The 113,478-nt window shown below is 63.6% G+C and carries 105 protein-coding genes and 2 pseudogenes (1 of these 107 running past the window's edge); 42 read left to right on the plus strand and 65 right to left on the minus strand.

The genetic code is table 11. The annotated features are described in order from the left end of the window. From A3AU_RS0133775 to A3AU_RS0133795, 5 genes are all read right to left on the minus strand, one after another. Positions 1-124, minus strand: the beginning of a protein-coding gene (locus A3AU_RS0133775) for a hypothetical protein (protein WP_027056791.1). Its footprint begins 413 nt before the window's first position; 124 of the gene's 537 nt are visible here — the first part of the coding sequence; it begins with the start codon at positions 122-124; its stop codon lies off the left edge, out of view. A gap of 29 nt (positions 125-153) precedes the next feature. Next, positions 154-579, minus strand: a complete 426-nt coding sequence (locus A3AU_RS0133780) for a hypothetical protein (protein WP_027056792.1) — start codon at positions 577-579, stop codon at positions 154-156. Positions 580-593: 14 nt separating this feature from the next. After that, on the minus strand, positions 594-1,154 hold the full coding sequence (locus A3AU_RS0133785) for a rod-binding protein (protein ID WP_081709772.1): 561 nt from the start codon (positions 1,152-1,154) through the stop codon (positions 594-596). A 122-nt stretch (positions 1,155-1,276) separates the two neighbouring features. Further along, positions 1,277-2,677, minus strand: coding sequence for a sensor histidine kinase (locus tag A3AU_RS0133790; protein WP_051355544.1), 1,401 nt, complete (start codon positions 2,675-2,677; stop codon positions 1,277-1,279). Then, positions 2,674-3,336 (minus strand): response regulator, encoded by a 663-nt coding sequence (locus A3AU_RS0133795; RefSeq protein WP_027056795.1) that lies wholly within the window; start codon positions 3,334-3,336, stop codon positions 2,674-2,676. The genes A3AU_RS0133790 and A3AU_RS0133795 overlap by 4 nt, the downstream gene beginning before the upstream one ends. A gap of 254 nt (positions 3,337-3,590) precedes the next feature. Here A3AU_RS0133795 and A3AU_RS01000000136720 point away from each other — a divergent pair, with 254 nt between their 5' ends. The 4 genes from A3AU_RS01000000136720 (at position 3,591) to A3AU_RS0133815 (ending at position 6,769) form a co-directional block, all read left to right on the plus strand. Next, a complete protein-coding gene (locus tag A3AU_RS01000000136720; RefSeq protein WP_154674721.1) occupies positions 3,591-4,019 on the plus strand; it encodes a single stranded DNA-binding domain-containing protein in 429 nt (142 codons plus the stop codon). 302 nt (positions 4,020-4,321) lie between these two features. After that, on the plus strand, positions 4,322-5,158 hold the full coding sequence (locus A3AU_RS0133805) for a DUF1295 domain-containing protein (RefSeq protein ID WP_027056796.1): 837 nt from the start codon (positions 4,322-4,324) through the stop codon (positions 5,156-5,158). After that, complete coding sequence (locus A3AU_RS0133810; protein ID WP_027056797.1) at positions 5,155-6,183, plus strand: SAM-dependent methyltransferase; 1,029 nt, start codon at positions 5,155-5,157, stop codon at positions 6,181-6,183. Before A3AU_RS0133805 ends, A3AU_RS0133810 begins: the two co-directional genes overlap by 4 nt. 25 nt (positions 6,184-6,208) lie before the next feature. Then, on the plus strand, positions 6,209-6,769 hold the full coding sequence (locus tag A3AU_RS0133815) for a hypothetical protein (RefSeq protein ID WP_027056798.1): 561 nt from the start codon (positions 6,209-6,211) through the stop codon (positions 6,767-6,769). A 6-nt stretch (positions 6,770-6,775) separates the two neighbouring features. On the opposite strand, the gene A3AU_RS0133820 is transcribed toward A3AU_RS0133815, so the two are convergent. Beyond that, positions 6,776-7,186: a DUF2177 family protein gene (locus A3AU_RS0133820; RefSeq protein ID WP_027056799.1), complete on the minus strand. Its 411-nt coding sequence runs from the start codon at positions 7,184-7,186 to the stop codon at positions 6,776-6,778. A gap of 123 nt (positions 7,187-7,309) precedes the next feature. Here A3AU_RS0133820 and A3AU_RS0133825 point away from each other — a divergent pair, with 123 nt between their 5' ends. From A3AU_RS0133825 to A3AU_RS0133835, 3 genes are all read left to right on the plus strand, one after another. Next, entirely contained in the window at positions 7,310-7,696 is a 387-nt protein-coding gene (locus A3AU_RS0133825) for a DUF2147 domain-containing protein (RefSeq protein WP_027056800.1), read from the plus strand. A 153-nt stretch (positions 7,697-7,849) separates the two neighbouring features. Beyond that, on the plus strand, positions 7,850-9,190 hold the full coding sequence (locus A3AU_RS0133830) for an NAD(P)/FAD-dependent oxidoreductase (RefSeq protein ID WP_027056801.1): 1,341 nt from the start codon (positions 7,850-7,852) through the stop codon (positions 9,188-9,190). 13 nt (positions 9,191-9,203) lie between these two features. Continuing rightward, positions 9,204-10,049 carry a DUF1365 domain-containing protein gene (locus A3AU_RS0133835; protein WP_027056802.1) on the plus strand — a complete coding sequence of 282 codons (846 nt, stop codon included), beginning with the start codon at positions 9,204-9,206 and terminating at the stop codon, positions 10,047-10,049. Between the two features lie 12 nt (positions 10,050-10,061). On the opposite strand, the gene A3AU_RS0133840 is transcribed toward A3AU_RS0133835, so the two are convergent. The 3 genes from A3AU_RS0133840 to flhA are packed head-to-tail and all read right to left on the minus strand — an operon-like array spanning position 10,062 to position 13,284. After that, positions 10,062-10,445, minus strand: coding sequence for a hypothetical protein (locus A3AU_RS0133840; RefSeq protein ID WP_027056803.1), 384 nt, complete (start codon positions 10,443-10,445; stop codon positions 10,062-10,064). 2 nt (positions 10,446-10,447) lie between these two features. Beyond that, on the minus strand, positions 10,448-11,200 hold the full coding sequence (gene fliR, locus A3AU_RS0133845; protein ID WP_027056804.1) for a flagellar biosynthetic protein FliR: 753 nt from the start codon (positions 11,198-11,200) through the stop codon (positions 10,448-10,450). Further along, entirely contained in the window at positions 11,197-13,284 is a 2,088-nt protein-coding gene (gene flhA / locus A3AU_RS0133850) for a flagellar biosynthesis protein FlhA (protein WP_027056805.1), read from the minus strand. Before flhA ends, fliR begins: the two co-directional genes overlap by 4 nt. A gap of 115 nt (positions 13,285-13,399) precedes the next feature. On the opposite strand from flhA, the gene A3AU_RS0133855 reads away from it, so the two are divergent. Next, positions 13,400-13,699 carry a putative quinol monooxygenase gene (locus tag A3AU_RS0133855; protein WP_027056806.1) on the plus strand — a complete coding sequence of 100 codons (300 nt, stop codon included), beginning with the start codon at positions 13,400-13,402 and terminating at the stop codon, positions 13,697-13,699. 35 nt (positions 13,700-13,734) lie between these two features. Here A3AU_RS0133855 and A3AU_RS0133860 read toward each other — a convergent pair whose 3' ends face one another. Further along, complete coding sequence (locus tag A3AU_RS0133860; protein WP_027056807.1) at positions 13,735-14,205, minus strand: MarR family winged helix-turn-helix transcriptional regulator; 471 nt, start codon at positions 14,203-14,205, stop codon at positions 13,735-13,737. Positions 14,206-14,267: 62 nt separating this feature from the next. On the opposite strand from A3AU_RS0133860, the gene A3AU_RS0133865 reads away from it, so the two are divergent. From A3AU_RS0133865 to A3AU_RS0133885, 5 genes are all read left to right on the plus strand, one after another. Next, a complete protein-coding gene (locus tag A3AU_RS0133865; RefSeq protein ID WP_027056808.1) occupies positions 14,268-14,996 on the plus strand; it encodes an NAD-dependent epimerase/dehydratase family protein in 729 nt (242 codons plus the stop codon). Positions 14,997-15,012: 16 nt separating this feature from the next. Further along, positions 15,013-15,525, plus strand: coding sequence for a cupin domain-containing protein (locus A3AU_RS0133870; RefSeq protein ID WP_027056809.1), 513 nt, complete (start codon positions 15,013-15,015; stop codon positions 15,523-15,525). 163 nt (positions 15,526-15,688) lie between these two features. Continuing rightward, positions 15,689-17,470, plus strand: coding sequence for a chloride channel protein (locus A3AU_RS0133875; protein WP_027056810.1), 1,782 nt, complete (start codon positions 15,689-15,691; stop codon positions 17,468-17,470). Positions 17,471-17,673: 203 nt separating this feature from the next. Continuing rightward, entirely contained in the window at positions 17,674-19,059 is a 1,386-nt protein-coding gene (locus A3AU_RS0133880) for an NAD(P)/FAD-dependent oxidoreductase (protein ID WP_027056811.1), read from the plus strand. A 3-nt stretch (positions 19,060-19,062) separates the two neighbouring features. Further along, the gene (locus A3AU_RS0133885) at positions 19,063-19,431 is read left to right on the plus strand and encodes a cupin domain-containing protein (protein WP_081709773.1); all 369 of its coding nucleotides are present in this window, start codon (positions 19,063-19,065) and stop codon (positions 19,429-19,431) included. Positions 19,432-19,455: 24 nt separating this feature from the next. Here A3AU_RS0133885 and A3AU_RS0133890 read toward each other — a convergent pair whose 3' ends face one another. From A3AU_RS0133890 to A3AU_RS0134045, 32 genes are all read right to left on the minus strand, one after another. After that, positions 19,456-21,099 carry an MFS transporter gene (locus A3AU_RS0133890; protein WP_027056813.1) on the minus strand — a complete coding sequence of 548 codons (1,644 nt, stop codon included), beginning with the start codon at positions 21,097-21,099 and terminating at the stop codon, positions 19,456-19,458. A 163-nt stretch (positions 21,100-21,262) separates the two neighbouring features. After that, entirely contained in the window at positions 21,263-23,131 is a 1,869-nt protein-coding gene (gene asnB / locus A3AU_RS0133895) for an asparagine synthase (glutamine-hydrolyzing) (protein ID WP_027056814.1), read from the minus strand. Positions 23,132-23,318: 187 nt separating this feature from the next. After that, a complete protein-coding gene (gene fliQ, locus A3AU_RS0133900) occupies positions 23,319-23,585 on the minus strand; it encodes a flagellar biosynthesis protein FliQ (RefSeq protein WP_013893193.1) in 267 nt (88 codons plus the stop codon). A gap of 13 nt (positions 23,586-23,598) precedes the next feature. Beyond that, positions 23,599-24,006, minus strand: a complete 408-nt coding sequence (gene flgD, locus A3AU_RS0133905) for a flagellar hook assembly protein FlgD (protein ID WP_027030837.1) — start codon at positions 24,004-24,006, stop codon at positions 23,599-23,601. After that, a complete protein-coding gene (flbT, locus tag A3AU_RS0133910) occupies positions 24,006-24,449 on the minus strand; it encodes a flagellar biosynthesis repressor FlbT (RefSeq protein ID WP_027056815.1) in 444 nt (147 codons plus the stop codon). The genes flgD and flbT overlap by 1 nt, the downstream gene beginning before the upstream one ends. Continuing rightward, positions 24,446-24,793 carry a flagellar biosynthesis regulator FlaF gene (gene flaF, locus A3AU_RS0133915; RefSeq protein ID WP_027056816.1) on the minus strand — a complete coding sequence of 116 codons (348 nt, stop codon included), beginning with the start codon at positions 24,791-24,793 and terminating at the stop codon, positions 24,446-24,448. Before flaF ends, flbT begins: the two co-directional genes overlap by 4 nt. Positions 24,794-24,821: 28 nt before the next feature. After that, a complete protein-coding gene (locus A3AU_RS0133920; RefSeq protein ID WP_027056817.1) occupies positions 24,822-25,865 on the minus strand; it encodes a flagellar hook-associated family protein in 1,044 nt (347 codons plus the stop codon). A gap of 3 nt (positions 25,866-25,868) precedes the next feature. Continuing rightward, positions 25,869-27,323 (minus strand): flagellar hook-associated protein FlgK, encoded by a 1,455-nt coding sequence (gene flgK, locus A3AU_RS0133925; RefSeq protein WP_027056818.1) that lies wholly within the window; start codon positions 27,321-27,323, stop codon positions 25,869-25,871. A 27-nt stretch (positions 27,324-27,350) separates the two neighbouring features. After that, positions 27,351-28,607, minus strand: coding sequence for a flagellar hook protein FlgE (locus A3AU_RS0133930; RefSeq protein ID WP_027056819.1), 1,257 nt, complete (start codon positions 28,605-28,607; stop codon positions 27,351-27,353). Positions 28,608-28,686: 79 nt separating this feature from the next. After that, the gene (locus A3AU_RS0133935) at positions 28,687-29,355 is read right to left on the minus strand and encodes a response regulator transcription factor (RefSeq protein WP_010911291.1); all 669 of its coding nucleotides are present in this window, start codon (positions 29,353-29,355) and stop codon (positions 28,687-28,689) included. A gap of 223 nt (positions 29,356-29,578) precedes the next feature. Continuing rightward, positions 29,579-30,166: a transglycosylase SLT domain-containing protein gene (locus tag A3AU_RS0133940; protein WP_051355546.1), complete on the minus strand. Its 588-nt coding sequence runs from the start codon at positions 30,164-30,166 to the stop codon at positions 29,579-29,581. After that, the gene (fliK, locus tag A3AU_RS0133945) at positions 30,096-31,469 is read right to left on the minus strand and encodes a flagellar hook-length control protein FliK (RefSeq protein WP_027056821.1); all 1,374 of its coding nucleotides are present in this window, start codon (positions 31,467-31,469) and stop codon (positions 30,096-30,098) included. The genes A3AU_RS0133940 and fliK overlap by 71 nt, the downstream gene beginning before the upstream one ends. Then, positions 31,466-32,833, minus strand: coding sequence for a chemotaxis protein MotC (locus A3AU_RS0133950; RefSeq protein ID WP_027056822.1), 1,368 nt, complete (start codon positions 32,831-32,833; stop codon positions 31,466-31,468). Before A3AU_RS0133950 ends, fliK begins: the two co-directional genes overlap by 4 nt. Beyond that, positions 32,830-34,200: a MotB family protein gene (locus A3AU_RS0133955; protein WP_027056823.1), complete on the minus strand. Its 1,371-nt coding sequence runs from the start codon at positions 34,198-34,200 to the stop codon at positions 32,830-32,832. The genes A3AU_RS0133950 and A3AU_RS0133955 overlap by 4 nt, the downstream gene beginning before the upstream one ends. Next, positions 34,197-34,817, minus strand: a complete 621-nt coding sequence (locus A3AU_RS0133960; protein WP_027056824.1) for a hypothetical protein — start codon at positions 34,815-34,817, stop codon at positions 34,197-34,199. Before A3AU_RS0133960 ends, A3AU_RS0133955 begins: the two co-directional genes overlap by 4 nt. Before the next feature lie 3 nt (positions 34,818-34,820). Then, the gene (gene fliF, locus A3AU_RS0133965) at positions 34,821-36,470 is read right to left on the minus strand and encodes a flagellar basal-body MS-ring/collar protein FliF (RefSeq protein ID WP_027056825.1); all 1,650 of its coding nucleotides are present in this window, start codon (positions 36,468-36,470) and stop codon (positions 34,821-34,823) included. A 131-nt stretch (positions 36,471-36,601) separates the two neighbouring features. Further along, positions 36,602-37,669, minus strand: a complete 1,068-nt coding sequence (locus A3AU_RS0133970) for a flagellin N-terminal helical domain-containing protein (protein WP_027056826.1) — start codon at positions 37,667-37,669, stop codon at positions 36,602-36,604. A gap of 275 nt (positions 37,670-37,944) precedes the next feature. Beyond that, complete coding sequence (locus tag A3AU_RS0133975; RefSeq protein WP_027056827.1) at positions 37,945-38,931, minus strand: flagellin N-terminal helical domain-containing protein; 987 nt, start codon at positions 38,929-38,931, stop codon at positions 37,945-37,947. A 248-nt stretch (positions 38,932-39,179) separates the two neighbouring features. Then, entirely contained in the window at positions 39,180-39,911 is a 732-nt protein-coding gene (gene fliP, locus A3AU_RS0133980; protein WP_027056828.1) for a flagellar type III secretion system pore protein FliP, read from the minus strand. Continuing rightward, complete coding sequence (locus A3AU_RS0133985; RefSeq protein WP_027056829.1) at positions 39,908-40,402, minus strand: flagellar basal body-associated FliL family protein; 495 nt, start codon at positions 40,400-40,402, stop codon at positions 39,908-39,910. The genes fliP and A3AU_RS0133985 overlap by 4 nt, the downstream gene beginning before the upstream one ends. A gap of 21 nt (positions 40,403-40,423) precedes the next feature. After that, positions 40,424-41,131 carry a flagellar basal body L-ring protein FlgH gene (gene flgH, locus A3AU_RS0133990; protein ID WP_027056830.1) on the minus strand — a complete coding sequence of 236 codons (708 nt, stop codon included), beginning with the start codon at positions 41,129-41,131 and terminating at the stop codon, positions 40,424-40,426. Then, positions 41,128-41,715, minus strand: coding sequence for a MotE family protein (locus A3AU_RS0133995; RefSeq protein WP_032918633.1), 588 nt, complete (start codon positions 41,713-41,715; stop codon positions 41,128-41,130). The genes flgH and A3AU_RS0133995 overlap by 4 nt, the downstream gene beginning before the upstream one ends. 3 nt (positions 41,716-41,718) lie before the next feature. Further along, entirely contained in the window at positions 41,719-42,960 is a 1,242-nt protein-coding gene (locus tag A3AU_RS0134000) for a flagellar basal body P-ring protein FlgI (protein WP_027056832.1), read from the minus strand. After that, a complete protein-coding gene (flgA, locus tag A3AU_RS0134005; RefSeq protein WP_161633564.1) occupies positions 42,957-43,493 on the minus strand; it encodes a flagellar basal body P-ring formation chaperone FlgA in 537 nt (178 codons plus the stop codon). The genes A3AU_RS0134000 and flgA overlap by 4 nt, the downstream gene beginning before the upstream one ends. 6 nt (positions 43,494-43,499) lie before the next feature. Next, the gene (flgG, locus tag A3AU_RS0134010) at positions 43,500-44,288 is read right to left on the minus strand and encodes a flagellar basal-body rod protein FlgG (protein WP_027056834.1); all 789 of its coding nucleotides are present in this window, start codon (positions 44,286-44,288) and stop codon (positions 43,500-43,502) included. Between the two features lie 10 nt (positions 44,289-44,298). Continuing rightward, positions 44,299-44,622 (minus strand): flagellar hook-basal body complex protein FliE, encoded by a 324-nt coding sequence (gene fliE / locus A3AU_RS0134015; protein ID WP_027056835.1) that lies wholly within the window; start codon positions 44,620-44,622, stop codon positions 44,299-44,301. Continuing rightward, a complete protein-coding gene (gene flgC, locus A3AU_RS0134020; RefSeq protein ID WP_027056836.1) occupies positions 44,619-45,035 on the minus strand; it encodes a flagellar basal body rod protein FlgC in 417 nt (138 codons plus the stop codon). Before flgC ends, fliE begins: the two co-directional genes overlap by 4 nt. A 2-nt stretch (positions 45,036-45,037) precedes the next feature. Further along, the gene (gene flgB / locus A3AU_RS0134025) at positions 45,038-45,418 is read right to left on the minus strand and encodes a flagellar basal body rod protein FlgB (RefSeq protein WP_027056837.1); all 381 of its coding nucleotides are present in this window, start codon (positions 45,416-45,418) and stop codon (positions 45,038-45,040) included. A gap of 86 nt (positions 45,419-45,504) precedes the next feature. After that, positions 45,505-46,341: a hypothetical protein gene (locus A3AU_RS0134030; RefSeq protein ID WP_027056838.1), complete on the minus strand. Its 837-nt coding sequence runs from the start codon at positions 46,339-46,341 to the stop codon at positions 45,505-45,507. Further along, a complete protein-coding gene (gene fliI / locus A3AU_RS0134035; protein ID WP_027056839.1) occupies positions 46,322-47,722 on the minus strand; it encodes a flagellar protein export ATPase FliI in 1,401 nt (466 codons plus the stop codon). The genes A3AU_RS0134030 and fliI overlap by 20 nt, the downstream gene beginning before the upstream one ends. 1 nt (position 47,723) lies before the next feature. Next, a complete protein-coding gene (gene flgF, locus A3AU_RS0134040) occupies positions 47,724-48,449 on the minus strand; it encodes a flagellar basal-body rod protein FlgF (protein WP_027056840.1) in 726 nt (241 codons plus the stop codon). Positions 48,450-48,451: 2 nt separating this feature from the next. Beyond that, a complete protein-coding gene (locus A3AU_RS0134045; RefSeq protein WP_425487728.1) occupies positions 48,452-49,579 on the minus strand; it encodes a DUF1217 domain-containing protein in 1,128 nt (375 codons plus the stop codon). Positions 49,580-49,734: 155 nt separating this feature from the next. Between A3AU_RS0134045 and motA the strand changes: the two genes are divergently transcribed. Genes motA through A3AU_RS0134075 form a run of 6 tightly spaced genes read left to right on the plus strand, consistent with a single transcriptional unit; the run spans position 49,735 to position 54,568 of the window. Further along, the gene (gene motA, locus A3AU_RS0134050; protein WP_027056842.1) at positions 49,735-50,610 is read left to right on the plus strand and encodes a flagellar motor stator protein MotA; all 876 of its coding nucleotides are present in this window, start codon (positions 49,735-49,737) and stop codon (positions 50,608-50,610) included. A gap of 32 nt (positions 50,611-50,642) precedes the next feature. Next, entirely contained in the window at positions 50,643-51,590 is a 948-nt protein-coding gene (locus A3AU_RS0134055) for a FliM/FliN family flagellar motor switch protein (RefSeq protein WP_027056843.1), read from the plus strand. Between the two features lie 17 nt (positions 51,591-51,607). Beyond that, positions 51,608-51,994 (plus strand): flagellar motor switch protein FliN, encoded by a 387-nt coding sequence (gene fliN / locus A3AU_RS0134060; RefSeq protein ID WP_027056844.1) that lies wholly within the window; start codon positions 51,608-51,610, stop codon positions 51,992-51,994. Positions 51,995-52,040: 46 nt separating this feature from the next. Further along, positions 52,041-53,051, plus strand: coding sequence for a flagellar motor switch protein FliG (locus tag A3AU_RS0134065; protein WP_027056845.1), 1,011 nt, complete (start codon positions 52,041-52,043; stop codon positions 53,049-53,051). Positions 53,052-53,054: 3 nt separating this feature from the next. Further along, positions 53,055-54,137, plus strand: coding sequence for a flagellar biosynthesis protein FlhB (gene flhB, locus A3AU_RS0134070; RefSeq protein ID WP_027056846.1), 1,083 nt, complete (start codon positions 53,055-53,057; stop codon positions 54,135-54,137). After that, positions 54,134-54,568, plus strand: coding sequence for a hypothetical protein (locus A3AU_RS0134075; RefSeq protein ID WP_027056847.1), 435 nt, complete (start codon positions 54,134-54,136; stop codon positions 54,566-54,568). Before flhB ends, A3AU_RS0134075 begins: the two co-directional genes overlap by 4 nt. Positions 54,569-54,666: 98 nt before the next feature. On the opposite strand, the gene A3AU_RS1000000139435 is transcribed toward A3AU_RS0134075, so the two are convergent. From A3AU_RS1000000139435 to A3AU_RS0134095, 6 genes and pseudogenes are all read right to left on the minus strand, one after another. Further along, positions 54,667-54,984: a hypothetical protein gene (locus tag A3AU_RS1000000139435; RefSeq protein WP_154674724.1), complete on the minus strand. Its 318-nt coding sequence runs from the start codon at positions 54,982-54,984 to the stop codon at positions 54,667-54,669. After that, positions 54,981-55,229: pseudogene (locus tag A3AU_RS1000000138715) on the minus strand (IS1 family transposase); the annotation flags it as partial. The pseudogene A3AU_RS1000000138715 and the gene A3AU_RS1000000139435, both read right to left, overlap by 4 nt. Positions 55,230-55,270: 41 nt before the next feature. Continuing rightward, positions 55,271-56,041, minus strand: a complete 771-nt coding sequence (locus A3AU_RS0134080; RefSeq protein ID WP_027056848.1) for a helix-turn-helix transcriptional regulator — start codon at positions 56,039-56,041, stop codon at positions 55,271-55,273. Then, a complete protein-coding gene (locus A3AU_RS0134085; protein WP_027056849.1) occupies positions 56,038-56,748 on the minus strand; it encodes a helix-turn-helix transcriptional regulator in 711 nt (236 codons plus the stop codon). The genes A3AU_RS0134080 and A3AU_RS0134085 overlap by 4 nt, the downstream gene beginning before the upstream one ends. A 597-nt stretch (positions 56,749-57,345) precedes the next feature. Continuing rightward, on the minus strand, positions 57,346-58,377 hold the full coding sequence (locus A3AU_RS0134090; protein WP_027056850.1) for a histone deacetylase family protein: 1,032 nt from the start codon (positions 58,375-58,377) through the stop codon (positions 57,346-57,348). Between the two features lie 23 nt (positions 58,378-58,400). Next, positions 58,401-59,054, minus strand: a complete 654-nt coding sequence (locus A3AU_RS0134095; protein ID WP_027056851.1) for a TetR/AcrR family transcriptional regulator — start codon at positions 59,052-59,054, stop codon at positions 58,401-58,403. A gap of 260 nt (positions 59,055-59,314) precedes the next feature. On the opposite strand from A3AU_RS0134095, the gene A3AU_RS0134100 reads away from it, so the two are divergent. The 8 genes from A3AU_RS0134100 to A3AU_RS0134135 all read left to right on the plus strand — a co-directional run bounded on the left by A3AU_RS0134100 (position 59,315) and on the right by A3AU_RS0134135 (position 69,953). Next, the gene (locus tag A3AU_RS0134100; RefSeq protein ID WP_027056852.1) at positions 59,315-60,988 is read left to right on the plus strand and encodes an amidohydrolase; all 1,674 of its coding nucleotides are present in this window, start codon (positions 59,315-59,317) and stop codon (positions 60,986-60,988) included. 142 nt (positions 60,989-61,130) lie between these two features. Further along, positions 61,131-62,231 carry an ABC transporter ATP-binding protein gene (locus tag A3AU_RS0134105; protein ID WP_027056853.1) on the plus strand — a complete coding sequence of 367 codons (1,101 nt, stop codon included), beginning with the start codon at positions 61,131-61,133 and terminating at the stop codon, positions 62,229-62,231. After that, complete coding sequence (locus A3AU_RS0134110) at positions 62,231-63,160, plus strand: ABC transporter permease (protein ID WP_081709774.1); 930 nt, start codon at positions 62,231-62,233, stop codon at positions 63,158-63,160. The genes A3AU_RS0134105 and A3AU_RS0134110 overlap by 1 nt, the downstream gene beginning before the upstream one ends. Then, positions 63,153-63,965 carry an ABC transporter permease gene (locus tag A3AU_RS0134115; protein WP_027056855.1) on the plus strand — a complete coding sequence of 271 codons (813 nt, stop codon included), beginning with the start codon at positions 63,153-63,155 and terminating at the stop codon, positions 63,963-63,965. Before A3AU_RS0134110 ends, A3AU_RS0134115 begins: the two co-directional genes overlap by 8 nt. 26 nt (positions 63,966-63,991) lie before the next feature. Next, positions 63,992-65,020: an extracellular solute-binding protein gene (locus tag A3AU_RS0134120; RefSeq protein ID WP_027056856.1), complete on the plus strand. Its 1,029-nt coding sequence runs from the start codon at positions 63,992-63,994 to the stop codon at positions 65,018-65,020. Positions 65,021-65,086: 66 nt separating this feature from the next. Further along, a complete protein-coding gene (locus A3AU_RS0134125; protein WP_027056857.1) occupies positions 65,087-66,283 on the plus strand; it encodes a serine hydrolase domain-containing protein in 1,197 nt (398 codons plus the stop codon). A 32-nt stretch (positions 66,284-66,315) separates the two neighbouring features. Next, a complete protein-coding gene (locus tag A3AU_RS0134130) occupies positions 66,316-67,497 on the plus strand; it encodes a serine hydrolase domain-containing protein (RefSeq protein ID WP_027056858.1) in 1,182 nt (393 codons plus the stop codon). 128 nt (positions 67,498-67,625) lie between these two features. Further along, on the plus strand, positions 67,626-69,953 hold the full coding sequence (locus A3AU_RS0134135) for a Tex family protein (RefSeq protein WP_027056859.1): 2,328 nt from the start codon (positions 67,626-67,628) through the stop codon (positions 69,951-69,953). On the opposite strand, the gene A3AU_RS0134140 is transcribed toward A3AU_RS0134135, so the two are convergent. Continuing rightward, a complete protein-coding gene (locus tag A3AU_RS0134140; RefSeq protein WP_027056860.1) occupies positions 69,954-70,865 on the minus strand; it encodes a LysR family transcriptional regulator in 912 nt (303 codons plus the stop codon). A gap of 103 nt (positions 70,866-70,968) precedes the next feature. Here A3AU_RS0134140 and A3AU_RS0134145 point away from each other — a divergent pair, with 103 nt between their 5' ends. The 11 genes and pseudogenes from A3AU_RS0134145 to amaB all read left to right on the plus strand — a co-directional run bounded on the left by A3AU_RS0134145 (position 70,969) and on the right by amaB (position 86,479). Beyond that, entirely contained in the window at positions 70,969-72,165 is a 1,197-nt protein-coding gene (locus A3AU_RS0134145) for an acyl-CoA dehydrogenase (RefSeq protein WP_027056861.1), read from the plus strand. Between the two features lie 275 nt (positions 72,166-72,440). Beyond that, entirely contained in the window at positions 72,441-75,800 is a 3,360-nt protein-coding gene (locus A3AU_RS0134150) for a transglutaminase family protein (RefSeq protein WP_027056862.1), read from the plus strand. A 6-nt stretch (positions 75,801-75,806) separates the two neighbouring features. Continuing rightward, entirely contained in the window at positions 75,807-78,218 is a 2,412-nt protein-coding gene (locus tag A3AU_RS0134155; protein ID WP_027056863.1) for a circularly permuted type 2 ATP-grasp protein, read from the plus strand. A 66-nt stretch (positions 78,219-78,284) separates the two neighbouring features. Then, positions 78,285-79,169 carry a transglutaminase family protein gene (locus A3AU_RS0134160; RefSeq protein WP_027056864.1) on the plus strand — a complete coding sequence of 295 codons (885 nt, stop codon included), beginning with the start codon at positions 78,285-78,287 and terminating at the stop codon, positions 79,167-79,169. A 147-nt stretch (positions 79,170-79,316) separates the two neighbouring features. After that, the gene (locus A3AU_RS0134165; RefSeq protein WP_027056865.1) at positions 79,317-80,255 is read left to right on the plus strand and encodes a glycosyltransferase family 2 protein; all 939 of its coding nucleotides are present in this window, start codon (positions 79,317-79,319) and stop codon (positions 80,253-80,255) included. Next, positions 80,252-81,136, plus strand: coding sequence for a glycosyltransferase family 2 protein (locus tag A3AU_RS0134170; RefSeq protein ID WP_027056866.1), 885 nt, complete (start codon positions 80,252-80,254; stop codon positions 81,134-81,136). The genes A3AU_RS0134165 and A3AU_RS0134170 overlap by 4 nt, the downstream gene beginning before the upstream one ends. Further along, positions 81,126-81,869 carry a glycosyltransferase family protein gene (locus A3AU_RS1000000139440; protein ID WP_154674726.1) on the plus strand — a complete coding sequence of 248 codons (744 nt, stop codon included), beginning with the start codon at positions 81,126-81,128 and terminating at the stop codon, positions 81,867-81,869. The genes A3AU_RS0134170 and A3AU_RS1000000139440 overlap by 11 nt, the downstream gene beginning before the upstream one ends. A 75-nt stretch (positions 81,870-81,944) precedes the next feature. Next, positions 81,945-83,022: pseudogene (locus tag A3AU_RS1000000137175) on the plus strand (DNA topoisomerase IB). 98 nt (positions 83,023-83,120) lie between these two features. Further along, positions 83,121-83,495: a YciI family protein gene (locus tag A3AU_RS0134195; protein WP_027056869.1), complete on the plus strand. Its 375-nt coding sequence runs from the start codon at positions 83,121-83,123 to the stop codon at positions 83,493-83,495. Beyond that, a complete protein-coding gene (locus A3AU_RS0134200) occupies positions 83,492-84,766 on the plus strand; it encodes an RNA polymerase sigma factor (protein ID WP_027056870.1) in 1,275 nt (424 codons plus the stop codon). Before A3AU_RS0134195 ends, A3AU_RS0134200 begins: the two co-directional genes overlap by 4 nt. A 198-nt stretch (positions 84,767-84,964) precedes the next feature. Then, positions 84,965-86,479, plus strand: coding sequence for an L-piperidine-6-carboxylate dehydrogenase (gene amaB / locus A3AU_RS0134205; protein ID WP_027056871.1), 1,515 nt, complete (start codon positions 84,965-84,967; stop codon positions 86,477-86,479). A gap of 240 nt (positions 86,480-86,719) precedes the next feature. Here the strand turns inward: amaB and A3AU_RS0134215 are convergent, their stop codons facing one another. The 16 genes from A3AU_RS0134215 to A3AU_RS0134290 all read right to left on the minus strand — a co-directional run bounded on the left by A3AU_RS0134215 (position 86,720) and on the right by A3AU_RS0134290 (position 110,914). Continuing rightward, positions 86,720-87,586, minus strand: coding sequence for a hypothetical protein (locus tag A3AU_RS0134215; protein ID WP_027056872.1), 867 nt, complete (start codon positions 87,584-87,586; stop codon positions 86,720-86,722). 128 nt (positions 87,587-87,714) lie between these two features. Beyond that, positions 87,715-88,629 (minus strand): hypothetical protein, encoded by a 915-nt coding sequence (locus A3AU_RS0134220; RefSeq protein ID WP_027056873.1) that lies wholly within the window; start codon positions 88,627-88,629, stop codon positions 87,715-87,717. Positions 88,630-89,102: 473 nt separating this feature from the next. Then, entirely contained in the window at positions 89,103-92,387 is a 3,285-nt protein-coding gene (locus A3AU_RS0134225; RefSeq protein WP_027056874.1) for an efflux RND transporter permease subunit, read from the minus strand. Continuing rightward, positions 92,384-95,518 (minus strand): MdtB/MuxB family multidrug efflux RND transporter permease subunit, encoded by a 3,135-nt coding sequence (locus A3AU_RS0134230; protein WP_027056875.1) that lies wholly within the window; start codon positions 95,516-95,518, stop codon positions 92,384-92,386. Before A3AU_RS0134230 ends, A3AU_RS0134225 begins: the two co-directional genes overlap by 4 nt. Next, positions 95,515-96,933, minus strand: a complete 1,419-nt coding sequence (locus A3AU_RS0134235) for an MdtA/MuxA family multidrug efflux RND transporter periplasmic adaptor subunit (RefSeq protein WP_027056876.1) — start codon at positions 96,931-96,933, stop codon at positions 95,515-95,517. The genes A3AU_RS0134230 and A3AU_RS0134235 overlap by 4 nt, the downstream gene beginning before the upstream one ends. A gap of 114 nt (positions 96,934-97,047) precedes the next feature. Next, the gene (locus tag A3AU_RS0134240; protein WP_027056877.1) at positions 97,048-99,759 is read right to left on the minus strand and encodes a nitrate reductase; all 2,712 of its coding nucleotides are present in this window, start codon (positions 99,757-99,759) and stop codon (positions 97,048-97,050) included. Between the two features lie 2 nt (positions 99,760-99,761). Then, a complete protein-coding gene (nirD, locus tag A3AU_RS0134245; protein WP_027056878.1) occupies positions 99,762-100,091 on the minus strand; it encodes a nitrite reductase small subunit NirD in 330 nt (109 codons plus the stop codon). A gap of 62 nt (positions 100,092-100,153) precedes the next feature. Continuing rightward, positions 100,154-102,604 carry a nitrite reductase large subunit NirB gene (gene nirB / locus A3AU_RS0134250; protein WP_027056879.1) on the minus strand — a complete coding sequence of 817 codons (2,451 nt, stop codon included), beginning with the start codon at positions 102,602-102,604 and terminating at the stop codon, positions 100,154-100,156. A gap of 4 nt (positions 102,605-102,608) precedes the next feature. Then, entirely contained in the window at positions 102,609-103,406 is a 798-nt protein-coding gene (locus A3AU_RS0134255) for an ABC transporter ATP-binding protein (RefSeq protein ID WP_027056880.1), read from the minus strand. A 10-nt stretch (positions 103,407-103,416) separates the two neighbouring features. After that, the gene (ntrB, locus tag A3AU_RS0134260; RefSeq protein WP_027056881.1) at positions 103,417-104,307 is read right to left on the minus strand and encodes a nitrate ABC transporter permease; all 891 of its coding nucleotides are present in this window, start codon (positions 104,305-104,307) and stop codon (positions 103,417-103,419) included. A gap of 63 nt (positions 104,308-104,370) precedes the next feature. Then, positions 104,371-105,687, minus strand: coding sequence for a CmpA/NrtA family ABC transporter substrate-binding protein (locus tag A3AU_RS0134265; protein WP_027056882.1), 1,317 nt, complete (start codon positions 105,685-105,687; stop codon positions 104,371-104,373). Between the two features lie 362 nt (positions 105,688-106,049). Next, the gene (locus A3AU_RS0134270; protein WP_027056883.1) at positions 106,050-107,288 is read right to left on the minus strand and encodes a CmpA/NrtA family ABC transporter substrate-binding protein; all 1,239 of its coding nucleotides are present in this window, start codon (positions 107,286-107,288) and stop codon (positions 106,050-106,052) included. Next, complete coding sequence (locus A3AU_RS0134275; protein WP_027056884.1) at positions 107,285-107,887, minus strand: ANTAR domain-containing response regulator; 603 nt, start codon at positions 107,885-107,887, stop codon at positions 107,285-107,287. Before A3AU_RS0134275 ends, A3AU_RS0134270 begins: the two co-directional genes overlap by 4 nt. 120 nt (positions 107,888-108,007) lie before the next feature. Beyond that, positions 108,008-108,328: a hypothetical protein gene (locus A3AU_RS0134280; protein WP_027056885.1), complete on the minus strand. Its 321-nt coding sequence runs from the start codon at positions 108,326-108,328 to the stop codon at positions 108,008-108,010. A 75-nt stretch (positions 108,329-108,403) separates the two neighbouring features. After that, on the minus strand, positions 108,404-109,252 hold the full coding sequence (locus A3AU_RS0134285) for an endonuclease/exonuclease/phosphatase family protein (RefSeq protein ID WP_027056886.1): 849 nt from the start codon (positions 109,250-109,252) through the stop codon (positions 108,404-108,406). Positions 109,253-109,450: 198 nt separating this feature from the next. Then, positions 109,451-110,914 carry a phospholipase D-like domain-containing protein gene (locus A3AU_RS0134290; RefSeq protein ID WP_027056887.1) on the minus strand — a complete coding sequence of 488 codons (1,464 nt, stop codon included), beginning with the start codon at positions 110,912-110,914 and terminating at the stop codon, positions 109,451-109,453. Between A3AU_RS0134290 and A3AU_RS1000000139445 the strand changes: the two genes are divergently transcribed. From A3AU_RS1000000139445 to A3AU_RS0134305, 4 genes are all read left to right on the plus strand, one after another. Then, positions 110,901-111,185: a hypothetical protein gene (locus A3AU_RS1000000139445; RefSeq protein ID WP_154674727.1), complete on the plus strand. Its 285-nt coding sequence runs from the start codon at positions 110,901-110,903 to the stop codon at positions 111,183-111,185. The genes A3AU_RS0134290 and A3AU_RS1000000139445 overlap by 14 nt on opposite strands. A 26-nt stretch (positions 111,186-111,211) precedes the next feature. Continuing rightward, positions 111,212-111,403: a hypothetical protein gene (locus tag A3AU_RS0134295; RefSeq protein ID WP_027056888.1), complete on the plus strand. Its 192-nt coding sequence runs from the start codon at positions 111,212-111,214 to the stop codon at positions 111,401-111,403. 365 nt (positions 111,404-111,768) lie between these two features. Beyond that, positions 111,769-112,683, plus strand: coding sequence for a helix-turn-helix domain-containing protein (locus A3AU_RS0134300; RefSeq protein WP_027056889.1), 915 nt, complete (start codon positions 111,769-111,771; stop codon positions 112,681-112,683). Positions 112,684-113,038: 355 nt separating this feature from the next. After that, the gene (locus tag A3AU_RS0134305; protein ID WP_245235639.1) at positions 113,039-113,389 is read left to right on the plus strand and encodes a helix-turn-helix transcriptional regulator; all 351 of its coding nucleotides are present in this window, start codon (positions 113,039-113,041) and stop codon (positions 113,387-113,389) included. Positions 113,390-113,478 lie beyond the last annotated feature (89 nt).

Below are 113,478 nucleotides of genomic sequence, written 5' to 3' on the forward strand. Positions count from 1 at the left end.
GCCCGCCCAGCATCGGCTTGGGCTTCTCGCCGACGCCTTTTTCGCCGGCGGCCTGGAACGAATAGAACACCGCGCCGAGCGTGGCGGCGCAGATCCAGACAGCGATGGCGATGACCTTGATCATTCAGAGCCCGAGCCCGACATCGTCGCGCTCTAACCTTTCAGCCGGCCGAATTCGCCGGCGGAGTAGGTGCCGTCGGTTTCGGCGCGCTGGATGGCGCTGCGCAGCAGGCTGGCGACCTCGTTGACGGCGCTCAGATGCGCCAGGATCGCGGCTTCGTTCTTCGCCAGTTTCTGGCGCAGCCGGATCAGACCCTCGCGGTGCTGTTCGAGGAATTCGGCTTCGCTGCCGCCCTTCATGGCGCGCGTCAGTTCGTAGAGGTAACGGCTCTTGCGGGCATTCGACGCCTTGAGGTCGTAGCCGGTATCGGTGCGGATGCCGGCCGTCTCTTCCTCGACCACCTCCTCGATGCGCCCAATGATGGCGGCAAGATTTCCGGGCCGCGCGAACGGGATCGGCGATTCCGACGCTGTCGCGCGCGCCGGCAGGTTGGCGGTGAATTCGGAAGAGTCGGCCATGGTGTTTCCCAGTCCTAGATCTTGATGTCTGTCTTTATGGTTGTCTCGTCGCCGGTCATCGACCTGGCGGCCTTGCGCTGCAATTCCTGGACGAGCGAAGTGGACAGACGAGTTTGCTGGTCGATCTCGGTCTTTTCCGGTCCATTCGAAACCGGGCCGATCGGCACCTTGCGCTTGCCGTCCATATAGTGGTCGGCCAGCAGCGACTTGGCGATGCCAATGCCGCCGCGCTCGGCCATGACGTCGGCGACGCGTTCGGCGAGCTGCGATTTCCACATGTCGCCGGCCAGACCCTTGCCGTAGACGCCCTCGGTGTCCTTGGGCAGCATGTTCTGGATGAAGGTCTGCAGGACCATCGCCTCGAACTTCTTGAATTTTTTGGCCGGGTCGGCTGTCGCCGCCGCCTTGTCGGCGGTGGCGCGCGACAGGATCGAGCCGGCATCGCCGGACGCGGTCGTGTCGACCGAGGTCGAGGTATCGACCGAGAACGTGCCGGCAACACCGTTCGCACGCTTCGCCAGCGCGGCGCGGGCAGCCTCGATGTCCGTCGGGTCGACAGCGCGGGCGACATCCATAACGATGTCGCTGGGTGGAGAAATCGCCAAGAAAGTCCGCCTTTTGTCGGGTTTCCTGGAGCGACCATGCCTCAACAAGCTTGTGGCAGGCTTGCGGGGGAGGGCAAGCTCAAGCGGGTCGCCTAACCATTCGTCGCGACCGGGCCTGGCAGTCGAACCACGACCTCGAGTCCGCCTAGCGAAGATTTGCCGAGATTGAGATCCCCGCCATAGAGCTCTGCGAGTTCGCGGGTGATCGACAGACCGAAGCCATGGCCGACGATGCTCTCATCAAGCCTTTTGCCGGGCTGCAGTACCTCATGGATTTTCTCCATACTTATGCCAGGACCGTCGTCGGCCACTTCGATCAAGACTTGGGTGCCGGCATTGCGAGCCTTGATGGAGATTGTGCTCGAAGCCCACTTAAAGGCGTTGTCCAGCATGTTGCCGAGCATCTCATCCAGATCCTGGGGTTCGCAGGCGACGGCAAGAGCCTCCGGTATATCGACGGCCACGTTCAACCCGCGCTCGGCGTTGATTTTTGAAAGAACAACGTTCAAGTCGAGCACGCGCGGCCTGATCGCAGTGCTGATGTGGGCGGGTCCGTTAAGCGCTGCGGCGCGCGCTCGCCCAAGATGATGTCGTATGCGCTCCTGCATCTCGGCAACAAGCCTCAGACGCTCGGCATCGCGTCGGTTCCTGCTGCCACTGAGCGACAACGACAACGCCGCCAGCGGTGTATTGAGCGCGTGACCAAGGTTCGAGACGTGACCGCGGGCTCGTCTCAGGCCTTCGGCGTTCTGCTTGATCAGCGAGTTCAGCTCACCCACCAATCCACGCAATTCCCTGGGCTGGTTGCCTTCGATGTGGCTGGCTCGCCCTGCGCGAACATCCTCCAGGCCTTTTGTCACGCGCTTGAGGGGCCGAAGCCCCAGTCGCATCTGCAAGACGCTTGCAGCCGCGAGCAGAATCCCTAGTGCCAGCATCGCCAAAATGACCGGCACCAACGCATCACGAAGGGGCCGCACCAGCGCATGAGCGGGTGCGGAAGCCGTGATTGTCATCCATGTACCGTTCGTAGGCACCACCTGGACACGCAGATAGAGCGGTTCGCCTCGCGGGCCGACCCCGTTGAAGGGGCGAGGACGTGTGTTGGCGTCCGCTGGCCCGTCATGCCACCCGCCCCACCAGTGATCCGATCCCCGGTTGGTTATATCGGCGCCATCCAGCGAGGCCGAACGGTAGGTATGGCCGTCGATCGTTGCCATCCAGTACCAGCCAGCCCCATGTCGATCGAACGGTGGCGGATCGTTCAACGTCAGGACGTCCGGCAATGATGGCCTGTTTTCGAGCGCGCTCGTCACGGCGCCGATCTGCGTATCGAGGCGCTGGTCGATTTGGTCGCGGATGAAACGCGACAGAACGATCCCCGTGCTGATGCCCGTGGCGATCAAAGCGGCCAAAACCAGGACGGCTGATCCCAACGCCAGCCGCGCCGCGATGGATTTTGGGGTCAACTGCCGAAGACGACCAAGCGGCATCATGGAGACGATACCAGACGGTACCCTCGGCCACGCTCTGTCGCGATCATCTCATGCCCGATCTTTCGGCGGAGCCTGGCAATGATGACTTCAATGGAGTTCGAATCGACGTCTGCGTCGCCTTCATACACACGTTCGATCAGGTTGGACCGATCGATTGTCGTATCCTTGCGCAGGATGAGACATTGCAGGACCCGCCATTCCAGCGCCGTAAGCTTGAGCGGGAGCCCGTCCTTTTCAAACACTCCGAGCTGCGCGTCAAAGCTCAACGTACCGCAGCTGATTAGTGGGGCTGAATGACCTGCCGCGCGTCGCACAAGGGCTCGCAACCGAATGACAAGCTCTTCTACGCGAAATGGTTTGGTCATGTAGTCGTCGGCACCGGCCTTGAAGCCCTCGACCTTTTGCGACCATCCGTCCCGCGCGGTGAGGATCAGGACCGGCATCGTCCGGTTCGCCTTGCGCCATGATGCAAGCACGCTGATTCCGTCGACTTTGGGCAGACCAAGGTCGAGCACAGCCGCGTCATAGGCCTCGGTGTCGCCAAGATGCATACCGTCTTCACCGTTGCGCGCCACATCGACAGCAAAGTTCTCCGATCGGAGCGCCTTGGCGATACCGTCAGAGAGCGTCTTGTCGTCTTCTATGAGCAGGATGCGCATCTGTTGGACCATGTCCTTTCCACCATGCCGGATAGGCGCTCTGGCTTAACTCAAGCTGAACGGCCCGGTTCAGCTTCGGTTCGACCTGCTCCGCTAGAAATGCGGTGTCTACAACGCATAAAAGGATTTTTGGAATGTCGAACCAAGACAATATCGGACCCTCGAGCCCGGCGGAAACCAGCGGAACCACAACCGACAAATCGTCCAAACGCCGGCTTGGCGCCAAAATGGTCGGTGGCTCAGCCTTGGTTGGCATGCTTCTGGTCGGCGCCGTGGCAGGTGCGGTGGCTATGAAGGTGTCGCGCCACGATGAACGTCAGGCATTGCTTCCGCCAGTCACGATCAATGCAATGGCCGATGACAGCCTGGTCGCGGTCAAGGGCAAGGTTGCCGAGATATTCGGCAACAAGTTCGTTATTTCGGACGGCACCGGCCGGACACTGGTCGATGTCGGGCCTGAAGGCAGCGATGCCAAGCTTGTGGCGCAAGACGAAGAGGTGACGGTACAAGGACGCTACGATGAAGGCTTTATCCATGCCGGCATGGTGATCCATGGCGACGGCCGGGTCGACGAACTGCGGCCCCCACATCCACGCGGCCCGCGTCACGGCTGGCGTGATTTCGGCCCCGACGCGCGTGGGCCGGGGCCGGGCGACGACGCGCCGCCTCCACCTAAAGCCTGAGCGCAATAACCGCCGAAACGACAAAGCGGCTCCGGATAAACCCGGGGCTGCCTTGCCTCTATCCCGAGTCTGCCACACCACCGCGCCACTCCGTGAACGGTTAAAGCGCGTCGCTCTGAAACGGATTCAGGCGACGCGCTTTAAGCCTTTGTTTTGATGCATGTCGCTGTCCCAGAACCGCTGCTCACGTCTGGGCGACATGCATTAGAATTGCCGGTTCGGCAAAACTCTGGGCGTGTCGGAAACTTGCCGCGTCGCCGATCCGTAACTCACCCAACAGCGTGATGATGCGGGGCTATGATGTGACGTTTGCGGTGTTGTTTGTCGGTGTGGGCATTGGCCTGTGCATCGTTATGTCGATCGCGTGGGCGATTGTCGTTCGAGGCGGCAGGTCGGGCTGGGTGGATGCTACCTGGTCGTTCGCGACGGGTGCCGCCGGCATCGCCATGGCGCTTGTTCCACTATCCGGTTGGCAGCAATCGGCGACGAGGCCCGTCATCGTCGCCCTGCTCGCGGCGATCTGGTCGATCAGGCTTGGCTTGCACATAGCTGTAAGAACCCTGCGCGGCGGCGACGATCCGCGTTATGCGCAACTGCGCGGCGAATGGGGCACAGATTTTCCACGCCGGCTGTTCTGGTTTCTGCAGGTGCAGGCCGGCGCTGCCTTGCTGCTTGCCCTTTCCATCTTCGTGGCCGCCCGCAACCCGGTACCGCACCTGCAAATCGGCGACTGGCTTGGCATTGCCATTCTGGTGATTGCCATCCTTGGCGGGGGCCTGGCCGACCGCCAGCTTGCGCGGTTTCGTGACAATCCGGCTAACAGGGGAAAAGTCTGCGACGCTGGGCTGTGGGGGCTCTCACGACATCCCAACTATTTCTTCGAGTGGCTCGGCTGGCTGGCCTATGTCGCGATCGCGCTTGATCTCACCGGTCCCTACGCATGGGGCTGGTTGGCGGTCTCCGGCCCGCTTTTCATGTACTGGCTGCTGGTTCATGTGTCCGGCATTCCGCCGCTCGAAGCGCACATGCTGAAATCGCGTGGCGAAAAATTCCGTGCCTACCAGGCGCGCGTCAACGCCTTCTGGCCGGGGCCGTCCCGCTATAGCTCTCCGCAAACCTCGAAAGGTCAGGCATCGTGAGCCTCATCGCATCCGCAATCCGCACCGTCGAACGCAGCCCGTTGCCCGATCCCGTGACCCGAACGGGGATAGGCTTCCTGGTCGGGCGCACGCGCCGAAACCTGCTCGAAAGACCCGCCACGCATGAGCAGGCCTTCGTCCACGCCATGGCCGATCATCCGATTGCCGAGCACACGCAGGCAGCCAACGAGCAGCACTACGAATTGCCGCCGGCTTTCTTCGGGCTGGTGCTGGGGCCACGCCGCAAATACTCGTCCTGCCTCTACCGGCGTGGCGATGAAAGCTTGGCGCAGGCCGAGCTTTTGGCGCTGGAAGAGACCGTTGCCCACGCCGATCTGGCCGATGGCCAAGACATCCTCGAACTCGGCTGCGGTTGGGGTTCGCTGACGCTGTTCATGGCCGAGCGGTTTCCCGCCGCCAGGATCACGGCGGTGTCCAACTCGGCGCCGCAAAGGGCGTATATCGAAGGGCAGGCTCGGGAGAGGGGCCTCGCAAATATCCGCGTCATCACCGCCGACATGAACAGTTTTCATCCGAATGGCCTGTTCGACCGCATCGTGTCGGTCGAGATGTTCGAGCATATGTCGAACTGGCAAAAGCTGCTCGAACGGGTGCAATCCTGGCTGACGCGGGAGGGGCGGCTCTTCATCCATGTCTTCACCCACAAGAGCCGGTCTTACCGCTTCGATCATCGCGACAAATCCGACTGGATCGCGCAGCACTTCTTCACCGGCGGCATCATGCCGAGCCACGACCTGATCCGGCATTTCCCCGGCCTGTTCGACGTCGAGCAGGAATGGCGATGGAATGGCCGCAACTACCAGCGCACGGCAAACCAGTGGCTCGCCAATTTCGACGCCAACCTGCCCGAGATCGACCGCATCCTCGTCGGGGTCTACGGCAAGAATGCATTGATCTGGCGCCGCCGCTGGCGGCTGTTTTTCCTCGCCACCGCCGGTCTCTTCGGACACGCGAATGGCGAGGAATGGGGCGTCAGCCACTATCGCCTGCGCGCGGCCATATAGATTGGAAACGCCGGTCCGATCGGGAATGTTGTGGACGTCATGGAACGCGGCGAAGGCCTATTTCGCGAGTGACGATCCTCTCGTCGCCACCGCCAATCTGGTTGCGCTGGTCGTGCTGTGGAACCAGCCCTTCTATCCGCTCTACGTCTACTGGTCCGTCGGTCCCGTCATTGCGCCGACTTTCTATACGTTCATTTCGACGCCGTTCTTTCTCGCAGTGCCGGCGGTTGGCCGCATCAACGGCCGTGCCGGCCGTGCTCTGCTGCCCCTGGTCGGAATCGGCAACACGGTACTCAGTGCCAAGGTGTTCGGCGTCGCCTCCGGCGTAGAGATATTTCTGCTGCCCTGCGTGCTGCTCGGCTTCGTGCTGTTTCGGCCGTCCGAACGCATCATCGCGATCGCCATTGCGGCTGTCGGCATGCTGGCCTTCACGTTCCTGCATGGGCGTTACGGTGCCCCGGTACATCTCTATTCGGCCGAGGAATATGCAGGGTTCTTGAAGATGAACTCGCTAAGCGCAGGTACGCTCACCGCTTTCATCGGTCTTCTCGTGATGAACCTGATGGCCTCGCCGGCCAAGCGCTGACGGCGGCTATGCCGTTCGCGACAAAGCACTGGAAACGAGAAACCCAGCGGTCGCCGCGATCGCGGTGAGCACGGTTCCCCAGCAGATATCGGCAATTGTGACCTCGACGGGCCAGTTCTTCAGCGTTGCCTGGTTGGTCAGGTCGTAGGTGGCGTAGGCGCAAAAGCCGAACAGCGCGCCGTTCACTAAGGCAGTCATCCAAGATCCACTCTGAAAGGCAGGCTGCACCGCGAAATAGACGGCGCCGGCGATATAGATGACGTAGAAAAGCACTGCCGCCTTGACATTGAAATTGTCGAGCAGGATCGGCCCCAGCAGCGGCTTGTAAAGCCGGCTGCTCATCACCGTCAGCCAGACGGCGTCGATACACAGGAACACGACCGCCGTCGTCAGATAGGCGATGCCGTAGGTCTTGATCATTTTCGCCCCAAACTCCGTTGGCTGTTGTCTCAAGAAACGGTTTTCAACGCCGATAGTTTCGAACAGGCGAAACTCGCTCTCGCCGTCGTCCGTAGCTCCATAAAACGGATGATAGGGTGAATGATGAACCGACTGGCAGCGGCGGCAGGCCTGATACTTTGCGTCTCACTCTGCGGATCGGCGCTTGCCGCATCGGCACCTGACCCCAGCGGGACATGGAACCGTGGCGACGGCAATGCGAAAGTCCGCATCGCCCCATGCGGCTCTAACATCTGCGCCACCAATGTCTGGATCAAGGACACCAGCGGCGGCGAGGCCGTCGGCGACAAGCTTGTGATGACGCTGAAGCCGAAGTCGGCCGATACGCTCAGCGGCAAGGCCTACGACGCAAAGCGTGCGATGACCTATGCGATCCAACTCAAGGTGGCCGGGCAGAGCCTTGTAACGCGCGGCTGCGTTGTCGGCGGGCTGGTTTGCAAGTCGGTGAACTGGTCCCGCGCCCGCTGACGATAGGCGCGGCAGGTCTCGTCCGACCGCCTTCGCCTCACGACAAAATATCGCTCCCGCCACAGTGAAACTCGCGCAAGATCGCCCCGTATCTACAAATGCCCATGGGTGCCGCCCGCGCCTTACAGACTTGATTTCCAACAAGGATTGTCGATGAACATCGTGCCCATCAGCCGTGGTCGCCCAGCCGGCAGGAAGAAAATCGCCGTCATCGGTTCGGGCATCTCTGGCGCGGCTGCCGCATGGGCTTTGCATCCGAGCGCCGACGTCATCCTTTATGAGGCTTCGCACCGCGCGGGCGGCCATACCGCCACCGTCGACATCGACTATGATGGGACGCCGATCTCGGTCGACACGGGCTTCATCGTCTACAACGAGCTGGCCTATCCGGATCTCACCGCGCTGTTTTCTCATCTCGGGGTAGCCACGCATGAGAGCGACATGGGCTTTTCGCTGTCGCTCGACGGCGGCAAACTCGAATGGTGTGGCTCGACGCTGCGCACCATATTCGCCCAGAAGCGCAATGTGTTTTCGCCGGGCTTCCTGTGGATGCTGCGTGAAATCCTGCGCTTCAACAAGGCGTGCATCGCCGAGCGCGACAGCGGGACGCTGGGCAACGTCTCTATCGGCGACTACCTTCGCACCCGCGGTTTCTCAGCCGGCTTTCGCGACAATTATCTCATACCGATGGCGGCGGCGATCTGGTCGACGCCACGCGCCAAGATGCTGGACTATCCGGCCGCGAGCTTCATCAGCTTCTTCGAGAACCATCGCCTGATCGACAATGATACGCGACCGATCTGGCGCACCGTGAGCGGTGGCTCTCGCAACTATCTGCAAAAACTGCTGGCGCCACTCGGCTCCGCGCTGCGGCTGTCGTCGCCGGTCAAGACACTGGTGCGCGATGCGTTCGGCGTCACCGTGTGGGCGGGCAAGGACGCGCCTGAGCGCTTCGACAATGTCATCATTGCCGGTCACAGCGACCAGGCGTTGGCCATGCTCGGCGACGCAACGAGTGTCGAGGAAACGATCCTGTCCGCCATACCGTATCGTCCCAATCGGGTCGTCCTGCACAGAGACCCCCGCCTGATGCCGAAGCGGCGCGCCGCCTGGGCGGCGTGGAACTATCTGCGCTGTTCCTGTGAGGGGGAGGAACCGGAAGTCTCGGTCACTTACTGGATGAACCGTTTGCAGGGGATCGACGCGGCAAAGCCGCTTTTCGTTTCGCTCAATCCGGTGGTCGAGCCACGCCCGGAACTGGTCTTCGGCGAGTGGATGTTCGACCACCCGCAATACGATGCGCGTGCCTTGTCGGCGCAGGCTCGCCTCGATGATATACAGGGCGTGCGCGGCACCTATTTTGCCGGCGCTTGGACCGGCCACGGCTTTCATGAGGACGGCTTGCGCTCGGGCCTCGACGCGGCGATTGCGCTCGGCGCGGAAGTGCCGTGGCGCCGGCGCGAGGCGGCCAAGGCGCTGCTGGCGGCCGAATAGGACTTCTGTCGGAATGGACGAACGGATCACGACACTGGAACAGAACGGTCCGCCGCCGCTGGCGGCGGGAGTGCTCTATCCGGGTGAGGTTATGCATGCGCGGCTGAAGCCGTTCGGCCACCGCTTTGTCTACCGCGTGTTCTCGTTGCTGGTCGACATAGACAGGCTTGCAGAGCTCGGCCGCATGACGTGGCTGTTGGGAGTGAACCGGCCCGGCCTGGCGTCGTTCCATGAGAGCGACCACGTCGAAACCCCGGGCGAAAGCCTGCGAGCCTTCGCCGACAGGCTGCTCGCCGGTGCTGGGCTCGAGAAGCCGGCGGCGCGCGTGCTGCTGCTCGCCTATCCCCGCATCTTCGGCTACGTCTTCAATCCGATCTCGGTCTATTTCTGCTACGATGAAAGCGAGGCGCTGATCGCCTTGATTTATGCCGTGCGCAATACGTTCGGGGGGCGGCATTTTTACGTGGCGCCGATCAAGTCGGGCGAACTCGGGCCAGCCGGGGTACGCCAGACACGAGCCAAGCTCTTCCACGTGTCGCCGTTCATCGGCATGGACGCACGCTACCATTTCCGCATCCTGCCGCCCGGCAAGACAGTCAGGCTGCGTATCCATGAGACGGAGAATAACGAGCCGTTGCTGTCGGCAACCTTTACCGGCGCCGCACGCCCGCTTGCCACGCCGGACCTTGGCGCGTGCCTGATCAAGTTTCCCTTCGTGACGTTGAAGATCATCGCCGGCATTCACTGGGAAGCGCTGAAGCTTTGGCTGAAGGGCGCGCGCTTCCATCCGAGCCCGACGGTTGCAGGTCCCGCGCGGAACTTGCCCAATGAGCCGCGGCCGGTCGCTGTCCGCAGATAAACTCGAGCGCGGCTACTCTTCGCTTCGCTTCTGCGCGATCAGATCCAGCCGTTCACGGTCCGAGCGTTCGCGCTCGTCGCGGTTGCGCACGTCCCTGTAGGCGCGCTCGACCATGTTGGTGCGCGCGTTTGCCGTGGCGATGAGGCCGGCCTCCTGCCTGGCGCTTTCCAGGCTCTTCTCCTGGCGCACCACCGCCTGGGCGATGCGGCGATGATAGAGATCGGGAAACAGGCCGGACAGCGAATTGTCCTGGTCGAAATGGCCGACCAGTTCCTGGGCCTCGGCCTCGGCGGCGTTCGCCTCGGCCAGGAAGGTGGCGTGACGGGTTTCGTGCAATGCCTTCAGTTGCTCCTGCACCTTGACCAGTTTCTTGAGACGGTCCTTGCGCGTGCTCATCGTCACCTCGCCAAAGTCAGGTCGACGAAGCCATCGACGAACAACGACAGCATGGTGCCGATGGCGAAATAGAAGATGAGCATGCCGCCGGCGATGACGAAGGGCTGGGAGATGAAATAGATCGGGATCTGCGGGGTCAGCTTGTTGACGAAGCCGATCGTCAGATTGACCAGAATGGCATAGGCGACAAACGGGCTGCCGAGGCGGATGACCAGGAAGAAGGTGTCCGACACGGTGTCGGTGATGTCGACGAGGGCGGCCTGCGGGTTGAAGAAGACATTGACCGGCGCAACCGTGTAGGACGACACCAGGGCGCGGACGATCTCGTGGTCGAAGTCGAAGACGAACAGCATCAACAGCGCCGAGAACGAGATGATGGCGGCAAGGGCGGCCTGCGGTTCCGGCTCCTCGATCGCTGGCCCGCCCGAGCCACCATAGCCGATCAGCATGGCGATGGCCGAGCCCATGAAGCGCAACGCTTCCATGTAAAGCCTGGTCATGGCGCCGATCAGCCCGCCGACCAGGAGTTCCGAGATGATCATGGGCACCAGGATCTGCGGGCGCGGATCGACGAAGGGAATGATCTTGTCCCACAGGAAGGCGAGGAGGCCGCCGGTGGCGGCGATCGCCACGAACAGCCTGACTTGTGCCGGGACGCGGGCGCTGGACAGGCCAGGCATCAGCATGAAGCAGGAGCCGATGCGGCAGAAGGCGAGGAACGCCGCGATGACGACGCTCTGCGAGAGAACGCTCACGATATGGTCCCGAGCACCCTGATCTCGACGCCCTTGGCAATTTCGACGTGGGAGAGCACCGGCAGCGTGGTGAACAGGCGCTCGATGATCATGCGCACATAGGGGCGCGCGTCGGGCGCGGTGACCAGCACGAAACGCTCGCCTGCCTCGAGGAATTTCTTGATCGCCTTGGTGGCGTCCTGGCCGAATTCCTCGAGCTGACGCGGATCGATGTCGAACTCGCGCACCTCGCCCTTGGCGTCGCGCTTGAGGCTCTGGTGAAAGGCGAGGTCCCAGCGGTTGCCGAGGCGCAGAACCTTGAGCACGCCGCCTTCCGAAAGGTCGCCGCATATCTGCTGGGCCATGCGGATGCGGACATGTTCGACGATCTGCTCGGTGCGGCGTACATGCGGCGCGATCTCGGCGATGGCCTCGATGATCAGGTGCAGGTTGCGGATCGAGACACGCTCGGCCAGCAGCAGCTTCAGCACCGCCTGCAGGCCGGGATAGGAGATGTGCGTGGTGCAGATCTCGTCGGCGAGCTTGCGGTATTCCTGGTCCTGGCGTTCGAGCAGCGCTTTCATGTCCTTATAGGACAGCAGCTGCGGCAGGTTGTTGCGGATGACCTCGGAGAGATGGGTCAGCAGCACCGACATGTTGTCGGCGAAGGTGTAGTTCTCGCGTTTCAGATCCTCGGCGAAGGTCTCCATGACGGAATAGGCGCGCATGCCAAAGGCCGGCTCGCGGATCTCCTCGCCCGGTATTTCGGGCACGTCGCGGTTGCCGAGCAGCACCATGATCTCGCCGACGCGCATCGAATATTCGGCAACCACCGTGCCGTGCACCTTGATCTGGTAGCTTTTCGGCGGGATGGCGAAGTCGTCGGCGACGCGCACTTCCGGCACGACGAAACCGTATTGTTGCGCGAATTTCTTGCGCATCTTGCCCATGCGAAAGACAAGCTCCTGATGCGAGACCAGGAGCCTTGTCGACAGCTGCTTGCCGATCAGCAGTTCGATCTCGGCGGTGGCGAGCGAGGCCTTGACCGAGTTCTTCTCCTCTTCCGCCTTGGACGCCTTTTCCTGGGTCTTCAGCGCTTCGGCCTGGGCGAGCGCGCGGTTGGCGCGCAGCGGAATGACGTAGCCGAGGCCGGCCATGCCGCCGGCGAGCGCAAAGAATGGGAACAATGGCAGGCCGGGCATCAAGCCGAGCAGCACCAGCAGGGCCGCCGCCACGTAGAGCGCGCGCGGATGGGCGCCGAGCTGGCCGAACACGGCCTGGTTGGTTGAGCCGCGGGTGCCGCCCTTGGACACCAGCAGGCCGGCGGCGAGCGAGACGATGAGGGCCGGGATCTGGGTGACCAGGCCGTCGCCGACCGACAGCTTGATGAACACGTCGGCGGCCTCGCCCATGCCCATTCCGTGCCTGATATAGCCGATGGCGATGCCGCCAACGATGTTGATGGCGGTGATGATGAGGCCGGCGATGGCGTCGCCGCGCACGAATTTCGAGGCACCGTCCATCGAGCCGAAGAAGGAGCTTTCTTCTTCCAGTTCGCGGCGCCGCAGCTGCGCGGTCTTGTCGTCGATCATGCCGGCGGACAGGTCGGCGTCGATCGACATCTGCTTGCCGGGGATGGCATCGAGGGTGAAGCGGGCGCCGACTTCTGCGATACGGGTGGCGCCCTTGGTGATGACGATGAAGTTCACCACGATCAGGATCATGAAGACGATGAGGCCGATGACGAAGTCGCTGGCCATCACCAGCTTGGAGAACCCGGCAATGACATAGCCGGCGGCGTGCGTGCCTTCATTGCCATGCGACAGGATCATGCGCGTGGTGGCGATGTTGAGGGATAGCCTGAGCATGGTGGCGATGAGCAGCACGGTCGGGAACGAGGAGAAATCGAGCGGGCGCTGGATCCACAGCGCCACCATCAGGATCAGCACCGACAGCGCGATCGAGAAGGCGAGGCCGATGTCGATGAGGAAGGCCGGGATCGGCAGGAACAGCACGGCCAGGATGATGACGATGCCGAGCGCGAAGAAAATGTCGCGGCCATTCTTGGCCACCGCGCCGGGCTGGATGCTTTCGCTGATCGCCATTGAAATCCTCGAACCATAGATTGCCGCGCATGCGACAGCCCGGCGAGGGTAGCTGGCCAAGCTTGCGCGAGGGTGGGAGAGTGGCTGGACCGACGGCTTGCGAGAAGGAAGACCCATGCTCTTGATCATCGGCACGATCCGCTTGCCGCCCGACAGGCTCGAAGACGCGAAGCCCGCGATGGAGCGCATGATTTCGGGCAGCCGGGCCGAGGACGGCTGCCTCGAATATTCCTATGCGCGCGACGTGCTCGATGCCGGGCTGATCCGGGTCACCGAAGTGTGGCGCGACAAGGCTTCGCTCGACGCGCATTTCCGCTCACCGCACATTGCCGACTGGCGTTCGAGCTGGCCGACGCTTGGCATCGGCGAACGCAACCTCGTGCTCTATGAGGCCGGCGAGCCGATGCCGACCTGAGCGGTCGCCGTTGGCTGGCCGGCAACGGCAAACAATCAGGGGTCGGCCGTGGCGATGCCGACCAGCCAGCGCCTGACAGCGCGTTCTTCCGCAGCCGACAGGCCTTCGGTCAGTTCGGCCTCGATGGCTTGCACGCGCTCGCGGCATTTCTTCAGCAGTGCCCGGCCGCTATCGCTGAGGTCGATGTGCTGGATGCGGCCGTGAACGGCATGCGGCTTGCGCACCAGCGAGCCGGCCCGTTCGAGATTGGCGACGATGACGCTGAGCGTCTGCGGGGTGAGCAGCGCCAGCCGGGCGAGGTCGGCGTTGGAAATCCCGGGATAGGCGGCAAGCATCGTCAGCGTGACAAATTGCGGCTGCGTCACGCCGAGGTCGCCCAGCGCCCGATCCATCCTCAGCCGATGCGCGCCGGCGGCCTGCCGCAGGAGATAACCGAGATAGCCTTCCTCGCCGCGTTTGCCTTCACCGGGTGCGGGAATCGACGAATGCTGATTGGGCTTGCGCATAATGTAAGAGCTCTTATATGTTGTTCGTGCACTGATACTGCAACTATATGGAGTCCATGACGATGGGTCATCGTATTTTTCTCGCCGGCGCTGCGGGCGCGATCGGCCAGCGGTTGATCCCGCAGCTTCTGGCTGCCGGCCATGAGGTGATGGGCACCACGCGCAGTGCGGACAAGGCAGAGAGACTGCTTGCCCTGGGCGTCGAACCGTTCGTGGTGGATGTCTTTGATGCCGAGACGCTGTCGCGGGCAATGGGTGCCGTCCGCCCCGACATTGTCGTGCATCAGTTGACCGACCTGCCATCGGGCCTCGACCCGAGCCGAATGGGCGAGGCGATCGTGCGCAATGCCCGTATCCGCGACGAGGGCACACGCAACCTGGTTGCCGCCGCCGTCGCGTCCGGTGTCCGGCGCGTGGTGGCGCAAAGCATCGCCTGGGCCTATGCGCCAGGCCCGGAGCCGCATGCCGAATCCGATCCGCTGGAGGGCGGCGCGAGCGGCAATCGCGGCATCAGTGTCGCTGGCGTCATCGCCTTGGAAAAGGCAGTTCTGAACGCACCGTTCGCCGGTGTCGTGCTGCGCTACGGCCAGCTCTATGGGCCGGGAACGGGAACCGAGAAGCCTCCCGGCGCATCGCCGGTGCATGTCGACGCTGCCGCATATGCAGCGCTGCTCGCACTCGACAAGGGCGCGACGGGCGCCTTCAACGTGGCCGAACCCAACCAGGCGGTCGCAACGCAAAAGGCGGTCGAGCAGTTGGGCTGGCGCGCCGATTTTCGTTTGCCTGCCTGAATTCGGAGATTTCGATATGATCGGCAATCAAGTTCGTTCGCGCGCCGGCCAATCCCTTATCGCCGTCAGCGCTGTCGGGATTTTGTTCACGCTGACGGCAAAGTGGGCCGGCCCGGGTCTCATTGGCACCGTGCCTGATGGCATGGAAACGCACATGGACATGGCAAACATCAATGCGGACGGCGCCGCCGGGGCGCGGTCGAAGACGGTCGTCACGCCGATCTCCTGCGAAAAGTTGCCCAACGTGCCAGGCAAGTCGATCACCACGGTGATCGTGGCATTTCCGCCAAACGGGTTCACGCCGCGCCACCGGCATCCAGGCTCGGTCAGCGCCTTTGTCCTCAAGGGCACGCTGCGCTCGCAACTCGAGGGCGGTCCCGCCGGCACCTACACAAAGGGGCAGACCTGGTTTGAGCCGCCCGGCACAGTCCATCTCTTTGCCGAGAATGCCAGCACCACCGAGCCCGCTGAACTGCTGGCGACCTTCATCGCCGACGACGATTGCGGGCCGCTGACCATACCGGACTGACGGCGAACCGGTTGCGTCACCCGTGCAGCGCGGCAAAGACCGAAATCAGCCGGTCTCACGGCCATAATGGCGCCTTTGATGTCGCCATTGTGGTTGTCATGTCATGCTGCCCGGCGTATCAGGCGGGTCTGCCATAGCCTTTCGATTATCGGCGAGCCATCCGGTGCTTTCCAGAAACCAACCACAAGTCTACGCCCGCCGGCTACGCGCGGTGCTTCTGAGGTCAATTCCCCTGCTCGAGGCGCGCGGCATCGCCGTGGTCCTCCTGGCCGGAATCGTCGGCGTCATGGCGGGCATACTGGTCACCGCGATGAGCCAGATCGTGCAGGACCTGCATGGGTTGCTGTTTGGGGTCCAGCCCGGCGGCCGGCTATCCGGCATGTTCTCGCTCGGCAATCCTCTGCAGGCGCTGGTGCCTGCGATCGGCGGCATACTGCTGGGTTTAAGCGTCATCTGGCTGAGGAAGCGCAGGATCCGCACGCCGGTCGATCCGATCGAGGCCAACGCGCTCTATGGCGGGCGCATGTCGCTGACCGATACGTTCATCATCGCCAGCCAGACCATGATCTCCAGCGGTTTCGGCGCTTCCGTCGGGCTGGAGGCGGGCTACACGCAAGTCGGCTCCGGTCTGGCCTCGCGGCTGGCGCGTTTGTTCAAGCTGCGCCGCAACGATGTACGCATCATGGTCGGCTGTGGTGCGGCCGGTGCCATCGCGGCCGCCTTCGACGCGCCGCTGACCGGCGCCTTCTACGGTTTCGAGCTGGTCATCGGCATCTATTCGGTCGCCAATGTCGCGCCTGTCATGACAGCAGCGATCTCAGCCTCGCTCACCGCCGAGATGTTCGGCGGCGTGCCGTTTCCGCTCGAACTTTCAGGATTGCCGCAGCTCACCGCGAGCCAGTACGTGCCGTTCCTGCTGCTCGGCCTGCTCGGCGGCGCGGCTTCGATCGCCATCATGCAACTGGTGACGCTGATCGAACGCGGTTTCAACAGGCTGTCGGTCGATGCCTCGCTGCGCCCGGTCATCGGCGGCGTCCTGGTCGGCCTGCTGGGGCTGATCACACCGCAGGTGCTGTCCAGCGGCCATGGCGCCCTGCACCGCGAGTTCGCCATGAACTACGGGCTGGCCGTGGTCGCCAGCGTCTTCGTGCTGAAGCTGGCGGCGTCAGCAATCTCGCTGGGCTCGGGCTTTCGCGGCGGCCTGTTCTTCGCCTCGCTGTTTCTCGGGGCTCTGCTTGGCAAGTCATTCGCCGGTGTGATGGCGCTGCTCTCGCCGGCGACCGGCATCGACCCCTCGGTTGCCGCCGTCGTCGGCATGACCTCGCTTGCCGTCGGTGTCGTCGGCGGGCCGCTGACCATGACCTTCCTGGCACTGGAATCGACCCGCGACCTGACGCTCACCGGCGTCGTCCTGGCGGCCTCGATCATGGCGGCGATCCTGGTGCGTGAAACCTTTGGCTATTCGTTCTCGACATGGCGCTTCCACCTGCGCGGCGAGACGATCCGCAGTGCCCACGATGTCGGCTGGATGCGCAGTCTCACCGTCGGCTCGATGATGCGCGAGGACATCAAGACCATCGATGCCTCGACGACGTTGGCCGCCTTTCGCAAGGAAATCCCGCTCGGTTCGGCACAGCGCGTCATCGCCGTGGACCCGGGTGATCAGTATGTCGGCGTGCTGATCGTCGCCGAGCTGCACAGCGATCCGTCCGACGGCGAGGTTCCGGTGCGCGATCTTGCCCAGTACAAGAATGCCGTCCTGGTGCCCAGCATGAACGTGCAAACCGCAGCAGAGACGTTCCAGCGCGCCGGCGCCGAGGAATTGGCGGTGGTCGAGGATTTCACTGACCACATCGTCCTCGGTCTGCTGACCGAGGGCCATCTGATGCGGCGCTATGCCGAAGAACTCGAAAAGGCCCGCCGCGACCTGTCGGGCGAGGGGTAGAGGGCGCGTGAGCATTCCCTTCGGACCAGCAGCACGCCTGATCCCGCGGACGTACCTCCGACTGGCAAACCGCTCCGGATGTTGGCACGGTCCTGTTCGCGCGCCGCTTGCCAGAGGTACAGTGGTGCCGATGCCAAGCTTCTGGCCGACGACAGTTCGGCCGACGCGACACTGACCTGATCCATCAATTCGAAAGTCATTCCATGCAAGCCAAACGCAACGGCGACATATCGTTCTGGTATGCGGATCTGGGAGGGGTTCCGGCACCCCGGCCACCCTTGCCAGGCGATGTCGACGCCGATGTCGCGATCGTCGGCGCCGGTTATACCGGGCTGTGGACCGCTTACTATCTGAAGAAGGCCAGGCCTTCGTTGCGCATCGCGCTGATCGAGCGCGAGTTCGCCGGCTTCGGCGCCTCGGGCCGCAATGGCGGCTGGCTGTCGGGTGGCTTCAGCTGGTCGCGCGAAAAATATCTCAAGACCTCGACCCGGCAAGGCGTGAGCGCCATGCAGGCGGCGATGGCGGGCTGCGTCGACGAGGTGATCCGGGTGGCGAGCGCGGAAGGCATCGATGCCGATATCCGCCGGGTCGACAATCTGACGGTGGCCACCAATCCCGCGCAGCTCGAACGCGCGCGCGAGGAGTGCGAAACGATTCGCGCCTGGGACGTCGACCCGGACCGCGTCGAGATGCTGGACCAGGCGGCAACGCGGGCGCGCATCAATGTGCGCGACGTCATGGGCGGCTTCGTTGTTCACGGGCAGGCGCGGGTGCAGCCGGCCAAGCTGGTGCGCGGCCTTGCCGCCGCCGTCGAGCGGCTGGGTGTGCCGATCTACGAGAAGACGACGGTGACGGCCATCGCCAAGGGCAGCGTGACGACCGACCGCGGCACGGTGCGGGCGGAAACCATCATCCGCGCGACGGAGGGTTTTACGGCGGGCATCCCCGGCGAGGAGCGGACCTGGCTGGCGCTCAACAGCGCGCAGATCGTTACCGAGCCGCTGTCGCCGGAGCTTTGGCGTCAGATCGGCTGGGAGGGCCATGAGCTTCTCGGCAACGCCGCCCACGCCTATTGCTATGCCCAGCGCACCCGCGAGGGACGCATCACCATGGGCGGGCGCGGCGTGCCTTATCGCTACGGTTCGCGCACCGACGTCAACGGGCAGACGCAGCAGGCGACGATCGACCAGCTGCACACGATCCTGACGACGCTTCTGCCGCAGACGGCGGGATGCCGCATCGACCACGCCTGGTGCGGCGTGCTCGGCGTGCCGCGCGACTGGTGCACGACCGTCGGTCTCGATCCCGCGACCCGCATCGGCTGGGCCGGCGGCTATGTCGGGCTTGGCGTATCGAGCTCCAATCTTTCGGGGCGCACGCTCGCCGACCTGATCCTTGGCCAGGAGACGGAGCTGACGCGCCTGCCCTGGGTCAACCGCAAGGTCAGGCCATGGGAGCCGGAGCCTTTCCGTTGGCTCGGCGTCCATTCGATGTACCAGCTTTATCGCATCGCTGATGGCCGTGAAGCCGCTGGCCTTGCGCACACATCGAAACTGGCCGCGCTTGCCGATAGCCTCACGGGCCACTGATCAATGGAGTCCGATTTGATCGATCTGTCGACCTTCCACGATCTCGCCGAGACCGACATTGGTGCGTTCTCGCCCAAGCCGACTTCCATCGAGGGAAATCAGGTCGAGGCGGCGCGTTCGCTTTTCCAGTCACCGGACGGAACCGTCGATATCGGCATCTGGGAATGCACGCCTGGCCGCTTCACCGCCGACCGGTCGGGATCGTCGGAGATCCGCCACATCATTTCGGGGCGGGTGGAAGTGAGCCGCGCCGATGGTGAGGTGCGCGAGCTGGGCCCGGGCGACCTTCTCGTGCTGCCGCAGGGATGGAAGGGCGAATGGCGGATCCGCGAGACCACGCGCAAGCTCTACATGATCCAGTCGGCCGGCTAATCGATCGGTATCAACTGCACCGGATCAGTGCTCGATCGGCCCCTTGGCCATCACCAGCGCGGTGCCGGCGGTAGTCGGACGCTCGATGACGCGGCGCACGCGCGGCGGCTCGTCGCCGCTGTGCAAAGCCCGCAGGCGCTCGCCGACCATGGCGTCGGCGTGGGTGATGCGGCCATTGTGGCGCACATATTCGAGCCAGGTCGGCGTGTGATAGTGCTCGATCCATATTGTGGGATTTTCGAGATCGCGCGCCAGCGTCCAGTTGCGGGCGCCGTCACGGCGGCGAATGCGGCCGCGTTCGGCCATGGTAAGGAGGAATTCCGCCTCGTCCTCGTGGCGGATGATGTACTCGATCATGATGGCGATGGGACCGCTGCGCGGCTTCAGGTCGAGTGCGAGATGCGGTTCCTTGAAACGGTTGAGCGGGTCGAGGTTGAGCACCTGCTGCTGCGGCAGTGGCAGCACGAGGCCGATGGCGCCGCCGGCCAGCATGGCGATGGCGGCGGCGATCAGCGCGGTCTCGGCGCCATGCGCGTCGGCGACGACGCCCCAGATCCAGCTGCCGAGCGCGATGCCGCCGAAGGTCGCGGTCTGGTAGACCGACAGCACCCGGCCGACCACCCAGCGCGGCGTCGCCATCTGCACGGTGACGTTGAAGTGCGACAGCGCGATCACCCAGCAGGCGCCGCCGACCAGCAGGCCAAGCGAGGTCTGCCAGGCGTGATGACTGATCGCTGCGTTGAAGGCGCAGAAGGCGAAGCCGGCGAAGGCACAGCGCACCATCGTCTCGCTGGAGAGCAATTGCCGCAGCCGCACGCTGATCAGCGCGCCGCCGACGGCGCCGATGCCGAACGAACCGAGCATGATGCCGTAGGTCAAGGCATCACCCTTGACGACGTCGCGGGCGACGAGCGGCAACAGCGCCAGGACGGCGCCGGCGCTGAAGCCGAACGCCGCGCCCCTGACCAGCACCTTGCCGATGTTGGGCGACATGGCGACATAGCGCAGGCCGGCCCCCATGGCGGCACCCAGCGACTCGCGCGGCAAGGTCGATACCGGTATGTCAGGCTTCCAGCGCGCCATCACGATGATCAGGCCGATATAGCTCACCGCGTTCGCCGCGAAGGCGGCGGCGGCACCGGCGGCCGCGACGATGATGCCGCCGATCGCCGGGCCGACGCTGCGCGTCAGGTTGAAGCCCATGGAGTTCAATGCCACGGCCGCCGGGACCTTGTTGCGGGGCACCATGTCGCCGACGGATGCCTGCCAGGACGGGCTGTTGAGCGCCGTGCCGCTGTCGATCAGGAAGGTGAAGGCCAGCAGCGTCCAGGGCGTGAGCAGGTGATAGTAGGTGAATACGGTCAGAAGCACCGAAACGACCAGCATGAAGGTCTGCGCAACCAGCATCACCTTGCGCCGGTCGAAGCTGTCGGCGATGGCGCCGGCGACAAGCGCGAACAGCATGATCGGCAGGGTGGTCGAGGCCTGGACCAGGGCGACCTGATAGGACGAGGTGGCGATCGTGGTCATCATCCAGGCAGCACCGACGCCCTGGATCAGGCCACCGAAATTGGAAACGAGACTTGCCGACCAGACAGCTCGGAAAATGCCATGCCGGAATGGCGCCAGCGCCGAAACGCCTTCGCTGTCCGGTTTCTCGTCAATCATCGATGGGTTCCTGCCTCGGCGTGCTGATTTCTGCGGTTTCTCCGCATCGTTTGCCGAAACTATGGCATCACGCCGCAAAGGGCGAATGTCATGCGGGCAAGATCATGGTCCAACAAGGGGATAGAGGAGGGCCACGCCGGTAATGGCGCTGCGGGACTTGGTCTCAGCGCGCGTCGCTGACCGCCGCACGCAGTGTTTCGGTGAGCTGGCCGGTGGTCTGGCCGTCGGCATGCAGGCGAAGGAAAAGCTCCATGCCGACCAGCCGCAGCCGCGACGGCTCGTCTCGCCTTGCCAGGCCGGTCAGGTCCTCGACCGAAGCCGCCGGCCACTTCATGACGTCGCGCAGCAAGCCGGCCCGCAGCAGGCCTTCCGTACCCGTGGTGAAATTGTTCGATACCTGGAAGCCGTTCTTGCGAGCCTTCACGTTCTGAAGCGGAATGTGCTTTTCAGCGACCTTCTTCAACAGCCATTTTCCCTGCTTGTGGCGGTATTTGTGCCGCCTCGGCAGGTGGATCGCGAAGTCGATCAGCCGGTTTTCGAGGAACGGCACCCTGAGCTCCACCGAAGCCGCCATGCTGAGCCGGTCATGCCTGTTCAACAGGTCCTGCAGATGCGCGTACAGGTCGTTAAGGCAGCATCCCAGGAAGGCGCGATCGCTGAGTGATGCGACCGGCTCGAGGCGGTCGAAGATCTTCGTCTGAAGGAAATTCAGTTCCGGAGACAGCGCCCTGAGCACGATGTTGCGGTCCCAGCCACGGCCACCGGCGACCGATGTCCGAAAGGGGGCGTGACGCTGGCGCTCGAACCGGCGGGCAAGCCGGGCCTTGGAGCGAAACAGCCGCTGCGGCCATGACCAAGGTCGCCACGGCCGCATGCTGGCTTCCTGCCAGTCGTAGCCGCCAAAGAGCTCGTCGGCGCCTTCACCGGTAAACAGCACCTTGATGCCGTCGGCGCGGCACTGCTCGGCAAGCGCCAGCAAGCAGGCATGGCTTGCATGCCAGCCGTCGCTTTCCAGATGCCAGATGGTTCTTGGCCAGAGTTCAAGGAACCGGTCCTTGTCGACGGCCACCCTGTTCAGCGGCACGCCGGCATGACGGGCGGTGCGTTCGGCGTCCTCGGCTTCGCTGTGGCCGAGGCGCGGATCGACGACATAGGCCGTCATCTCCGGCCGGAACCGCTTCGCCAGCGTCGTGACGAGACCGGAATCGACGCCGCCGCTGCAGGCCGCGGCCAGCCTGGTATCGGCAATGCAGTGCAGCCCGACGCTGTCTTCGATCAGCGCTTCCAGCGATGCCATATGCTCGGCGTCGGTGGCGGTGTCGCCGGCAATGCGGGCCGCATCGAGCACATCGAGGACATGCCAGAAACAGCGCTTCTCGATGCCGGCATCGGTGATCTTCCACAGGCCCGCCGGTGGCAGCCGCTCTATGCCTTCGAACAGGCTGGAGCTGGAGTCGCGGCTCTGCCAGGCAAGACGCAAGGTGATCTCGCGCGCATCGATGGCGCGCCCGGCGTCGTCACAGGCCAGGATCGCCTTGTCCTCGGAGGCGAAGAGGATGCGCTCAGGCGTCTCGGCCACCGACATCGGCTTGATGCCGAGGCGATCGCGCGCCAGCCAGAGCGTGGTCGCTCGTGCGTCGAAATAAGCGAGCGAGAACATGCCGTCGAACAGCGGGATGGCCTTGTCCGGTCCCCAATGGTGTAAGGCTTCGAGCACCACTTCGGCATCCGAAACCGTCCTGAAGCGCCTGCCTTCGGTTTCAAGTGTCGCGCGCAGGGCTCGGTAGTTGTAGACTTCGCCATTGTAGACCAGCACGCCCTGGCCGCAGGCGGTGAGCATCGGCTCGCGCGCCTGCGTCGAGAGGTCGATGATCGACAGACGCCGGTGACCGAGCGCCAGCCGGCTGTCGTTCCAGCTGGCATGGTCGTCGGGGCCGCGATGCGCCAGTGCCTGCATCATGCGGCCGACATCGGTGAGATCGCCGCCGCCGATCGGGTTCCGCTTGCGCCAGACGCCGGCTATGCCGCACATGGTTCGCCGGTCTGCCTGTGTTGATCCAGGGATTTATGAGAGGCCATTGAGACAAATACCGCGATATCCGGCCCCGGCGATGTGCCGGATGATACAATGGCAGTCTAACCGCAACCCAGCTGCCCGCAAGCAGTGGTTCCATCCTGACGCATCGGCACGGAGATCGCCGCACACATCGTCCGCTGCGTCAGAACCCGTTCTGGATGCGCTCGAAGATGACGTTGGTAAAGGCCGATATCTGGCCACCGATGAATGGTCCGGTGAGCGCCACCACCAACATGATGGCGACGATCTTCGGCACGAAGGTCAAGGTGATTTCCTGGACCTGCGTCAGCGCCTGGATGAGGGCGATGCCGATGCCGACCGCCATGGCGACCAGCACGACCGGAGCGGACGCGGTCAGGACCGTCCACACTGCGTACTGGACGATGTCGAGTGCGTCGGCCTCGTTCATATCAGAGGTTGGCCTAGCTCGCCGGCTTGATCGATACGCCCGCGCCGACGGGGACCGTGGTGCCATCCTGCAGCACCGCGATCAGTCCGTTGCTGCCGAGCGTCACCGAAGCCACCGTGCCGGTGGTCTTGCCGTCGGCCGAGGTGATGTTGCGGCCTATCAGAGCGTCGGCCTGCGACAATGCCGAAGACTGCATGATCTGGTCGAGCTTGGTGTTGGTCTGCACCGACTGCTCGACCTGCGAGAAGGTGGCGAGCTGGGCGACATACTGCGTCGAATCCATCGGCTTGGTCGGATCCTGGTTCTTCATCTCGGCGATCAGAAGCTTCAGGAACGAGTTGTAGTCGACCGCTGTCTTCGAGGTTTGCGTGCTGGTCTGGTTGGCGCCAACCGGTATTGTCGTCGTCATGTCCACGGTCATTAGTAGCGTGCTCCCACGGCCAGCGGGCGCGGCGCGCCCGGAACATCGTCATTGCCGCCAAGCGCGCGGCGTTCGAGAGGATAGAGCGAACGTATCGCCTTCAATGCCTCGTATATATGATCTTCGCCGACCATGCGGTCGATCTGCTTCAGCGCGCTGCAGATTTCGGCGTCCTCGAAACTTGCGATGAGCAGCGGCAGCGAGCGACGGAACATTTCGCGGGCCTCGTCGGCGCCGACCGGGTTGATCAGCATGACCTGCACGATGAAATACAGCTGCCTGAGCGGCGTCGATGCATCGTCGGCCTGGATCACATGACTTTCGAGCAGGAACTGCACGTCGTTCATCAGTTCAATGGTTACCTTGCGGTCGACCCGGATCACGGCGCCGTTGATGTAGATCTTCTCGTTGGGCTTCAGCGATATCTTCAGCGTGTTGGTCATTGAATGCCGTCGCGGATGATCTGGGACACTTCGATCAGCCCTTCGAAATTGTTGGTGCGGCCCTGGCGGATGTCCTCCGCCTCGCGCAGCAGCCAAAGGCCGATGGAAATCAGGTTGGCGCGCAACTCCTTGGGAAGCGCATTGTCGCTGGAGCCGAGGTCCTCGACGAAGACGGTCCAGACGCGGTTGGTGAATCGAAGTGCCTCGACCGCCTCCATCGAATCCTGACCGGCCGCGGCGGCCGCCGACAGCATGTCGATCGAGCGGGTCAGGAGCTCGCGCTCACGTTCCTTTGCGTCCGAGACGGAGGTGCTTTGGACGTCGGCGTAGGAAAATTGATACATCGTCGGCTCTACCGTTCCGCTCGAGTTGTCAGGTCAGGTATTTCAACAGGCTGAGCTGCTGCAGGCGCGCTGTCAAAGCGAAGGACGTCTCGATATGCTGCGTTAGGTCGGCGACCTTGGTGGCGGCCGTGGCCGGGTCGACGGCTTCGAGATCGAGGATATGGCGTTCGAACAGGTCGATCTGCGTCTTCATGCGGTCGCTGGCATCGGAGACGCGCTTCTGCACGATACCGGTCTCCGACTGGGCCTGGGCGATGCCGCTCAGCGCCTCGCCGACCAGTGTTTGCGAGTGGCTGATGATGCTGTCCTTCGCCGCCTGGCTGATGTTGGTGGACATCAGGCTCGAAACCATTGCGGACGCCATTGCGAGCTTCTTGATGCCGTCGCTGTTGGCGCTGGTCGACGTGTCGCTGGTTTCGTTGAGCGCGATGCGGCTGACGATCTGCTGGTCGGTGGCGTTCGACATGTTTGTCTGCCAACCCGCGCCGAGGAACTGCGGCGTGACATAGTTGGTGATGAAATCGTCCATCTGGGCGGTGGTGATGTTGGCCGCGGCCGGATCGCTGGACGTGAAGCCGAATTTGGCGACGAAGGAAGCGTCGAAGGCGGCCTTGGCCGGTGAGCCGGTGGCGGTGAAATCATTGATCGGCTTGACGTCGGTGTTGGTGCCAGCGAACAGATATTCGCCGTTGACGCTGGTGTTGAGGATCGAGGTAAGCTGCTGGATAGTCGTCTGGCCGGTTGATTGGGTCAGGCTGTCGGAGTTGTCACCCGACGACGCGGTGGTCAGGCTGGAGAGGAAGGTCTGCGCCACGCCCGAGAGCTGGCCGAGCGAGGTCTGGGTCGACGCAAGCCTTGCGGTCACCAGCCCGTTGGAATCGACGATGACGTTCAGCCGGTCGAGGTCGCGCTGGAAGGTGACGGACTGGGCGGTGCGTCCGCCCAGCGCCAGGCCGACATCGGCGACCCTGCCGGTCGAGGATTCCTTCGTGGCTTTGACGAGGTCGGCCTGCATGCGCATCTGCTGATAGCGCATGGCGTTGGAGAGGGCGACCGAGGAGACTGAGGTCATGGATTATCCCACCGCGTTCAACAGGGCCGTCATCATGTCATCGACGGTCTTCATCATCCGGGCCGATGCCTGATAGGTGTGTTCGAGGTCGAGCATTAGCGACATTTCCTGGTCGACATTGACGCCGGTCGCGTTGGACAGCGCCTCGGAACTGCGCTGCGCCAGCGCCTCCTTGGCGTCGGCGGCGGTCGAAGCCTGCTGGCGCATGCCCTGGAGCCAGCCGATCGAGTTGGCAGCGTAGTTGGAAACGCTGGAGGTAGCTGAAATGCCGGCCGCGGGGTCGAACGTCATCGGCTGGTCGAGCCGGTCGCCATAGGCAACCAGAAGGCTGGAATAGGAAGCGCCGCCACTGGTGTTGGCGACATAGGCAGCACCGTTGGCGCCGCCGTCGCGCAACAATGTCGCATTGCCACCCGCGCTCGGATCCATCGCCGCATTGATACTGATCGTGCCGGCCAGGCCATTGACCAACGTGCCCGCGGCCGGCACCGCCGGCGCGCCGGACCAGGTGAACAGGCCGGCGGCGTTGGGCATCGAAGGCGCGGTCTCGGCAAAGGCAGTGATCAGGCCGCGCGCGGTCTCGTCGAGCTGGCCTTGCATGGTCGAGGCGACGCCGTCGCGCAACTGCAGCAAGCCGGCGAGCTTGCCATTGGCGCTGGTGTTGCCGCCGCTTCCCGCCGAGACCGGCACGTTGTCGATATAGACGGTGTTGCCGGCGGCCCCGGCGGCGTAGCCGGCCGATGGCGTGAAGCTCACCGAGCGCGGGATCGTCTCGAACAAAGTGGTGCCATCGCCGGTGGTGATGACCATGTCATTGTCGCCGCGTGTGAAGGTCGATATCGGGACATAGTCCGCGATCTTCTTCAGCAGCGCGTCGCGCTGGTCGAGCGCGTCGGAAACATCCGACCCGGAGCGGGTTCCGGAAATAACCGCCTGGTTGGCATCCTGGAACTGGCCGAGCAGCGAGTTGAGGTCCTTCACCGCCGTGTCGATTTGGCCATCGGTCTGCGTACGGAAATCCTGAATGGCCTGGGAGCCTTCATTCAGGGAGCGAACGACCTGCTTGGCCGCGTCGATGACGCTCGAGCCGAGATTCTGGTTGGACGGCGAGGTGGCGTAGAGCTGCAGCGCCTGCTGCAGATTGGCGATGGCGGTCGAGGGCGAGGAGGCGTTGTCGACGCCATTGACCGACACGTCCAACTGATCCATGCCGCTGTAGAGCGCGTTCTGGCCACTATAGGCCGACAAGGCGCTGAGATTCTGCCGGAACAGCAGGTCGTTGGTTGCGCGCTGGATATCAACCGAACGCGCGCCGGGCGCCGTGCTGGTGACGACGGCGATGCGGCGGGTATAATCCGGATTGGAAGCGTCCGAGACGTTGCGCGTGACAACGCTGGTCTGGCGCGAGGTACTCATAAGCGCCGATTGGGCGATGCTCAATGCGGAAGATAACGACATGCTGGTCTTTCACGGGCCACGCCCGGTTTATCTCTTCAGGTTGACAAGGACGTCCATCAGGTCGGAACCGGTCTGGAAGACTTTCGAATTGGCGGTGTAGCTGCGCTGCGCCGCGATCATGTCGGTCAATTCCTCGGCGATATCGACGTTGGAATTCTCAAGCGCGCCCGAGATGATCGAGCCGGCCCTGCCTTCATTGGCAAAGCCGACACGGATCGCGCCCGACTCGGTGCCTTGCGCGTAGACGTTGCCGGGCAGCGCCTTGAGCTGGTCGGGGCTCTGCACGTCGGCCAGCGGAATCTTGTAGAGCGGCTTGGTCGAACCATCCTTGTACTGGGCGTAGATGGTGCCGTCCTTGCTGATCTGGATCTTGTCGATGGTACTGGGCGCGTTGCCGTTGACCTGGGCGTCGGAAACCGTGAACCCAGCGCCCAGCTGCGTCAGCGTCGACAGATCGAGCGAAAAGGCACTGCCGCCGGGCACGGTAAGCGAGACGCTGTCGACGGCGCCGGTGAGCTTGCCGGTGGTGGTGTCGAAGGTCAGGTTGGCCGTGCCCAACGCACCGCCCGTGTAGGGGAACGATGTTCCGGCGGTCGCCTTGGACTGATCGAAGACCGACACTTCCCATGTGCCGGTTCCGGTGTTGGTGAAATAGACGTCGAGCAGTTTCTTGTTACCGAGATTGTCGTAGGCGACCATCGAGGATTTCGAGGTGTATTGCGCGCCTGCCGAGTTGGTGGAGGGCAGGTTGGCGGCGACGACCGGCGTGGCGCCTGCCGGCAGATTGCCGCTGTAGGTACCCTCGGTGCTCGGCGTTGCGGTTAGTCCCTGGTCGGCGATGACGACGGGCTCCAGGCCTTCGAAGCCGTTCACGGTCGCCGCCGGCACGCCGTTGGCGTAGCTGTAGGCCATCAACTGGAAGCCGGCGGCGTTGACGAGCCTGCCCTGGGCGTCCGGAACGAAGGCGCCGGCGCGGGTCAGGAATGGCGTGCCGCTCGGGTCCTGGACGACGAAGAAACCATCACCGCTGACGGCGAGATCGGACACCGAGGTGGTGTACTGCAGCACGCCGGGATCGCTTACCGCCTGCCGGATCGTCGTGGTGACGCCGCCGGAATTGTAGGCGCCGCCCGTCGACGGCATGATCAGCGTCGAGAATTCGGCGGAGGACCGCTTGTAGCCGGTGGTATCGGAGTTGGCGATGTTGTCGGCTGTCGTCGAGAGGCGGTTTGCCTGGGCGTTCATGCCGGAAACGCCGGTCCGCATCATTCCGTAGAGGCTCATCGAGATGTCTCCGCAATATCCATGCCACTGGCAGCGAGGCTACGCGTCCTGTCTTGCGCGAGGCTGGCGCGGCGCGGCATCAGAACACCAGCCGGTAGCCGAGGAAACGTTTGGAATCGATCGGGTCGGTGCCCAGCTTCTCGCGCAGCTTCTTGCGCAATTTGCTGATGTGGCTTTCGACCACGTTTTCCTCGACCTCTTCGTCGAAGATGCCGTAAATCGCGTTGAAGACCTGGGTCTTGGTGACGCGGCGACCACGGTTGCTCGCCAGATATTCGAGGATGCGGCGTTCGCGACGCGGCAAGGGCAATGGCTGGCCGTCGATCTCGGGGTCGCGGCCGTCCATGAAGATGCGCATGGCGCCGATCTCGGTGTAGGCGACATCCTCATGGGCGCGACGGCGGATGGCGGTGATGCGGGCCAGGATCTCCCTGATGTGAACGGGCTTGCGGATGACATCGTCGACGCCACTTTCGAACAACCGCAGCGTGTTCTCCAGGGAATGCTGTTCGCTCAGCGCAATGACCGGAGCGCCGGTGCGGTCGCGGATCTGGCGCGGAGAGATGGCGCCGTCGCGGCAGTCGCCGATCAGGAAGGCCCTCACCGAACGCAGGTCGGTGTCGGCGGCCGAGTTCACCCACTCGCCGAATTCGCCGGGCGCGAAGCCCGCGCAGGCGACGCCCTCACGATCAAAAAGTGAATTGTATCCCTCAGTTACGAGCTCTCGCTCGTCAACGATCACGATCATCGGCCCCGCCTTCCGAATCAGCACATCTGCCCCGTGGGGAAAGGCGTAACCGCTGGCGAGAATCCTGAACAACCGTCATTTCTTGTAACTAGTTTCTTGGGAGTCTGGAATCGCGTCGGTTGCATTAGCGTGCAGCCAGATATGCCCGGTGAGGGAAGTTGTGGGCTAGTTAAACCTCGCGCCAGAAGTAGTGCACTTGGCGTATTAGAAGCAGAAAATACGCTTACGGGTTGCAGAAGGAGCGGGCATTGGCTGTCCATTTGCCAAAGCCGGTGGCAACCATGTTGACGATCACCCGGCAGACATAGACCTTCTGCGCCGGGTCGTTGTCAGGGCCGGCGTGATAGCGGGCGACGGCCATCGACCAGGTTTCGTGGCGGGCGTGGAGACTGGCCAGGAAACGCGCCGCATAGTCGACGTTCTGGCGCGGGTCGAGCATGTCCTCGACGCTGCGGAAATGCGAGGAATGATAGTGGTGGTTGATCTGCATGCAGCCGAGATCAATCAGCGTCTTGCCCTCGCGTTGGGCATTGGCGAAGGTGGCAAGCGCTTCGGCGCGGCTCCTCGGGAAGACCGCTTTTCCTTCTATATTCAACGCATTGGGCTGTAGGCTGCCTTTCTTGCCAGTTTCGGTCAGGCCGACGGCGTAGAGAATGCCGGCGGGCACGCCATAGCGGTCGGCGGCGCGCAGGATCTCGGGCTCGCAGGGATTGGTGGCGGCGAGGGCGGCGTTGGCGAAGCTAGATAAACATATCGCCGCCAGCGCGCTCGCGAGATGGCGGAGCGGCGCGGCCGTGTGCTTGCGCGTCATCATGGTTACCCCTTGCGGACTGCTGGCCCGGTTGCTGACCGCTGGCCCCACTGTTGCCGCCGCTGGAGTTTCCGGGCTGAAAGGCGGACTGGTCGCGGCCAGGTGCGGTGGTGAGGGTGGCGGTTGTATCTGTCCGGGTTGTAGCCGGAACAGCCACCGACGGTTGCATGATGGTGACCTTATCAACCTCGAAACCAAGCCCGCGCAGCGACTTGATGATTGCCTCGCTGTCGCTGGAAAGCCGACGGTAGGCGTCGTGCGTTTCGGGCTTCAGTTCAATCGAGAGTTGTTCTCCGGAGAGGCGAAGATGGGCGGTGACCATGCCCAGTTCGGCCGGGTGAAGTTCGATCTTCAACACATGTGTCGGAACGGCAACAGAGCTAGCCACCTGGCTGGTCGCGGAGGCCGCCGAAAACGCCTGCCGCGGGCTAACATCGGCCGCTACGGCATTGATTACGTTGAGCGCTGCCTGGCTGATCGGCGCCTGCGGCGGGGCAGGGAAGCTGCGTTCGGAAACTACGTCGACGCGCGACTGCGCCGAGGGCTGTTTTCCCGGTTCCGACCGCAACGAGGACTGGACGTCGGCGATGGACTGGAGCTGCGGCGCCGCCTGCTTCGCCCCCAGGTCCGGCACGTCGGCCGGCGCCGGCTCGGGCAGCGGGCCGGCAACGATTGCATTGTCACGCCGGGGCACGCCGGCGCCAGCACCGGCGGCGGAGTGGCCGTCGAGTTTCGTCAGCGGACCGTCGACGAGCGAGACCCGCTCGGGCTTCGACATCGGTTCGAGGTCGTCCTGCCCGGCGGCGGATGCCGCACGATAGGCCTTCGGCAGGACCTGCCCGTCGAGCGCCGGTTCCTGTCCGGTCTCGTTTGCGCCGGCTGACTTGGCCGATGTCGAGAAATGGCGCAGGTCATGAAACGCCATCAGCAAGGGCAGGTGGTCGTCGAGCGGCGTTGCGCCGGCATCGGTCGTCGGTGTCTCGGCATCGGCGTCCTTGTCCGCTCGGACATCCTTGCCGTCCTTCATGGATTTCGCGGCCGTCGATCCGGCCGGCGTAGCCCTCGCATTGCTCGGCGGCATCGGTTCGTCCTCGCCTGCCTGCGCCGCAAGGCCGGCGGCAAGCTTGCTCCAGCGCGGATCGCGTGCGCCGGCCTCGGTCGCGGGCTGCTTTTCCGGGTGGCTGGCGCCGCCATGCACCATCTTGCCGAAACCGGCATCATCCTTCTTGCCGGGCGCGGCCGGCTGCTCCGCCGTGCGGGCAGTGGCAAATCCCGACAGGGCCGGGCCGAGGCTGGGGGTCATTTCGGGGCGGCTCCAAGCATCTGGTCGATCAGGTCGAGCTGTCGACGGGTTTTCATCATGGCGGCATCGGTCGGGTCGGTGGCGTCGGGACCGGCGGAAGTTGCCGGCGCCGATGTCGGCACAATCGCGGCCGAATTGGCCGAAGGCGCCGGCACGTTTGGCGCGGCGGCTGCCGTGCCGCCGGAGGGCGCGACCGCTGGCTGTTCGGAGACGGCACCCTCGACGGGCGGCAAGCCGGCCTCGTCGGCCGCCTGTGTAGCGGCGGCTTCGGGTCCGGACCGCGGTGCGACGGTCGCGGGGCTCGCGGCGGGAAGGGAAACAGGCGGCGCCACCACCTCACCGGCGACCGCCTGGGCGGCGTCGAGCAGGGCGCGGTCGCCATCCGACAGCTTGCCACGGTCGATCTTGGCGAGCTTGGTGCGCACGTCCTCGATCGTGCCCGACGTCACCGTGGACAGGCTGGAATAGAGCAGGGCGCGCGGATCGCCCTGGTTGGTATTGCCGTCGCGGCCATCTTCCGCCCGCGCCGAGGCGAAGGCCGACAAGTCACTCAGGCCATCGATCGCGGCGCGGCGGGCGATGCGCAGATAAATCACCTTCTCGCGCTCGGGATCCATCATCAAAGTGATGTCGGCGAGCTTGTCCTGGCTGATCGACAGGTGCAGCGCGATGACGCCGGAGACAAAGGAATCGGCGAACTGGCTGGCATAGGGCGAATAGAGATAGCGCTCGACATATTGGGTGGAGGCAAGCGCGAAACGCGCCGCGTCGCCCTGCGTCACGGCGATGCCGACCGAGCGCCGCAAGGCCGCTTCCTCGACCAGCGTACCTGGGCTGAGCAGCTTGGCCTCGTCGAGCAGCGTGAGCGCCGCCGCCGGGTCGTCCGTCGCCATCAACGATCCCTTGACCAGGGCAAGAAAGGCCCCGAGGTCGCCAGGCAGCGTCATAGGATCGATTGGCTTCAAGACCTCGATTGCGCCGGCGGGCCGGCCAACCAGATAGTTGATGACGCCCTTGGCAATTGCGAGCTCTTGGGGATCCAGCGAGTTGGCGCGAGAGACCGCCGCCTCAACGGTGGATGGATTGCCGCCGCTCATGCCGTAGACCAGCAGCGCGCGAAAGTTCTTGGGATCCTTGAAGTCCTCCGCATCCGCCTCGCGCATGCGTGCATCGGTCATCTCGAGCAGCTTTGCCTGCATCGGCATCGCGGCGTGATCGCCGGCGGCGATGCGGTCTTGGACGAGCTGCAGCGAGCGCACCAGCTGGTAAGGCTGCAACGCGTCCTGAGCGAAGCCGGCCGACGGATATCCGACTGCCAGCAGCAACAGGCCCATCAGCCGGCTGGTGACGGCCGCCCCCCTCATCCGCCGCTCGTCATCAAGATCTCGATACGGCGGTTGGCCGCCGACATGGGGTCGGCCGCATCCTTCGGCTGGCGGTCGGCGAAGCCGGCAACCTCGGTGATGCGGCGTTCGTCGACGCCGCCGCGCACGAGCATGTAGTAGGCGGAATGCGCGCGCGCCGTCGACAGCCGCCAATTGTCATAGCTGGCGCTGCGGAAGGGACGCGCATCGGTGTGGCCGTTGATGCTGATGGTGCCTTTCTGGCTGTTGACGATGCGACCGATCTTTTCCATCGCCAGCACCAGTTCGCGGCTCGGCACCGCCGATCCGACTTCGAACATGCCGAAGTCGAGCTGATCGGTAATCGAGATGACGACACCCTTGTCGGTGGCTTCGACCGAGACGCCGTCATGCAGTTTGTCGCCGGGCTTGAAGGCATCAGCCAGTTGCTGCTTGACGTCGGCAGCCGCCTTCAACGCGGCGGCGGTGGGCGCCTTTTCCGCGGTCTCGGGTTTTGCGGTCTCTTGCTTGCCGATGGTTCCATCCGCCTGGGTTCCATCCGCCGTCCTGGCATCGGCGACTTTGCCATCCTTTGCCTCGGCATCGCTGGCCTTGGTCGCATCGGCCTTGGCGATAGGCTTGGCGGCCTCCTTGCCATCCGTCGCAAGCGGCTCGAGCGGTGCGTCTTCAATCGGCGGCGCGGGCGGCACGGCCTTGACCTTGGCCACCTGCGTCTCGGCGGCCTTGTCGCCGGGCTTGAGCGGGTCGCCCTCGATCTTGGGGCGCTGCGCGCTCGCTTCGGCGACGGGCGTGGCTACCTGCTGCGACCAGAAATCCGGCTCGAAGGGGTCGCGGTAGGACGCGCCGCCCGAGGCCCCCGTCGCCGGGCCGGCGGCTTGCGCGCCGCCGTCGCCCTTCTGGCTGACATTCTGCATGACGCCGGTGTCGGTGGCGATTTCCGAGAGCACCGCGTAAGGGTCGGCGAAGAGGTGATCGTCGGTTTGTTGCGCCTGCTGCTTGTCCTTCTTGGCGTCGGACGAGCCCGCGTCACCGCTGCCACCCTGCCCGGGTTTGGCTTTCGTCTGTTGCGGTTTTTCGGCCGTAACGCCGATGGCGCTCGGCCCGTCGCCGAGATCCTCCAGCCCCTTGCGGCTCGAATTTCGGTCAACCAGCTTGACGGGGTTGAAGTAGCTGGCGACGGCTGCCTTGGTCTGTTCATTGGCGGCGTTGATCAGCCACATGACCAGGAAGAAGCACATCATGGCGGTCATGAAATCGGCGAAGGCGATCTTCCACACGCCACCGTGGTGTGCCTCGTCGTGATCACCATGGGCATGCCGCACGATGATGATCTCGTGCCTGCCGTGGTCGGCCTCGGCGACGCTCATGACAAGACCTCGGAAAGGGTTGCCGACCATTCGGCGATGCGGGTCTCGAACACCGCCTCGTCAATGGTCACCGTCAGGTCGAAGCCGGGCGCCTCGATGAAGTCGAGATTTGCAGCGCGCGATCCAAGCGATGCCTTCAGGGTTTCGAACAGCGACAGCGGCCCGCGGACGGCGACGCGCACCGCTTCGCTATCGCCGACGGCTTCGCGAACCGCGCCGGCAAGCGCCTCAAGCGAGCGCTTCTGCAGATCGTCGCTGACAACGCCGCCGATGATGCGGGCGACCGTGGCGGTGACGAGGTCCGTCACGCGCGTCTCCATGGCGTCGATGCGCAGCGAGACCGCCGTGCCGATATCGCCGCCGAAGCTCTCGAGGAAAACCCTTGCTTCCTCGGCGTTCGCCCGGCGTTCCGCCTCCAGCGCCGCGTCATGGGCAGCGACAAGCCGTTCCGCCAAGGTTGCCTCCGCCTGGGCGACCGCCTCGGCGATCAGCGTGCCGATGTCGGCCTGCGGCGCGGATGCTTCCGGTTTGTGCTCGGATGCGGCCTGAGGCTGGCTGGCTCGCGGCGCGCGCGTGCCGAAATCAGGGAGGAGATCGAAAAGGGCTGCGGAGGCCATGGTTTACGCCGCGACTTCCTGGGCCGCCCATTTGCGCAGGATCTGCGCGGTGCGCTCCTCATTGAGGTCGACCATGCGGGCAAGCCGCTCCTGTGGCGCCGGCCTGATCTTCTGGCGAAGATCGTCGAGCGGGGTAGTGCCTGGCCGTGCGCCGGGCAGGGCGCCGATGGCGGCACCCGCGTCGGCGGAAGCGGCTGTCTCCGGAGTCGGCAGCGAACGCTGGACTTCATCGAAATTCGGGCCCGACAAGGCGGGCGTTGCCCTTGCCGTCAGCGCCGCCGCCATCGGCCGCAGGCCGAAGAAGGCCACCAGGAACACCACGACGATGAAAGCGCCGGCGTTGATCAGCGTGCCCGCATGCTGACCGATGGAGTCAAGCATTCCGGCCTGCGGGATCGCCTCGCCATCCAGCCCGTCGATGAATTCGACCGCCGAGACGTCGATGACGTCGCCACGCTTGTCGTCGAGGCCGGTGGCGGAGCTGACCATCTTCTGGATATCGGCGACGCGCTTGGCGATCTGTTCCGGGGTCGCGTCCTTGCCCAGGATCGTCTTCAGGCGATCCTGGTTGACGACGACCGCGATCGACATCTTGGTGACGGTGTAGCCGTTGGAGACGGTGGCGATCTTCTTGGAGTTGATCTCGTAGTTAGTGATCTCTTCCTTGCGGTCGTTCGCCGAAGAGGTCTGCGGACCCTCGGTGCTGGTCGCCTGGGTCTCCGGCAGGTTCTGCTCGACGCTGGCCGGGGTGGAGGCCTGCTTCTGGTTGCTGTTTTCATTGGCGCGCACCGACTGCACCGAGCGTTCGACGCGGGAATTCGGATCGAAAATGGTTTCTTCCGTCTGACGCGTGTCGGTGTTGACCTCGGCCTTGACGCTGGCGCGGAAATTGTCCGGACCGAGATAAGGGGTGAGGGCGCGGCGGATGTTGTCGCCGATCTGCGCCTCCACGGTCTGCTCGACGCCGAGCGTGCGGGCGGCGCTCGTGTTGGAGGGATCATCGCCGGCGGCCAACAGGTTGCCGTTGGAATCGAGCACCGTCACCTTGTCGGCCGACAGGCCGGGGACCGCGGCGGCGACGAGATGGCGGATAGACTGTGCGCTTTTCTCGGCGTCGATGCCGGCATAGCGGATGACGACCGACGCCGAGGGCTGCTGTTCATCGCGACGGAAGTTGGCGCGCTCGGACATGACGATGTGGACGCGCGCCGCCTTGATGCCTGAAATGGATTGGATGGTGCGGGCGATCTCGCCTTCGAGCGCACGCACGCGGGTAATCTGCTGCATGAACGAGGTGAGACCCATCGCGCCGACATTGTCGAACAGCTCGTAGCCGGCATTGGCGCTGGTCGGCAGGCCCTTCTCCGCAAGCAGCATGCGCGCCTGCGCCGTGGTGCCGGCCGGCACCAGAACGGAGGTGCCGTCGGCGCCGACGTCGAAGCCGATGCCGGCCTCGCCCAACACCAGGCCGATCTGGTTGACGTCGGAACGGTCGAGGCCGACATAGAGCGTGTCGTAGGCCGGGCGGTTGAGGTAGACCGAGGCGATGCCGATGACGCCCATCACCAGAACGGCGATGCCCGCCAACATGGCGAGGCGCTTCACACCAAAACCGCGGAGGTTCGAGATGATGCTCTGGATCTGTTCCGGCACGATAGAGCGACTCCCAGCATGATTGTCCGCCGGAACACTAGCCCCCGAAGCTTGTGCGAAAATGAAATCGGGCCGCGCTTGCGGCGCGGCCCGTGAATTGGAAGTAGATGTATTCCTCGGCTACGGCCGGATCAGCCGTTCTTGAACAGCGACAGGATCGACTGCGATGAGCTGTTGGCGATCGACAGCGACTGGATGCCGAGCTGCTGCTGCACCTGCAGCGCCTGGAGGCGGGTCGATTCCTTGTTCATGTCGGCATCGACGAGCTGGCCGACGCCGCGGTCGATGGAGTCCATCAGGCTCTGCGTGAAGGTTTTCTGCAGATCGATCGAGCTCTTGGCGGCGCCGAGGATGGTGGCCTGGTCGGTCAGCTGGCTCATGACCTTGTCGATCTTGCCGATCATCTGGGTGATGATGTCGTCGGTCACGCCGGCTGCCGTGATGTCGACGTTGTAAGCGGAAACGTTGTCGACCTTGGTAACCGCTCCTGCGGCGGTCTGGCCGGCAGTGTTGGCGGCGATGTCTGTGGCGCCGCCGGCGAGCGCGGTCGCATAGGCGTTGTCATACAGGCTCTGGGCGGCCGCTGTGGAATAGACCGAGGTCTGGCGGTCGAGAGTGCCCTGGTTCTTGACGGCGGTGGAGAGACCCGAATCGAACAGCTTCGTGCTCTCGACATCGATGTCGATCGTTCCAAGCGAAATGGCGCCCGACGAGGAGCGGTTGAAGGACGAGACGATCTTGGAGTCGGCCTGGACGCCGTCATTGGGGGCGGCGACCTGCGTTGAAGTCACCGAAAGGTAATTCGACCCCGAAAAGGTGGCGGCATCGGCAAAGGACTTCATTTGCGCCTGGAGCGCGGTGATTTCGGTCTGAGTCTTTGCCTTGGCGGCATCGGTCTGGCCAATGGTGGAAAGCAGCTTGGTCTTGATCTGGCCGACAGTCGCCAGCACGTTGTTCATACCGGTGTAGGCGGTATCGACTTTCGAGGCGCCGAGGCCAAGTGCGTCCTGCACGGTCGACAGTGCCTGGTTGTCGGAGCGCATCGTCGTGGCGATCGACCAATAGGCGGCGTTGTCCGAGGCCTGGGAGACCCGGTAGCCGGTCGAGATCCGGGCCTGTGTCATCTCGAGCGATTTGCTGGTGGCGTTGAGACTTTGAAGTGCAGTCAACGCCGCGGCGTTCGTCATGATGCTCGACAAGAAACTCGCTCCTTTTTTCGGGCCGGTTTCTCAAAAACCGGCGTTGCCCTCGCGAGCCGCTCGCCCGCCCATGGATTGCCGTCGTGCCGATCGGGCCGATTCGTCAATCCGTTGTAAGCTTTTGGTTAACCATGACTAGCTCGTTATGGTTAACGGCCTGTTAAAGGCCTGCTTTCAAGGGGTAAGAAACGAGGGTTGCGCGGGACTGGAGCAAACGCAAAAAGGGCCGCGCTTTTGGCGCGGCCCTTTTGTCTGATTTAGCCGTTCGAGAATGATCAGCCGCGGAAGAGCGACAGGATCGACTGCGACGAGCCGTTTGCGATCGACAGCGCCTGGACGCCGAGCGACTGCTGGACCTGCAGCGCCTGGAGGCGGGTCGATTCCTTGTTCATGTCGGCATCGACGAGCTGGCCGACGCCGCGGTCGATGGAGTCCATCAGGCTCTGCGTGAAGGTCTTCTGCAGGTCGATGGAGCTCTTGGCGGCGCCGAGCTTGGTGGCCGCGGTCGTCATGTCCTTGAGAGCGGCGTCGACGACGGTCATCATCTGCGAGATCTGGGCGTCGCTCGCGGCCACGCCGCCCGTAGAGATGGACAGGCTGGCAACCGAATAGGTATCGCCGGCTGCCGGAGCGGCACCCAGTGTCGGGTTCTGTGCAGTGGTGGTCGTAGCGCCAGTGGTGCCGAGGCGAGCCGCATCGAGGATGCCCTTCGCGGTCGGCGCCGCACCGGAGTCATAGAGCTTGATGCTTTCTACGTTGACATTGATCGTCGAAAGCGAAACCGCGCCGGTGGCGCTGCGGTTGAAGGCCGAAACGATCTGAACGTCGGCAGCGGTGCCCGAAGCGGTGGACACCGAAAGCATGTTGGTGCCGGAGAAGGTGGCGGAGTCGGCGTAACCCTTCAGCTGTGCCTGCAGGGCAGCGATTTCGACCTGGGTCTTTTCCTTGGAGGCGTCGGTCTGACCGTAGGAAGCGGTCAGCTTCTGCTGGATCGAGTTGATGGTGGTGATCGCGCTGTTCATGCCGGTGTAGGCGGTGTCCACCTTCGAGGCGCCGAGGCCGAGCGAGTCCGAAACGGTGGACATGGCCTGGTTGTCGGAACGCATCGTGGTCGCGATCGACCAGTAGGCGGCGTTGTCCGAAGCCTGGGAAACGCGATAGCCCGTCGAGATGCGGGCTTGGGTGGTGGCGAGGTTGTTCTGGGTAGCGTTAAGGCTCTGCAGCGCGGTCAACGCGGCGCTGTTCGTCATGATACTGGACATGGCTACTCTTACCTTGGTTTTACAGGTGTTTTTTTGACATACCGGCTTTCCCGGTATGACGGAGCGGCATCATGCCCATGATCGTCGAAAGAGATCACCCGCCATCTGCGAGCGACTATGGCGGCGAGTTCCTACCAAAGGACTAAACCTGAGGGTTAATCGAAAATAATTGGAGAAAGATTCGACGACGTCCCGCGCACCGCCCGGTTTGTTCCGGGCAGTCGAAACGTCGGGCCGAAACGGCAAAGTCAGGTGAAGGAGCGCACCAGGCTGCCGACGAGCAGGTTCCAGCCGTCGATCAGGACAAAGAACAGGATCTTGAACGGCAACGACACCACGGTGGGCGGCAGCATCATCATGCCCATCGCCATGGTGATGGTGGCGACGATCAGGTCGATGACCAGGAAGGGCAGCACGATCAGGAAACCGATCTCGAAGCCGCGGCGGATCTCGGAGATCATGAAGGCCGGCACCAGGATGCGCAGGTCGACCGTCTCCTTGGCAACGACCTGGCCGCGCTCGCGGGCGAGATCGGCGAAAAGGTCGAAGTCCTTGTCGCGCACATTGTGCAGCATAAAGGTGCGGAACGGATCAGAGATCTTCTCGAAGGCCTCCGTCTGGCTGATCTGGTTGTCCATCAGCGGCTTGACGCCGGTGTTCCAGGCCTGATCGAAGGTCGGCGCCATGACATAGAAGGTCATGAACAGTGATAGGGAAATCAGGATGAGGTTGGCCGGCGTCGACTGCAGGCCGATGCCGGCGCGCAGGATCGAGAAGGCGATGACGAAACGGGTGAAACTCGTCACCATGATAAGCAGGCCCGGCGCCACCGACAACACGGTCAGCAGGCCGAACATCTGGATGATATAGCCGACGGTGGCGCCGTCGGCCTTGCCGATGCCGCCCAGGTCCAGCTGCTGCGCCGCCGCGACGGAGGTGGCGGCGCCGATCAGCGCCGCGGCGAGAAGGAGCTTCTTCATTCGAGCAGCAATGTCCTGATGAGAACCTGTTTGGCGTGCCCCTGGCTGCGGATCGAGGCGCGTTCCTCGAGATCGGCTTTCAGGTGTTGGTAACCGCTGGCGCCCTCGACCTGATGCATCTTCAGCGTGCGAACGAAGGCCAGAAGGTCCTGTTGGATGTCCTCCGACATCGCCGGTGGCTGCGGCGAGTCGTAGACCACGGATACTTCCATCCTGATCCAGGTGTCGGCGGGGGATGCGATGTTCGTGGTGATCGGCGCCAGCGCGACGAGCGTCGGCCCCGTGCCGGGCTGTTGCGCGGCGGCCGGCGGAGTAGCCTTGCCCTCATTTTCAGGTGCCGCCGGCACCGACGAGGGCGCTGCGACACCTTTGAGATAGCCGCCGGACATCCAGCCCATGCCGATGGCGGCCGCCGTCACCACCAGCAGCATGGCGCCCTGGACGATAAGGGAAGGGCCTTTGCGAGGCTGGATCTGTTCGGCATTGGCCACGGTGCTTTTGGTCTCCAATCCCTAGAACGGAAGAACCTGGTCGAGAACCTGCTGCCCATAGGCCGGCTGCTGGATCTCGGTGATGCGGCCGCGCCCGCCATAGGAGATGCGCGCCTCGGCGATGCGTTCGTAGGGGATCGTGTTTTCCGCGCCGATATCGGCCGGGCGCACGATGCCGGCTATGGTCAGTACCCTGAGCTCGGCGTTGACGCGCACTTCCTGCGATCCCGTGATCATCAGATTGCCGTTGGGCAGGACGTCGGTGACGATGGCGGCGACGTTGAGCTCCAGCGTTTCCGATCGCTTGATCTCGCCGTCCGCGGTTGTGTCGGTACCCGAGCTGAGCGCTCCGGAACCCTTGCCCGCGGTGCTCAACTTGTCCCACTGCGCGCTGATGTCGTAGCCGAGCTTGCGATTGGCGGTTCGGCTTCTGTCATTCTGGTTCTTGAAGTTGGCGCGGTCGTTGATACTGATCTTGACGGTCAGTATGTCGCCCTGCTGCAGCGCCCGCGGGTCGGTGAACAACCGGCTCTGGCGGTCGTCCCACAGCGAGAATTTCTTGACCGGTGCGCGCGGCGTCTGGGGGTATTTGTAGAGGGATCCGGTGTTGCCGCCGTCGATGCCCGAGCCCACCGGAGACAGCGACGGTTCCTTGCCGACCTCCTTGAGGTTGGTGCCGCAGCCGGTCAGGACCGCCACCGCGCACAGGATGAGCATTTTGCGGATCATGACGGATCTACCCTTCGGGCTGCGCTGGCCATGATGCCGGTGAGCGTCGCCGCCGCCTTCTGGTCCATTTCGTTGAGAATGACGCTGGCCTTGCGTGGATCGAGTTTCATCAGGATGGCAGCAGCCAGATCGGCGTTGACGATTGCCAGGCGTTCGGCCGCCGCATCGGGCTTCATGCCGGCGTAGATATTGACGACGCCGTCCTCGGCTCGGGCCAGGAAGACTTCACGCCGCTTCAGCCAGGTCTCGTATTCGGCCTTTTTCGCGTCCAGGGCTTTCATACGCTCGTCGATGCCGGCCTGCAGCTTCTTCAATTCCTCGGCCTGCAAGGCATAACGGCGGTCGCGAGCGGCGTCGGCGATGTTGGAGCAGAAGCGCTCGATCTCGCTCTGGTCGGGCGCCTTCTCCCGCGTCAGTTGCTGTGGCGCCGCCGCGGGCTGCGCTCCAGGGAGAACCTGGCGAACAACATCCTCGCCATATGCACCATTGCCGGAAACGGAGACAGCCGCGAGGGCCGCGGCCGCAAACAGGATTGCGCGGGAAGAGCGTCTTTCATGGGATGAGAAGGAGGGGATCATCGGCATCGCCTATTGGAGAACCAGATCGGCTTGCAGGGCGCCGGCCGACTTGATGCCTTGCAGGATGGCAATGATGCCGTCCGGCTTGACGCCGAGGCGGTTGAGGCCGGAAACAAGGGTTTGCAGGTCGGGCCCGTCGAGCACCGCGACGCGGCCATTGGGCCGGCTGGCATCGATGGCGGTGAACGGTTCGACAGCGGTTTCGCCCTTGGAGAAGGGCTCGGGCTGCACGACGCGCGGCGCCTCCGTGATGCGCACGGTCAGCGTGCCGTGGCTTATGGCAACGCGCGAGATCTTGACGTCGTTGCCGATGACGATGGTGCCGGTGCGCTCGTCAATGACGACGCGGGCCGGCGTATCGGATTCGACCACCAGGTTCTCGATCTCGGCATAGAAGCGGGCGGCCGAAACGCCGTTCGGCCTTCTGATCTGCACGGTGCGAGAATCGCGCTCACCCGCCACGCGCATGCCGAAGCGCTGGCTGGTATAGTCGTTGATGGCATCGGCGATGCGGATGGCGGTCGAGAAATCGGGATTGCGCAATTGCAGCGTCAGCGTCGATTGATCATCGAATTCGGCCTTCACCGAGCGCTCGACAATAGCGCCGTTGGGGACGCGGCCGGCAGTCGGCACACCTTGTGTCAGCTGCTGGGCCTGGCCTTGGGCGATAAAGCCGGAGACGATGACGGCACCCTGGCCAACGGCGTAGATTTCGCCATCCGCCGCCTTCAGCGGCGTCATGATCAGCGTACCGCCGGCAAGCGAGGTGGCATCGCCCATCGAGGACACGTCGATGTCGATGCGAGCGCCCGACTGCACGTAGGGCGGCATGTTGGCGGTGACGATGACGGCGGCGACGTTCTTGGCGCGCGCACTGCCGCCTTCGGTGGCGATGCCGAGATTTTCAAGCATGGCGCGGATCGACTGTTCGGTGAACGGCGAATTGCGCAGGCTGTCACCCGAGCCGGCGAGGCCGATGACCAGGCCGTAGCCGACCAGCTGGTTGTCGCGCGAACTCTGCAGCTGGGCGATGTCCTTGATGCGCGAGGCGACCTGGCCAGGCGGCAGCGAGCTTGGCCCGGGCGAGACGCGGAACATGCGGGTTGTGGTGGCCGGATCATATTCCGGATCGTTGTCGACGCCGCCGTTCCTGGCGGCGAGCTCGCGCTTGGCCTTGGGTGTCAGGCCGTCGGCCAGCGCCGGCTGCAAGCCGAGCGTGGCCGCGAGAAGAAGGGCAAGCAGGCGCATCATGAAGCGCTGACCTGGATGGTTCCGTCGGCCATCACCGTGCCGGAGAGGATCTTGCCGCTGTCGCTGTTGCGAACCTTGATGAAGTCGCCGGCCGCGCCTGGCTGCAAGGTCACGGCGGTGGCCGATATCGTCAGTCCGCCGGCGATGAAGAAGACCTGCACGGCAGCACCCTGTTCGACCAGCCATGCCTCGCGGATGGCCGTGGTTGGAATGTAGCGGCCAGGCAGCAGCGTGCGCTTGGCGATCTTGCCCTGGAGTTCTTCGACACGGGTCGCCATCGCATCGGGCTTGTGCTTGCCCGGGATGAGGGTCACCTGTTTCAGTGCGGCGAGTTCGATCGTCTCGCCGGGATAGATGACGCGGTTGGGGATCAGCACGATCTCGCCGGTGGGTTGGGTGCTGGCGATCTCCGTTGCCGATTGATTGGCCGATTGATTTGTCGACTCCTGGGCGAAAGCCGGCACGCCGCCAGCCACCAGCGCAAGGATCAGCGCGGTGCGGCGGAATGCGGAGCAGGAGATCGCCATGGCCATCATCCCTTACCTGATATTCTTGGAGACGACCGAGGCCATGTCGTCGGCGGCCTGGATCACCTTGGAATTCATCTCATAGGCGCGCTGCGCGGAGATCAGCTCGGTGATTTCCTTGACCGGGTCGACGTTGGAGGCCTCGAGATAGCCTTGCTGGATGGTGGCGAAGCCGGGATCGCCGGGCACGCCGACATTGGCGGGGCCGGAGGCCGTCGTCTCCTGGAACAGATTGTCGCCGAGCGGTGCGAGACCCGCCTCGTTGGCGAAGTTGGCGATCTGAAGCTGGCCGAGGGTCTGCAAGGCGGTCTGGCCGTCGATGCGGGCGAAGACCTGGCCGGTCTTGTTGACGATCACCTCGACCGCATCGGTCGGCACGGTGATGGCTGGAATGACATTGGCGCCATCCACCGTCACCAGCTGGCCGGTGGCGTTGGTGTTGAAGGCGCCGGCGCGGCTATAGAGCGTACCGCCATCGGCACCCTCGATCTGGAACCAGCCCCTGCCGGTCAGCGCCATGTCGAAGCTGTTGCCGGTGCTGGTCAGTTCGCCCTGTGTGTGCACGTTGCGCACCGCCGTCGTCTTGACGCCGAGGCCGATCGAAACGCCCTCCGGCACCAGCGAGGCGTTGGAGCGGTTGGGCACGCCTTGCGTGCGGTCGACCTGATAGAGCAGGTCGGAGAATTCGGCACGCGCCCGCTTGTAGCCGGTGGTGTTGATGTTGGCGATGTTGTTGGCGATGACTTCCAGATTTGTCTGCTGGGCATTCATGCCGGTTGCGGCGATGGCAAGTGCTTTCATGGCCTACTCCTCAGATACCCATTCGACTGACTTCGAGATAGGCCGAAACGACCTTGTCGCGGATGGCGACGGCGGTCTGAAGCGCCTGCTGGGCGCTCATCACGGCATCGACGACCTGACGGGTGTCGGCATCGCCCTTGAGCGCCTGGAGCGACACCTGCTCGGCATTCTGCAGCGTGTTGACGGTCTTGGCGGCGGCCTGGCTTACCGCTTCGGCGAAGGAGGTGCCGAGGTTGCCTGACGTCGCCGGCGCGACACCGCCCTGCAGCAAGTCGGTCGCCGTATCGCCCAGCCCGGGCTTCAGGTTAAGCGCGCCGATGCCGTTCACGATCATTGGTTCCTCATCAGGTCGATGGTCATTGAAATGAGGTCGCGCGCCTGCTTCACGACTTGCAGGTTGGCCTCGTAGGAACGGTTGGCCTCGGTCATGTCGGCCATTTCGATCAGCACGTTGACGTTGGGCATCTTGACGTAGCCCTTCTCGTCGGCGGCCTCGTTGCCGGGCTGGAACTCGATGGGAAAATCACTCGGATCGCGGTCGATCGAATTCACTTGGACCGTCGAGCTGCCGGAGGCCCGGTCAAGCTCGGAGACGAAGCTGATGGTCTTGCGGCGATACGGGTCGGCGCCGGGCGTGGTGCCGGTCGACTGGGCGTTGGCGAGGTTTTCCGAAACCACGCGCAGGCGCTCGGACTGGGCGCCGAGGCCGGATGCTGCGACTTTCAGGGCTGCGGTCAGCGCGTCCATGGTCAGCTCTTCACCGCCATCATCATCATCGAGTGGAATGCCTTGACGATCGCCGTGTTGAGTTCGAAGGAGCGGCGCACCTCGCCGGCCTTGAGAAGCTGGTCCTCAAGCACGACGGAGTTCTTGGACGGCATGACGACGCCGTCATCTTCCTGCGGCTTGATGGTGAAGCCGGCATTGGTGGCCGCGCTGCCGAGGTGGCCGGCCTCGGTGGTCTGCAGCGACACCGCGGTACGGTCGAGCACCTTTTCGAAAGGCTCGACATCGTTTGCCGTGTAGCCCGGCGTGTTGGCGTTGGCGATGTTGCCGGCGATCGCCGACTGGCGCACCGAAAGCCACTGCGCTTGCTTGGCGGCAAGATCGAAAAGGGAAACGGGCTCCATGGGAATCTCCGGGCATGTGCCCAAAGACTAGGCCGCCAGTCTTGCGCGGACCTTGCGGGCGCCCGCAAGGTCGTACCGCGACGGCCCTACCTGGAAAGCTGGATCACCTGGTTGGTGCTGGTCAGCATGACCCATTTGCCGTTGCGCTGTTCGATCGACGACACCGTGCTGGAGTCCGGCAGCGTCGAGCCGCGCTGGACGATCCACAGGCCGGTGTCGTCCTCGATCATGGCGCGGCCGTTGGCGACATGGACCATGCGGAATTTCGCGACATCGGCGGGGAAGGGTTGGTCGCCGGGCGGCTGTGCCGGAGCGGCATCTTTAGGCACTGCTCCGGTGGCGAACAGGTCGATGCTGGTATTGGGAAGGTCCTTCGCCGTCAGCGGCGCGCTGCGCGAGGCGACCACGCCGCCACCCGCGCGTCCCGAATTGGTGCCCGTGCCGCCAAACTTGATCGCCTGGACGCCGAACTGCTCCTGGTTGAAGAAGATGTACCAGGGAAACAGTGCACAGATCAGGCCAAGCGTGACGCCGAGCGCGGCGATGACGAAGTCGCTGCGGCGGTCCGGCTTCTTGCTCAACTTTGGAAATTGCGGCTTTGGCGGTTGTGGCCATTCGGTGACGGGAAACAGGCCGTCGATCAGCGATTCGCGGCTTGCCTGCGTCATCTCGGCAGGATCGACGCGGGGAACCATGTGCGTGGCCGGCACGGCGGTCCGACCCAGAACAGGCTCTGATCTGGGTAGAGCCGGCTTGACCGCCCTGGCCAGAACAGCCGCGGTCTTGGCGGCCATGGCGCTGGCCGCCTTTGCCTTGGCGCCCCTCTCTTCCTCGGCTCGCGCTCGCTCGGCGGCGTTCGCCTCGGCGATCATCTCGTTCAGGATGCGCTCGGTATATTGGCGTTCAGTCTCCTGATTCGGCATTCAGCTTTCCCTTGAGATGGCGGGCGAGATCGGAGAACGGATCGGCCGACGGGCGGTCCCTGGGCGATTGCGTCAGCGCCTCGTAGATCAGCGGCACCTGGCGCACGGCGATGTCGAGCTCGGCGTCGACGCCGCCCTGATAGGCGCCGAGCAGGCGGATGTCGCGCGTGTCCTCGAAGCGGGAGATCATCGACTTCAGCCGTGTCACCAAGGCGCGCTGTTCGGCGCTCCAGGCCTTGCCTGCCAGGCGCGATATGGATGACAGAGGATTGACCGGCGGATAGCGGCCCTGTTCGGCGATCGCGCGGTCGAGCACGACATGGCCGTCGAGGATACCGCGCACGGAATCGGCGACCGGATCGTTGTGATCATCGCCGTCGACCAGCACCGAAATGATCGCGGTGATCGAGCCCTTTCCCTCCGCGCCAGGCCCCGCGCGCTCGAGCAGCTTGGGCAGTTCGGTGAAAACCGAGGCGGGATAGCCGCGGGCGACCGGCGGCTCGCCGGTTCCCGTCGCCACCTCGCGCAGCGCATGGGCGAAGCGGGTGATCGAATCCAGCACCAGCAACACACGCTGGCCCTGGTCGCGAAAGTGCTCGGCGACGCGCATGGCGGTGTCGGGCGCGCGGCGGCGCATCATGGCGCTCTCGTCGCTGGTGGCGACGACAGCCACGGTCTTGGCCATGCTGTCGCCGATCGTGTCCTCGAGGAATTCGCGGACTTCGCGGCCGCGTTCGCCGATCAGCGCCACGACGACGGTGTCGAACGCGTCGGCGCCGGCGAGCATGGCGAGGAGCGTCGATTTGCCGACGCCCGAACCCGCAAAGACACCCATGCGCTGGCCGAAGCAGAGCGGGGTGAAGATGTCGATGACCTTGACGCCGGTCATGAAGGCGGTGCCGACGCGCTGCCGTGCCATGGCACCGGGCGTGGTGACGCCATCCGAGAGGTCGTCGCCCCTGATCAACGGCGGACCGCCATCGATCGCCCGCGTGAGCGCGTCGATGGTACGGCCGCGCCATGAGCCGTGCGGCGCCACGGCGAGCGGTCCCCTGCGGAACACCGCATCGCCGATGCCGGCATCGGCACTGCGCTCGAAGGGCGCGACGACAACCTCGTCGCGGCTGATCTTGACGATCTCGCCGCGGCGTGCGCCGGCCTGGCCGCGCTGCTCGACGATGTCGCCCAGCCTGGCGAAATCGGAAAGGCCGCGCACCTTGTAGTGGGTGGGCGTGACTTCGGTGACGAGGCCGCCACGCTTGACCAGCCCGTCGCCGTTGCCGAAACGCCGGATGACCCGTTCCAACGCCGCCAGCCGATCCTCCGGCGCCGGCTGGACCTGTCTTTCGGGTGCGCGGATGGAGGGCTGGCCTGATGTCATACTACGACTTCGAGCCGAGCGTCTTGATCGCCTCGTCAGTGGATGAATCGGTTTGGCGCATTAGGGCAGCTGTGTTCTCGAAGGCGCGCTGGACCATGATCAGCCGCGTCATCTCCATCACCGGATTGACGTTGGATTCCTCCACGAAACCCTGGGCGATACCGACATCGGAGCGATCGGTGACCGGCTCAGGGGTGCGCGAAGGCACGATGCCGGAATTGCCGTAGCGCACGAAATTCTCGCCCGGGTCGAAATTGTAGAGGCCGATCGAGCCGACAAGCTGGTCGTTCTGGCGCAGCGAGCCGTCGGCGCCGGCCTTGGGCGGGCCGTTGCGGGGATCGAGCTGGATCGGTGCGCCGCCGGCATCGAGCACCGGATGGCCTTCGAGCGACATCAGCTCGCCATTCTCGTTCATGGAGAAGCGGCCGTCGCGGGTCATGACGGTGCCGGCCGGCGTATCGATGGCGAACCAGGCATCGCCCTGGATGGCGAAATCGAACGGGTTGCCGGTCTCGCTCAGGGAACCATGGGCGCCCGAAAGATAGGTCTTGCCCGACGAGGCGAAGGACACCGATTTCTGCCCGGTGCCCGACACCACGTCCTCGAATTTCACACCGGTGGCGCGAAAGCCGACGGTGTTGGCGTTGGCGACATTGTCGGCGATCGTGTCGAGCCGGCGCTCGAGCGCCATCTGCGCGGAAAGGGCGACGTAGAGGCTGTCCTGCATGATTAGAACTTCAACTTCTGCATGGCCATCATCAGGTCGGTGGAAATGCCCGACGTGACCGGCTGGGCGAATAGCACGCTGACGGACGACACGGCCGGAGAGGTTGGATTGTTGATCTCGTACATGCTGGTGAAGCGGGTCAGGAACTTGGTGAGTTTCGCGGGATCGGTGAAATCCGTGAGGTCGAGCTTCTGCTCGAACAACTGCGCCTGCTTGTCGATGTCGGCCGTGGCGAAGGAATCCGGGAGCCCCAGCGCGGTGCGCACGACGCTGGCAAGGGCGGTGTCGGCCAGCACGTCGTACCAGCTGGTGATGTCGGGCGCCTTGCGCTGGAAATAGAGCGCCAGCCGAACACCTTCGTTGGTTTGGCCGGCGTCCTCTTCCAGTGTCTGGCGCAGATATTTGTCAACCGTCGGCTGCTGCGCCGGATTGATGGTGGTGGCGTTCTCGCCATTGGCTTGGAAATTGAAGGCCAAAGCCAAGCCTGCGTAAGCCGGGTTCGTCTGCGTGTTGGCGACGCTGCCAGGGTCGCTGACCTTACTTTGCAGGACCTGCTTGATCAGGTCCTTGTCCTCGGTCGCCGAGTCGAGACCGTATGCGGCCAGGGCATAGGTGTAGAGCCGGCTGTTCGACATCAGGTCGTCGACGGACTTCACCTTGGTGATGTTGGCGAGGTAGTAGGTCGTCTCGCCCTTCACATAGTCGGAGTTCGGATCGAGGCCGGCGATCTGCGCCTGCGTGGCGTAATTCTTCGTCACCAGTTGCTGGGCGCTGTTATAGATGGTCGCATCGGGGCCATTGGCGGCGAAGTTGAAGGCGCTCACGAATTGGGCGTAGCGCTTGTCGGTCAGCTTGTTGGCGAAACTGTTGGGATCGGTGACGCCTTCCTTAAGCGCCTTGACCATGAAGGCCTTGGCATAGTCCATGTCCCCCAGCCCGAACGCCTTCATGGCATATTTGAACAGCCGGTCGTTGTTGACGAAATCGTCGATCGATTTCACCTTGGTGATGTTGGCGAGATAATACTGGGTGTCGCGATCGACCGTCGGCTGTTGCTCGATCCGGTCGATCGACTTGTTGATGTCTTTGGCGATCAATTGGTAGCTGGTAAAGGTATTGAGCAACGTCATGCCTCCGGCCGAAGCTTAATATCGCGACAATAACCTGACATCCTTGCGCGAAACTGAATCGCCGACATTCGGGTCCAAGGCAGCCCGGATTCAAGCCTCACACAAGGCACGGGGACTATCCCTTTCAACTGACGTGAAATGCGGAAGGACATGCCGTGGGCATTCTCATTGGACTTGTGGTGACGCTCGGCTGCGTCCTTGGCGGCTTCATGGCCATGGGCGGGCATCTGCATGTGCTGGTCCAGCCTTGGGAAGCCGTGGTCATCTGTGGCGCCGCACTGGGTACCTTCCTGGTCGCCAACCCGATGAAGACGGTGAAGGACACCGGCAGGGGCATTCTCGAAGCCTTCAAGCAGGCGGTGCCGAAGGAACAGGATTATCTGGAAACGCTCGGCGTGCTGCACAGTCTGATGCGTGAACTGCGCTCGAAGTCGCGCAGCGAGGTCGAGGCGCATATCGACAATCCGGAAGAATCAGCCATCTTCCAGGCCTTTCCGACGGTACTGAAGAATCACGACCTGATGAGTTTCATCTGCGACTACTGCCGCATCATCATCATCGGCAATGCCCGCTCGCACGAGATCGAGGCGCTGATGGACGAGGAAATCCAGACCATCAAATCCGACAAGATGAAGGCCTATCACGCACTGGTCGCGGTCGGCGACGGCCTGCCGGCGCTTGGCATCGTCGCCGCCGTGCTCGGCGTGGTCAAGGCGATGGGCGCGCTCGACCAGTCGCCGGAAATCCTCGGCGGCCTGATCGGCGCGGCCCTGGTCGGCACCTTCCTCGGCATCTTTTTGTCCTACGCCGTGGTCGGGCCCGTGGCCACCAAGATCAAAACGGTGCGCGAAAAGAAGAACCGCCTCTACATCATCGTCAAGCAGACGCTGCTCGCCTACATGAACGGCGCGCTGCCGCAGGTGGCGATCGAATTCGGCCGCAAGACCATCTCATCCTATGAACGGCCGACCATCGATGCCGTCGAACAGAGCACGATGAACACCGGCGGCGCCGAGAAGAAGGCCGCTTGAGCGATGCACGACAGATCGGTGCCGACACGGTCATGACCAGCCCAGGCAGCCCCGCGCAAGCGCGCTCGCTGATCATCGAGCGTCTGGTCGGCGACAGCGGCGAGGCCGATCAGGTCATCGATGCCGGCCGAGCCATGGCCGAGCGCGCAGTGCCACTGCTGCAGAAGGGGCTCTCGGGCGAGCTCGGCGTCCCCGTGATCGTCGACCTCAGGGCCGTCGAGGTCAGCCGCGTCCCCGAGGCGCGCTCGCATGCCGGCGACACGTTCGCCATGACCGTCGTCGGCTCGCCGGCTTCCTCGGATGCGATGACGCTCGTCATCGACGCTGCCGCGATCGCGATCATGGTCTCCACGCTGTTTGGCGGCGATCCGGACATGCCGACATCACCGATCGAGCGCGATCTGTCACCGATCGAGACCGACGTTTCGACCATGGTGTTCCAGGAGGTGGCGCAGGCCTTGAACGGATCGGGGCGGCGCTCGCTCGATCTGCGGCTGCCGGTGCCGCGAGCGATGTCCGGCGTCGAGGCAAGACACCATGTACTGCGCGACGGTGCTGCCATCCGCATCGTTCTTGGCATTTCGACACCGGTCGACAGCGGCTCCATCACCGTGACGATGCCGCAGCGTGTCGTGCTTGCCGGCCGCGACGGCACCGCCAGCGCCAGCGAGGACGATCACGGCGCCAGTTGGCGCGCACGTTTTTCGGAAGAGGTGATGCGCTCGACTGTGGCGCTAGAAGCCACCATGCCGCTGGCACGGCTGACGCTTGGCGACCTTGCCAATCTCGAAGTGGGACAGGTCATCGACTTCGAGGAATCGGCGCAATCACGGGCTCGTCTCAGCGCCCGGGGCCAGACGCTGTTCGTATGCGAGTTCGGCAAACTGGGGCAGAATTACACCGTCCGAATCAGGCATCCTTTCGATGCCGGGCAGGATTTCATCGATGGGCTCATGCCGGCCGGTGCCGGGCGCGCCTGAGCTTTTGGAGACGACGCATGGCCAAGACCAAAGTGGAAGCAGAGCTCGACCAGCCGGACGAGCAACTCGATCGCGCCATCGAGGAATTGCGCGGGGTCCTGCATGAGGAAGAGCATCGGCCCGATGCGGCGTTCAGGGCGGCCGCTGGCGCCAATTCGAACGTCATCATGAACATTCCCGTCGATGTCCAGATCATCCTCGGCAGCACCGAGATGGCGGTTTCCGATCTGATGGCACTGCAGAAGGGGTCGACAGTGGCCCTGAACCGCCGCATCGGCGAACCGGTCGACGTCGTGGTCAATGGCCGCAAGATCGCGCGTGGCGAGATCACGGTGCTTGAAAGCGACCCTTCGCGCTTCGGTATCAGGCTGACCGAAATCATCGCCGGCACGAAGGGCGCCTAGACATGGTTGGTGGGGCTTGCCGGTTGCAGCGGAGGCGAGAGGCAGCATGACGCCGCTGACGACCCTGACGCGCGCGCAGAAGGCGGCCGCCATATTGGTGGCGATGGGCAAGCCGTCCGCCAGCCGCCTGTTGAAATTCTTCAAGCAGGAAGAGCTGAAGGCGCTGATCGAGGGCGCCCGGCTGCTGAGGACTATTCCGCAGAGCGATCTCGAGCGCATCGTCGCCGAATTCGAGGCAGAGTTCACCGAAGGCGCCGGCCTGCTCGATTCCGCCGACAGGATGGATACCATCCTCAATGAATCGCTGTCACCCGACGAGATGAACGCCATCATGGGCAACAAGAAGCCGGAGGCGGCACCCGAAGGGCCGCCGCCGATCTGGCCCGATCTGGAAAAGCTCGAACCCTCGCGGCTGGGCACTTTCCTGGCCGGCGAACATCCGCAGACGGCGGCCATGGTGTTGTCGAAGCTGGGGCCGCAGGCTGCGGCAAGCGTGCTTCTGACGCTGGACAAGTCCATGCGCGGCGAAATCATCAAGCGCATGGTGACGATGGCCAACGTTCCCGACGCCGCCGCCAGGATCGTGGAGAACCGGTTGCGCGCCAGCGTGCTGTCGGAAACCTCGACCAAGGACACGTCGGCCGGGCAGGCGCGCGTCGCCAGCGTGCTCAACGAGCTGGACAAGCCGCTGCTCGAGGAGGTCATGCAGGACTTGGAAGCCGCCGGCACGCCCGACCTGGACGGGGTGCGGGCACGGCTTTTCGCTTTCGACGACCTGCCGCTGCTCACCCAGAAGGCGCGCGTGCTCCTGTTCGACGGGCTGTCGACCGAGCTTGTCACGCTGGCGCTGCGCGGCTCGTCGGCGGCGCTCGCCGAAGCGGTGCTGTCGGCGATCGGCGCGCGGTCGCGGCGCATGATCGAAGCCGAACTCGGACAGGGGTCGGACGGCGTCCCTGCCGCCGATATAATGACGGCGCGCAAGACCATCGTGACGACCACCATCCGGCTGTCGCGCGAAGGCGCATTCGAACTTCCCTCGACGCAAAACGCTGCTTAAGGGATGTCCGACGCCACCGACAAGGACTCCAAAACCGAAGAGGCGACGGAAAAGAAAGTCCGCGACGCCATAGAACAGGGCAAGCTGCCCCATTCGAGGGAAACCGCGATCCTCGCGTCCTTCGTCGCCATACTGGTGTTCACCGTCTTCTATGCCAAGGACGCGGTCGTCAACCTCGGCATGTTCCTGTCGATGTTCCTCGAGAAGCCCGAGGCGTGGCCGATGGACACCGAGACCGATGTCATCGAGCTTTACAAGATCGTCATGCTGGAAGTGGGTCGCGCCGTCGTCAGCCTGCTGGTGCTTTTGACCGTCGCCGGCATTGGCGCCTCGGTGCTCCAGAACATGCCGCAATTCGTCGGCGAGCGGATCAGGCCGCAGCTTTCGCGCATTTCGATCACCAAGGGCTGGAGCCGGATGTTCGGTGCCCAGGGCTGGGTCGAGTTCCTGAAATCCCTGGCAAAGGTCGGCTTCGCCATCGCCGTGCTCACCTTCACGCTGTCGGAGGATCATCGCAAGCTGCTCGCCGGAATGATCACCAACCCGGTCGCTTTCGGCCTCGTCATCCGCGGCATCGCCGTCGACATACTGGTGGCGATCGTCTTCGTCATGGGGCTGATCGCGGCGATCGACATCGTCTGGTCGCGCTTCCACTGGAAGCAGGACCTGCGCATGAGCAAGCAGGAGGTCAAGGACGAGTTCAAGCAGTCCGAGGGCGACCCGATCGTCAAGTCGCGGCTGCGCTCGCTGGCGCGCGACCGGGCGCGAAAGCGGATGATGACGGCGGTGCCGCGCGCGACGCTGATCATCGCCAACCCGACGCACTACTCGATCGCGTTGAAATATGTGCGCGATGAAGATTCGGCGCCGCTGGTGGTGGCCAAGGGGCAGGACCTGGTGGCGCTGAAAATCCGCGAGATCGCCAAGGAGCATAACATCCCGATCTTCGAGGACGTGGCGCTCGCCCGCTCCATGTACAAGCAAGTTTCGGTCGATAATGTGATCCCGTCGCAATTCTACCAGGCCGTCGCCGAACTGGTGCGGATCATCTACTCGAAAAAGGCTGAGCGCAGACAGATTTCATGAACCGCCAACCGCACGCAAAATCCCGTGAGATCATCGTCGCCAGGGCCATCGAGCAGGTGGTCGGCGAACTGAGGCTGATCGATGTCGCCGACTACATCGCCTTCATCCGGCTGGAGCATTTCGCCTGCCTGTCGGACCTTGTCGATTCAGCGGTGGAGCTGTTCTTCATGCCGGGCACGCTCAGGCTCGGCCATGGCGGCGAGGCGCATGTCGACTGGAACGGCAATCCGCGCATCGTGCTCGATCTGGAGCTTCGGCCGCCGGGGGCGACCGTCTATTTCCAGCTGACGCTAAGCGGGGCCGGCGATTCGGTCGCGGTCAATTACGTGTCGTTCGAAAAGCCTGGCGAGGATCCCGAGCACAACACTGCGCTGCTGGAGGCGGTGATCGACCAGGCCCGGATCCGCAAGGTCGAGCCGCTGGCCTTCTGAGGTCTGTCGATGTCCAGGCGAGGCCGCTCTGCAAATGGCGGCTCCCCTGAATCCAAACAGACCTTGAGCGGCGGTAGTGGGTCAGTTTGAAATTCCGGTCAGGATGGATGGCCGAAAACAATCAAAATAAGCGCCATCACACCGAAGGTGCCGAAAAAGACGATAGCGCCATATGCTATTGTACGACGCGCCATCCGGAAGCGGGGTGACCAAAATTGAGCATGAAGCCTGGAATCCCGGTTCCCCATCCGCTCGCTCCAAGGAAGGCCCTGTTCATCAATTGAACCATAGAAGTCCGTTCGCAGAATTATACTTGATAGTGAGATGAACATGGCCGCGAAGCTCATCACCAATACGACTACGCAAGCCGTCACTGGAATAAACAGGTGAGGATTGTCAGCCCGTTCGTACTTCAAACTTCGTCGCTCCGCTTTTTGTAGGGACCGCAAACCATCGGTTTCTTTGCCTCTTTGACTGTGATCAGTGCGACAATATCACCGATTCCCAAAGCTTGTCAGTAACACCATCGGCTATAGCAGGCGTGACACGCAGTGTCTTATGGATGCGCCCGAAGTTGTAATACATGAAGTGCAAGGCAACCGCGTTGGCCTGGGCCCACCTTCTTTGAGAAGCCATTGGTCAGGCGGGTGAAGCGGCGCATTCAAACTGACCCGCTACCCCAGCGGCTGCTCGATCGGATGACTACTCGATCAGACCGAGCCGCAGCGCCTTGGCAACGGCCTGATTGCGGTTGGTGGCGTTGAGCTTCTGGGTCGACTGCGTCAGATACTGATTGGCCGTGTGCACCGACAGCTTCAGGAGCCGTGCGATCTCCTCGCTGGTGTTGCCGTTGGCGGTCAGCTTCAGGCATTCGAGTTCGCGCTTGGAGATGGCGCGCATCCTGCCGGCATCACCCGGACGGAGACGCGCGACCGCGGCGAACAGTGAAAAGCAGCGCGCGTGGATTTCGTAGAGTGCGTCCTGCGGCAGCGTGATCTCGGATCCCAGGAAGACGACGAGCCCGCACTGGCCGCGATCGGCATGGACGGGAAAGGCTATGCCGCTGGTGCCGGGCGCCAGCGGCGCCATCTGTGCAGTCCAGGCGAGGTTGCCGAACATTTCGGCCATGGCCGCCATGCCGTCATCCGTCCACCAGCGTGGCTCCGTCGAGTTGTGGGTATGGCGCACGATCTCCTCGCCATTGGCGCCCGAGATGAACTTCGTCGCCACGCCAATACCGGGGTAGTCGGAATCAAAACACGGAACCAGCCGCGCCCGCTCCGGCGACGGGCTGACGAAGTACAAGCCAAAAGCCGAGGCGTTGATGTCGACCGATATCCAGCGGCAGCGGCGCACGGCGTCGGGAACGGTGACGGCGTGGTGCGTTTCGGAGCCGAGCGAGAAGGCGCCGAAGGGGCTGCGCTGCTGGTTGAAAAGGGCCTCCGCGGCGTCCTTGATTTCAGCGTGTTTCAAATGATGCCACTCCTGATCGCCGTGGCGATGGCCATCGCGCGGTTCGAGGCCGCGAATTTCTGGATGGCGTGGGTGATGTAGCTGTTGACGGTGTTGGAGGACACGCCGAGGATGACCGCCACCTCATCGGTGGTCTTGCCTTCCGAGACCCAGAACAGGCATTCGCGCTCGCGGTCGGACAGCGGATCCTGCATCGCCGCGGCGGCGATCAGCTGTGGAATATGCGAGAGCGCGTAGCAGCATTTCAGCTGCGCCTTCATCAGAGCCGGCTGGTCGATCTTGCCAGCCGTCGCCGCCGAGAACAGAGCGAACAAGCGCTGCCGACCGACATTCAGCCGCAGCGAATAGATCTCGGCGTGGCCGAGTACATCGAGAAGGCGGGCTTCTTCGCCCGAGACGAGCCCATCCGTATCCGGTGCGTGCGTGGCCACCAGCGATCTGGGGCGGAATCCTGGCGCGACAGTGAGCGCCCCCTGGGCAAGGCTGGCGATCAGTCGCTTGCCGATCAGTTCGATGGCGTCGAAGATCCAGTTCGAGGAGACGATGCGCGCGTCATTGCGGTCTTGGTCATGGACGATGGCAACCAGCATGTAGCTGTCGGCGCCGATCTCGGCGGTCAGCTCCATGAAAAAGCTGGTCAGATCACCGCGCGACGCCAGGCGCGAGCCCAATGTGTCGGATTGAAGAAGCGCGGCGGGACTGCTCATTTTTTGCTTTGGCCGGAATCGTTTCTGCTGTCCGGATGCTGGAGGCCAGCCGCCGAAACCGAAAACGCGTTACTTTCACGAGACTCATACGAGGCGCGTGGCCGCGCCAATCAGACGGAATCCGTTCAGGGAACGCGACATCCGCGTCTGGCGCCGGAAACTCCGGAACGTGAGACTTTGGGTGGTTGCCGCGCCCCCCGAGGACCGGCTGATTCGGTTCTAATCTACCCGCAGTTGAATCCGACATCAAACGCGATTTGACAAAATCGAATCCGATGGACTCGCGTGCGACTCAGGAGACGGTTCTCGCGACCGTTGCGCCGCGAAAATGCCGGGACCGCGCAAGCCGCCCATATCGGCATGCGGGCCGTCGGGGTAGCTTCGCAGGCGCCCGAAGGGGCACCCACCTCCGTTTGCCTGGTTCTTGCGGCAGGTGTGATCGCGGTGCCGGCGGTCTACTATCTCGGGCGCTCATGCAAAGCGGCCGTACCTATGGGGACAGCGAGCACCGGCGCCGCGACGTAGCTGGTGAAAAGAAAAGGGGCGGTCATCCCGCCCTCTTTTCACGCTGTTGGTATCTGTCCCGGATTTGCTGGCTCACCGATCCTCAAAGCCGGTCAGCACGCCGACGGCATTGATGCCGATCTCCTCGACGGCATAGCCGCCTTCCTGGACGAACAGCGTCGGCAGGCCGAGCTTTGCGATGCGGCGGCCGATCTTCGGATAGTCCGCGCTCTTCAGCTTGAACTGGCTGATCGGGTCCTTCTCGAAAGTGTCGACGCCAAGCGAGACGACGACGATGTCAGGCGCGTAGGCAGTGAGCCTGGCACACGCATCCTCCAGCGAAGCATTCCAGGCGTCCCAGCCGGTGCCGAAGGGCATGGGATAGTTGATGTTGAAACCTTCGCCGGCGCCGGCGCCGCGTTCATCGGCATGGCCGAGGAAGAACGGATACTCGACCATGGGATCGCCATGCAGGTTGAGGACCTGCACGTCGGCGCGGTCGTAGAAAATCTCCTGCGTGCCGTTGCCATGATGGTAGTCGACGTCGAGGATGGATACACGGCCGGCGCCCTGGTCGAGGAACCATTGCGCGGCGACGGCGGCGTTGTTGATGTAGCAATAGCCGCCCATGAAGCCGGCCCCGGCATGGTGGCCGGGCGGCCGGCAGAGCGCGAAGGCCGAGCTCTCGCCGCCCTTGACCAGGCCGGCCGCGGTCAGCGCCACGTCGTAGGAGGACTTGATCGCTGCCCATGTGCCCTCGACGAAGGTGGCGCCGCCGTCGAAGGAATAGTAGCCGAGCAGGGCGTCGATGCGCTTTGGCGGCACGTCGCCGCGCAGGCCGCGCGTCGGCCAGGTGAACGGCATTGCCGTGCCCGTGTGGCCTTCGGCTACCCATTGCGGCCAGACGGTCGGAAGGAAGTCGATGTAGTCCGATTTGTGGACGCGCTTGGCGGCGGCGAGGTCATGTTCCAGCGGTGGAATGATCGGCCCGAGCTTCTCGCTCTCGACCCGAGCCTTGATGAATTCGGCGCGCGAAGGTTTTTCAAAGCCCGGCACGATGGCTGATGTAACCAGTTCCATCTGGCCGGCATGGCCGGCATGAAGCGGCGAATGGACAGTCTTCATAAAATTCCTCTCGAAATGCGAAATCAGTCAAGGTTGAGATAGGGGTTCACCAGAGCCAGCCACATGGCTTCGACATCGTCCTCGATGAGGTCGAATGTCCTGCGATCTCTCTTCAGTCCGACAAGCCGGCAGGCGTGCCCGACCTCCATCATCACCAGGCCGAGCCGCTTGGCGATCTTGTCTTCGAGCGCAGGATTCACATGCCGCAGCCAGGCGGCGTAAAGCGCGATGATCTGCTCGTCGTATTCGTCCTGGATAGGCCTGAGATCGGCATTGCCGGATATCGCCTCGATCACCGGCATCAGGGTGGCGTTGTCGAGATAGATCGTGGATGTGTCGATAAAGAGCTTGCGCACTTCCTGGCGAAACTCGTCGCGGTTGGTAGGCCGGGGAACCTTGATGCGCTTCTCGATCACCTCGGGAAAGGACGACAGCCAGCGCCTGGCGAGGTCCAGAAGAATGGCCTCCTTGTTGGGAAAGTATTGGTAGACCGAACCGACCGACAGGCCGGCGCGCTGTGCAATGGCCAGCGTCGTCGGGGTCCTGGTTCCTTGCTCCCGCGTCAAGGTCAGCGCGGCGTCGAGAATCCTGTCGACCACCTTGCTCGAGCGTTGCTGCCGCGGCTGCTTGCGCGGTTCGAGCGCCATCCTGGTTTCGCGACTGAGACTGCGCTTCACTGCTCGACGTCCTCGTTCCCCGCCGCGCCTCAACACAGGTGCAGGGTGCTGTCCACAATACATTCGAAATTCGGCACGTTGACAAACGCGAATAATTAGTCGCATTCTTTTATCCACGCTGTTTCAAGAGATCACAAGGGGAATTTCGAAGACGGCGCACTGGCATCATTTTCGTCCGATTGCGCAGCCGCGGTGACGTGGCAGTTTGCCGGACAAGACGATTGCCGGTTTCAGTCGGCCATCAAAAGCGCGGAGTCGCGATGTCTGTTACGGGTGCGGGTCGTAATGCGGATCTGATCGTCATCAATGGTCGTGTGCTGACCATGGACGAAGGCAATCCCGTCGCCGAGGCCGTTGCCGTCAAGGACGGCGCCATCATCGCCATCGGCAGCGGCGCCGCCATCGAAGAACTCAAGGGACCGGCCACGGAGGTGATCGACGCTAAGGGCGGTTCGGTCCTGCCCGGTTTCATCGAAGCCCATATGCATCTGTTCGGCGGCGCGGCTGAACTCGACAATCTGCATCTGGCTGGCGTGCATGGCTTCGATGCCTTGCGCGATGCGATCCAGTCCTTTGCAGCGGCAAGGCCGAACGCCAGGCTTCTGATCGGCGCCGGCGTCGACTATGCGATCCTACCCGAGCCGGTCACTCGCCACCATCTCGACCAAATCATCTCCGATCGCCCGTTCGCCATGTCGGCCTCCGATCACCATACGATGTGGGCGAACACCAAGGCACTCGAAGAGGCGGGTCTTCTGCATGGCAAGGAATTGGGGCCGGGCAACGAGATCGTGATGGGTGCCGATGGCCTCGCGGCGGGTGAACTGCGCGAGGGCGAGGCTTTCGGCCCGATCCTGGAGCATTTCGGACAGAACCGCACACGGCTCGGTCTTACGGGTGGCGAGCCGGAGCCCTATCCGTCGGCCGAGGAGCTTGCCGCCGACCGCGATCTTATGCATCGCGGTCTCGAATGGTGCGCCCGCCACGGCATCACGTCCATCCAGAACATGGATGGCAACCTCTACCAGCTCGAGTTGCTTGCCGGCCTTGAGGCGGAAGGGCGGCTGATATGCCGTACCAAAATCCCGTTCCATTTCAAGAACTTCATGGATCTGGGCATGCTTGAAAAAGCGTCCGGGATGGCCACGAGCTACAACTCCGAGTGGTTGTCCTCGGGCATGGTCAAGGTTTTTTATGACGGCGTGATCGATTCCTGGACCGCCGTGATGGTCGACGACTATGCCGACCGTCCCGGCTGGCGCGGTGAGCCATTGTTCACTCCCGAGCATTTCGCCGAAGTGGCGGTGGAGGCCGACCGCAGAGGCCTGCAGATCGCCGTGCATTCGATCGGTGACGGCGCAGTCCGCGCTGTGCTCGACGGTTATCAGGCGGCGCGGGAGAACAACGGCAAGCGGGACAGCCGTCACCGCGTCGAGCATATCGAGGTGATCACCCCGACGGATGTGCCGCGCTTCGCCGAACTTGGCGTCATCGCTTCGATGCAACCGCCGCATCCGCCCGGCGCCATGAACTTTCCGCTGGAGCCGACGATTTCGCGCATCGGCCGCGACAGGTGGCCGCTCAGCTATGCCTGGCGCACGCTCAAGGATGCTGGCGCCCGGGTTGTTTTCGCTTCCGACTGGCCGGTCTCGTCTGTTGACCCGATCCTGGGCATTCAGGCGGCAGTGATGCGCAAACCTTGGGCAGAAGGCCTGCCGGACCAGAGTTTCTCTCTGCATGAAGCGCTTGCCGGCTATACGGTCGAGGGCGCCTACAGCGAATTCATGGAACACCGCAAAGGCGCGCTGAAGCCGGGTTATCTGGCGGACCTAGTCGTCTTGTCGGCCGATATCGAAAGGACCGCTCCGGAAGCTTTGCATACCGTGCGGCCGGTGACGACCATCTGTGGCGGTAAAATCACCTACCAAGCCTGAATGTGGCATGGGGCTTGCCCCTCCAAGGCCACTGACTGAACTGTGATTCAAGGCCGGGCTTGCCAACATACCGGGCGTGTGGTCACATCCAACTGGGGAACAGCTCCGCCAGCAAGAGCGGGGTCAACGATGAGGCGTAATCGTGCCGGACAAACCGGATCGGAATGCGATTGAAGTAGTAAACGTCAGCAAAATTTTCGGATCGGGTGAAGGGCAAGTCGCTGCCCTCGACACGGTCTCGGTATCCATCCGCGAGAATGAGTTTTTCACGCTGCTAGGACCATCCGGCTGCGGAAAGACGACACTGTTGCGACTGATAGCAGGCTTTGACTTCCCGAGCGCCGGCGAAATCCTGCTCTACGGCCAGGATATTGCACCGCTGCCGCCGTTCAAGCGGCCGGTCAACACCGTTTTCCAGTCCTATGCGCTGTTCCCCCACATGACGGTGGCCGACAATATCGGCTTCGGTCTGGAGATGCTGGGCAAACCGAAGGCGGAGATTACGGCTCGCGTCGCTCAGATGCTGAAACTGGTCAAGATGGAGGCACTCAGCGCCCGCCGCACCAGCCAGATTTCCGGCGGCCAGCAGCAGCGCGTGGCGCTGGCTCGCGCCTTGGCGCCGCAACCCAAGGTGCTGTTGCTCGACGAGCCGCTCTCCGCCCTTGATTACAAGCTGCGCAAGGAAATGCAGATCGAACTGAAGCGGCTGCAGCACGAGACCGGGATCACCTTCATCTTCGTCACCCACGACCAGGAAGAAGCCCTGACCATGTCGGACCGCATCGCGGTGATGTCGGCGGGCAAGATCCTGCAGGTCGGTTCACCGCGCGACATCTATGACCGTCCAGCCGAACGCTTCGTCGCCGACTTCATCGGCGAGACCAATTTCCTCAAGGGCACCGTGGTGTCGAAGAAATCCGGCGTGGCCACCGTGAAGCTCGCCTCGGGCGCAACGGTGGCGGCAGGGTTCCCGGAGAACTTCGATCCCTCGGGTGCAGTCACGGTCGTGGTGCGGCCAGAGCATGCGGATCTGACCGCAGACGTCTCCAAGGGCACAGTCGTCGGAACTCTGGCGAATGTCGTCTATTTCGGCACCGACACGCACTACCACGTCAAGCTCGACGGCGGTGACAACTTCATCGTGCGTTACCAAAACAGCCGGTCCGGCGCGGTGACATTCGAGCAGGGCGCCAAGGTGGGCATCGTCTTCGAGGACGACGGCGCGCGGATACTGAAGGACTGATGACAATGGCGCTTTCCCAAGCCGCGTTGTTCGAAGCCAAAGCCGAGAAAGCAAGTGCCAGGCGCAACCGGCTGCTTTCCCTGCCGGCGCTGATCGTAATCGGAGTTTTCGGCGTGCTGCCGCTGCTGATTATCCTGGTTTATTCGTTTCTCCAGGCCGCGCCCTATGGTGGCGTCCAGTGGAAATTCTCGACTGACGCCTATCTGAACTTCCTGTTCCAGCAGGATATTTTCGACGACACGCTGCAGTTCACGCCGGATTTCCTGATCATCTATCTGCGCTCGTTTCTGTTCGCCGTGGTGACGACAATCATCTGTCTGCTGCTGGGGTTCCCAACCGCTTATTTCATGGCGACACGCACGCCAGCGCAGCGAAACTGGTGGGTGTTGCTGATCACCATCCCGTTCTGGTCGAACCTTCTGGTGCGCACGTTGGCCATCATGTTCATCATCCGCGACGAAGGCCTCATCAACAATCTACTGATCGGGCTTGGCGTGATCGATAAGCCGATCACCATGCTTTACACGAACTTCGCCATCCAGCTCGGCCTGCTCTACTCGTTCCTGCCGTTCATGATCCTGCCGCTCTATGCCAGCCTGGAGAAACTGGATTTCCGGCTGGTCGAGGCGGCCAACGACCTATACGCGACGCGCCGGCAAGTTCTTTGGCGGGTGATCATTCCGCTATCGCTGCCTGGCATCATCGCGGGCTGTCTGCTTGTCTTCATTCCCGCCCTCGGCGCCTATGTGACGCCGCTGATCCTTGGCGGCGGCATCCACCTGATGATCGGCGATCTCATCGCGCAGCAGTTCGGTTCCGGACGCAACTGGCCCCTCGGCTGCGCGCAAGCGCTGATCCTGATGGCCGCGGTGCTGGTCGCCCTCTACTTCTATGTTCGCACCACGTCGGGGAAGATCCAGCATGGCTGATCCCCGCAACGTCGATATCAAGGATCAGCCCGGGTTCCGGACCATCGCCATCATATGCGTTGCCGTGCTTTACGTACCGATCCTGATCCTGATGATCTTCTCGTTCAACACGGGTTCGCTTGTCACCCATTGGGAGGGTGTCGGCCTGACCTGGTATGGCACTGCGCTGCTCAATGAGGAGTTCCACAACGCCGCCGAGAACACGCTGATCATCTCGGTGAGTGCGACGATCGTTTCGACTATCTGCGCCACGCTGGCGGCGATCGGCATGACCCGCGTGAAGCCATGGCGTGGCCTTCCGGCCGCTTTCATGGTCATCAATCTGCCGCTGATGGTTCCCGAGATCATAACGGCGGTGGCGACCTTGTCCTTCTTTGCACTTATCGCCGGGGTCTTCGGGCTGAATTTCGGCATCGGCAATCTGATCCTCGCCCATACCGTGTTCTGTATTCCCTTCGCCTACATGCCGATCCGGGCGCGTCTTGAGGATATGGACTTGACGCTCGAATCCGCCGCCGCCGATCTCTACGCCACGCCGTGGCATACGTTCCGGCGCATAACACTGCCGCTGCTTATTCCCGGTATCATGTCGGGTGCGGCACTCGCCTTCATCGTCTCCTTCGACGATTTCACCATCACGCAGCTCGTCGCCGGCCCCGGCCAGACGACCTTGCCACTCTACATCTGGAACCAGATCAGGCGGCCGATGACGCCGGAGATCAATGCCATCTCCACCATCCTGCTCCTGGTCTCGATCCTGTTTGTCTCGGTATCGTTCCTGATCGCGCGCCGACGCGCCAAGTAATCAATGGGAAGGCAAAGGAGAACAAAATGTCTAGGAAACTGATGGCCGCCGTTTCGACGGCAGTGCTCTTGTGGGCAGTGCCGGCACTCGCCGACGGCGAGTTGCATATCTACAATTGGGGTGACTACACCAATCCCAAGCTGATCGACAAGTTCCAGAAACAGTACAACATCAAGGTTACGCTGGACGACTATGATTCCAACGAAACCATGTTGTCGAAGGTGCGAGCCGGCAATTCCGGCTACGATATCGTGGTGCCGTCGGATTATACGGTGAAGATCATGATCGATGAGGGCCTGCTCGAAAAAACCGAGCCCAACGCGATGCCGAACGGGAAGAACATCGATCCACGGTTCCTCAATATCTATTGGGACAACGGGCGCCACTACACTGTGCCGTGGCAGTTCGGCACCACCGCGTTCGCCGTCAACACGGACAAGTTTAAGGGCAACATCGACACGCTGGCCATCCTCTTCGACCCGCCGGCGGAGCTGAAGGGCCAGATCAACATCCTTGACGACGTCAACACCGTCATGCATGCGGCCGAGCGTTATGCCGGCGTGCCGCGCTGTGGCGCCGACAAGGCCAATCTGAAAAAGGTCAACGACATCCTGACGGCCGCCAAGCCGTCGTGGAAAACCTTCAGCTACGACACCATCACCAAGATCACCTCCGGCGACGTGATCGTGACCGAGCAGTGGAACGGCGCGACCTATCGCTCGCGGCAGAAGATCCCGGCCATCAAATACGCCTATCCGAAGGAAGGCATCGAAGGCTGGATGGACAACGTCGCGGTGCTGAAAGGCGCCAAGAACCTCGAAAACGCCAAGCTGTTCCAGGACTTCATCATGGCCCCGGAAAATGCGGCGCTGATCTCGGAATTCGCTGGCTATGACAATGGCATTGCCGGCAGCCACAAGTTCCTGCAGGCGGATTTCGCCAATTCGCCGGAGATCAACCCGCCGGCAGGTGCGCCGACGCCGGAATTCGTCCCCCCGTGTCCGCCGGATGTGGTGGAGATCTACAACAAGATCTGGACCAATTTGCGCAAATAGGTTCGGTCTGAAGTCCAGCGGAAGGGAGGCTTCGGCCTCCCTTCTTTGCGCTTACGGGAGGGTTCCATGACATCCTATCGCAACAGCGATCCGCGGACGCCGATCATGCAAGGCTCGCCGCCCGCCATGGTTCCGCCGAAGCTCGACTGGGACCGGCCGCCGTGGAACCGCTGGGCGTTCCAGCACATCAGGGAAATCCTGCCGACCGCCGAAGTCTGGCGCGGCAACGGCCATCGCCACCGCCTCGAACGCGCCGAGGTCGATCTCGACGGGCTGGCGGTCGAGGATAGCGAGGGCAAGCCGACAACGCTCGCCGGGTTGCTCGACGAGACCTATACGGACGGCTTCCTGGTGCTCAAGCACGGCAAGGTTGCCTATGAGCGCTATTTCAACGGTATGGACGAGCGCACGCTGCACCTGTCGCAATCGATGGCCAAGTCCATCACCGGTTCGGTGTTCGGCATACTGGCTGGACGCGGCCTGATCGACCCGGCGAGGCCGGTGACCGATTACTTGCCGGAACTCGCTGCCACCGGCTGGGGCGGCGCCAGCGTCCAGCATGTGCTCGACATGACGACAGGCGTGCGTTTCTCCGAGGAATACACCGACCGCTATTCCGATATCGGCCAGGTCGATGTCGCCACCGGCTGGAAGCCGGTGCCGCCAGGCAGCGATCCGGATTTCCGCTGGCCCTCGCACATGTTCGAGCTGATCCTGGGCTTGAAGGACACGGTCCGCCCGCATGGCGCCGAGTTCGAATACCGCTCGATCGAGACGGACGTGCTCGCTTTCCTCATGGAGCGGGTAACGGGCATGCGTCTGGCGCAATTGGTTTCGGATGAACTCTGGCAGAAGCTCGGCGCCGATGAAAGCGCCTGCTTCACCGTCGACAGCGCCGGCTATGCGGTGGCCGATGGCGGCTTCAATGCGACGCTGCGCGACTATGGCCGCTTTGGCCAGCTGATCCTCGACAATGGTGGCGGCATCGTGCCGGCCGACTGGATCGAGGCGACGCGCAATGGCAGGCATGGGCCGGACTTCAGCCCCAGCCTGCCGGAAGGCAGCTATCGCAACCAGTTCTGGATCGAGAATCCCCGCTCGCGCGCGCTGATGTGCCGGGGTGTGTTCGGGCAGATGATCCACATCGACTGGAACACAGGAATGGTCGTGGTGAAGCTTTCGACCTGGCCGGATTTCAGCAGCCTCGCCTATTCCGCCGCGACACTGAAGGCCGTGCACGCCATCGCCGCCGCACTGGCCTAGCCCCCATAAGAAACGACCTGGAAGGAAACGCCATGACCGGCAAGACCGCGTTCGAGACCCGCTACGGCTTCCGCCGCAACGAGGTGCTGCTTTCCAACTGGCGGGAAAATCCGTTCAATCGATGGGCGTTTCAGAACCTTGGCGAACTGGTGCCGACGGCACGCGTGGCCGCTACATCGGGTAGTGCCGAGGCACCCGTGCGGGATTTCAGCGGGTTGCTCGGCGAAAAGGTTTCGGTGGGGAGCGCACCGGAGACAGTGGCCGACTTCCTCGCGCGCTCGAGCACCGACGCGCTGACGGTGATGAAAGGCGGCAAGATCATTGGCGACTGGTTCGCGCCGCATATGGATTTCGGCGCCCGCCACATCATCTTCTCGATCAGCAAGTCGGTGACCGCCATCATTGCCGGCATATTGGAAGGCGAGGGCGTGTTCGATCCCGAAGCGCCGGTTACGCAGTACATCCCCGAAGCCGTCGGTTCGGCCTATGGCGATGCGAGTTGCCGGCATGTGCTCGACATGAGTGTCAGCCTCGACTTCGAGGAGGCCTATCTCGACCCGGAAAGCGCCTTTGCCCGCTATCGCCGCGCGACGCTGTGGAACCCGGGCGGCGGCACGGAAAGCCTGCGCGAATTCATCCTGACGCTGCAGCGGCTGGCCGAGCCGCATGGCCAGACTTTCCGCTACCGCTCGCCCAATTCCGACCTGCTCGGGCTGCTGCTCGAACGCGCATCCGGCCAGCGTTTCACCGACCTCATGCGCGAGAGACTGTGGCTGCCGCTCGGCGCCGTCAGCGAGGCTTCGATCGGCGTCGACATGGAAGGCACGGCGCGCACCGCCGGCGGCATTTCGGTGACGCCGCGCGACCTGGCGCGTGTCGGCGAAATGATGCGGCAAGGCGGCACCGTCAATGGAAGCCGCATCGTGCCGGAGGCCTGGGTACGCGATACGACGGTCACGGGCGGCAGTTCCGAGGCATGGCAGCGCGGATCGATGGTGCCGCTGTTTCCGCAAGGCCGCTACCGCAACAAATGGTATCAGACCGGCTTCGCGAACGGCGCCTATTGCGGCATCGGCATCCATGGGCAGTGGCTCTATGTCGATCCCAGGACCGAAGTGGTGATCGCCAAGATGTCGTCACAGCCGGAGCCGGTGGACGATCCACTGGATCTCGAAATCGTCGCCTTCTTCGAAGGGCTGACTCGGCTGGTCTGACCCGTCGGGCGCGATCCCGTTGCCGCATGCTTTCCTGTGGACCGCCTGCGATGGCTGAAAACGTCGCGGTTGGCGGGGCGGTCATCTGCGCCTATGGTCGCCGCTCTTTTGGTGACGATAGGAACGACATGGCATCTGATATCAAGCGCATCGCCGCCATCATCGCGACCGAGATCAAGGCGCGGCCGGAACAGGCGGCCGCGGCGATCGAACTGCTCGACGAGGGCGCGACGGTGCCGTTCGTGGCCCGCTACCGCAAGGAAGTGACCGGCGGGCTCGACGACACACAGCTGCGCGACCTTGCCGAGCGGCTCGCCTATCTGCGCGAACTCGATGCGCGCCGCGACACCATCCTTGGTTCCATCCGCGAGCAGGGCAAGCTGACCACCGAACTCGAGGGCAAGATCGCCGCCGCCGCCACGAAGGCGGAACTGGAGGACATCTACCTGCCCTACAAGCCCAAGCGCCGCACCAAGGCCGAGATCGCCCGTGAGCGCGGGCTCGGGCCGCTGGCGGAGGCCATTCTTGCGAACCGGTCGCTGGTGCCCGCCGAGGCGGCGCTGGCCTATGTCACTGAGGAAGTGGCCGATACCAAGGCGGCGCTTGAGGGCGCCCGCGACATCCTGTCGGAACAGTTTGCCGAGAATGCCGACCTGGTCGGCAAATTGCGGACTTATATGAAGGACCGCGCCTTCATGCGCGCCCGGGTGGTCGACGGCAAGCAGGAGGCCGGGGCCAAATTCTCCGACTATTTCGACCATGTCGAGCGCTGGGCCACTGTGCCAAGCCACCGTGCATTGGCCATGCTGCGAGGCCGCAACGAGGAGGTGCTGTCGCTCGACATCGAGGTCGATGCCGATGACACCTCACCGGTGAAGCCGGTCGAGCGAATGATCGCCAACGCCTATGCCATCGGCGCCAGCCTGCCGGGCGACCGCTGGCTGATGGACGTCGCCGGCTGGACCTGGCGCATCAAGCTTTCGCTGCACTTGACGCTCGATCTGATGCGCGATCTGCGCGAGCGGGCCGAGGAAGAGGCGATCCACGTCTTTGCCCGCAACCTCAAGGATCTGCTGCTTGCAGCGCCCGCCGGCTCGCGGCCGACCATGGGGCTCGACCCTGGTATCCGCACCGGCGTCAAGGTGGCGATCGTCGACGGCACCGGCAAGCTGGTGGCGACGACGACGGTCTATCCGTTCCCGCCGAAGAATGATGTACGCGGCACGCAGGCGGAACTCGCCAGGCTCATCCGCCAGCACAAGGTGGAGCTGATTTCGATCGGCAACGGCACCGGTAGCCGTGAAACCGAAAAGCTGGTGGCGGACATGCTGTCCGATATGCCTTCCGACGGTGGGCCGAAACCGCTCAAGGTGATTGTCAGCGAGGCCGGCGCTTCGGTCTATTCGGCGTCGGCGACGGCAGCGGCGGAATTCCCCGGTCTCGACGTGTCGCTGCGCGGCGCGGTGTCGATCGCTCGGCGTCTGCAGGATCCGCTGGCCGAACTGGTCAAGATCGAACCGAAATCGATCGGCGTCGGCCAGTATCAGCACGATGTCGACCAGTACCGGCTCGGCCGCTCGCTGGAAGCGGTGGTTGAGGATGCCGTCAATGCGGTCGGCGTCGATCTCAACACCGCTTCGGCGCCGCTGCTGGCGCGCGTCTCGGGCCTTGGCGCGTCGCTGGCCGACGCCATCGTCGCGCATCGCGACGCGACCGGGCCTTTCGCCAGCCGCAAGGACCTGTTGAAGGTGTCCCGCCTTGGACCACGTGCATTCGAACAATCCGCCGGCTTCCTGCGCATTGCCAATGGCAGCGAGCCGCTCGACGCCTCGTCGGTGCATCCGGAAGCCTATGGCGTGGCCAAGAAGATAGTCGCCGCCTGCGGCCGCGACGTGCGCTCGCTGATGGGTGACAGTGCCGCGCTCAAGGCGCTCGATCCGCGCGTCTTCGTTGACGAGCGTTTCGGCCTGCCGACGGTGCGCGACATTCTTGCCGAACTGGAAAAGCCCGGCCGCGATCCGCGTCCCGGCTTCAAGACGGCGACCTTCGCCGACGGCGTCGACGACATCAAGGATCTGAAGCCCGGCATGCTCCTGGAAGGCACCGTCACCAATGTCGCCGCTTTCGGCGCCTTCGTCGATATCGGCGTCCATCAGGATGGGCTGGTGCATGTCTCGCAACTGGCCGACCGCTTCATCAAGGACGCGCATGAGGTGGTCAAGGCGGGGGATGTGGTCAAGGTGCGCGTCGTCGACGTCGACATCAAGCGCAAGCGCATCGCGCTTTCCATGCGCAAGGACGGCGGCGAGGGCGGTGCCTCGAAAGGCGGGCCGCGCGACAATGGCGGCGGCAGGCCGGCGCCACGCTCGCCAGCGCCGCAACGCCCGCCGGAGCGCCCGGCGGCCCAGCAAGGCGCGTTCGGCGCGGCCTTGGCGGACGCGCTGAAGCGGAAGTAGCTACCAAGCAAGGACCGCAGGGTCCTTCTCAACATGGCCAAGCAGCCAGTCTCGAAAACTGGCGACGGGCGGATGGCCGCGCTTGTCGTGCGGGACGACGAGATAATAGGCGCTGCGGCTTTGCATCGGCTGGCCGGGCGCCGGTACAAGCTGGCCGCGTTGCAATTCGCCGGCGATCAGGAGCAGCGGCAACAGCGCCACGCCGAGCCCGGCCATGCAGGCCTGGGCGGCGGTGCCGAATTGTTCGAACTGCATGCCCGGTCCGGTTGGCGCGCTGAGGCCCTGATGCTCAAACCATTCGGTCCAGGCGCCAGGGCGCGTCGCCATGTGCAGCAGGGGCAGGCGGCCGATATCGGCAGGGGTGGCGATGGCGCGGTCGGCGAGGAATGCCGGCGACACCACCGGCGCCACGGTTTCGCGAACAAGAAGCGTCGAGTCCGCTTCCGGCCAGTCCGGCAAGCCGTAATGGATGGCCGCGTCCAGCCGCTCCCTGGCGAAGTCGAAGCGGCCGACACGGGTGACGAAGTTTATGGTGATATCGGGATTGTTTTCGACGAAGTCGGGGATCATCGGCATCAGCCAACGTGTGCCGAAGGTCGGCAGTATGGCCAGGTTCAGGATGCCACCATGTTGATTGCTCATCAATCCAAGGGCTGCATCACGCAATTGGCCAAGTGCCGAACGCACCGCTTCGGCATAAATTTCTCCTGCCGTTGACAGCCGGACGTTGCGGCTGTCGCGCTCGAACAATCGGCGCCCGAATTGGTCTTCCAAGGCGCTGATCTGCCGGCTGACGGCGCCCTGGGTCAGATCCAGTTCCTGGGCGGCTGCGGTGAAAGACCCAAGGCGAGCCACCGCCTCGAAGGCGGCGAGGGCGCTGATGTTGGGCAGGAGGCGGCGCTGGACACTCATGATCTATTCCTAACGCTCATTGATCGGTGAAGCAATTTCGTTTGATTTTTTCAGGCTGGAGGCCGATAAGCCGGGCTTCACCCGTTTTCGAGGACCAGAAGCCATGGCCGCCGACAAGAATGCATTCGTCTGGGAAGATCCGTTCCTGATCGAGGACCAGCTTTCGGAAGACGAGCGCATGGTGCGAGACGGTGCGGCGGCCTTCGCCGCCGACAAGCTCGCGCCGCGCATCGAGGAGGCCTATCTCAACGAGACCTTCGACACGGCGATCTTTCGCGAAATGGGCGAGGCCGGACTGCTCGGCATCAACATTCCGGAAGAGTTCGGCGGGCTCGGCGCCAGCTATGTGACTTACGGGCTGGTGGCGCGGGAAGTCGAGCGCGTCGATTCCGGCTACCGCTCGATGATGTCGGTGCAGTCGTCGCTGGTGATGTATCCGATCCATGCCTATGGCTCGGACGAACAGCGCAAGAAGTATCTGCCCAAGCTCGCCAGCGGCGAGTGGATCGGCTGTTTCGGCCTGACCGAGCCGGATGCCGGCTCCGACCCGGGCGGCATGAAGACCCGCGCGGAAAAGATCGCCAAGGGCTACAAGCTCTCCGGCTCCAAGATGTGGATTTCCAACGCGCCGGTCGCCGACGTGTTCGTGGTCTGGGCGAAGCTGAAGGGCGACAACGGCAAGGACGAGATCCGCGGCTTCGTGCTCGAAAAGGGCATGAAGGGGCTGTCGGCGCCGAAGATCGGTGGCAAGCTGTCGCTGCGGGCGTCGATCACCGGCGAAGTGGTGATGGAAGGCGTCGAGGTCGGCGAGGACGCGCTGCTGCCCAACGCCAAGGGCCTTGGTGGTCCGTTCGGCTGCCTCAACCGGGCTCGCTACGGCATTTCCTGGGGCTCGATGGGCGCGGCTGAGGATTGCTGGCATCGCGCCCGCCAGTACGGCCTCGACCGCAAGCAGTTCGGCAAGCCGCTGGCCGGCACGCAACTCTACCAGAAGAAGCTCGCCGACATGCAGACCGAGATCGCGCTTGGGCTGCAGGCATCGTTGCGCGTCGGGCGCTTGCTCGATGAAGGCAAGATGGCGCCGGAAATGATCTCGATCGTCAAGCGCAACAATTGCGGCAAGGCGCTCGACATCGCCCGCCAGGCCCGCGACATGCATGGCGGCAACGGCATCCAGATCGGATACCACGTCATGCGCCACGCCCAGAATCTGGAGACCGTCAACACCTATGAGGGCACGCATGACGTGCATGCTCTGATCCTGGGAAGGGCGCAGACGGGTATCCAGGCATTCTTCTGAGCTGCGCCGATATCCAGATGAGGCCGGCCTGCAAATGGCTGATACCTCCGCTTCCCTGATCCTACTGCGTGGCCGCAGTAGGATCGACCTCACGTACGAAAGTACGCTCCGGTCCGGTTCTCGGTATCAACCATTTTCGACTCGGCCTGACCTGAATCTAGACACAGCTTAGCCGGCAGCGCTGCTTAAATTAGGTGCACCGCAACATCTGTGCTTGGAGAATGCCCGGGACTTGTGTCAGGGTTCGGCCAGTTAAACGCGATCCCCGGGGCCCCATGGCAATTCTGGCAGCCGTCTACCATCTGACCCATTACAAATACGACCGGCCGGTGGTGCTCGGGCCTCAGATCATCAGGCTGCAGCCGGCGCCGCATTCCCGAACCAAGGTGCTCAGCCATTCGCTCAAGGTCCAACCGGCGAACCACTTCGTCAATTTGCAGCAGGACCCCTACGGCAATTTCCTTGCCCGTTTCGTGTTTCCGGAGCCGGTAAGCGAACTGAAGATCGAGGTCGACCTCGTCGCCGACATGACAGTCTATAATCCGTTCGATTTTTTCGTCGAACCGTCGGCCGAGACATTTCCGTTCGAGTATCCGGAAGAGATCAGGGATGATCTCGCCATCTACCGGACACCGGAGCCGGCGGGGCCGCTGCTCTCGGCGTTTCTGAAAACCATCGACCGTAGCGCGCCCAACACCGTCAATTTCCTCGTCGACCTCAATGCGCGTCTGCAACGCGAGATCGCCTATATCGTGCGCATGGAGACCGGCGTGTTTTCGCCGGAGGAAACTTTGGCGGCCGGCAAGGGCTCGTGCCGGGATTCGAGCTGGCTGCTGGTGCAGATCCTGCGCAATCTCGGCATCGCCGCGCGCTTCGTCTCCGGCTATCTGATCCAGCTCAAACCGGACCTCGTCGCGCTGGATGGGCCAGCCGGGACATCGGTCGATTTCACCGACCTGCATGCCTGGTGCGAGGTTTATCTGCCCGGCGCGGGCTGGATCGGTTTCGACCCGACCTCGGGCCTCTTGACCGGCGAAAGCCATGTGCCGCTGGCAGCGACGCCGCATTTCCGCAACGCGGCACCGATTTCCGGCATGGCAAGCTTTGCCAATGTCGAATTCGGCTTCGACATGCGGGTCGACCGCATTGCCGAGCATCCGCGCATCACCAAACCATTCTCGGATGAAAGCTGGCAGGCGCTCGACGCGCTCGGCAACAAGGTCGATGCAGCACTTGGCGAAGGCGACGTGCGGCTGACGATGGGCGGCGAGCCAACCTTCGTGTCGATCGACGATTTCGAGTCCGCCGAATGGAACACCGCCGCCGTCGGCCCGACCAAGCGCGAAAAGGCCGATGCGCTGATCCGCCGGCTGCGCGAGCGTTTCGCACCGGGCGGCTTTCTCCACTACGGCCAGGGCAAGTGGTATCCGGGCGAAAGCCTGCCACGCTGGACCTTCTCGCTCTACTGGCGGACCGACGGCCAGCCGGTGTGGAGCGATCCGTCGCTGATCGCCCGCGAAAAGAGTTCGGCCGATATCGGTCCGAAACAGGCCGAAAGCCTGCTCACCGCGATTGCCGGTGAACTCGGTATCGACCAGGCCATGGTCAGCGAAGCCTATGAGGATCCGGCCGAATGGTTGCTCAAGGAAGGCAAGCTGCCTGAAAATGTCGATCCGTCCAATTCGAAGCTGGAAGACCCGGAAGAACGCAGCCGCATGGCGAAAGTGTTCGAACGCGGTCTGACCAAGCCATCTGGCTATGTGCTGCCGGTGCAGCGCTGGAACAGCCAGGCGTCGGGGCCGCGCTGGCGCTCGGAAAAGTGGAAAACGCGGCGCGGCCGGCTGTTTCTCGTCCCTGGCGATTCACCGGTTGGCTATCGCTTGCCACTCGGAACGCTGCCCCATGTGCCGCCGGCGCAGTATCCCTATATCGTGCCGGTCGATCCGTCGTTGCCGCGTGGGGCGCTGCCGACGCGTGAAGCTATCCTGCCCACAGCGGCTCCGGCCGAGCTCGAAGGCGCCGACGAAATGGCAAGGCGCCAGCATGCGGCCTCGTTCACGGCGGCCACCGGTCAGCAGGATCGGGTCGAGCAGGAGATCACCGAGATCGGCGGCGCCGTGCGCACCGCGCTTTCGGTCGAGCCGCGCGATGGGCGGCTGTGCGTGTTCATGCCGCCGGTCGAGGCGCTTGAAGATTATCTCGAACTGGTCGCCGCCGCCGAGAATGCGGCAAGGGCCATCGGCCTGCCCGTGCACATAGAGGGCTATGGTCCGCCGCACGATCCGCGCCTCAATGTCATCCGCGTCGCGCCCGACCCCGGGGTCATCGAGGTCAACATCCATCCGGCGTCGAATTGGCAGGATTGCGTGGCGACGACCACGGCGATCTATGAGGAGGCGCGGCGGACGCGGCTTGGCGCCGACAAGTTCATGATCGATGGCCGCCACACCGGCACCGGCGGCGGCAACCATGTCGTGGTCGGCGGCGCGACGCCCAATGACAGCCCGTTCCTGCGCCGGCCCGATCTGTTGAAGAGCCTGGTGCTGCAATGGCAGCGGCATCCCTCGCTGTCCTATCTGTTCTCGGGCCTGTTCATCGGCCCGACCAGCCAGGCGCCGCGCTTCGACGAGGCGCGTCACGATTCGCTCTATGAGCTTGAGATCGCGATGGCGCAGGTGCCGCACCCAGATCAAGGCAACGCCCCTTTGCCTTGGCTGGTCGACCGGCTGTTCCGCAATCTTTTGACCGACGTCACCGGCAATACGCATCGCTCGGAAATCTGCATCGACAAGCTGTTCTCGCCGGATGGGCCGACCGGTCGGTTGGGACTGGTCGAGTTCCGTGGTTTCGAGATGCCGCCCAATGCGCGCATGAGCCTGGCGCAGCAATTGCTGGTCAGGGCGATCATTGCCCGCGCGTGGAAGAACCCGCTCGACGGCCGTTTCGTGCGCTGGGGCACCTCGTTGCATGACCGCTTCATGCTGCCGCATCATGTCTGGGCCGATTTTCTCGACGTGCTCGATGACCTCAAGCTCAACGGCTTCGAATTCCGGCCCGAATGGTTCGACGCCCAGCTCGAATTCCGCTTTCCCTTCTGCGGCGAGGTCCAGCACGCCGGCATCAAGCTGGAGCTGCGGCAGGCGCTGGAGCCGTGGCATGTCATGGGCGAGCAGGGCGCGATCGGCGGCACCGTTCGCTTCGTCGATTCCTCGGTCGAGCGGCTGCAGGTCAAGACCGAAGGTCTCAATCCCGAGCGCCATGCCATCGTCTGCAACGGCCGCATCGTACCGATGAAGGTGACGGACAACCGTGAGGTGGCGGTGGCCGGTGTGCGCTTCAAGGCCTGGCAGCCGGCTTCGGGCCTGCATCCGGCGCTGCCGGTCAACACGCCGCTGGTCTTCGACATCTATGACCGCTGGTCAGGCCGGGCGGTCGGCGGCTGCGTCTACCATGTCGCGCATCCCGGTGGGCGCAACTACGATACCTTCCCGGTGAACGGCAACGAGGCGGAAGCGCGACGGCTCGCCCGCTTCGAACCGCGCGGCCACACACCATCGGGCTATGTGCTGCGCGAGGAACAGCCGGGGGAAGATTTCCCGATGACCCTTGACCTTCGGCGCCCGCCCAGACTGTGATCGGACATGGCAAAGGGGAATCACAAAAGGGTACGCGGCAAGCCGCAGGTCCACAGCCTGCTGGAGCACTACCGGCCGATCGACGGTGTCGTCGACGAGATGGTCGACGCCGCCGGCAATCCCCGCCCGGTCTGGAAGCATTTCATCGAGGCGCTCGACGAACTGGGGCCTGAAAAGCTCGGCCAGCGCTTTGCTCGCGCCGACCAGTATCTGCGCGATGCCGGCGTCTACTACCGGGTCTATGACAAGGCCGGCGCCAATGAGCGCGAATGGCCACTGGCGCATGTGCCGCTGCTCATAGAAGACGCCGAATGGGCCGCGATCAGTGCCGGGCTCGTCCAGCGCGCCGAGCTGTTCGAGGAAACCATCGCCGATATCTATGGGCCGAACCGGCTCATCGAAAAAGGCATCTTGCCGGCGGGATTGATCGCGGCCAGCCCCGAATATTTGCGGCCTGTCGTGGGCACCACGCCGGCTGGCGGCCATTATCTGCATTTCTGCGCATTCGAACTTGGCCGTGGGCCGGACGGCCAGTGGTGGGTGCTGGGTGACCGCACTCAGGCGCCATCGGGGGCCGGCTTCGCGCTGGAAAACCGCGTCGCCACCACGCGCGCATTGTCCGACATCTATGGCGAAATGCATGTGCACCGGCTCGCCGGCTTCTTCCGCCGTTTCCGTGATGCGCTGATCGGCATGGCCCGGGAAAGCGACGGCCGCGTCGCCATATTGACGCCGGGGCCACTCAACGAAACCTACTACGAGCACGCCTACATCGCCCGCTATCTCGGCATCATGCTGCTGGAAGGCGAGGATCTGACCGTCTCCGGCGGCAGGCTGATGGTGCGCACCGTTTCCGGCCTGATGCCGATCAGCGTGCTGTGGCGGCGCCTCGACGCCGCCTTCGCCGATCCACTCGAATTGCGCTCGGATTCGCAGATCGGCACGCCGGGGCTGGTCGAGGCGATCCGGCAAGGGGCGGTTTCGACGGTCAATGCATTGGGCTCCGGCCTGATGGAAACGCGGGCGCTGCTTGCCTTCCTGCCCAAGATTTCACGCGCCTTGCGTGGCGAGGAGTTGTTGCTGCCGAGTGTCGCGACATGGTGGTGCGGGCAAGCGGCCGAACGCGCCCATGTGCTTGCCAATATCGACCGCATGGTGATCGGCCCGGCGCTGTCGACCAGGCTTGCCTTCGAGGATGATGGCCAGACCACGCTCGGTTCGGCGCTGTCGGCCGGAGAGCGGGCGGAACTGGTGGCGCGCATCGAAGAGGACGGCGACGCCTTCGTCGGCCAGGAAGCGGTGACGCTGTCGACGACACCCGTCTATGCCGGCGGCTGGCTGGAGCCGCGGCCGGCAAGCCTGCGCGTCTATCTGGCGCGCACGCCCGAGGGCTGGACGGTGATGCCGGGCGGCTTTGCCCGCGTCGGCCTCTCGCTCGACCCGACGGCGCTCGCCATGCAGCGCGGCGGCCATGCGGCCGACGTCTGGGTGGTCAGCGACCGGCCGGTGGAACGCGAGACGCTGCTGCCGCAAGAGGGCGACAGTTTCACCCGCACCAGGCCGGGCAGCTTGCCCAGCCGCGCGGCGGAAAACCTGACCTGGCTCGGCCGTTATATCGAACGCTCGGAAGACACGGTGCGCATCCTGCGCGCCTATCACGTGCGGCTCGCCGAAACATCCGACCCCGACATGCCGCTGCTGGCCGACATCAGGGATTATCTCGAACCATTCGGCATCGATGTCGATACGGCGATCCCGCTGGGGCTGATCGGCACGCTCGACAGTGCCGTCTACAGTGCCGGCCAGATCCGCGACCGCTTCTCGCCCGATGGCTGGCTGGCGCTCAAGGACCTGTCGAAGACTATCCATCAGTTTGCCACGACGGTGGCACCGGGCGACGATGCGACGCGGGCCATGACGGTGATCCTGCGCAAGCTCGCCGGTTTTTCCGGTCTGCTGCACGAGAATATGTACCGTTTCGCCGGCTGGCGGTTCCTCGAGATCGGCCGGCGGCTGGAGCGCGGCATCCAGATTGCCCGTACGCTTGCCCGCCTGACCCGCACCAAGGCGCCGGACGGCGCGCTCGACATGATACTCGAGATCGGCGACAGCGTCATGACCCACCGCCGCCAATATCCGGTGCAGGCCGGCCGGCGCACGGTGATCGATCTCCTGGCGCTCGATCCGCTCAATCCGCGCTCCATCCTGTTCCAGTTGGAAAGGCTGAAGGCGGAGATCGGGCTGCTGCCGTCGGTCGGCGGCGAGGGGCACATGTCGCCGGCGGCGAAGGAGATCCTGCAACTCAACACGGCCATCGCCATCAAGGAGCCTTCGGACATGACCGCAGAGGCGCTGGACGAACTCGCCTACGAAATCGGCGGCCTCTACAACAGCCTTTCCAAGGCCTATTTCGGCTAAGCAGGTTCCGCGAAAGTGTCGCGCGGTTTTGCGACAAGAACCTGCGACAAAACAAGAAAAGTAGGCATGCTTTACGACATCAGGCTTCACCTCCATTACGACTATGCGGCGGCGGCGGGCGGCGGCCGCCATCAGATCCGTGTGCTGCCGTCGACGATACCAGGGGTCCAGCGCGTGATCGCGGCATCCCTGTCTTTCGCACCGGCGCCCAACGAACGGTCGGATTTTTCCGATTTCTTCGGCAACAACGTCACCTCGATCGCCTTTCGCGATGCGCATGATGAACTCGACATAAGGATGAGCGCGCGCGTTTCGGTGTCGCGGCCCGAGCCGGGGCTCGACGTGTCGCCTGATATCGGGCGTCTGAGGCAGGAACTGGCCGCGGTGCGATCGCTGGCGTCCGCGTCCCCGCACCATTTTCTGGCGGGAAGCGCTCATTCCGGCCTCGACGGTGCGATCACCTACTATGCGCTGGACAGCGTCGGCACCTCGGCAGCCGGGACGGCGATGAATTTGTGCAACCGCATCTATCGCGATTTCACCTATGACGGCGAGGCAACCACGGTGCGGACCCGCGCCAGCGTTGCCTTCAGGCTGAAGCGCGGCGTCTGCCAGGATTTTTCGCACATCATGATCGCCGGGCTGCGCGGGCTCGGCATTCCGGCCGGCTATGTCAGCGGCTTCCTGCGCACCATCCCGCCAAAGGGCAAGCCGCGGTTGGAAGGCGCCGATGCCATGCATGCCTGGGTCAAGGTCTGGTGCGGGCGTGACGCCGGCTGGCAGGAATTCGACCCGACCAACGGCATGCGAGCCAGCAACGACCATATAACCGTCGGCTACGGCCGCGACTATTCCGACGTGGCACCGATCGTTGGGGTGCTGAAAACCACCGGCGGACAGGTCGGCGAGCAAGCTGTCGACGTCATTCCGGTTGTATTGGAGAAGACGTGAAAGCGAGTCGAAATGCGCGAGGCGTTCCGCGGCTGCAATTCTGGAGAGCGAAGCGACTTCTCAAATGCGGAAGGGGCCGCTAATCTATAGTCGTTTCGAGGGACAGCCAATTGTACTGGTAGAACGCACGGACGCGGGGTCTTGTAATTGAAAGCGGTCAGCGTCGTCATTCCTGCTCACAATGCGGCGGCAACCATTGCGAGAACGCTGGCGTCGCTTGGCAGTGAAGCCGAGGTCATCGGCGAGGTCTTGCTGGTAGACGACGCGTCGACCGATAACACGGCTGATGTGACACGGGAGACGTCGGCGCAACTCGGACTGCCGTTGCGCGTTCTGCCGGCCGCTTGCCGCGATGCCGGAGGCGCCCGCAACGTCGCGCTGGCACAAGCGCTCCATCCCTGGGTGTACCTGATCGACGCCGACGATTTGCATCTCCAGGGCGGATTGCGCGCGCTGCTGCGGCAGGCGGAGAGCCAGCCGGAAGCCGGCATGATCGTTGGTGCCTACCGGCGACGGGTGAATGGCCAGGATCGGCAGATCAAAGTGCCCAATGGCTACCAAACAGGGTGCCTGGCCAATGCCTCGGCCTATGTTAAGGGCGATATCAGGTCAGTCGCCGTGGGCAGCGTGCTCGCATCCCGGCACCTGATCGGCGAGACGCGGTTTCCGGTCGGCCTTGCCTATGATGAGGACACGCTGTTCTGGGCACGGCTGATGAGCAAAGCATCTCTTGGCATGATCCCGCAGCCGGTCATGATCTACGAGGTTTCCGTTGAACGTTCCGACAATCGGTTCACGATCAATCCCGTGCGACGCTTCCTGGAGTGGCGCAAGGAATTGCGCAAACTCGTCGACAGCGATATCCCCGTCTCGGCGCTCAAGACCCGGGAAGGGCTCGTCGCCCTCAAAATCGCCCGTGTTCACTACGCTCGCGGGAACCTGGATATGGCCGCGCGCTTCCTGGCCGTGGCCGCCGCCGCGCCCAAGCGACCGTCGGATGCTTGGCGTTGTATGCGTTACAAGGCCAAAGTCTCCTGCTGGCGATGGTTTTCGGCGCCAAGAATCCCCTTGCAAAGTGCTTTATGACAGCCAAGCCGAATTTGGCGGTCGTTGTGATTGGCTATCGTGCGCCACCAAGCATGATCGGATCGGTGAGATCGCTCATCGATCAAGGCGTGGCTCTCGAGATATTGGTGGTCAACTCTGGCGGAGGCGACGCCAAGTCGCTTCTGTCTGAGGCGGGTTTGGATGTGCCGGTGATTGAAATTTCCCACCGGCTATTTGTCGGGGCAGCGCGCAATATCGGTATTGCCGCCACGAAGGCGCCATTTGTTGCATTTCTTGCGGATGATTGCCTCGCCTGCCCCGATTGGGCAGAGGCGCGGTTATCTCAGCATCTGTCCGGCGCCCCGATGGTGTCGAGCGCGATCTTGAACAGCCATCCTCAAAATCCATTTGCCTGTGCCGCATATCTTGCCTTGTTCGTCCGCCGGCTTCCTGGCCTGCCCGCGGAGCTTGCGCTTCGCTACGGTGTCTCCTTCGATCGCCGGTTGTTCGAAAAGTACGGCGTGTTCGACGAATCGATGCGGGTTGCCGAGGACACCGATTTTTTGAAGCGGCTGCCGCCGGAACTCGAGCCACTCTGGTACCCACGGGTCAAAACTATTCATCGCAACCAAACGTGCTTGCTTGGTTTGCTCGTCGACCAGTATCGGCGCGGCTATCGCACTGGCGCCTACTACACAGGGACGACCCCCTCCAAACCTCTTCGGCTTGCCCGCAATACTTTCAGCGATCGCCGTCAGGTTCGAAGATTGGTGCAGATTGGACTGTCTGGCGCGGAGCTGGCTTTCGCCAGGCGCTCGATGCCGATCGTGCTGTTGGCGTTGTTGGCGAAATCGCTCGGCGTTTATCGAGGCGCTCGCGCCCAGTTGAAAATGGCGGGGCGAGCCAAGAATGATCTCTAGCCACATCAAGCCAAGGCGCTGGCGACGCGGCAGACTGTTATGGACGCGCCAGCGAACAATTGCTGTCTTCAGCTATCGCTATGATGCGCATCTGGTTCCCGATCTGATTGCCAATCTGGATTCCGTTGTCGACGGCTGGATAGCCTTCGACGATCGTCAAGCGGAAGGCGTTTTCAGCAGCGAGACGCAGCGACGGCAATTGCTGCTCGAAGCCGCGAATGATGCGGGAGCCGATTGGATTCTGGCTGTCGACCCTGACGAGAGGCTGGAGCGCGCAGCGGCCGAGCGCATCGGGCAACTGACGGATCGCCGCCGAAGGACCGCATGGGGCTTCCGGTTCCGCGAGATGTATTCCTCAACGGATTACAGGGTTGACGGCCTGTGGGGTGACAAAATGCAACATCGCCTTTTCAGCGCTTACGATCCGATACACTACCAAGCAAAGGATCTGCATGGACTTTGGTACCCTGCGGACCTTGCGTTCAAGGAGCGAGATAGTGGTCTCAACCTGTACCATCTGAAGATGATCGAACCCAGGCGACGTCTCGGCCGACAGGCACTGTATCAGCATCTCGATCCCAATCATGAGATGCAGGATATCGGCTACGACTATTTAGCCGACGAAACCGATGCCCGGTTCGAGACCATTTCGCCGGGGCGTGATTACCAGCCGATCCATATCGATGATGGCGGGATGTGGATGGCCGACCTTGCGAGCGGCATCACGGAATAACGGCAATCCAGCAACTTCTTCGGAACCGGTGGCGTATCCGTTGCTTATCTTCGGATCGGATCTGGTGGAGACATCATGCTGGACAAGCCGAAGGCGAATTTTCGACGGTCATCCGCAGAGGAAGACAGCCTCGGCCGGCATGGGCACAGCTCGGCCCAACACGCCGCACTGACCTATGTCAGCGACGCCGAACCCGGCATACGCCGGCTGAAGGTCGGCAACGGGTTTTCCTACAAGCGACCGGACGGGAAAGCGGTCTCGGATGCCGCAAGGGCGCGCATCGAGGCGATCGTCATTCCGCCGGCCTGGACCGATGTCTGGATCTCGCCCGATGCCGATGGCCATATCCAGGCGACCGGTCGGGATCAACGGGGCCGCAAGCAGTATCGCTATCATCCGCAATGGGCCGAAGAACGCGACGGCGCCAAATATTCTAGCCTTGTCGCCTTTGCCGAAAGCCTGCCGGGCCTGCGGGGCATGATTGACAGCGATCTGCGCCGTCGCGGACTGCCGTTCGAGCGTGTCGTCGCCGCTCGACAACACGATGATCCGCGTCGGCAATGCCGCCTATGCGCGCGACAACAAGAGTTTTGGGCTGACGACGTTGCGAGACCGTCATGTCGATATCGTGGGCTCGAGCCTGCGCTTCGCCTTCAGGGGCAAATCCGGCAAGGAATGGAAATTGAAGCTGGTCGATCGCCGCATTGCCGGGATCGTGCGGGGGGCGCAGGAGCTGCCTGGCCAGAAGCTGTTCCAGTATCTGGACGAGGGCGGCAACAGGCGGCCTGTCCGTTCCGACGACGTCAATCGCTACATCAGGGACGCTGCCGGCGATGCGTTCAGCTCCAAGCATTTCCGCACGTGGGGCGGCACCATACATGCCGCGTCGCTGTTCGCGCGGACGGAGCTGCCGGAAAGCCAGGCACAGCAAAAGCGGGCGATGAACAGCGTCATCGACAAGGTCGCCGAGCGGCTGGGCAACACCCGTGCCGTCTGTCGCAAATGCTATATCCACCCGCGCGTTTTCGAGGCCTGGTCGCAGGGACGGCTGCTGGCCGAAATGGCGGAAGCCAACAAGCGCAAACGGTCGATAGACGGTCTCGATGACGAGGAAGTTCTCGTGCTGCGGTGGCTGCAGACGCACGAACGGTGACTGGCAGCAATTGGCGGTGTCCATCCGGATTTTTTTGTCGACGTCGTGTCGGGATCGGTCCTACTGTTTCGTCCTTTGACTGAGATAAAGGGCCAATCATGCTTTATGCCATCCTCTGCTATGCCTCCGAAGACGTCGTCAGCTCCTGGAACAAGGCGCAGGACGACGAAGTCATGGCCAATCTCCTCAACGTCCAGGACAAGTACGCCAAGGCCGGCCGGCTCGGTCCCGTGGCGCGGCTTTTGCCGACGACGGCAGCGACGACGCTGCGGAAGGTCAAGGGCGAGGCGATCGTCATCGACGGACCATTCGCCGAGACCAAGGAGCAGTTCCTCGGGTTCTACACGCTGGAATGCGCCGACCTCGACGAGGCAGTCGAATTCGCCCGTGAGCTCTCCGAGGTCAATCCGAGCGGCGGCTCCTATGAGATCCGGCCGGTCTCGGTGTTCAACCCCACCAAGGTGGCCGTATGACCGAACTTGCCTGGATCAGCTCGGCGATCAGCTCCGCCCGCCCGCAGGCGATGGGTGCGCTGCTGCGCTATTTCCGCGATCTCGACACGGCGGAGGAAGCTTTCCAGGATGCCTGCCTCAGGGCATTGAAGAACTGGCCGCAGAACGGGCCGCCGCGTGATCCGGCGGCATGGCTGATCTTTGTCGGCCGCAACAGCGGCATCGACGCGGTGCGCAAGCGTGCCAAGCAGGCGCCGATGCCGGAAGAGGACCAGATCTCCGATCTGGAAGATGCCGAGAGCGATATCGCCGAGCGGCTGGACGGCGCGCACTATCGCGACGACATATTGCGGCTTCTTTTCATCTGCTGCCACCCCGATTTGCCGGCAACGCAACAGATAGCGGTCGCGCTGCGCATCGTCTCCGGTCTCACCGTAAAGCAGATCGCGCGCGCCTTCCTGGTCGGCGAGAGCGCCATGGAGCAGCGCATCACCCGCGCCAAGGCGCGCATTGCCGATGCCGGCGTGCCGTTCGAGACGCCTGGCGCGGTCGAGCGCTCCGAACGGCTCGCCGCTGTCGCCGCCATGGTCTACCTGATCTTCAATGAAGGCTATTCGACCAACAGCGGCGAGGCCCCGGCCCGGGCGCCGCTGTGCGAGGAGGCGATCCGGCTCGCCCGGCTGTTGCTGCGGCTGTTCCAGACCGAGCCGGAGATCATGGGACTGACGGCGCTGCTTTTGCTGCAGCATGCCCGCGCACCGGCCCGTTTCGACGAGGACGGCGAGATCGTGCTGCTCGAGGACCAGGATCGCTCGATGTGGAGCCGCAAGATGATCGACGAGGGATTGGCGCTGGTCGACAAGGCGTTGCGCCATCGCAAGCCCGGCCCCTACCAGATCCAGGCCGCGATCGCCGCGCTGCATGCCCGGGCAGAGAAGGCCGAGGATACCGACTGGGTGGAGATCGACTTGCTGTACGGCCTGCTCGAACAGATGCAGCCGTCGCCGGTCATCACACTCAACCGCGCGGTGGCGGTGTCCAAGGTGCGCGGCCCGGAAGCCGCGCTTGCCATGATCGAGCCGCTGGAGCCTAGGCTTTCCGGCTATTTCCACTTCTTCGGCCTGAAGGGCGGGCTGCTTATGCAGCTCGACCGGGGCGAGGAGGCGCGGGTCGCCTTCGACCGCGCTATCGCTCTTGCCAACACGGCGGCGGAAGCGGCCCATATCCGCATGCATATCGACCGTTTGATGAAGGACGGTGCCGTGCGCACGCCGGCGAAAAAGGCCAACTGAGCCACGTTTGCCCCTATGGCCGTTCGTGTCGCCTGGATCAATCGTGTCATTTGGCCTTGGACCATGCCGGGGTGGCGATTTTCCCTTGAAACGAGTAAGGCCACGCCATGATTGTGCCTGAAGTGCCTTTTCGGCATGCGGGCGGCATGGCGAAGGTTTTGACCCGACGCCATATGATGGGATCTGAAAGGAACAAGAATGACCATAGCGAAGGAAACGGCCGAGCTTCTGGCGAAACTGGGTGTGGCCAAGGACGCGCTTGTCGGCGGCGACCTTATCGTGCGCAGCCCGGTGACGGGCGAAGAGATCGCGGCGCTGACAACGATCTCGCCGGCCGATGCGGCCAAGGCCATCGATACCGCTCACAAGGCGTTCCAGACCTGGCGGCTGGTGCCGGGCCCGAAGCGCGGCGAACTCGTGCGGCTTCTCGGCGAGGAGTTGCGTACGCACAAAGCCGAGCTTGGCCGGCTGGTGTCGATCGAGGTCGGCAAGATTCCGTCCGAAGGTCTGGGCGAAGTGCAGGAGATGATCGACATCTGTGATTTCGCCGTCGGTCTATCGCGGCAGTTGTATGGTCTGACCATCGCGACCGAGCGTCCGGGCCATCGCATGATGGAAACGTGGCATCCGCTCGGCGTCGTCGGCGTCATTTCGGCCTTCAACTTTCCGGTCGCGGTGTGGTCGTGGAACGCGGCGCTGGCGCTGGTCTGTGGCGACGCGGTGGTGTGGAAGCCGTCGGAGAAGACGCCGCTGACCGCGCTCGCCTGCGAGGCGATCTTCAAGCGCGCCGTGAAGCGTTTCGGCACTGACGCGCCGCAGGGCTTGGCGCCGGTGCTGATCGGCGATCGGGCCGTCGGCGAAATCCTGGTCGACCATCCCAAGGTGCCGCTGGTTTCGGCCACCGGCTCGACCCGCATGGGCCGGGATGTCGGGCCGCGGCTGGCCAAGCGCTTCGCTCGCGCCGTGTTGGAACTTGGCGGCAACAATGCCGGCATCGTCTGTCCGACAGCCGATCTCGACATGGCGCTGCGCGCCATTGCCTTTGGCGCCATGGGCACGGCCGGGCAGCGTTGCACGACGCTGCGGCGCCTGTTCGTGCATGAAAGCGTCTATGACGCGCTGCTGCCGCGGCTGAAGAAGGCCTATCAGAGCGTTTCGGTCGGCAATCCGCTCGAGACCTCTTCGCTGGTCGGGCCGCTGATCGACAAGGCCGCCTTCGACGCCATGCAGAAGGCCCTCAAGGAAGCCACCGCCCATGGCGGCAAGGTGACCGGCGGCGCGCGGGTCGAAAACGGCCACCCGGATGCCTATTATGTGCATCCGGCGCTGGTCGAGATGCCGCAGCAGGTTTCACCGGTGACCGAAGAGACCTTCGCGCCGATCCTCTATGTGATGAAATATTCGGATTTCGACGCTGTGCTCGACGAGCACAATGCGGTCGGTGCCGGCCTGTCCTCGTCGATCTTCACCCGCGACCTGCAGGAATCCGAGCGTTTCCTCGGTGTCGACGGTTCGGACTGCGGCATCGCCAATGTCAATATCGGCACTTCGGGGGCGGAAATCGGTGGTGCGTTCGGCGGCGAAAAGGAAACCGGCGGCGGCCGCGAGAGCGGCTCCGATGCCTGGAAGGCCTATATGCGCCGCGCCACCAACACGGTGAACTATTCCAAGGCCCTGCCGCTCGCCCAGGGCGTCTCGTTCGACATCGATTGAGAAGACCCAGGCTTACCAGGGGTCAGTGTCGATCAAGCTAAGCGAGCATCAATCGACACAGGCGGAAGGTGTAGACGCCGCCGTGATGCTGGACAGCTTCTGAGGCTTGTCCAGCGTCGGCTTTTCGTGGCGTCTCTTCATACGGGTCCTCGCCGATCATGGCGCCGCGCATGGTGGCCATTGGAGTGCTAACGGGCGTGACGGATTCGTGCATCCCCCGTGCGGGGGATGCCGCACCCCTCAACGGCCTGCCGTCGAGCCAAAGGCTTCGGCGAAGGCGGCGTCGATGATGGCCAGCTTCACTGCCTGGGCGGTGATGTATTCCTGATGGAAATCGCGCGACACCCACATCACCGAATTGCCGCGCTGGCCGAGCCAGCCTACACTGCCGAGGTTCTCGGCATCGCGCAGCTTGCGCGCGAGGTGCGTTCGCGACAATTTCAGCCAATTGGCGAAATCGCCGATCGAGACGATGCCGGTCGGGATCCGATCGCGGTCGGCATGGTCGGGATCGACGCCTGAGAACAGCCAGTCCATGACGACGCCGCCATTGTTGAGCCAGGTAAACAGCGAAAAGGTCTGTTTGGGCTCGCGCACCGGATGGGACGAGAGCAAGCCATCGGCAATCCCAGGCTGCACCCTGGCGAGTGCGTCCGGCCGTGCCAGGAACCGGGCCACGCGGTCCGCACCGTCGAGACTGTCCAGTGTGTGCAGATGTGCCAACAGCCACAGGGTAACCGGCTCCAGCGAGGCCAGCGGCGGCCGCAGCGGGCGGATGCGGCCGTCCTGTGGCGCGGGCACATACTCGATGAAACCGTAGTGCAGCATCTCCTTGATGAAGGCGTCGGCCGTGTTGCGGCTGGCCACGGAATGCTGGCCGATCACATCGATGAAACGCGCCGCCGTCAGCTCCTTGCGATAGTCGTCTGGCTCTCGCCTGAAATGCAGTGCGAGACCGATATGGGCCATCAGCCAGCGTTGCTGCGTGGCGAACACCGAGGAAAGCCGCGGGTTCGTCTCGTAGGTCCGGTTCATCGCCTGCGCCTGGACGCGGACACAGCGATGCAATGCCGGATGGCCGGCAATATCCTCCAATGTGAGCGTCATTCTCCCCCGCTGCGATAAGCCCCCTTGTCGCGACGACGCAGGGACACATTTTCAGCCTTCGGCGCCCATGTCCAGATGCCGCGGTCAATAGTGGGTGAATGTGTACCGTGGGTTGTGCGCGGGGCTGCTCAGCTGTCGCCTTGCGATGGGGGGAAACAAGCCTGAAAGGCGCCATCGACGACGGCCAGCTTGGCGGCCTGGACGGTCATGTATTCCTTGTAGAACCGCTGCGACACCCACATCACCGAATGGCCACGCTGGCCCAGCCAGCCAATGCTGCCGAGTTCTTCGGCGGTGCGCAGTTTGCGGCCGAGATGAGTCCGCGACAGCTTGAGCCATTTGGCGAAGTCGCCGATCGAAACGACGCTGGTCGGAATCCGCTCCAGGCCGGCATGGGCGGGATCGATGCCCGACATCAGCCAATCCATGACGATGCCGCCATTGTTGAGCCAGATGAACAGGGAAAAAGTCTGGTTGGGTTCGCGCACCGGCTTTGAGGCAAGCAGGCCGTCAGCCACCAGCGGCTGCAGCGTGGCAAGCATGTCAGGCCGATCCAGGAATCTGGCCAGCCGGTCGCCGCCATCGATATGGTCGAGCGTGCGCAGATGGGCTGTTACCCAGCCGGTGAACCTTTCGATGGTAGCCGCCGTCGGTTGCAGGGGATGCGTGCGGCCGTCGCCGCCGGCCACATACTCGGCGATGTTGTAATGCAGCATCTCCTTGATGAAGGCGTCCGCCGTGTTGCGGCTGGCCACGGCGTTCTTGTGCACGACCTCGATGAAACGCGAGACTGTCAGCTCCTTGCGGCGGTCGTTGGGGTCACGCCTGAAGTGCATGGCAAGGCCGACATGCGCCAACAGCCAGCGCTGCTGCGTGGCAAAGATGGAGGCCAGTCGCGGGGTTTCCTCATAGATGCGGATCAGGGACTGAGACTGTTCCTGAACGGAGCGGTGCAAGGCCGGATGGGCCGCTATGTCTTCCAGATTCAGCGCTGATCTCCCGGTGCTTGGAATCAACTCGGATAGCGAAGTTGCGTTCCCCATTTTCCAGCCTTCAACACGTGTGTCCAGACGTACCGATTACGGAGAACAGGGCCAGCAGCGACGAGCACCCACGGCGAAGGGCTCATGATCCAATTCGCTAACTGATTGCTATGGCTGGGAAAACTCCTCCCAATAATAGTCAGCTCTGACGGCCGTCCGTTGAATTGACCTTCACAAATGCCGGGCATAGTTTCCGCGTCATCCGAGCGGCGGGGGCTCGCCTTTCGGACATGAATTCGAGAAATGGCTGCGAAGACGAGCGATCTGCGATCGCCCGCGGCGAAGCCTTGTCCGCATACTACCTCGAATAACGAGTGGCCGGGTGAAGTATAGAAGCAAGATCGCGATTGGCCAACAAGCCGGAGGCTTGTCTGTTTCCAGCAGGTCCGGGGCGCGTGGCGGGCGGTCCGCCATGCTTGCGGCTTCGATATGTCTGTGGTGCCGGGTCGATGTGGTAGGCTGCGCGACGGCGTTCATTCTCCAGCTTGCGGGCGCAGCGTTCGCAAGCGCGGCGCCGCCAGGTGCAATTGCCGGCACCAGTGACCGAAGCGGTCGACATAGATGTAGATGACCGGGGTCGTGTAGAGGGTCAGGATCTGGCTCAGGATCAGGCCGCCGACGATGGCGATGCCGAGCGGCTGACGCAGTTCGGCCCCTTCGCCAAGCCCGATGGCCAACGGCACGGCGCCGAACAGCGCCGCCATAGTCGTCATCATGATCGGGCGGAAGCGCAGCAGGCACGCCTGGTAGATGGCGTCGTGCGCCGGCTTGCCTTCGTTGCGTTCGGCGGCCAGCGCGAAGTCGATCATCATGATCGCGTTCTTCTTGACGATGCCGATCAACAGGATGATGCCAATCAGCGCCATGATCGAGAACTCGATGTTGACCAGCGTCAGCGCCAGCAGGGCGCCTACGCCGGCCGAGGGCAAGGTCGAGAGAATGGTCAGCGGGTGGGCGTAACTCTCGTAGAGAATGCCAAGCACGACATAGACGGCGATCAGCGCCGCAAGGATCAGCAGCGGCTGGTCGGAGAGCGAGTCCTGGAACACGCGTGCCGTGCCCTGGAAACTGCCGTGGATGGTTGTTGGCATACCGATGCGGTCGGCCGCCGCGTTGATGGCCGCGACGCCTTCGCCGAGGGCCACGCCCGGCGCCAGATTGAACGACAGCGTGGTGGCGACGAACAGGCCCTGGTGGTTGACCGAGAGCGGCGTGCTGCCGGGCCCATAATGCGCGATGGCCGACAGCGGCACCATGGTCTCGGCTCCGGTGCTGACCGCCGAACCGGTCGAGGCGGCGCTCCTGCCAGTGCTGGTGATCGAATTGTTGGCCTGGTTGCGCGCCGCGTCGGCGGCGACCGACTGGGCGCTGGTGCGCTGGCCCGAAGTGACGAATGTGCCGGCGACCGCATTGCTTGCCTGCGAGCCATGCACCGAGCCGCCCGACGTGCTGACATAGACCTTGTTCAGCGCGTCCGGGTTCTGCCAGTATTGCGGCGCCACTTCCATGATGACGTGATACTGGTTGCGCTGGACATAGATAGTGGACACCTGGCGCTGGCCGAAGGCGTCGTAGAGCGTGTTGTCGATCTCGCTGGCTGATATGCCGAGGCGGGTCGCCGTGTCGCGGTCGATAGTGACGTCGGCTTCCAGGCCCTTGCTCTGCTGATCGGAGTTGAAGTCGGTGAGCTTGGGTTCCGTCTGCAGCGCGGCGGCGAGCTTGGGCGCCCACTCCGCCAACTCGTCGAAACTGTCGCCTTGCAGAGTGTACTGGTACTGCGCGTTCGACTGGCGCCCGCCGACGCGTATGTCCTGCACCGCCTGCAGGAAGAGCGTGGCGCCAGGCACACCAGCCAGTTTGGGCCGCAGCCTGGCGATAACTTGGTCGGCGGAGATCTTGCGCTCGGCCAGCGGCTTCAACGATACGAACATGAAGCCGGAATTGGTCTGACCGCCGCCGGTGAAGCCGACCGCGGTGTCGACGGCCGGATCCTTGCTGACGATGCCGGCGAACTGGCTGAGCTTCTGCGACATTGCCTGGAAGGAGGTCGCCTGGTCGGCCTGGATCGAGCCGGTCAGCCGCCCGGTATCCTGCTGCGGGAAGAAGCCCTTCGGAATGGTGACATAGAGGTAGCCGTTGAGGCAGAGCGTTGCCGCCAGCACCGCCATGATCAGCAAGGGGTTGTGCAGCGCCCAGGACAATGAGCGGCGATAGAAGCCCAGCATGCCCTCGAAGATGCGCTCACTGAAGCGGTAGAGCCGGCCGTGCTGGCGCTGTCCCTCGGGTCGCAGCAGGATCGAGCACATCATCGGCGTGGTGGTCAGCGATATGGCCAGCGAGACCAGGATCGCCGCCGACAGCGTGATGGCGAATTCGCGGAACAGCCGGCCGACAATGCCACCCATCAGCAGGATCGGGATGAAGACGGCGATCAGCGACAGGCTCATCGACAGCACGGTGAAGCCGACCTCCTGCGAGCCCTTGATCGCCGCCTCCATGCGGCCCATCCCGGAAGCGGTGTGGCGGGCGATGTTTTCGAGCACGACGATGGCGTCGTCGACGACGAAGCCGGTGGCGACCGTCATTGCCATCAGCGAAAGATTGTCGATGCTGAAGCCCATCAGGTACATGACGCCAAGCGTGCCGATCAGCGATACCGGCACGGCAACGATCGGCACCAGGGTGGAGCGGACGTCGCGCAGGAAGGCGAAGACGACGACGATCACCAGGCCGATGGCGATCATCAGCGTCTGCGCGACCTCGCTCAGTGAAGCGCGGATAGTGGTCGAGCGGTCGACCGCCACCGACAGGTCGATGGCAGGCGAGATCGAGGCGCGCAGCGTCGGCAGCATCGCCTTCACCCGGTCGACCGTCGCGATGATGTTGGCGTTGGGCGAGCGGTTGAGGATGATCAGCACGCCCGGCTTGCCGTTGGCGAGACCGGCATTGCGGATGTTCTCGACGGAATCATTGACCTGGCCGACATCTGAAAGCCTGACCGGCGCGCCGTTGCGGTAGGCGACGATCAGCGAGCGATAGGCATCCGCCTGATTGGCCTGGTCGTTGGCGTAGATCTGGTAGCGCTGCTGGCCGACGTCGATTGCGCCCTTTGGGCTGTGAGCGTTGGCGGAGGCAAGGGCGGCGCGCACGTCCTCCAGCCCGATGCCGTAATCGTAGAGCACCTGCGGGTTGAGTTCGACGCGCACAGCCGGCAGCGAACTGCCGCCCACCGACACCTCGCCGATACCGTCGACCTGCGAGAGTTTCTGCGCCAGCACGGTGCTGGCGGCATCGAAGAGCTGGCCCTTGGACAGGGTGTCCGATGTCATCGACAGGATGAGGATCGGGGCGTCGGCGGGATTGACCTTGCGATAGGTTGGGTTGGAGCGCAGGCCGGACGGCAGGTCGGCGCGGGCGGCGTTGATCGCCGCCTGGACGTCACGCGCGGCGCCGTCAATGTCGCGGTCGAGGCCGAACTGCAAGGTGATGCGGGCGCTGCCGACGCTGCTCGACGAGGTCATTTCATTGACGTCGGCGATCTCGCCGAGATGCCGCTCGAGCGGGCTGGCGACGGTGTTGGCCACCACTTGCGGGCTGGCGCCCGGTAGCGAGGCCGTCACCGATATCACGGGATAGTCTACCGCGGGCAATGGCGCCACCGGCAATTGAGGAAACGCCACCAGCCCGGCCGCCAGCAGGCCGAAGGTCAGCAGCGTCGTCGCCACCGGCCGCCGGATGAAGGGAACCGACAGGTTCATGGCCTGGCGTCCGCGCCCCTGGTGTTGGGAAGATCGGGGCTGTGGGGAAGATTGGGTTCGATGCCCCGCAGCCGGGCGGCGAGGCGGTCGAACCAGAGGTAGATCACCGGCGTGGTGAACAGCGTCAGCAACTGGCTGAGCAGCAGGCCGCCGACGATGGAGACACCCAGCGGATGGCGCAGTTCCGAGCCGACTCCCGTGCCGAGCATCAGCGGCAGGGCGCCCAGCATCGCGGCAAGAGTCGTCATCAGGATCGGGCGGAAGCGCAGCAGGCAGGCCTGGTAAATGGCCTCGCGCGGCGCCTTGCCTTCATGGCGCTGAGCGTCGAGCGCGAAGTCGATCATCATGATGGCGTTCTTCTTGACCACGCCGATCAGCAGGATGATGCCGATGATCGAGATGATGGTCAGGTCCTGGCCGGCGATCATCAGCGCCAGCAGCGCGCCGATGCCGGCCGAAGGCAGCGTCGATAGGATGGTGATCGGGTGGATGAAGCTCTCATAGAGCACGCCCAACACGATGTAGACCGTCACCACGGCCGCCAGGATCAGGAAGAGCGTGTTGTCGAGCGAAGCCTGGAAGGCGCGCGCCGCGCCCTGGAAACTGGTGATGATGCTAAGCGGCATGCCGATGTCGGCCTGCGCCTGCTGGATCGCGGTTACGGCTTCGCCGAGCGACGTGCCAGGCGCCAGGTTGAACGATACCGTGGTGGCGGGGAATTGCCCCATATGGGTGATCTGCAGCGGCGTGGTGGCGACATGGGTGGTCGCCACCACCGACAGTGGCACCGGGGCGCCGCCCGTCGACGACGGCAAGTAGACGGACGAGAGCGCCTTGAGTGAATCCTGTTCCGACGGGGCGGCTTCGAGAATGACGCGGGACTGGCTCGACGTGGTGTAGATGGTCGAGACCATGCGTTGGCCGAAAGCGTCGTAAAGCGCGTTGTCGACGGTCGCCGGCGTGATGCCGAAGCGCGCGGCCTGGTCGCGGTCGATGTCGACAAAGACGGCAAGGCCGCTGTTCGAAAGGTCGCTGGCGACATCGGCGAGCTGCGGCAGCGTGTTCAATCTGGCGAGTAGCTTCGGCGTCCATTCCCCGAGCTCGTCGGCATTGGCGTCCTGTAGCACGAATTGATACTGGGTGCGGCTGACCTGGCCGTCGATGGTCAGGTCCTGGACCGGCTGCATGTAGAGCGTCATGCCCGCCACCGAAGCGGCTTCCTGCTTCAGGCGCGCGATGACCGTGGTGATGTCGGCGCTGCGCTCCTCATGCGGCTTGAGATTGATCAGGATGCGGCCGACATTCATCGTGGTGTTGGTGCCGTCGACGCCGATGAATGACGACAGGCTGTCGACATCGGGGTCTTTGAGAATCATGGCGGCCAGCTGCTGCTGGCGCTCCGCCATGGCGGCATAGGAGATCGACTGCGGCGCCTCCGATATGGCCTGGATGACGCCGGTGTCCTGCACGGGGAAGAACCCTTTGGGGATGACCACGTAGAGGGCCGCTGTCAGCACCAAGGTCGCGGCGGCCACTACCAGCATCAGCGTCTGTCGGTCGAGCACCCAAGTCAAAGCCCTACCGTAGCCCCGGATCACCCAGTCGAAGAAGTCGCGGCTGGCGCGTTGCAGGGCGTTCTCGCGCACCGCCGCCACCGGTTTTAGCAATTTTGCGCAGGCCATCGGCACCAGCGTCAGCGAAACCACGGCCGAGATCAGGATGGTGGTGGCGAGCGTTATGGAGAATTCGCGGAACAGCCTGCCGACGACATCGCCCATGAACAGAAGCGGGATCAGCACCGCGATCAGCGACACGGTCAAAGAGATGATGGTGAAGCCGATCTGCTGCGAGCCTTTCAGCGCCGCCTGCAGCGGCGTGGCGCCTTCTTCGACGTAGCGCGCCACGTTCTCGATGACGACGATGGCGTCGTCGACGACGAAGCCGGTGGCGATGGTCAGCGCCATCAGCGACAGATTGTCGAGGCTGAAGCCGAACAGGTACATGACGCCCAGCGTGCCGACCAGCGACAGCGGAACCGAAAGGCTCGGGATCAGCGTGGCGCGCGCGCTGCGCAGGAAGACGAAAATGACCAGCACGACCAGGATGATCGACAGCGTCAGCTCGTATTCGACGTCGCGCACGGAAGCGCGGATGGTCGTGGTGCGGTCGGTAAGCACCTTGACGTCGACGGCGTTTGGCAGCGAGGCCTGGAGCTGCGGCAGCAGCGCCTTGATGCGGTCGACCACGTCGATGACGTTGGCACCGGGCTGGCGCTGGATGTTGAGGATAATCGCCGGCGTGCTGTTCATCCAGGCCGCCAGCCGGTTGTTCTCGGTGGCGTCGACCACGTCGGCCACGTCGCTTAGCCGCACCGGAGCGCCGTCCTTGTAGGCGACGATCAGCGAACGGTATTCGTCGGCGCTCTTCAGCTGGTCGTTGGCGTTGATGGCGTAGGCGCGCGATGGCCCGTCGAAATTGCCCTTCGGCGTGTTGACGTTGGCGCTACCCAGCGTCGTGCGCAGATCGTCGAGGTTGAGGCCGTAGGCGGCGAGCTTGCGCGGATCGGCCTGGACGCGTACGGCGGGGCGCTGGCCGCCCGAGAGGCTGACCAGGCCGACGCCCGGCAGTTGCGATATCTTCTGCGCCAGCCTGGTGTCGGCAAGCTGCTGCACGTCGCGCAGCGGGATGGTCGCCGAGGTCAGGCCGAGGGTGAGCACCGGCGCGTCGGCAGGATTGACCTTGGCATAGATCGGCGGCGCCGGCAGGTCGGCCGGCAGCAGATTGCCGGCGGCGTTGATGGCGGCCTGTACTTCCTGTTCGGCGACGTCGAGCGAGATCGCCAGGCTGAACTGCAACGTGATGACGGAGGAGCCGGCCGAGCTCACAGAGTTCATCTGGTTGAGGTTGGCGATCTGGCAGAGCTGGACTTCCAGCGGTGCCGTGACCGAGGAGGTCATGACGTCAGGGCTGGCGCCGGGATAGAAGGTCTGCACCTGGATGGTCGGATAGTCGACCTCGGGCAGGGCAGAGACGGGCAGATAGCGATAGGCCAGCAGGCCTGACAGCATGATGGCGACCATGAACAGCGATGTCGCCACCGGCCTCAGGATGAAGGCTCGCGACGGGCTCATTGCTGCTGTCCGGACTCCGGCTGCCCTGACTGTGAACGACGATGCTTGTGGCCCTGATGCTTGTGTGCCGTGCCGTCGGGCGTCTGTCCGTTGGTTGTCTCCCCATTTGGTGTCTGCCCATCCGACGCCTGTCCGTCCGATGGGGCTGCTGCCTGTGGCGGGGTCGGGGCAGGGGTCTGAGCTGATGGGGTCTCGCTGGCCGGGATTGGCGCCGTCGCCCGAGGCGACGCCGGCGCCTGGCCGTCCTGCTGAAGGTTGACATGGGCGCCGTCGCGGAGCTTGTCGGCACCGTCGACGACGACGCGGTCGCCGGGATTCAGCCCGGCGAGGATCTCGACGCGTTCGCCATTGGTGACGCCGAGCGTGACCTTGCGCACGGCGACCGTGCTGTCGGGATTGACCAGGTAGACGAAGGTGCCGGGCAGGCCGCGCTGGATCGCCGCGATGGGGGCGATGGCCGCGTCCTTGTGTTCGTCGACCAGCAAAGCGACGTTGACGAACTGGTTCGGATAGAGGACGCGCGCTTCGTTGGCGAAGCCCGCCCTCAGTTTGATGGTGCCGGTGCTCGGGTCGATCTGGCTGTCGAAGGTTTCGAGCTGACCGTCGGCGAGCTTCTTGGCTCCGGCGCGGTCGAAGGCTGATGTGGGCAGCGTGGCGCCCTGCCGCATGCGCTGCGCGATCGCGAGCAGTTCATCCTCGGGCACGGTGAACAGCACGCTGATCGGCTGGACCTGCGTGATGACGACGATGCCGTTGGCGTCGCTGGGAGTTACGTAGTTGCCCTCATCGACCTGGCGCAGTCCGGCGCGTCCGTCGACCGGAGCCAGAATGCGGCAATAATCGAGATTGAGGGTGGCGGTCTGTATCATCGCCTGGTCAACCTGGATGGAACCCTGGTCCTGCGCGACAAGGGCGACCTGCGCGTCGAGGGTCTGGGGCGTCGCCGTCCCCTGGGCCACCAGCTTCTGGTCGCGAACGAGGTCGAGCTGGGCATCCTTGAGCATCGCCTGGTCGCGCACCAACTGGCCCTGGGCCTGGGCGAGCGCCGCCTGGTAGGGGCGGGGATCGATCTCAGCCAGCAGGTCGCCCTTCTTGACGTCCTGGCCCTCCTTGAAATTCACCTGGACGAGCGGACCGGTGACCTGCGGCTTGACGGTGACGGTGGAGAGCGAGGTTACCGTGCCGAGGGCATTGAGGGTGACGTCTATCGCGCCCTTTTCGATGGCGGCGGCGCCGATCGTCGTCGGCTGCGCGCCGCGTCTGCCGCCGGGCTGCCTCGCCTCGACATGCGGGCGCTGATAGAAATAGGCGCCGGTGGCGGCGACAATGGCAATGAACATCAGCCACGGAATCCAGCCATGCGAACGGCGTGGCGCGACGGTCGTCGGCAGGGGCATTTCCAACTGCTGGTCCATGGCGGCATCTCTTACCCCCATCAACCAATATGGCCGAACCCCCGCGAAGTCGAATTAACAGTTGGACAGGTTTGGCGCGGCTTTCCCGGTCGGGCCAATGGCCCTGGGCGCCCTTCACTCGGCGGCCTGAACGCGGCTGGCCTGGATAAGCGCGCGGATCTCGGAGCGGCAGGAGCCGCAATTGGTGCCGGCCCTCAGCGCGCCGCCGATGGCTTCAACCGTGGTGCAGCCGGCCGCCACCTCGGCCACGATCTGGTTGGCCCCGACATTGAAACAGGAGCAGACGGTGGCACCGGCATCGGGCCGTTCGGCACCGGCTCGGCCAGCGACGACCCTGAAGCGTTCGCGCTGGCTGGCATGGACCTCTTCGAGCTGTTCTGTCGCCCAGCCGCGCGACACCGCGACGGGGCCGGGCGCGACGAACAAGGCGCCGACCAGGCGCTCGCCATCAAAGGCGGCGATCCGGTGCTGGCCAGCGTCGCGATCGTGATAGGCGAGCATTTCGACCGAGGAGGCATCGAAGAGCCGGCTGGCGAAGGCTGTCCAGTCGGCAGCGTCGTCGGCAAAGGCCAGCTCGATCCGCCAGCCGCCCTTGCAGCGGGCCACGGCCCAATAATCGGCGGCGATCGCCTCGGGGCGGTGCCGCGTCACGGCGAAGCCAAATGCCTTTGCGGCAAATTTCTCGATGCGAACCGCGACGTGTTTCAACGCCGGCTGGCCTGAGACCGGGTCGACGAGCGGCGCGGTCAGTGTATCGACCCGGCCCTTGGCGGCGAACTGGTCGGTCCAGTGCATCGGCGCGAAGACGCTGCCGCGGCGCTGGCGGGGCGTGATCAGGGCGCGGACCCGCACCTCGCCGCGCGTGCTGGAGATACGCACGATGTCGGCGTCACCGATGCCATGGTGCTGCGCATCCGCCGGGTGGATTTCGACGAAAGGCTCCGCGATGTGCTGGGACAGACGCGCACTTTTGCCGGTGCGCGTCATGGTGTGCCAGTGGTCGCGGATCCGGCCGGTGTTGAGGATGAGCGGGAAGTCGGGATTGGTGCGGGTTTCCGTGGTGGCGCGGATGGCGATGAAGCGGGCCTTGCCGTCGGGGGTGTAGAAATTGCCGTTGGCGAAGAAGCGGGTGGTGGAAGGGCCGCGTGCAGCACGAGCGGCTTGCTCAGGACGCCGTGCAGCGTGGGCGGCTGGGCTCGGCGCCGGCCATTGGAAAGGCGCCAGCGCCTCGTATTCCTCCCCATCAACGCCAGCGTAAATCCCGATATCGAAATCCCGTGCGGCATCATTCTCGAACCCGGACAGCGCCGCGTGCTCGCCAAAGATCTCCGCCGGCGTGACATGTCCAAACGCCTCGCCAAACCCCATCCGCCGCGCCACTTCGGCAACAATCCACCAGTCGGGCCGCGCCTCGCCGGGCGCTGCCAGAAAGGCGCGCTGGCGCGAGATGCGGCGCTCGGAATTGGTTACGGTGCCGTCCTTCTCGCCCCAGGCGGTGGCGGGCAGCCGGACATGAGCATGGCGGATGGTATCGGTGCCGGCCAGCACGTCCGACACCACGACGAACGGGCAAGCCTTGATCGCCGCTTCGACGGCATCGGCGTCCGGCATCGAATCGACCGGGTTGGTGGCCATGATCCACAGCGCCTTGATGCGCCCGTCGGCTACTGCCTCGAACATGTCGACGGCTTTCAGCCCGGGCTGTTGCGCAATCGCCGGGGCGCTCCAGAAGCGCTGCACGCGTTCGCGATGCCCAGGGTCGTCGATCTCCATATGGGCGGCGAGCATGTTGGCCATGCCGCCGACCTCGCGGCCGCCCATGGCGTTCGGCTGGCCGGTCACCGAAAACGGTCCGGCCCCCGGCCTGCCGATGCGGCCGGTGGCGAGATGGCAGTTGATGATGGCATTGACCTTGTCGGTGCCGGACGACGCTTGGTTCACACCCTGGCTGTAGACCGTCACCGTCTTCGCGGTCGCGGCGAACAAGCTGTAGAAACGGCTGAGCTCGTCTTCGCTCAAGCCCGTGGCCGCCGCCACGCCGGCAAGATCGAGCGCGGAGGCCGCGAAGAGGGCCTGGCCGAAGCCTGTCGTGTGCGCCGTGATATAGGCGCGGTCGAGCGCGTTGTGCTGGCCGAGCCAGGCGAGCAGGCCGGTGAACAGGGCGACGTCGCCATCCGGCGCGATCGCCAGATGCATGTCGGCGATATCGGATGTCATTGTGCGGCGCGGGTCGATGAGCACGATCTTCATCTCCGGCCGCTTTTCCCGGGCCGCCGCGATGCGCTGGTAGAGCACAGGGTGGCACCAGGCGAGGTTGGAGCCGACCAGCACGATGAGGTCGGCCAGTTCCAGATCCTCGTAGGTTCCCGGCACCGTGTCGGCGCCGAAGGCGCGGCGGTGGCCGGCGACGGACGAGGCCATGCACAGCCGGGAATTGGTGTCGATGTTGGCCGAGCCGATGAAGCCCTTCATCAGCTTGTTGGCGAGGTAATAATCCTCGGTCAGCAACTGGCCCGAGACGTAGAAGGCGACCGCATCCGGCCCATGCTCGGCGATGGTTTGCGAAAAGGTCGAGGCGACAAGATCGAGCGCCTCGTTCCAGCCTGTCCGGCCGTCGTGGATTTCGGGATGGACCAGCCTGCCGTCGAGGCCGATGGTCTCGGCGAGCGCCGAGCCCTTGGAGCAGAGTCGGCCGAAATTCGCGGGATGATCGGGGTCGCCGCGGACGGACACTTGCCCGTCCGCGGCGACCTTCGCCAGCACGCCGCAGCCCACCCCGCAATAGGGGCAGGTGGTCCTCACCTCGCGTGCTGCGTCGATCTCCATGTTCAGGCGGCGCGGCTGGCCAGGGCTTCCAGCGCCAGGAACAGGCGCTCGCCCTCGACCTTGACGGAGATCGTGCGCACCACGCCCTCATCTGCACCGAGCGCCTTGCCTGTTTCCAGCGAGATCACCCAATTGTGCAAGGGGCAAGTCACCGCCGTGCCATGGACAATGCCCTGGCTGAGCGGTCCGCCCTTGTGCGGGCATTGATCGTCGATGGCATAGACTTGGTCGTCCTGGGTGCGGAAGACGGCAACCTTGCCTTGCGGTGTGGCGACGCAGCGCGCGCCACGGCGGGGGATGTCGGAGAGGGTGCCGATGGCGATCCAGGTCATCTAGATTTCCTTTTTGCACGTTCTTGACCGAAAACCGGGTTCCACTTTTCGGGAACACGCGCTCACTCCGCCGCCTGCGCAAACTCGACCGAAGCCATCGGCCGGAACTCGTGCTTGTCCTTGCCGGAGACGCGCTCCGACCATGGGTCGACCTGGGCGAATTTCTGGCTGAAGACAAAGCGCTCGTAATAGGCCCCGCGCTTGCTCTGATCGTCCATGATCTGGCGCTTGATCTCGGGAATGCCGATGCGCTTGGCCCATTTGTAGATGCGTTCGAGATAGCGGCCCTGCTCGCGGTACATCTGCGTCAGTGCCACGATGTGCTCCAGTGCTTCGTCCTCGGTCTTGACCAAGCCGAGCACTTCGGTGCCCTTGATGTCGAGGCCGGCGGCGCCGGCGAAGTGGATCTCGTAGCCAGAGTCGACGCAGATGACGCCGACATCCTTGCAGGTCGCCTCGGCGCAGTTGCGAGGGCAACCCGACACCGCCATCTTGACCTTGGCGGGGGTCCAGGAGCCCCACATGAACTTCTCGATGCGGATGCCCAGGCCCGTCGAATCCTGGGTGCCGAAGCGGCACCAGTCGGAGCCGACGCAGGTCTTCACCGTGCGCAGGCCCTTGGCGTAGGCATGGCCGGAGACGAAGCCGGCCTGGCCGAGATCGGCCCACACCGCCGGCAGGTCTTCCTTGCGGATGCCGAGCATGTCGATGCGCTGGCCGCCGGTGACCTTGACCATCGGGATCTCGAACTTGTCGACGACGTCGGCGATGGCGCGCAGTTCGGCGGCATTGGTGACGCCGCCCCACATGCGCGGCACCACCGAATAGGTGCCGTCCTTCTGGATGTTGGCGTGGACGCGCTCGTTGATGAAGCGCGACTGGTAGTCGTCGGCGTAGTCGTTTGGCCAGTCGCAGACGAGGTAGTAGTTGAGCGCCGGCCGGCATTTTGCGCAGCCGCAGGAGGTCTTCCACTCCAGCTCCTGCATGACCGCCGGAATGGTCTTCAGGTGCTTGGCCTTGATCAGCCGGCGCACCTCGTCATGGCCGAGTGTCGTGCAGGAACACATCGGCTGCACGGCGGCCGGGTTGTAGGTGTCGCCGAGGGTCAGCACCATCAGCTTCTCGACGAGCCCAGTGCAGGAGCCGCAGGACGCCGACGCCTTGGTGTGGGCACGCACATCATCGAGCGAGGTCAGGCCCTTGGCCGTGATCGCGCCTGTGATCTTACCCTTGCAAACGCCGTTGCAGCCGCAGATTTCCGCATCATCCGGCAAGGCTGCAACGGCCGCCATAGGGTCCAGCGGGGCGCCCCCCTGATAGGACTGGCCGAAGATAAGCGTGTCGCGCATTTCCGAAATATCGGTCTGCTTCTTCTTGAGATCGTTGAACCAGGCGCCGTCCGCTGTCTCGCCATAGAGCACGGTGCCGATGATGCGGTCATCCCTGAGCACCAGGCGCTTGTAAACGCCGGCCGAAGCGTCGCGCAGCACGATCTCCTGGCGGTCCTCACCCTCGGCGAAGTCGCCGAGCGAGAACAGGTCGATGCCGGTGACTTTGAGCTTGGTCGGCGTGTCCATATGGACGAAGGCGGCGGTCTCGTTGCCGGCGAGTTGGCTCGCCGCGACACGTGCCATCTCGTACAGTGGCGCCACCAGCCCGTAGACCATGCCGTTGACCTCGGCGCATTCGCCGAGCGCGTAGATGTCGGGATCGTTGCTGCGCATGCCGGCATCGACGACGATGCCCCTGTTGACGGCGATGCCCGCTTCTTTGGCCAGTGCCGCATTCGGCCTTATGCCGACGGCCATGACCACCAGCGTCGCCGCAATGATGGTGCCGTCGGCAAGTTCCACCTGCTCGACCTTGCCGTCGCCTGATATCGCCTGCGTGTTGGCCTTGGTGATCACCTTGATGCCGCGTTGTTCCACCGCGCGCTGCAGGAGATAGCCGGCGGCGGGATCGAGCTGGCGCTCCATAAGCGTCGGCATAACGTGCAGCACGGTGACGTCCATGCCTTGCGCGTTGAGGCCGGCAGCGGCCTCCAGCCCGAGCAGGCCGCCGCCGATGACCACGGCCTTGGACCGCGATTGCGCGGCGAGCATCATGGCGCGAACGTCATCGAGGTCGCGATAGGTCAGCACGCCCGGCAGATTGTTGCCCGGCACCGGGATGATGAACGGCACCGAGCCGGTGGCAATGACGAGCTTGTCGTAGGGTTCACTCACGCCGTGGTCCGAGGTGACCGTCTTTGCCGCGCGGTCAATGGCGACGATCTTGTGGCCCTTGTAGAGGGTGATGCCGTGCTTGATGTACCAGCCGTCGCCGTGGATGATGATTTCCTCATAGCCCTTCTCGCCCGAGAGAACCGGTGACAGCATGATGCGGTCGTAATTGACGCGTGGCTCGGCGTTGAAGATGGTGACGGTGTAGCGGCCCGGCGCCTGCACCAGTAGGTGCTCCAGCATGCGCCCGGGAGCCATGCCGTTGCCGATGATGACGAGTTTTTCGGTCATTGGGCTACTCCGCGGCTTCGACGAAGCGGTGGCGTTCGTAGAGGAATTTCAGCACGGCCTCGCGGCAACGCAGGAAGGTGCGGTCGGAGGCGAGCTCGACACGCCGGCGCGGCCGCGTCAGCGGCACGGCAAGCACCTCGCCGATGGTCGCCGCCGGACCGTTGGTCATCATGACGATGCGGTCGGAGAGCAGCACCGCCTCGTCGACATCATGGGTGATCATGATCGTCGTCGAGCCGAGCCTGGAATGGATGTCCATCACCGCGTCCTGCAGGTGGGCACGCGTAAGCGCGTCGAGCGCGCCGAACGGCTCGTCGAGCAGCAGGATTTTTGGCTCCATGGCCAGCGCTCGCGCTATGCCGACGCGCTGTTTCATGCCGCCGGAGATCTCGGCCGGGCGCTTGTACCTGGCATGCGCCATTTGCACGAGGTCGAGATTGCGCATGATCCACTCATGCCGTTCGGCCTTGCTTTTCGAACGGCCGAAGACTTTCGACACCGCGAGGCTGATGTTCTCGTAGACGGTGAGCCACGGCAGCAGCGAATGGTTCTGGAACACCACGGCGCGTTCGGGGCCGGGGCTGTCGACCTCCTTGTCCTGAAGCAGCACTGCGCCGGCGGATACCTTGGTCAGGCCCGCGATTAGGTTCAGCAAGGTCGACTTGCCGCAGCCGGAATGGCCGATGATGGAGACGAATTCGCCCTTGTCGATGGTCAGCCTGATGTCGCTCAGCACCTCGCTGACCTGGCCGCCGCGGGCGAAGGATTTGTCGATATGGTCGAGTTTCAGATAGGCGGTCATCGCGCTTTCCTCACTTTGCCGTTGTGCCGCGGGTGACGAAAGCACCGACCGCCGCGACCAGCCGGTCGAGGCAGAAGCCGGTGACGCCGATATAGGCGAGCGCGACGATGATGTCGGGCAGCCGCGACGAGTTCCACGCGTCCCAGATGAAGAAACCGATGCCGACGCCGCCGGTCAGCATTTCGGCGGCGACGATGGCAAGCCAGGACAGGCCGATGCCGATCCTGAGGCCGGTGAAGATGTAGGGCGCCGCCGCTGGCACCATGATCTTGACGAAGAACTCGAACGGGTTGAGCCGCAAGATGAGCGCGACATTGCGGTAATCCTGCGGAATGTTGCGGACGCCGACGGCGGTGTTGATGATGATTGGCCAGATCGAGGTGATGAAGATGACGAACAGTGCCGACGGGTTGGAGTCGCGGAACGCCGCCAGCGACAGCGGCAGCCAGGCAAGCGGCGGCACGGTGCGCAGGATCTGGAATACCGGATCGAGGCCGCGCATGGCCCAGATCGACTGGCCGACCAGGGCGCCGAGCGCGACGCCGACGACCGCGGCCAGGCCGAAGCCGATGGCTACGCGCTGCAGCGAGATCAGCACCCGCCAGGCCAGCCCGATATCCTGCGGACCATTGTCGAAGAACGGATGCGCTATCAGGTCATAGGCCTCGTTCCACACCTGGCTTGGCGGCGGCAGGCTCGAAGTGGGCGACGAGCAGGCGACCTGCCAGACAACGAGCAGAAGGGCGATGACGATAATTGGCGGCACCAGTGTGCTCGCCAGCCTGCCGGCGATCGCCATCGGCTCGAAGCGTCGCCGCGCCTTGGCGGTCAAGGCGATAACCTCCGCCGGCTTCGCGGGAAACGCCTTCACATTTGTGTCCTCGATAGTCTGGATCGACATTTCTGGGAAAAACTCCGTGTGCGGGCAGCGACTGCAAACAGCGCGGTGCGCCGTTTGCTCCGACTACGCAGATGCCTTGATCTTCAGGCTGTCGAGATAGGCGGAGGGGTTGGCTGGGTCGAAGACCTTGCCGTCGAAAAAGGTCTCGACGCCACGCGATGAGGATGCCGGAATGTCGGTCGCCGCCACGCCAAGATCCTTGGCCGCCTCGCGCCACAGATCCTCGCGGTTGACTTGGTCGACCAGCGCCTTGATGTCGGTGGTCGGCGCGAACTTACCCCAGCGGATGTTCTCGGCCAGGAACCAGGCATCATGGCTTTTGAACGGATAGGAGACGCCGCCCTTCCAGAATTTCATGTAGAGATCGGTGCCGTTGGCGACGCGGCCGTTGCCGTAATTGATGTCGCCCTTGAGGCGGCCAATAATGTCGGTGACAGGCACGTTCATCCATTGCCGCTTGCCGATGATGGCGGCCATCTCGTCCTTGTTCTCCTTGGCTTCGCACCATTGCTGGGCTTCCATGACGGCCATCAGGATCGCTTTGGTGGCGTTCGGGTATTTCTCGATGAATTCGGCGCGCAGGCCCAGCGCCTTTTCCGGATGGCCCTTCCACAATTCGCCCGTCGTGGCGGCGGTGAAGCCGATGCCCTGGTGGACGAGCTGTTCGTTCCATGGCTCGCCGACGCAGAACACATCCATGTTGCCGACCTTCATATTGGCCACCATCTGCGGCGGCGGCACGACGATGGTCGAGACATCCTTGTCGGGATCGATGCCGCCCGCGGCCAGCCAGTAACGCAGCCAGAGGTCGTGCGTGCCGCCCGGGAAGGTCATGGCGGCCTTGATGTCCTTGCCAGCTGCCTTCTTGGCGGCGAAGGCGTCCTTCAGCTTCGAAGCGTCGAGGCCGACACCGGTGCCGGCATATTCCTGCGCGACCGAAATGCCCTGGCAGTCGTAATTGAGGCGCGCCACGATCGCCATCGGCAGCGGCTGGTTGTTCTGTGTCACCTTGCCGGTGTGCATCAGGTAAGGCAGCGGTGTCAGGATATGGGCGCCGTCGATGCCGTTGGCCGCGCCGCCGAGCACCAGATTGTCGCGCGTCGCGCCCCAGGAAGCCTGCTTCAGCACCTCGACATCGGGCATGCCGAATTTGGCGAACAGGCCTTTCTCCTTGGCGATCGTCAGGGGTGCGGCATCGGTCAGAGCAATGAAGCCGAGCTTGGCGCCGGTGACTTCCGGCGCGGCGGTGGCGGCATAGGCGCCGGAGGGGAAGAGCTTGCGGGCCGCCATGAACAGGCCAGCCGTCATGGCGCTGCTGACCAGAAAATCGCGGCGCGTCACATCCTTGAGGACTGTTCCCGTCCCGATCCAGTTCTTCATCGTCTTCTTCATCGTCGTCTCCGGTTGAACGCGACCCGCGCCGTCGATTGCGTATTGGCCAAAACAAAAAAGCCGCCGGCCAGGTCTCGCGCGGCCCGGAAATCCGGATAGCGTCTTGACCTGATCGGCAGCTTTGCCTGTGGCGCCCGTCATTGGACGCCTGTTCCGTGACCCGCGAAGGGCCTGGTTATTTCAAAGCAGGAACCGTGCCAGTTTGCGGAGAATGAGAAAACATCAATGAAATCATTGATAAGCGCCGGTCGCCGGCGTGCAACGCGACATGACGAGAAGGCCAAAGATTGTTCATTGGCGTCACCGTGCGCACAATTTTTGTGCAATGCACAAGGCTGGCGCGTAAATGATCAAGGTTCCGCACGGGCCGATTTCTGACCGGCAATATAGGCGCCGATCTCATCGGGATCGAAGATCTGGCCGTCGAAGAAACCGTCGGGACCTAGCACCAGGCCGGCCCCCGTCGCGCCGACGGCGGTTGCGACCTTGAGCGCGCCCTCGACCTTCGCATTGGCGCCGGGAAGGGCGACCCCGAGCGGCTTCAGAGCCGAGCGGTAGAGGTCGGGCCGGTAGCAATCGCGGGCGATGGCGAGATTACCGGGTGTGTGCGCGACATGTCCCCAACGCACCATCTGCGTGTAGAACCACAGCGCATGGCTCTTCCAGGGAAAGTTCGCCGCCTTGTCGAAGGGCAGGAAGAAGTCGTCTATATCCAGCTCCGCCCCGCTGCCCAACTGGAGATGACCGGTCAGGATCGGCATCTGTACGGCCGGCGGCAGGCCGAGGAAGCCGGGCTGCGCCATTACCGCGGCCAGTTCGCCGTGGTTGCCTGGATCCTGGCACCAGCGCGCCGAATGATGCAGCGCCCGCAGCAGCGCCGCCAGAGCTTCGGGATTCTCGTCCGCCCAGGCCTTGCGCACGCCGATCACCTTCTCCGGGCTGTTGCGCCATATCTGTGCCTTGACGGTGACGATATGGCCGGTGCCGGCGGCCACCGCAGCGCTGTTCCAAGGCTCGCCGACGCAGTAGCCGTCGATGCGTCCGGCTGCCAGCGCATCGGCCATGAAGGGCGGCGGCACGATGACGATTTCGATTTCGCGGTCGGGATCGATGCCGCAGGCGGCCAGCCAGTAGCGCAGTTCATAATTGTGCCCGGAATGCGGATGCACCACGGCAAAGCGAAGCGGCTCGCGGCCTGCGGTCGCTCGTTCACGGATGAATGCGCCGAGTGCCGCTCCGGCGCGCGCCGGATCGAGATCGGCCTTTGCGCCATGCGCAGCCATGCCGGCCCAGACGGCGTTGGAGATGGTGATGCAATTGCCGCCTAGCCCAAGCGAGAACGGCACGATGGTCTCGGAGGCGAGCGGCGTGAGCCCGAGATTGCAGGCGAGCGGCATTGGTCCCAGCATATGCGCCAGATCGAAGTGGCCGATGGCGATGCGGTCGCGAATGTTGGCCCAGGACGTCTCGCGGTGGAGCGTCAGGTCGATGTCTTCGCGTGCGGCAAAGCCAAGCTCGCTTGCGGCCACCAGCACGGCACTGTCGAAAAGCGGCATGAAACCGGCGGTGATCTGGTGCTTCATGCTCATTCGTCCTCCGCCGGCCCCAGCAAACCGGCCGCGGTTACCAGGCTCTGGGCGATGTCGCCGATCTTGCGGTTCTGGTTCATCGCCGTCTTGCGCAGCAGCGTATAGGCGGCCTCTTCGGAGAGGCCGCGCGACTTCATGAGAATGCCCTTGGCGCGGTCGACCACCTTGCGGCTCTCGAGCTCACTGCGTGCCGCATCCAGTTCGCGCGCCATGCGCGCGAAAGCATTGAAGCGGCTGACTGCCATATCGAGGATCGGCTTGACCCGCTCCTGGCGCAGACCGTCGACGACATAGGCCGACACGCCGGCATCGACCGCCGCCTCGATCGAGGCCTGGTCGGAGCGGTCGACGAACATGGCGATCGGGCGCTTCACCGCGCGCGACAGCTGGAACATGTTTTCGAGCATGTCGCGGTTGGGGTTTTCGAGATCGATGACGATGACGTCGGGCTCGATCTCGGCGATCCGCCGAGCGATGCCGGCGACATCGTGGATGACGGTGACCTGCTCATGGCCGGCCTCGCGCAAGCCGGCCTCGATAATCGAAGCGCGGATGCAATTTTCATCGATCACCAGGACGGCTAAGGCAGATCGGACCATGCCCCCATTGTGGGCAAGGCCGCGAAATTGTGCAATGCGGCATAACCACGTCCATTTACAGGGACGTGGTTATGCCCAACCCTCGGCGCGGAACGATCCCGCGTCTGGAACTGCGTTCCGTTAGCCGCAGACGCGAACGTCTTCGATCACCTTGTGGTGGTGGCGCCAATGGACGATCGTTTCGGTGTGGCAGCGATGGTGGCGGTGGTGGCGGCGATATTCGCCATTATTGTCGTACTGGACGTTCTGGTCGCCATCATACTGGTTGTCATAGCGCCGGTCATGATGACGGCGAATAACGATTCCACCGTCGGCTTGATCATCAGGCGAATATCGATTGCCGTCGTCCGACTGGATGATCACACTTGCCGCTTGCGTCGGCGCAATGACCGCGGCGCTCGCTGCCAATGCCAAAAGGGATGCTAAAATCAACTTTTTCATTTCGTCCTCCTGCGCGTTCAAAACATATGAACTCTACATATAAACTCGCGGCAGAACCCGGCGTTCCCCTTGAATCTACACGCTTTGCGACACCGGGGAAATCATGACGTTATCGTCCAGTCGCTGCAGGCGCACGAAGGCCGTCAGCGGCAGGTGGTCCGAAGCGACGCGCGAAAGCGGCGTGTCGTGTGCCTCGACGGCGGCGATCATGCCATGCCGGTTGCCCATGATCCGGTCGAGCGCCAAAAGCGGCAGGTTCGACGGGAAGGTCGGAACCGCCGGCGGCTGCGGGCCGAACGTCGCATGCAGCGTGTTCAGCGCCGAGCGGTTGCCGAGCCGCCACTCGTTGAGGTCGCCAAGCAGGAGCGTCGGTTTTTCGTCGGGACTGTTCATCAGATCGAGCACGACGCGCGCCTGCTGGGAACGCGAACGGCGCAAGAGGCCGAGATGGGCGGCGATGATGCGCAGCGTCTCGGTTCCGTTCAGCTCGATCTCCGCCACGACCGCGCCGCGCGGTTCAAGGCCAGGAAGCCTGATCTGATGCACGTCGCGAACGACGCCCTTCTTGAACAGCAAAACATTGCCGTGCCAGCCGTGGCCCTTGCCGGTGGCGAAGATCGGGACCGGGATCAGCCCGGTTTCCCGTTCGAGACGGGGCAGGTCGAGCAGTCCGTCACGGTCGCCAAAACGGTTGTCCGCCTCCTGCAAGGCGATCACGTCGGGGTCGATTTCGCGGATGACGCGGCTGGTCCGCTCGGGGTCGAACTTGCGGTCGACGCCGATGCATTTGTGGACGTTGTAGGAGGCGACCAGCGTGCCGGTGGTGGCGGTCGCCTTGTGCGCGGCGGCGTTTGCCTTGCGCATCCGCCGATCGCGGATGGTCAAGAGCATGCTTGCCGGCAGGCTGCGCCCGTTCATTCGCATCGTGCGCCTGCCAGTTCAGATGCCTTCACCATGCACCTCAAATAGAGTCTTTGCGCTTATGTTCCATGATCGACATCAAACTATCCGCCAAACACGTCTTTTTGTTAAAGGCAGGGGACCCTGCTGGAGGTACGTTTCAAGTCCTTGTCCTTGTGCATGTCGTCCCCCAAAACCGGGGCCACTTTTGGGCGACATGCATCAGAGATAGGGCGAACCCAGCCAAAGCACCCGGTCGAACAGCCTGACGAGGAACGGCCGAGCGCGCAAGCCTTCGAGCGTCACCGGCACGGCAGACGTCATTGCCGATCCGATCCGCGCGTCGATCTCGCCGGCAAAGCCGGCGTCAAGAACCTCCAGGTCAATCTCGAAGTTAAGCCGCAACGACCGGGCGTCGAGATTTGACGAGCCGACATAGGCCCAGACGCCGTCGATCGACAGCAGCTTGGAATGGTCGAATGGGCCCTCCGCTCGCCAAATGCGGCAATAGTTCTTCAGGATCTGGTCGAATTGCGCGGCCATGGCGCGGTCGACAAGGAAGAGATTGTTCACCGCCGGCACCACGACATCGATCTCGACGCCGCGCCGGGCCGCGGTGATCAGCGCGCTGATCAGTTCGCGGTCCGGCAGGAAATACGGCGACATCAGCCGGATCGACTTGCGGGCGACCGAGAAGGCACCGATCAGCAGCTTGTGGTTGGTCTCGTTGCTGGCATCCGGCCCGGATGCGACCGCCCGCACCAGCATCGGCAGGCCGGGTGCGGGTGACAGTGGCGCAATTCGCCATGCATCGCCCTTCAATGCTTCGTTGGTGGCGAAGCGCCAGTCTTCGGCAGCGACCGAGAACAGGTCGGCGACGACAGGTCCGGTGACCTTGAAATGCGTGTCCCTGGCGCTGTTGGAGCCAGCGTATTCGGCGGAAAAGCCCTTGCGGATGTTCATGCCGCCGGTGAAGGCGACCGCCCCGTCGACCACCAGGATCTTGCGATGGGTCCTCAGATTGGCGTAGGGCAGGCGCAGGCCCATGACGATGTTGCCGTTGAAGACATCGGCGGGGACGTTGGCGCGGCGCAGATGACCCAGGATGCTGGGCACGGAGTAACGGGCGCCGACGGCATCGATCAGCACGCGCACGGTGACGCCGCGCTGTGCGGCACCAGCCAGCGATTCGACGAAAAGCAGGCCGACGGCGTCATTGTCGAAAATATAGGTCTCGAGCAGGACGCTGCGCTCGGCGCCATCGATCGCCGCGCGCATGGCGGCATAGGCCTCGTCGCCGGTCTCCAGCACGTCGATTGCATTTCCCGGGTTGAGCGTGCGCCGCGCCACCCTGTCGCCCAGCGTTCTGAGGCCTGTGAACCGTTGACCGTAGCGCTCGACGATAAGGGCCTCCTCGGCGGCGACATCGCGCTCATGCTTGGCGGATGCCCAGTCACCGGCAAGCGGCCGCTGCGCGGTGATCGTGGCGCGGCGAATGCGGTTGATGCCGGCCACGGCGTAGATCAGCACGCCGAGGATCGGCGACAGCACCATCACGCCGACCCAACCGGTGGCGGCGCGCACGTCCTCCTTGGTCATGACGGCGTGCGCGATGCCAACGGTTGCCATCGCCACCGAGATGATCGCCAGGATTTGGGTCCAGTGAGTCGCAATGGTCTCGAACATTGCCTGGACTATCCAGCGAGCGATTGCAGAAGGCAATGCAGCCGGTCAGGCGACGGATGGCGGTCGTGGTGCGGAAATCTATTTCCAGGCTGTGATCGAGCCGATGAAGTCGGGAGTTCAGTTTGGAAAAACCAATCTGACCCTGGGTAAAGCAAAGAGCCTGCGTGATCCGGCATCGTCCGGTGCTGCTTTGGTCCACAGGGCTTCCTGTACTTTGGTACCACATCTATTGTATATCAGGAAGAATGAAATTAGCGATATAACACTTTGATCACAGGCGAGGGGGAGCGCCGAACTATGACATTCAACTTCGAGCCACCTCCTGTGGGCGATGGCGACATGTCGGCCGAGTGTCAGCGCCAGTTGCTGCCTCGCGTGCGTGAAATCGTCCAGGCGGCGGTCGCGGCCGGCTGGAATGAGGACGATGTGCTTCTGGCTTTAGTGGAACTCACCTGGGATTTGTACGAGAAGCGGCGTGGCGATTTTTAGCCGCGCGGGCGTGCATCTCAACTGCTCCATACCGCATGTTGCCTTTCACGGATTCCGCTGGCCAGCCAAGCTGTGGGGCCGCGGAGACCGTACCACGCCGTCATGTAGGTGCGTTATATCAGTGCGAAACGCCGAATCGATCATGCCAGCCTGATCGACAAGAACTCTCGTATGGCGAAGACTGACGGGGGGCTGAAATAAAATACTCGGCAGCTTACGCCATCGGTCATTTTTTCTTTCTTTTCACGAACAAAAATTTTTGTTTGCGCATGGCACTTCTTCCCTAGCCGAGGCGCGTGCGTTACGTTGCCTTCGGGTCGGGCCAAGGGGATTTCAAGCGACAGCAAGGCGCTGAGGCGACTCGAATGAAAAATGCGAAGGCTCGGGAAAGCGGCGGTTCCCAGAGCATCGACCGAATGGCCCGATACGTCCTGGATATCATTCCTGAAAGTGCGGGGCCAAGAAGAGCCACCGCGCGCGGCAGCGTCATCCATTCCGTCCGCGGCCCCGGATCGCAGAACTTCCTGGCCAGGGAACATTCCGCGGGAATTGTGCTCAGGCCGGGACGCAAATTCAGAGCCTCGCTCGGCAGCGACAGGATCACCGAGTACGATGCGCCCGTAGGGTGCCTTATTGTCAATCCCGCAGGGGTAGACAGCACCTTCGCCTGGTCGGAGACCAGGGAAAACGCCGTCGTCTCCATTTCGCCCGAAGCGCTATCGGAACTGGCCGCTTATGAGTTCGATGCCGCCGACGTTGAGCTCGAGCCGCCTGCCTTTGGCACGGTCGATCTTCGCGCCCTTACCATAGCCCAGATGATCACGGCCGAGCTGACCGCGAAAGTGCCTCCCAACGAACTCTATCTGGATTCATTGCTCACGGTATTCGGCGTGCATCTGCTGCGCACCTACACGAGCAGCCACAGGCAGCCCGTGCCGCCCAAGGGCGGGCTTTCGCCTGTTGGCGCCCGACGCGTGCGCGAGTACCTCAATGAAAACTTCGTGCGAAAAATAATGGTCGCCGAGCTCGCGTCGCTGGCGGGTGTTTCGCCGAACCATTTCATTGCCAGGTTCGCCAGGACGTTTGGCATGCCGCCGCATCGCTACCTGATCAATCTGCGCCTGGACCTCGCGGAAAAGCTGCTGACCGGTGGCGATCTCGCGATCGCCGAAGTCGCTTACCTCACCGGTTTCTCGGACCAGAGTCACCTGGCCGCCACCATGAGAAAATACAGGGGAAGAACGCCGACCAGGGCTGGACATACTTCCGCCAGGAGTTGAAAGGCGCCGATGTGGCAAAGCAGCTACACCCGCCGCCTCGCCATCAGGAATCGGAATTTTGTACAAAGGTTGCGGAGTTTTCCAAAATACGTCGCCGCGATTGGGCTCCAAGGCTCGGCGGAACAATCCGGAATGCCACGGAGTCATTGTTCGCTACCCGGCCGGATTGGCCCAATGAAATGGATCAGCGATGCGGGCGCGGTGCGATCGGTCACGAATTGTTTTACGGGGGAACGGGGAGGACAGCCTCGGGTTGAATTCCATCTGGGTGCCAACAGGTCGCGAAATGCGGCGTGACGACGGTTCCCCGGGATCGGCCATAGGAGCCAATTCTTTGCGACAGCCGGAGCCGAACGTGAAGGGCGGACTTTCCGTGCGCAGCACACGCCTCGTGCAGGAATTCCTGGCCGAGAGCTTTACGCGCAAGCTGGCGCTTGCCGAGATGGCCGCGGTTTGCGGGCTTTCGCCCTACCACTTCATGCGGGCTTTCTCGCGGACGTTCGGGATGCCGCCGCATCAATATGTTCTCGATCTGCGGCTGGATCTCGCCGAAAGACTGCTTGCCGACAGCCGCATGACGATTGCGGACATCGCTCATGCGAGCGGTTTCTCGAGCCAGAGCCATTTTACAACGGTTATGAAGAAATACCGGGGCGTGACGCCGATGCAGTCGCGAACGGGCAAGCTTAACCCAAAGATTAGATAAGGCACCGCTCACGTCATTATTCTATTACTTGGTTTTAAAGCATCAGCTAAGGTAACGAGCCGTTAACCTCCGTCGGTTTGCTCCGGGTT

The sequence above is a fragment of the Mesorhizobium erdmanii USDA 3471 genome, assembly GCF_000472705.1.
Lineage (GTDB): Bacteria > Pseudomonadota > Alphaproteobacteria > Rhizobiales > Rhizobiaceae > Mesorhizobium > Mesorhizobium erdmanii.

What these genes read in the sequence shown, in the direction of transcription:
- A3AU_RS0134215 (WP_027056872.1), bottom strand. Translation starts at nt 87,586, where the DNA reads ATGACGCTCACATTGGAGGATATTGCCGGCCATCCGGCATTGCATCGC.
- flhA (WP_027056805.1), bottom strand. Translation starts at nt 13,284, where the DNA reads ATGGCGATCAGCGAAAGCATCCAGCCCGGCGCGGTGGCCAAGAATGGC.
- A3AU_RS0133920 (WP_027056817.1), bottom strand. Translation starts at nt 25,865, where the DNA reads ATGACCTCAGTCTCCTCGGTCGCCCTCTCCAACGCCATGCGCTATCAG.
- A3AU_RS0133975 (WP_027056827.1), bottom strand. Translation starts at nt 38,931, where the DNA reads ATGTCCAGTATCATGACGAACAGCGCCGCGTTGACCGCGCTGCAGAGC.
- A3AU_RS0134085 (WP_027056849.1), bottom strand. Translation starts at nt 56,748, where the DNA reads ATGAGCAGTCCCGCCGCGCTTCTTCAATCCGACACATTGGGCTCGCGC.
- A3AU_RS0134295 (WP_027056888.1), top strand. Translation starts at nt 111,212, where the DNA reads ATGACATTCAACTTCGAGCCACCTCCTGTGGGCGATGGCGACATGTCG.
- A3AU_RS0134155 (WP_027056863.1), top strand. Translation starts at nt 75,807, where the DNA reads ATGGCAAAGGGGAATCACAAAAGGGTACGCGGCAAGCCGCAGGTCCAC.
- flaF (WP_027056816.1), bottom strand. Translation starts at nt 24,793, where the DNA reads ATGTATCAATTTTCCTACGCCGACGTCCAAAGCACCTCCGTCTCGGAC.
- flgD (WP_027030837.1), bottom strand. Translation starts at nt 24,006, where the DNA reads ATGACCGTGGACATGACGACGACAATACCGGTTGGCGCCAACCAGACC.
- A3AU_RS0134000 (WP_027056832.1), bottom strand. Translation starts at nt 42,960, where the DNA reads ATGATGCGCCTGCTTGCCCTTCTTCTCGCGGCCACGCTCGGCTTGCAG.
- A3AU_RS0133830 (WP_027056801.1), top strand. Translation starts at nt 7,850, where the DNA reads ATGAACATCGTGCCCATCAGCCGTGGTCGCCCAGCCGGCAGGAAGAAA.
- A3AU_RS0134255 (WP_027056880.1), bottom strand. Translation starts at nt 103,406, where the DNA reads ATGACCGCCTATCTGAAACTCGACCATATCGACAAATCCTTCGCCCGC.
- A3AU_RS0134285 (WP_027056886.1), bottom strand. Translation starts at nt 109,252, where the DNA reads ATGCGAATGAACGGGCGCAGCCTGCCGGCAAGCATGCTCTTGACCATC.
- A3AU_RS0133865 (WP_027056808.1), top strand. Translation starts at nt 14,268, where the DNA reads ATGGGTCATCGTATTTTTCTCGCCGGCGCTGCGGGCGCGATCGGCCAG.
- A3AU_RS1000000139440 (WP_154674726.1), top strand. Translation starts at nt 81,126, where the DNA reads ATGATCTCTAGCCACATCAAGCCAAGGCGCTGGCGACGCGGCAGACTG.
- fliE (WP_027056835.1), bottom strand. Translation starts at nt 44,622, where the DNA reads ATGATCGTGAACGGCATCGGCGCGCTTAACCTGAAGCCCGGGCTGGGC.
- A3AU_RS0133815 (WP_027056798.1), top strand. Translation starts at nt 6,209, where the DNA reads ATGTTGTGGACGTCATGGAACGCGGCGAAGGCCTATTTCGCGAGTGAC.
- A3AU_RS0134200 (WP_027056870.1), top strand. Translation starts at nt 83,492, where the DNA reads ATGACCGAACTTGCCTGGATCAGCTCGGCGATCAGCTCCGCCCGCCCG.
- A3AU_RS0134225 (WP_027056874.1), bottom strand. Translation starts at nt 92,387, where the DNA reads ATGAACCTGTCGGTTCCCTTCATCCGGCGGCCGGTGGCGACGACGCTG.
- A3AU_RS0134140 (WP_027056860.1), bottom strand. Translation starts at nt 70,865, where the DNA reads ATGAGTGTCCAGCGCCGCCTCCTGCCCAACATCAGCGCCCTCGCCGCC.
- flhB (WP_027056846.1), top strand. Translation starts at nt 53,055, where the DNA reads ATGTCCGACGCCACCGACAAGGACTCCAAAACCGAAGAGGCGACGGAA.
- A3AU_RS0133995 (WP_032918633.1), bottom strand. Translation starts at nt 41,715, where the DNA reads ATGCCGATGATCCCCTCCTTCTCATCCCATGAAAGACGCTCTTCCCGC.
- A3AU_RS0133780 (WP_027056792.1), bottom strand. Translation starts at nt 579, where the DNA reads ATGGCCGACTCTTCCGAATTCACCGCCAACCTGCCGGCGCGCGCGACA.
- ntrB (WP_027056881.1), bottom strand. Translation starts at nt 104,307, where the DNA reads ATGTCGATCCAGACTATCGAGGACACAAATGTGAAGGCGTTTCCCGCG.
- fliI (WP_027056839.1), bottom strand. Translation starts at nt 47,722, where the DNA reads ATGACATCAGGCCAGCCCTCCATCCGCGCACCCGAAAGACAGGTCCAG.
- A3AU_RS0133790 (WP_051355544.1), bottom strand. Translation starts at nt 2,677, where the DNA reads ATGATGCCGCTTGGTCGTCTTCGGCAGTTGACCCCAAAATCCATCGCG.
- flgF (WP_027056840.1), bottom strand. Translation starts at nt 48,449, where the DNA reads ATGCAGGACAGCCTCTACGTCGCCCTTTCCGCGCAGATGGCGCTCGAG.
- A3AU_RS0134150 (WP_027056862.1), top strand. Translation starts at nt 72,441, where the DNA reads ATGGCAATTCTGGCAGCCGTCTACCATCTGACCCATTACAAATACGAC.
- A3AU_RS0134265 (WP_027056882.1), bottom strand. Translation starts at nt 105,687, where the DNA reads ATGAAGAACTGGATCGGGACGGGAACAGTCCTCAAGGATGTGACGCGC.
- A3AU_RS0134100 (WP_027056852.1), top strand. Translation starts at nt 59,315, where the DNA reads ATGTCTGTTACGGGTGCGGGTCGTAATGCGGATCTGATCGTCATCAAT.
- flgG (WP_027056834.1), bottom strand. Translation starts at nt 44,288, where the DNA reads ATGAAAGCACTTGCCATCGCCGCAACCGGCATGAATGCCCAGCAGACA.
- A3AU_RS0134290 (WP_027056887.1), bottom strand. Translation starts at nt 110,914, where the DNA reads ATGTTCGAGACCATTGCGACTCACTGGACCCAAATCCTGGCGATCATC.
- A3AU_RS0134110 (WP_081709774.1), top strand. Translation starts at nt 62,231, where the DNA reads ATGACAATGGCGCTTTCCCAAGCCGCGTTGTTCGAAGCCAAAGCCGAG.
- A3AU_RS0134120 (WP_027056856.1), top strand. Translation starts at nt 63,992, where the DNA reads ATGTCTAGGAAACTGATGGCCGCCGTTTCGACGGCAGTGCTCTTGTGG.
- A3AU_RS0134090 (WP_027056850.1), bottom strand. Translation starts at nt 58,377, where the DNA reads ATGAAGACTGTCCATTCGCCGCTTCATGCCGGCCATGCCGGCCAGATG.
- A3AU_RS0133935 (WP_010911291.1), bottom strand. Translation starts at nt 29,355, where the DNA reads ATGATCGTGATCGTTGACGAGCGAGAGCTCGTAACTGAGGGATACAAT.
- A3AU_RS0133870 (WP_027056809.1), top strand. Translation starts at nt 15,013, where the DNA reads ATGATCGGCAATCAAGTTCGTTCGCGCGCCGGCCAATCCCTTATCGCC.
- A3AU_RS0133940 (WP_051355546.1), bottom strand. Translation starts at nt 30,166, where the DNA reads ATGACGCGCAAGCACACGGCCGCGCCGCTCCGCCATCTCGCGAGCGCG.
- A3AU_RS0134220 (WP_027056873.1), bottom strand. Translation starts at nt 88,629, where the DNA reads ATGGGGAACGCAACTTCGCTATCCGAGTTGATTCCAAGCACCGGGAGA.
- A3AU_RS0134160 (WP_027056864.1), top strand. Translation starts at nt 78,285, where the DNA reads ATGCTTTACGACATCAGGCTTCACCTCCATTACGACTATGCGGCGGCG.
- flgC (WP_027056836.1), bottom strand. Translation starts at nt 45,035, where the DNA reads ATGGACGCGCTGACCGCAGCCCTGAAAGTCGCAGCATCCGGCCTCGGC.
- fliK (WP_027056821.1), bottom strand. Translation starts at nt 31,469, where the DNA reads ATGACCCCCAGCCTCGGCCCGGCCCTGTCGGGATTTGCCACTGCCCGC.
- A3AU_RS0133795 (WP_027056795.1), bottom strand. Translation starts at nt 3,336, where the DNA reads ATGCGCATCCTGCTCATAGAAGACGACAAGACGCTCTCTGACGGTATC.
- A3AU_RS0134030 (WP_027056838.1), bottom strand. Translation starts at nt 46,341, where the DNA reads ATGCCGAATCAGGAGACTGAACGCCAATATACCGAGCGCATCCTGAAC.
- A3AU_RS0134045 (WP_425487728.1), bottom strand. Translation starts at nt 49,579, where the DNA reads ATGACGTTGCTCAATACCTTTACCAGCTACCAATTGATCGCCAAAGAC.
- A3AU_RS0134135 (WP_027056859.1), top strand. Translation starts at nt 67,626, where the DNA reads ATGGCATCTGATATCAAGCGCATCGCCGCCATCATCGCGACCGAGATC.
- A3AU_RS0134275 (WP_027056884.1), bottom strand. Translation starts at nt 107,887, where the DNA reads ATGGTCCGATCTGCCTTAGCCGTCCTGGTGATCGATGAAAATTGCATC.
- fliN (WP_027056844.1), top strand. Translation starts at nt 51,608, where the DNA reads ATGGCCAAGACCAAAGTGGAAGCAGAGCTCGACCAGCCGGACGAGCAA.
- A3AU_RS0134235 (WP_027056876.1), bottom strand. Translation starts at nt 96,933, where the DNA reads ATGGACCAGCAGTTGGAAATGCCCCTGCCGACGACCGTCGCGCCACGC.
- A3AU_RS0134195 (WP_027056869.1), top strand. Translation starts at nt 83,121, where the DNA reads ATGCTTTATGCCATCCTCTGCTATGCCTCCGAAGACGTCGTCAGCTCC.
- A3AU_RS0133930 (WP_027056819.1), bottom strand. Translation starts at nt 28,607, where the DNA reads ATGAGCCTCTACGGAATGATGCGGACCGGCGTTTCCGGCATGAACGCC.
- A3AU_RS0134065 (WP_027056845.1), top strand. Translation starts at nt 52,041, where the DNA reads ATGACGCCGCTGACGACCCTGACGCGCGCGCAGAAGGCGGCCGCCATA.
- A3AU_RS0133960 (WP_027056824.1), bottom strand. Translation starts at nt 34,817, where the DNA reads ATGGCCTCCGCAGCCCTTTTCGATCTCCTCCCTGATTTCGGCACGCGC.
- A3AU_RS0133855 (WP_027056806.1), top strand. Translation starts at nt 13,400, where the DNA reads ATGCTCTTGATCATCGGCACGATCCGCTTGCCGCCCGACAGGCTCGAA.
- fliQ (WP_013893193.1), bottom strand. Translation starts at nt 23,585, where the DNA reads ATGAACGAGGCCGACGCACTCGACATCGTCCAGTACGCAGTGTGGACG.
- A3AU_RS0133890 (WP_027056813.1), bottom strand. Translation starts at nt 21,099, where the DNA reads ATGATTGACGAGAAACCGGACAGCGAAGGCGTTTCGGCGCTGGCGCCA.
- A3AU_RS0134075 (WP_027056847.1), top strand. Translation starts at nt 54,134, where the DNA reads ATGAACCGCCAACCGCACGCAAAATCCCGTGAGATCATCGTCGCCAGG.
- A3AU_RS0133955 (WP_027056823.1), bottom strand. Translation starts at nt 34,200, where the DNA reads ATGAGCGTCGCCGAGGCCGACCACGGCAGGCACGAGATCATCATCGTG.
- A3AU_RS0134170 (WP_027056866.1), top strand. Translation starts at nt 80,252, where the DNA reads ATGACAGCCAAGCCGAATTTGGCGGTCGTTGTGATTGGCTATCGTGCG.
- A3AU_RS0134230 (WP_027056875.1), bottom strand. Translation starts at nt 95,518, where the DNA reads ATGAGCCCGTCGCGAGCCTTCATCCTGAGGCCGGTGGCGACATCGCTG.
- A3AU_RS0134130 (WP_027056858.1), top strand. Translation starts at nt 66,316, where the DNA reads ATGACCGGCAAGACCGCGTTCGAGACCCGCTACGGCTTCCGCCGCAAC.
- A3AU_RS1000000139445 (WP_154674727.1), top strand. Translation starts at nt 110,901, where the DNA reads ATGGTCTCGAACATTGCCTGGACTATCCAGCGAGCGATTGCAGAAGGC.
- flgA (WP_161633564.1), bottom strand. Translation starts at nt 43,493, where the DNA reads ATGGCCATGGCGATCTCCTGCTCCGCATTCCGCCGCACCGCGCTGATC.
- fliP (WP_027056828.1), bottom strand. Translation starts at nt 39,911, where the DNA reads ATGAAGAAGCTCCTTCTCGCCGCGGCGCTGATCGGCGCCGCCACCTCC.
- flgB (WP_027056837.1), bottom strand. Translation starts at nt 45,418, where the DNA reads ATGGAGCCCGTTTCCCTTTTCGATCTTGCCGCCAAGCAAGCGCAGTGG.
- A3AU_RS0134280 (WP_027056885.1), bottom strand. Translation starts at nt 108,328, where the DNA reads ATGAAAAAGTTGATTTTAGCATCCCTTTTGGCATTGGCAGCGAGCGCC.
- flgK (WP_027056818.1), bottom strand. Translation starts at nt 27,323, where the DNA reads ATGTCGTTATCTTCCGCATTGAGCATCGCCCAATCGGCGCTTATGAGT.
- A3AU_RS0134125 (WP_027056857.1), top strand. Translation starts at nt 65,087, where the DNA reads ATGACATCCTATCGCAACAGCGATCCGCGGACGCCGATCATGCAAGGC.
- A3AU_RS0133880 (WP_027056811.1), top strand. Translation starts at nt 17,674, where the DNA reads ATGCAAGCCAAACGCAACGGCGACATATCGTTCTGGTATGCGGATCTG.
- A3AU_RS0133840 (WP_027056803.1), bottom strand. Translation starts at nt 10,445, where the DNA reads ATGAGCACGCGCAAGGACCGTCTCAAGAAACTGGTCAAGGTGCAGGAG.
- asnB (WP_027056814.1), bottom strand. Translation starts at nt 23,131, where the DNA reads ATGTGCGGCATAGCCGGCGTCTGGCGCAAGCGGAACCCGATCGGCGGC.
- A3AU_RS0133825 (WP_027056800.1), top strand. Translation starts at nt 7,310, where the DNA reads ATGATGAACCGACTGGCAGCGGCGGCAGGCCTGATACTTTGCGTCTCA.
- A3AU_RS0133860 (WP_027056807.1), bottom strand. Translation starts at nt 14,205, where the DNA reads ATGCGCAAGCCCAATCAGCATTCGTCGATTCCCGCACCCGGTGAAGGC.
- A3AU_RS0133885 (WP_081709773.1), top strand. Translation starts at nt 19,063, where the DNA reads ATGGAGTCCGATTTGATCGATCTGTCGACCTTCCACGATCTCGCCGAG.
- A3AU_RS0134145 (WP_027056861.1), top strand. Translation starts at nt 70,969, where the DNA reads ATGGCCGCCGACAAGAATGCATTCGTCTGGGAAGATCCGTTCCTGATC.
- A3AU_RS0134270 (WP_027056883.1), bottom strand. Translation starts at nt 107,288, where the DNA reads ATGAGCATGAAGCACCAGATCACCGCCGGTTTCATGCCGCTTTTCGAC.
- A3AU_RS0133835 (WP_027056802.1), top strand. Translation starts at nt 9,204, where the DNA reads ATGGACGAACGGATCACGACACTGGAACAGAACGGTCCGCCGCCGCTG.
- A3AU_RS0134055 (WP_027056843.1), top strand. Translation starts at nt 50,643, where the DNA reads ATGACCAGCCCAGGCAGCCCCGCGCAAGCGCGCTCGCTGATCATCGAG.
- A3AU_RS0133950 (WP_027056822.1), bottom strand. Translation starts at nt 32,833, where the DNA reads ATGAGGGGGGCGGCCGTCACCAGCCGGCTGATGGGCCTGTTGCTGCTG.
- A3AU_RS0134115 (WP_027056855.1), top strand. Translation starts at nt 63,153, where the DNA reads ATGGCTGATCCCCGCAACGTCGATATCAAGGATCAGCCCGGGTTCCGG.
- flgH (WP_027056830.1), bottom strand. Translation starts at nt 41,131, where the DNA reads ATGATCCGCAAAATGCTCATCCTGTGCGCGGTGGCGGTCCTGACCGGC.
- nirB (WP_027056879.1), bottom strand. Translation starts at nt 102,604, where the DNA reads ATGACCGAAAAACTCGTCATCATCGGCAACGGCATGGCTCCCGGGCGC.
- A3AU_RS0134240 (WP_027056877.1), bottom strand. Translation starts at nt 99,759, where the DNA reads ATGGAGATCGACGCAGCACGCGAGGTGAGGACCACCTGCCCCTATTGC.
- flbT (WP_027056815.1), bottom strand. Translation starts at nt 24,449, where the DNA reads ATGACCAACACGCTGAAGATATCGCTGAAGCCCAACGAGAAGATCTAC.
- nirD (WP_027056878.1), bottom strand. Translation starts at nt 100,091, where the DNA reads ATGACCTGGATCGCCATCGGCACCCTCTCCGACATCCCCCGCCGTGGC.
- A3AU_RS0134300 (WP_027056889.1), top strand. Translation starts at nt 111,769, where the DNA reads ATGAAAAATGCGAAGGCTCGGGAAAGCGGCGGTTCCCAGAGCATCGAC.
- A3AU_RS01000000136720 (WP_154674721.1), top strand. Translation starts at nt 3,591, where the DNA reads ATGCTTCTGGTCGGCGCCGTGGCAGGTGCGGTGGCTATGAAGGTGTCG.
- A3AU_RS0133785 (WP_081709772.1), bottom strand. Translation starts at nt 1,154, where the DNA reads ATGGATGTCGCCCGCGCTGTCGACCCGACGGACATCGAGGCTGCCCGC.
- amaB (WP_027056871.1), top strand. Translation starts at nt 84,965, where the DNA reads ATGACCATAGCGAAGGAAACGGCCGAGCTTCTGGCGAAACTGGGTGTG.